Here is a 115,343-nt window from a genome sequence, read left to right as displayed (position 1 = left end):
TACGTGACGTCCACCGACAACCTGCTGATCCCCAACAAGGCCCGGCACAAGACCAACGCCGAGCGGCTCATCGACTTCTACTACGAGCCGAAGCCCGCCGCCGAACTCGCCGCGTACATCAACTACGTGTGCCCCGTCGACGGAGTGAAGGCCGAACTCGCGAAGATCGACGAGGACGCGGCGAACAACCCGCTGATCATTCCCGACAAGGCCATGGCCGCCAAGTCCCACGCCTTCCGCTCGCTGAGCTCGAAGGAAGAGACCGAGTTCGAAGCGAAGTTCGCGAAGCTGACGGGGGCGTGACCACCATGACGAACAAGACGGACCCCAGCGGCGACGTCCGCCTCACGGGCATAGCCAAGACCTACGGCGCCTTCACCGCCGTCCACCCGCTCGACCTGACCGTGCCGCAGGGCTCCTTCTTCGCCCTGCTCGGCGCCTCCGGCTGCGGCAAGACCACCACCCTGCGCATGATCGCCGGCCTGGAGGAACCCTCCGCCGGCACCGTGCACCTGGGCGACCAGGACGTGACGGCCCTCCCGCCGTACAAGCGGCCGGTGAACACCGTCTTCCAGTCCTACGCCCTCTTCCCGCACCTCGACATCTTCGAGAACGTCGCCTTCGGCCTGCGGCGGCGCGGCCTGAAGTCGGTGAAGAAGCAGGTCGAGGAGATGCTGGAGCTCGTGCAGCTCGGCGAGCAGGCCCGCAAGAAGCCGCACCAGCTCTCCGGCGGCCAGCAGCAGCGCGTCGCCGTCGCCCGCGCGCTGATCAACCACCCCAAGGTGCTCCTGCTCGACGAGCCGCTCGGCGCCCTCGACCTCAAGCTGCGCCGCCAGATGCAGCTGGAGCTCAAGCGCATCCAGACCGAGGTCGGCATCACCTTCATCCACGTCACGCACGACCAGGAGGAGGCCATGACCATGGCCGACACGGTCGCCGTGATGAACGCGGGCCGCGTCGAGCAGCTGGGCGCGCCCACCGAGCTCTACGAGAACCCGCGCACCACGTTCGTCGCGAACTTCCTCGGCACCTCCAACTTCATCGAGGCCGAGGTCGACTCCAAGAGCGGCGAGGAGATCGTGCTGAAGGCCGGCGGCGGCAAGCTCGTCCTCCCGGAGGCGCGCTGTTCCGCTCCCGCGGGCACCGGCGGCAAGGTGCTGGTCGGCGTGCGCCCGGAGAAGATCTCCCTCACCCACGCGGACGACGCCGGCGAGATACCCGAGGGCCGCAACCGGATCACGGGCCGGATCGCCGACTCCAGTTTCATCGGCGTCTCCACGCAGTACGTCGTCGACAGCCCGGTCTGCTCCGACTTCGAGGTCTACGCCCAGAACATCGACCGTGACTCCCGCCTGGTGCCCGGCGCCGAGGTCGTCCTGCACTGGAACCCGGCCCACACCTTCGGCCTGGACGCCGCCCAGGACGCCGACGCCGGAGTGGAAGAGGCGGCCTGATGTCGACACTCACCGAGGCGCCACCGCCTCTCGCGCCGCAGGCGCCCGAATCCAAGCCCCCCAAGCGCCGGGGCCGCTTCACGCCGTACTGGCTGCTGCTGCCCGGCATCCTGTGGCTGGTCGTCTTCTTCGCGCTGCCGATGATCTACCAGGCCTCCACGTCCGTGCAGACGGGTTCCCTGGAGCAGGGCTACAAGGTCACCTGGCACTTCGCCACGTACTGGGACGCGCTGTCCGCGTACTGGCCGCAGTTCGTCCGCTCGGTGCTCTACGCGGGCACGGCGACGATCCTGTGCCTGCTGCTCGGCTACCCGCTGGCGTATCTGATCGCCTTCCGCGCCGGCCGCTGGAAGAACCTGATCATGATCCTGGTGATCGCGCCGTTCTTCACCAGCTTCCTGATCCGCACTCTGGCCTGGAAGACGATCCTCGCGGACGGCGGACCGGTCGTGGGCGCGCTCAACACGCTGCACGTCCTGGACGTCACCACCTGGCTCGGCATGACCGCCGGCGACCGCGTCCTGGCCACCCCGCTGGCGGTGGTGTGCGGTCTGACGTACAACTTCCTGCCGTTCATGATCCTTCCGCTCTACACCTCGCTGGAGCGCATCGACGGACGGCTCCACGAGGCCGCAGGAGACCTGTACGCCCGGCCCTGGACGACGTTCCGCAAGGTCACCTTCCCGCTGTCGATGCCGGGTGTCGTCTCCGGCACGCTGCTGACCTTCATTCCGGCGGCCGGTGACTACGTGAACGCCGATCTGCTCGGCTCCACCGACACCCGCATGGTCGGAAACGTCATCCAGACGCAGTTCCTGAGAGTCCTCGACTATCCGACGGCCGCGGCGCTCTCCTTCATCCTCATGGCGGCCATTCTGCTCATGGTCACCCTCTACATCCGCAAGTCGGGGACGGAGGATCTGGTCTAAATGCCCTTCGTCAACTGGCTCAAGAGAAATCTCGTCGTCCTGGCGGGACTGCTGACCCTCGGCTATCTGCTCCTGCCGAACGTCGTCGTGACGGTGTTCTCCTTCAACAAACCGAAGGGGCGCTTCAACTACGAATGGCAGCAGTTCTCCCTGGACGCCTGGAAGGACCCGTGCGGTGTCTCCGGGCTGTGCGGGTCACTGTCCCTCAGCCTCCAGATCGCGGTCTGGGCGACACTCGGCGCCACCCTCCTCGGCACCCTGATCGCCTTCGCCCTGGTCCGCTACCGGTTCCGCGCCCGCGGTGCCGTGAACTCGCTGATCTTCCTGCCGATGGCGATGCCCGAGGTCGTCATGGCCGCCTCGCTGCTCACCCTGTTCCTCAACATGGGCGCCCAGCTGGGCTTCTGGACGATCCTCATCGCGCACATCATGTTCTGCCTGAGCTTCGTGGTCACGGCCGTCAAGGCACGTGTGATGTCGATGGATCCGAAGCTGGAGGAGGCGGCGCGGGACCTGTACGCGGGCCCCTTCCAGACCTTCGTCCGGGTGACCCTGCCGATCGCCGCACCGGGAATCGCGGCGGGCGCACTCCTCGCCTTCGCGCTGTCCTTCGACGATTTCATCATCACCAATTTCAACGCCGGCTCGACCGTCACCTTCCCCATGTTCGTGTGGGGCTCGGCGCAGCGCGGAACGCCCGTTCAGATCAATGTCATCGGCACGACCATGTTCGTCGTCGCCGTACTGTTCGTCCTGGTTTCCATGATTGCCGGAAACCGCCGCAACAGGCAGAAGGCATAACCCCGTAGGGAGTTGAAATCATGGCCCCGAGCGCCATGAATCAGTGGACCCGTTCGCTTTCCGACGTCCAGCCGGTCCCGTACTGGCTGGACGACCCCGGCCGGCCCCGTCCCGAGCCCGCCCTCACCACCTCTGAGACCTGCGACCTGCTGGTCGTCGGAGGCGGCTACAGCGGACTGTGGACGGCGCTGATCGCCAAGGAGCGCGACCCGCGGCGGGACGTGGTGCTGGTGGAGGGCCGCGAGGTGGGCTGGGCCGCCTCCGGCCGCAACGGCGGATTCTGCGCCGCCTCCCTCACCCACGGCCTGCCCAACGGCCTCACCCGCTGGCCCGACGAGATCCACACGCTCCAGCGGATGGGCGAGAGCAACCTCGACGAGATCGAGGCGGCCCTCGCCCGCTACTCCATCGACTGCGACTTCGAGCGCACCGGCGAGATCGACGTCGCCACCGAGCCCTACCAGGCGCGCGAACTGCGCGAGTGGCACGAGGAGATGTCCCGCCGGGGCCTGGCCGACGGTGTCGAGTTCCTGGACGCCGACGCCGTGCGGGAACAGGTGAACTCACCCACCTTCCAGGCGGGCCTGTGGGACCGCAGGGGCGTCGCCATGCTGAATCCGGCGAAGCTCGCCTGGGGCCTGAAGCGGGCGTGCGTGGAACTGGGCGTGCGCGTCTACGAGAACACCCCCGCCCTCACCCTGAAGCCGTACGGTCCCGGCATGGCCGTACGCACTCCCTATGGCCGGATCCGCGCCCGCCGGGTCGCCCTCGGCACCAACATCTTCCCGAACCTGGTCAGACGCGTCCGCTCGTACACCGTCCCGGTCTACGACTACGCCCTGATGACCGAGCCGCTCACGGCCGAGCAGCTCGACTCGATCGGCTGGAAGAACCGCCAGGGCCTCGGCGACAGCGCCAACCAGTTCCACTACTTCCGGCTGTCCGCCGACAACCGCATCCTGTGGGGCGGCTACGACGCGATCTACCCCTACGGCGGCCGCGTCCGCGCCGAGTACGACGACCGGCCCGAGACCTATGCCAAGCTCGCCGGGCACTTCTTCACCTGCTTCCCGCAGTTGGAGGGCGTCCGCTTCAGCCACGCCTGGGGCGGCGCGATCGACACCTGCTCCCGCTTCTCGGCGTTCTTCGGCACCGCCCACCAGAGCAAGGTGGCGTACGCGGCCGGGTACACCGGCCTCGGGGTCGGCGCCACCCGCTTCGGCGCCGAGGTGATGCTGGACCTGCTGTCCGGTGAACGCACCGAGCGCACGGAGCTGGAAATGGTCCGCAAGAAGCCCCTGCCGTTCCCGCCGGAGCCCTTCGCCTGGACGGGCATCGCCCTCACCAAGTGGTCCCTGGCCCGCGCGGACGCCCAGGGCGGCCGCCGCAATCTGTGGCTGCGCACGATGGACCGCTTGGGGCTGGGATTCGACAGCTGATCGACCGGGTGTGATCCGGTTCACTCCAATGAGGTGCCGGAACCCGCGTAATGGCCGGGGGGACACCCCCTTCTCCCTCGTGATGCCCTCCGGACGCCCCGCGCGTCCGTGAGGTTCGTGAGAGAGAAGGGGGTCTTTCCGATGACCGGTGCGAAGACGGCGGTCGAGTGGCTCGCATCCGTCGCACCCGATCCCGAGGCCTGCCGCTGGGAGTGGGAGCGCAACCCGCTCGGCGTCGCGCTGCTGCCGGCCGGCAGCGCCTGGGACGTGCTCATCCTGCCCGGCGCACTCGGGTACGCCACACTCGACGTGCTCACCCGCGTCCTCGACCGGCCAGGCCCCGTCCTCGTCGACTTCGGTGACGCCCGCATGGGGTTCTTCGTGCCGCCGGGCACCGCCGCCCGCTGGCTCGGCACGGGAATCCGCACGGCGGGCGCCGGCACCTGGATCGTCGTGCCGTACCCGGGCCGCTCCTCACCCGGTGGCGTCCGCTGGCTGGTCCCCCCGGACGGCTCGGGCATGCTGACGGACCCGGCCCTGCTGGAACTGGCGATGCACGAGGCGGCGGCGGGCCTGGCGACGGAGAACCACGACTAGGACCTAGCGCGACCGACCCTCCGGCGCCGTCGTCCGCCGGAGGAACAGCCACAGCGACCCGAGCAGCACCGCGCACAGACACCAACTGCCCACCACGTCCAGCGGCCAGTGGTAGCCACGGCGGACCAAGCCGTAGCTCGCGCCGAGGACCAGGGCGGCGCAGAGGGTGATCAGGGCGCGGCGGGCCAGGGCCGTGCGGAGCCAGGGAAGCAGGAGCAGGGTCGCGGAGCCGTAAGCGACGACGGCCGTGGCGGTGTGGCCCGAGGGGTAGTAGCCGGTGCCGGGTGGCACGGCCGGGGTTCCCGGGCGGGCCGTGAGTTCCTTCAGCGGCACGACCAGCGCCGGGACCAGGGCCATGAGCAGGGCCGCCGCGGCGACCGGCAGCCACCAGCGGTCCGCGCCGGCGCGGCGGTGGCGTACGGCGACGTATCCGAGCGCGACCGCGAGGACCGGGACCGCGACCGGGATGTTGCCCAGGTCGGCGAGGAGTTCGGAGCAGCGGTCCGGGTTCACCAGGACGCGGCTGAGTCGCTCGTCGAGCCGGACGAGCGGGCCGTCGGCGGCGACCTGCCAGGTGATCAGGGCGAACAGGAGGGCCGGAAGGGCGAGCAGAAGGACGACCGGGCCCCGGAGCGTGGCGCGTTCCCGGTTCGCGGAGATCGGCATGGGGCACAGCTTGGCACGAGCACGAACACCCGCTCGCGTTCCCTCGGGAGGATCACGTGAATCAGCCGTCCGACGACGACAGCCTCTTCGACCACTGTCCCTGGCTGTTCGCCGGGCAGGCCTCCGACGGGCAGCGCGCGGCGCAAGAGGAGCGGCAGAAGCGGCTGCTCGGCGGGCCCGGGGAAGTGCGCCTGGGTGAGGACTGCTTCGTGGCGGAGACGGCCGCCGTGCACCCGGACGTCCTGCACTTGGGTGACCGCTCGTACATCGCGGCCCACGCCTACGTCACCGACACCATACGCACGGGCGCCGACTGCACCGTCAACCCCTTCACGGTGGTGCGCGGGACCGTGACCCTCGGGGACGGGGTGCGCATCGGCGCGCACAGCTCGCTGCTCGGCTTCAACCACGGCTCCGCGCCCGACCTTCCGGTCCATCGGCAGCCGGTCACCAGCCGGGGGATCACGGTCGGTGACGACGTGTGGATCGGCTCGCACGTGGTCGTCGTGGACGGTGTCACCATCGGCGACCACTGTGTCATCGGCGCGGGGGCGGTCGTCACGAAGGACCTGCCCGCGTGGTCGGTGGCGGCGGGCAACCCGGCGCGCCGCCTCCGCGACCGGCGCGAGCCCCGCGAGCCGCACGGAGCGAAGCGTCCGGCTGGCGTCGAGGTGGCGGGGGAGCGGCGGGGTCTGTCTGGCGTCGAGGTGGTGGGGGAGCGGCGGGGTCTGTCTGGCGTCGAGGTGGCGGGGGAGCGGCGGGGTCTGTCTGGCGTCGAGGTGGTGGGGGAGCGGCGGGGTCTGTCTGGCGTCGAGGTGGTGGGGGAGCGACGGGGCCCGTCCGGCCCCGATGCCGCGCAGGAACGACGGGGCCAGGCCCGCCCCGAAGCGCTCGTCGAGGAGCTCCGGGCCTTCGCCGCAGCCGCTCGGGAGCAGGCGACCGAGCTGCTGGACCGCTCCTGGCGCCCGGACACCGGCCGCTACGCCGACCGGCCCGGAACCGAGCCGACCGTCCGGGCTCACTGCGACGCCGTCGAGATCGCCGACCTGCTCCTCGGGGACGTACCGCCGCATCTGCCCGCCCCCGAACACATGGAGCGGCTCAGGGCGTTGCAGGACCCCGCCACCGGCCTGATCCCCGAGTACGGCGCCACGGCGCCGCTCCCGGGCCCCGCCGGGGTGCCGGACGGCGCCCCGGCCTATCACGTGCTGTGCGTCGGCTACGCGCTCGACCTGCTCGGCAGTTCCTTCCCCCACCCGGTCCACGCGGTGCGGACCACCACGGCCGGCCGGCTGGTCCGGCACCTCGGCGAACTGCCCTGGACCGACCGCGCCTGGCACGCCGGGGCGTGGGTCGACTCCTGGGCCACCGCCGCGCACTGGAACCTGCGCGCCGGAGGCGAAGCGGCCGCGCCGGGCGCGCTGGAGGCGCTGTTCGGGTGGTTGCACACCCACGCCGACCCGTGGACCGGGATGTGGGGCTCACCCACCCGGGAGGCCGGACGCCTGCAGATGGTCAACGGCCACTACCGGCTCACCCGCGGTTCCTTCGCCCAGTTCGGCCTGCCCGTGCCGTACCCGGAGCGTGTCGTCGACACGGTCCTGGATCACGCCCGCGACCCCCGCCACTTCGCACCCGGCCGCGAGAACGCCTGCAACGTCCTGGACGTGATCCACCCCTTGTGGCTCTGCGCACGGCAGACCACGCATCGCTCGGAAGAGGCCCGCTCCTGGGCGGCGTCCCAGCTCACGGCGGCCCTGGGCCGGTGGACCCCGGGTGGAGGGTTCGCCTTTGGCCCCACCGCCGACGGCTCCGGGCCGGGCCGCGAACCCGGCCTGCAGGGCACGGAGATGTGGCTCGCCATCGTCTGGCTGCTCGCGGACGTCGTCGGCGTGGCCGACGCGCTGGGCTACCGCCCGCGGGGAATTCATCGCCCGGAACCCGCACCGGCGGAGAGGCCGGTCTGACGGAAGGGGCGGAGAGGGAGGTCGGCCGCCCCGGAACAGGGGGGGGTGGTTCCGGGGCGGCCGTCCGGACCGGAACGTCGCGCGCCCCGGGGGGTTTGGGGCGGGCGACCGTCCGATCGGTGAGGAGATCCAGAGCCTCAGGCTCCGGTTGTGTGCGCGAGGGCACGACCAGGTCGAAGCTGGGGAGGCCTCGGCCTGATGTCACCCACAGTCCCCTGTGGGCGGGGTGTATCTCTCATCTGGGTAGAACCTACGACAGGGCCGGGGCGCAGGACAGGCCGCGGGGCCCCCTGTCATCCACCTCGCACACCTTCTTCACACGCTCTGCCGCTCGCCGCCCCGGTAGCGGAACCGGGGCGGCTCACCTGCCCGGAGGCCGGCTCAGATGCGCGCTGCGCGGGCTCAGATACGGGAGAACGCCTGCTCGATGATGTCGAGGCCCTCGTTCAGCAGGTCCTCGCCGATGACCAGCGGAGGCAGGAAGCGGAGCACGTTGCCGTAGGTGCCACAGGTCAGAACCAGCAGGCCCTCGGCGTGGCACGCCTTGGCGAGCGCGCCGGTCGCCTCCGGGTTCGGCTCCTTGGTGGCGCGGTCCTTGACCAGCTCGATGGCGATCATGGCGCCGCGGCCGCGGACGTCGCCGATGATGTCGAACTTCTCGGCCATGGCACCGAGGCGGGCCTTCATGATCGCCTCGATGTTCTTCGCCTTGGCGTTGAGGTCGAGCTCCTTCATCGTCTCGATCGAGCCGAGCGCACCGGCGCAGGCGACCGGGTTGCCGCCGTAGGTGCCGCCCAGGCCACCGGCGTGCGCGGCGTCCATGATCTCGGCGCGGCCGGTGACGGCCGCGAGCGGCAGACCGCCCGCGATGCCCTTCGCCGTCGTGATGAGGTCCGGGACGATGCCCTCGTCCTCGCAGGCGAACCACTGGCCCGTACGGCAGAAGCCGGACTGGATCTCGTCGGCGACGAAGACGATGCCGTTGTCCTTCGCGAACTGGCTGATCGCCGGCAGGAAGCCCTTGGCCGGCTCGATGAAGCCGCCTTCGCCGAGCACCGGCTCGATGATGATCGCGGCGACGTTCTCCGCGCCGACCTGCTTGCTGATCTGGTCGATGGCCTGCGCGGCGGCCTCGGGGCCGGCGTTCTCCGCACCGGTCGGCCAGCGGTAGCCGTACGCCACCGGCACCCGGTACACCTCGGGCGCGAACGGGCCGAAGCCCTGCTTGTACGGCATGTTCTTCGAGGTCAGCGCCATCGTCAGGTTGGTGCGCCCGTGGTACCCGTGGTCGAACACGACGACGGCCTGCCGCTTCGTGTACGCCCGGGCGATCTTCACGGCGTTCTCGACGGCCTCGGCGCCGGAGTTGAACAGGGCGCTCTTCTTGGCGTGGTCACCGGGGGTCAGCTCGGCGAGCGCCTCGGCGACCTCGACGTACCCCTCGTAGGGCGTGACCATGAAACAGGTGTGGGTGAAGTCGGCGAGCTGCGCCGACGCCCGCCGTACGACGGCCTCGGCGGAGGCGCCCACGGACGTCACGGCGATGCCCGACCCGAAGTCGATCAGCCGGTTGCCGTCGACGTCCTCGATGATCCCGCCGCCCGCCCGCGCCGTGAACACGGGCAGCACGGACCCCACGCCCTGCGCGACCGCGGCGGTACGGCGGGCCTGCAGCTCCTGCGACTTCGGACCGGGAATGGCGGTGACGACGCGGCGCTCCTGCGGAAGTGCGGTCATGCGGGGCTCCTGGGGTGGTGCGGATGGTCTGTACGACGCTTGGCTTCTTTTCTCGCAGGCTAGGGCGGAGGAAGGGGGGTGGGCATGCTCCATGTGGGCGTTGTCGGCGGGGCGCCTTGTCCGGGGTGGACATGGCCGTCTCGTGGCCCCATGCCCACGCCCCGGCCGCGTAAGCGGTGAACTCCCCAGGGGAGGGCGTTAGATTGGCTCGCTGATGGTGGACGGAGCGGCTGGTCAGGGGGCAAGGGCGATGGACAGCGACGGGACCCGGGACGCGCGGGGTACGCATGCGAGTCCCGTGCCGCGCCCGGCGGGACCTCCGGAGGTGCCTGCGATGCCTCCCCGGCCGCCAGGGGCGCCGGCGACACCGCCGATGCCGGACGGGTCGGCGTTCCTCACCTGGCTGCGGGCACCGCGCCCCGACGCCGCGCCGGGCGTGTGGCGGTTCGGGCACCGGCCGCGGCCCGCGGAGGAACCCGAGGAGATCCCCGCCCGGCAACTGCTGAGCGGGGCTCTGATCGCCTTCCTCGTGGGATGGCTGATCTGGTCGCTGCTGCAGAACGGCTACATCGGCACCTGGTGGTGGGTGCCGTTCGACCTGATCGTCCCCGACGCCTGGCGGGGTGGCGACAGCGACCTCGGGGAGACCGGGACGTTCATCCTCTACCAGGGGTACGAGGTGCTCGTCGCTCTGGCGATCATGGTCGGGGCGGCCCGGCTCGGCCGCTGGGGCGAGGTGTGGCGCCGCTTCGTCACCCCCCGGTTCCGCCGGCCGCGGGCCCAGGAGACCCGTACGACGCCCGAGGACGACCCGGCCCAGTGGAACGAGCTGCGCGCCGCCGGGGCCGCCGACGCCGCCGAGCGTCTCGCCGCCGAGGCCCGCACCGGGCTGATGCGGGACGTCGACCACGCCCGGATCCTCCGTGCCTGGCAGGGCGTGCGCACCGGACGGCACAGCCTCGCCACCTTCAGCGGAGCCGTGCTCAAGGACGGCGCCGCCGCCTGCCTGCACCCCTCCGGGGAGCGCGATCTGCCCGCCCGGCTCGCCCGGCACGACCTCGTCACCGGGCAGGTGCGCCTCGGGACCACCGTGGACGACGCCCGCAACCCGTACGCCTACCGCGGCACGGGCCTCGCCCTCGGGCCCGACCTGCTCGGCACCTCGCTCGTCGCCGTCGGCCCCGCCGGATCCGGGAAGACCGGCACCGTTGTCCGTCCGCTCGCCGAGTCACTCTGCCTGCACGCCCTCGCCGGGCGCGCCGCCGTGGTGGTCGTCGGGGCGGCCGGCGCCGGGCTCGGACCGGCCGACGCCTATGACGTGGTCGTACGGATCGGGAACCAGGACTCCGAGTACGACCTCGACCTGTACGGCGGCACCACCGACCCGGACGAGGCCGCCGCCGTGCTCGCCGAGGCGCTCGTCGGGGACCTCGCCGACCCGCACCCCGGCAGTGACAGCCGCCGTTCCACCACCGTCCTCGCCCAGCTGCTCGGGCCGTTCCGGGCCGTGCACGGGCGTTTCCCCTCCGTACCGGAGCTGCGGCAGCTGCTGGACGGGGCGCCGGGACCGTTCGCCGCGCTGCGGCAGGGGCTCCAGGAGACCGGGCAGGAGTCGCTGCTGCGGGAGCTCGACGCCCGGGAGCGGCAGATGGGCCAGCCCGGGGACGTCGGCGGGGTGCTGGGCGATCGGGTCGCGCTGCTCGACCGGCCGGCCTTCGCCGGGTTCTTCGACACCTCCGGGCAGACCCGGCCCTTCACGCTCAAGGCCCTCGACCACCCGGTGCGGGTGCGCATCGACCTGCCCCAGCGCGGGCACGCCGACGCCTCCAAGATGCTGGCCCGCCTCGTGCTCGCCCAGTTCACCGCCAGCGTCGCCGTACGCGAGGACCGGTCGCTGTTCGCCTGCCTGCTGCTGGACGACGCGACCGGGGTGGTGACCCCCGAGGCCGTGCGCGGCATCCAGCGGCTGCGGTCCGGCAACGCCGGGGTCGTGCTCACCCTGCGCACCCTGGACGACGTGGCCCGGCCGCTGCGCGGACCGCTGCTCGGCGCGACCGGCTGCCGGATGGCGCTGTCGGGACTCACGCCGTGGGACGGGCAGGACTTCGCCGAGGTGTGGGGCAAGGAGTGGACCGAGGCCCGTGACGTCACCGACCGGCAGATCATCGCGGAGACCCCGGCCGGCAAGGCCGTGCACATGCTGCGCCGGGTGATCACCGGCAAGGCCCCGACCGCGCGGGCGGTGACCGTGCGGCAGGTCGAGCGGGAGCGCTGGTCCGCCTCCGAGCTGGCGCACGCCGTGCCGGCGGGGCACGCGGTGCTGTCACTGACCGACGTCAAGGGCGAGCACGCGCCTCCGCTGCTGGTGGATCTGCGGGGCTGACCCCTTCCCACCCGCGCGGGTACGCGGGCACCGTACGGTGAGGCAGAATCGTCACAGGTCGTTCATACGCGGCGGCCAAAAGACCACAGAGATCTCACAGCCCTGACGCAGAAGGCCTCATGCCCCCGACGCTCGCCTCGCTCGTCCACCACTCCGCGCTGAAGCTGACCGTGCGGGCGGGCGAAGACCGCCTCGACGTGCCGGTCCGCTGGGCGCACGTCAGCGAGCTCGCCGACCCCGTGCCCTACATGGAGGGCGGGGAACTGCTGCTGATCACCGCGCTCAAGCTGGACGCCGAGGACCCGGAGGCCATGCGCCGCTACGTCCGGCGGCTGGCCGGGGCCGGAGTGGTCGGGCTCGGCTTCGCCGTCGGCGTCAACTACGAGGAGACGCCCAAGGCGCTCGTCGACGCGGCCGCGGAGGAGGGCCTGCCGCTGCTGGAGGTGCCGCGCCGCACGCCGTTCCTCGCCATCAGCAAGGCCGTGTCCGCCGCCATCGCCGCCGACCAGTACCGGGCCGTCACCGCCGGGTTCGCCGCCCAGCGCGAGCTGACCCGGCAGGCCCAGACCGGCGGGCCGGAGGGGTTGCTGGCCGCACTCGCCTCGCAGGTCGACGGCTGGGCGGCGCTGTACGACGCCTCGGGCGCGGTCGTCGCCACGGCACCGGAATGGGCGGGGCGGCGTGCCGCACGGCTCACCGGTGACGTGCAGAAGCTGCGGGACCGCCCGGCGCCCGCCTCCTCCGTGGTCGGCGGACCGGAGAACGAGGACCGGGTCGAGCTGCACACCATCGGCACCGGCAGGCGACCCCGGGCGGCCCTCGCCGTGGGCACGGCCGCCGCCCCCGGCACCGCCGAGCGCTACGCCGTCCACTCGGCCATCGCACTGCTGACCTTGACCACGGAACGCTCCCGGTCCCTCCAGGCGGCCGAGCAGCGGGTCGGCGCGGCGGTGCTGCGCATGCTGCTGGCCGGGGAGCCGGACCACGCCCGTGCGGTCGCCGGTGATCTGTACGGCGAGCTGCTGGACGCGCCGTTCCGGATGATGGTCGCGGAGCGGGTGCCGGTGTCGGCGTCCGCCGCGCTGGCCCGCGCCGAGGCACGCAAGGGTGCTGTCCCCGCCGAGCGGCCCTCGGCCGCCGCGCTCGCCGCTGCCGACACCGGCGGCGACCCCCTCGCGGCGCTCGCCGACGTCGTGGAGTCCGCGGCGGCCCGGGCCGGCGAGGCCGTGCTGGTGGTGCCGGAGGGGGAGCGGCTGGTGGTGCTGGCCGCGGACGGCGGCGCCGCCGCGGCGGCCTGCGGGGAGTACGCGGCCGCCCTGGAGACGGCCCGGGCCGGGATACGCGAGAAGGTGCCGGGCGGTGAGGAGGGCGAACTGGTCGTGGGCCTGTCCGCACCGGCCGGGCCGATCGCCGCGTCCGCCGCGTACAAGCAGGCCGAGCAGGCGCTGTCGGTGGCGCGGCGGCGCGGGCGCGTCCTCGTGGAGCACGAGCGGATGGCGGCCGGATCGGTCCTGCCGCTCCTCGCGGACGACGCCGTACGGGCCTTCGCCGACGGCATGCTGCGGCCGCTGTACGAGCACGACGCCACGGGCCGCGGCGACCTCGTGGCCTCCCTGCGCGCCTGGCTGTCCAAGCACGGCCAGTGGGACGCGGCGGCGGCCGACCTCGGCGTCCACCGCCACACCCTGCGCTACCGCATGCGCCGGGTCGAGGAGATCCTCGGCCGGTCCCTGGACGACCCGGACGTCCGGATGGAGCTGTGGCTGGCCCTGAAGACGGCCTCCACCGAGTAGCCAAACCGTAGTGTCCGCGTCCCCCACTGCTACGGCTCGGACAAACGCTGTTCGGCCACCTCGCGCCTACCGTTGGTCCCGAGCACAGGATCACCCCCAACGCCGAAGGGCCGGAACCCACATGACCTCCACCCACGCCTTCTGGCTCGCCGGCCGCCAGGCCACCGGCGAGGACACCTTCGACGTCACCTCCCCCTGGGACGGGCGGCTCGTCGGCACGGTGAGCCTGCCGACCGACGCGCAGGTCGAGGAGGCCGTGGCCGCCGCGCACGCCGTCCTGGACGAGTTCGCCGCCACCCCCGCCCACGTGCGGGCCGCCGCCCTCGACCACGTCAGCAAGCGCCTCGTCGAGCGCACCGAGGAGATCGCGCGGCTGATCTCCGCCGAGAACGGCAAGCCCCTGAAGTGGGCCCGCGGCGAGGTCGGCCGGGCCGTGTCCGTGTTCCGGTTCGCGGCCGAGGAGGCCCGGCGGTTCAACGGCGGCGAAGCCCAGCGCCTCGACACCGACCTCGGCGGCCAGGGCCGGCTCGCCCTCACCCGCCGCTTCCCGAAGGGCGTCGTGCTCGGCATCGCGCCGTTCAACTTCCCACTGAACCTCTGCGCCCACAAGATCGCCCCGGCCATCGCCGCCGGCGCCCCGATCATCCTCAAGCCGGCCCCGGCGACGCCGCTGTCCGGCCTGATCATCGGCGACCTGCTGGCCGAGACCGACCTGCCCGCAGGCTCCTGGAGCATCCTGCCGGTCGCCAACGACAAGATGCCGGCCCTGGTGCAGGACGAGCGCCTGCCCGTCATCTCCTTCACGGGCTCCGAGAAGGTCGGCTACGCGATCATGGACTCGGTGCCGCGCAAGCACTGCACCCTGGAGCTGGGCGGCAACGGCGCCGCCGTCGTCCTGGCCGACTGGGCGAGCGACGAGGACCTGGACCGGGCGGCGAACCGCATCGCCACCTTCTCCAACTACCAGGGCGGCCAGTCCTGCATCTCCGTGCAGCGGGTCATCGCCGACGCCTCGGTGTACGACCGGCTGCTGCCGCGCATCGTCGCCGCCGTCGAGGCCCAGGTCACCGGCGACCCGAGCGACGACAGCACCGACGTCGGCCCGCTGGTCAGCGAGGACGCCGCCCGGCGCGTCGAGACGTGGGTCCAGGAGGCCGTGGACGCCGGGGCGCAGCTGCTCACCGGCGGCAAGCGCGACGGCGCCTCCTACGCGCCGACCGTCCTCGCCGAGGTCCCGGCCGGCGTCACGATCTCCTGCGAGGAGGTCTTCGGACCGGTCCTCACCGTGCAGAAGGCGGACGGCGAGGCCGCGGCCTTCGCCGCCGTCAACGACTCCAAGTACGGCCTCCAGGCGGGCGTGTTCACCCACGACCTCCAGACCGCCTTCCGCGCCCACCGCACCCTCGAGGTCGGCGGCGTGGTCATCGGCGACGTGCCCTCCTACCGCGCCGACCAGATGCCGTACGGCGGCGTCAAGCAGTCCGGCGTGGGCCGCGAGGGCGTGCGGTTCGCCATGGAGGACTACACGTACGAGCGGGTGCTGGTCCTCACCGGCATCGACCTCTGACCCACCTCCGCTCCACCCACTGGTTTATGGGAATCATTTTCATATAAGCTCTGCGAAGAGGCCCGGCACCGATGCCTTCCGGTGCCGGGCCCCTTCTTTGCGCCGGCCTGCTCCGGACCCTCAACCGGAGAAGCCGACGTGCGCGAGCCGCAGCGGGCCGCGCAGCCTGAGGTGCACGTCGTGGACGCCCGCGGCGGCGAGGGACGCCCCGAGGGAGACGTAGTCGTACGGACCCGAGGTCGGTGCGGCCGGCGACAGCACCGCGAGTGCCGGGCCGCCGTCGAGGGACAGCTCGACCGTGCCCTCGCCGGCCACCTCCACCGTCACCTCGGAGATGCCCCGGCCGAAGTCGCAGGCGCGGTAGAGCAGTTCGCCCGTCTCCGGGCCCGCCGGTGTCACCGCGTCGCCCGAGACCTTCGTCCGGTCGACGATCGCGATGCCCCGCTGCTCGTCGAAACCGGCCGCGGCCAGGCCGTTCGCGAGGACCGCGCGCGGCAGGGCCGGCTCGCCGTCGAGCGTGACCGTCGTCCGCAGCCGGACGTCCTCGCTGGACGCCCCGGCCAGCAGCTCGTACCCGCCCGGTTCCACCCGCCACCGGTCCTGGGCGACGTCCCAGAACGCGAACGCGGTCAGCGGGACGTCGAAGTCCAGCTCGGCCGTCGCCCCCGGGGCGAGCGTGACACGGCGGTGGTCCAGCAGCTCACGGCGCGGACGCGGCACCGACGCGTCGACGGCCCGGGTGTACAGCTGGGCCACCTCGTCGGCCGTCACGGCACCGGTGTTGGTGACCGAGAAGGAGACCCGCACCGCCGCGTCCTCGACCCGGGCCGTCAGGCCGCCGTACGCGAAGGAGGCGTAGGACAGGCCGTGCCCGAAGGAGAACAGGGGCGTCCCCTCGAAGTACAGGTACGTCTGGCGGGCACCGATCACGTCGTAGTCGAGGAGGCCGGGCAGGTCGGCGTCGTCGGCGTACCAGGTCTGCGGGAGGCGACCGGCGGGGGAGACGTCACCGGCCAGGACGCGGGCCAGGGCGGTGCCGGCCGCCTGGCCGCCGTGCGCGGTCCACAGCACCGCCGGGAGGCCGGTGGGGTCGAGGGCGTACGGGTAGGCCGAGACCAGCGCCAGCACGGTGGCCGGGTTCGCCGCCCGGGCCGCCCGCAGCAGCCGCTCCTGCTGTTCCGGAAGGCGCAGTGTCGTACGGTCCTCGGTCTCGCGGCCGTTGATGTGCGGGTCGTTGCCCGCGACCACCACGACCACGTCGGCCGAGGCGGCAGCCCGCGCCACCGCCTCCTCGCCGCGCTCGGCGACGACCAGCTCGAAGACCTCGGGATCTTCGTCGGCAACCTTCACGCCGTCGGCGGAGACACACACGTGCCGCCCCGTCCCCAGGTGCTTCAGGAGGTGCCCGTTCCCGTGCGGTTCCAGGCGGAACGTCTCCTGCACGATCCAGCCGCCCGGCTGGTCGGCGGAGGCGCGCAGGCAGCCGTCGTCGGCGACCGAGAGATAGCGGCCGTCGGGGGCGCGCAGGGTCAGGACGCCCTCGCCCCAGTCGGCGAGCGCCAGCTCGGTGCCGGCGGCGTCGGTCGTGAGCGCGGGCAGGTCGGTGCGGCCCGCGAGCAGCGCCGGGTCGAGCGCTCCCTCGGCGCCGCGCATCTCGTCGGCGGCGTCCTCGGCCGCCGGCACGTGCAGGAACGCCCCCGTGGACGTCTTCAGCCGGACCCGGTCCACGCCCTCCGCGAACTCCACGCGCTCCGCGCCGAACCGCTCGTACAGGCCCTCCAGCGGGGTCGAGCGGTGGATGAGCGTGCCGCTGTACCAGTCGAGCTTGCACTCGTCGGCGAGCGGCCCGACCACCGCGATCCGGGTGTCGGGGGCGAGCGGCAGCACCCCGTCGTTCTTGAGCAGCACGATCGCCTGCTCGGCTGCCTCCTGGGCGAGGGCGCGGTGCGCCGGGGTGTCGAACTCACCGGTCACGTCGTGCGGGTCGTAGCCCGGGTCGAACTCGCCGAGCCGGAAACGCACCGACAGCTGACGGCGGACGGCCGTGTCCAGATCGGCCTCCGTCAGCAGGCCGCGCTCCAGGGCGCCGCGCAGCCGCCCGGTCATCTGCGAGGAATCCGTGCCGTGGTCGGTGAAGCTGTCGACCCCCGCGACGAGGGCGGCGGCGGTGGCCTCCTCGTGGGTGTCGAAGTAGTGCTCGGAGTCGACCAGGTTGCTCGGCGCCCCCGCGTCCGAGCAGACCAGCAACTCCTCCTCGGTCCAGGTCCGCAGGTGCTCGGCCAGATACGGGGAGACGTGGTTGGGGCGGCCGTTGACCAGGTTGTACGCCGGCATCACCCCGGCCACCGCGCCCGCCTCGACGGTGTCGCGGAAGGCCCGCAGGTCGTACTCGTGCAGGACCCGCGGACGCACCGAGCTGGACGTCGTGGAGCGGTCCGTCTCGTTGTTGTGGGCCAGCCAGTGCTTCAGCACGGGCGCGGTGCGCCAGTAGGTGGGGTGGTCGCCGCGCAGGCCGTGTGTGTAGGCCGTGGCGATCGCCGAGGTGAGCTTCGGGTCCTCCGAGTAGCCCTCCTCGTTGCGGCCCCACAGCGGGTGGCGCAGCAGGTTGACCGTCGGAGCCCAGACGTTCAGGCCGACCCGGTCGTCCTTGGCGCGCATCGCGCGGATCTCCCGGGACACCGCGTCGCCGACCCGCCGCACCAGCTCCGGGTTCCAGGTGGCGCCGAGGCCGACCGCCTGCGGGAACACCGTCGCCGGACCCATCCACGCCACACCGTGCAGCGCCTCCTGGCCGGTGCGGAAGGCCGCGACGCCGAGCCGTTCGACGGCCGGCGCGAACTGGTGCAGGAACGCGGTCTTCTCCTCCAGCGTGAGCCGCGACAAGAGGTCGTCGATCCGCTTCGCGAACGGCAGTTGCGGATCACGGAAAGGTTCGGTGGACGGGGTGTGTGCGGTCACGTGGGATCCCCTTGCGATGGATCGTGGAGGTGCTTTCGAAGCGCTTCGATGCTGAGTTGCCCAGAGGTCGAGTGTCAAGGGAGCAGCGCCATGACTTCAAGCAGTGCATGAGGAAAGGTCCCCTCCCGTGCTGTGGAGGAAGTTTGCGAACGACCCTTGTGCGCCCTGGGGTGTTCACTTAACCTCACAGCAACATCGAAGCGCTTCGACTACGGAAAGCCCTGGTGGGTCGAAAACTCGCTTCGGCTCAGCCAGTTCCACTCGAGACACCGCAGCCGACGGCCCTCCGCCGGGTGTCCTGGTGCGCCATGAAGGGTTGACGCAATGACGCCGAACGCCGCCTCCGCCTCCTCCGGACCGAGCCGGAGAAGTTTCCTCGCCTCCACGGCGGTCGCCACCGCGGCCGTGGCCGGCGGGATGCCGCTGCTCGCCGCCTGCGGCGGCTCGGACAGCGGCTCGAAGGACGGCACGACGTCCGGCAAGAGCGCCAAGAAGCTGCTGCCGGCCTACGTCGCGAGCAACGTGGTCTCGCCGGACATCCCGTCCAAGAACGGCTCGGCGATGGGCTTCACCGGCAAGCTCGACCTGGCCGGCCTCAAGACCTCGGTGCCGAAGAAGCTCGGCAAGGGCAGCCGCGTCAAGATCATGTCGCCGTTCTGGGGCACGCCGCCGAAGGGCGACAACCCCTACTACACGACGATGAACGACCTGATCGGCGTCGACATCGCCTGGCAGAACCAGGACGGCAACACCTACGACGAGAAGCTGGGCGCGGTGCTCGCCTCCAGCGACCTGCCGGACGTCGTGGTCATCCCCAGCTGGAACATGGGCGGCAAGATACCCAGCGCCATCATCAGCAAGTTCGCCGACCTCGGCCCGTATCTGTCCGGGGACGCGATCAAGAAGTACCCGAACCTCGCGGCCATCCCGAGCGGCGCCTGGCAGTACTCCATCTTCGGCGGCAAGCTGCGCGGCCTGCCCCAGCCCGCCCCCTCCGTCCCCGGCATCGTGCCCTTCTACCGCAAGGACGTCTTCGACAAGGAGGGCTACGAACTCCCCAAGTCCCCGGACGAGTTCCTCGCCCTCGCCAAGGAGATCACCCGGCCCAGGGCCAAGGTGTGGGCCTGCGACGACATGAAGTGGGCCGCCTTCGAGTTCTTCGGTGTGCTCTCCGGCAGCGAGAAGCCGCTCGGCTGGAACCTGGCCGACGGCAAGATGGTCTACCGCGTCGAGACCGAGGAGTACCTCGAAGCGCTGGAGTGGGTGCGCAAGCTGTACGCGGCGGGTGTGGTGCACCCCGATGCCAAGGCGGCCAACCAGGGCACCGCCGGCGACCGCTTCACCGCCGGTCAGGTCCTGATGTACAACCAGAACATCTCGGACTGGTGGGGCAAGATGGCCGAGCAGGCGGGCCAGAACGCCGACTTCCGGATCTCCGGCATGGACATCTTCGGCGCCGACGGCGGTGACCCCACCCTGTGGGCCGGTTCGCCCGCGGGCATCTTCGCCTTCGTCAACAAGAAGGCGTCCAAGACCGTCGTCGAGGACATCCTGGCCGCCGCCAACGTCACCGCCGCCCCGTACGGCACCAAGGAGTACATGCTCACCAACTACGGGGTGGAGGGCACGCACTACACCGTCAAGGACGGGGTGCCCACCAAGAACGACAAGGGCAACCAGGAGGTCCTGAACGCCTATGTGATGCTCGCCAGCCCCGCTCCGACCATCGCGCACCCGGACCTGCCGGACATCGCGAAGGAACAGGTGGAGTGGCAGCAGCGGATGGGCGCCTTCACCAAGAAGTCCACCTTCTGGGGCATGCAGATCACCGAGCCCGCCCGCTACACCAACCTCTCCAACGACTTCGAGCAGCTGGAGGACGACGTCGTCCGCGGCCGCAAGAAGATCAGCGATGTGCAGCAGGCCGTCTCCGACTGGAAGAAGCAGGGCGGCGACAAGCTGCGGGACTGGTACCAGAAGCTGCACGACACCAACGGTTCGGCACAGTGACCCGGCGCTGAGGCAAGGAGAGATCCGTGGCCAACAGCACGGTGCCTCGCAGCAGGGCCGAGGCGGAGACCACCGAGACGGCTTCCCGTGCGGCGGACGCCACCGGGGAGCGGCCGGAAAAGAGGAAACTCTCCGGCAAGCTGAGCCTGAGGCTGCGGTTCCGCCGCGACCGCACGCTGATCCTGATGACCCTGCCGGCCGTCGCGCTGGTCCTGGTCTTCAACTACATACCGATCCTCGGCAACGTCGTCGCCTTCCAGGAGTACGACCCCTACGTCAGCGACAACGGCTTCGTCGCGATGCTGGAGAGCCCCTGGGTGGGCGTCGAGCAGTTCCAGCGGATCTTCGCGGACTCGGCGTTCTGGGACGCCGTGCGGAACACGCTCGTACTGTTCGGCCTCCAGCTGGTGCTGTTCTTCCCGATCCCGATCGTGCTCGCGCTGCTCATCAACAGCGTGATCAGGCCCCGGATCCGGGCGGTGTCGCAGGCGATCCTCTACCTGCCGCACTTCTTCTCCTGGGTGCTGGTGATCACCGTCTTCCAGCAGATCTTCGGCGGAGCGGGCATCATCGCGCAGACCCTCCGTCAGCACGGCTACGAGGGCTTCGACCTCATGACCGACCCGGGGATCTTCAAGTTCCTGGTGACGTCGGAGGGCGTCTGGAAGGACGCGGGCTGGGGCATCATCGTCTTCCTCGCCGCACTCGCCTCCGTGAGCCCCGACCTCTACGAGGCGGCGTCCATGGACGGGGCCGGGCGCTGGCGCCGCATGTGGCACGTCACGCTGCCCGCGCTGCGGCCGGTGATCGCCCTGCTGCTGGTGCTGCGCGTCGGTGACGCGCTCACCGTCGGCTTCGAACAGATCCTGCTGCAACGCGATGCGGTGGGACCGGGGGCGGCGGAGGTCCTCGACACCTATGTGTGGTGGAACGGCGTCCGCAACCAGGACTTCAGCTACGCGGCGGCGGCCGGTTTGATCAAGGGCCTCGTGAGCGTGGCGCTCGTCCTCGCCGCGAACAAGGTGGCCCACTTCATGGGCGAGCAGGGGGTGTACAAGAAGTGACCGCCGTCATCGACAAGGCCGCCCTCGAGGAGGCCGCGCGCGAACCCCGCTTCTGGGAGGCCCCGCCGCGGCCCGTCTGGGAGGAGGAGCCCAGCAAGGCCGGGGTCGCGGGCAAGGGCATCGTCCTGGCGGGTGCCTGCCTCGCGGTGCTCTTCCCGCTGTGGATCGTCGTCGTCACCAGCCTGTCCTCGAAGCAGACCATCACCGAGGCCGGCGGCCTGGTGCTGATCCCGAAGGGCATCACGTTCGTCGCCTACCAGGAGCTGCTGAGCGGCGGGCAGGTGACCAGGGCCGCCATCGTCAGCGTGTGTGTCACGCTCGTCGGCACGGCCTTCTCCATGACGGTGTCGGTGCTGGCCGCCTACGGCCTGTCCCGCAGCGGGTCGCTGGGGCACCGCTGGCTGCTGATGACCCTGCTCGCGACGATGTTCTTCGGGGCCGGGCTCATCCCGACCTATCTGCTCGTGCAGTCGCTGGGACTGACCGACACCTACCTCGCACTGATCCTGCCGAGTGCGGTCAGTGTCTTCAACATCCTGGTACTGCGCGGGTTCTTCATGAACCTCTCCTCGGAACTCGTCGACAGTGCCCGGATCGACGGTGCGGGGGACTGGCGGATCCTCTGGCAGATCGTCATGCCGCTCTCGCGGGCCGTCATCGCGGTGATCACGCTGTTCTACGCGGTGGGGTACTGGAGCGCCTGGTTCAACGCGTCGATCTACCTCAGCGACCAGAGCATGATGCCGCTGCAGAACGTCATGATCCAGCTGGTGCAGAAGCAGGAGGCGCCGGTCGGGGTGAGCCAGGCGATCAAGACCGGGCAGATCTCCGCGCTGGCGATCCAGATGGCCGTGATGGTGATGGCGCTGCTGCCGGTCGCCGTGATCTCGCCGTTCGTCCAGAAGCACTTCAAGAAGGGCATGCTCACCGGGGCCGTCAAGGGCTGACCGTAGGGCTGTCGGTTGTTCGTCGTCCGCGGCTGCCTCGTGGCGTGCCGCGCAGTTCCCCGCGCCCCTGAGGGCACCTCCTTCCCCTTCTTCGCGTGAAACCGAGGTATGTCATGAGCGCGTTTCACCTCAGCAGACGGTCCGTGCTGGCCGGGACCGCCGCCGTCGCCGCGGTCGCCTCCCTTCCGTCGGTCCAGGGACAAGCCGCGGCCGTCACACCCGCCGAGGGCGGATACCGGTGGCGCAACGCCGTCCAGGGCGGCACCGGATTCATCACCGGCGTGCTGTTCCACCCCTCCGTCCGCGGACTCGCCTACCTCCGCACCGATATCGGCGGCGCCTACCGCTGGGACGACCGGACCGACCGCTGGATCCCGCTCACCGACCACCTCGGCTGGGACGACTGGAACCTGCTCGGCGTGGAGGCCATGGCCGTCGACCCGGCGCATCCGGACCGGGTCTACCTCTCCCTCGGCACCTACGCGCAGTCCTGGGCCGGCAACGGGGCCGTGCTGCGGTCGGAGGACCGCGGCGCGACCTGGCAGCGCACCGACCTCACCGTGAAGCTCGGAGCCAACGAGGACGGCCGGGGCTGCGGAGAGCGGCTGCTCGTCGACCCGCGCGACAGCGACACCCTGTGGCTCGGCACCCGGCACGACGGGCTGCTCAAGTCCACCGACCGGGGCGCGACATGGAAGGCCGTGAGCTTCCCGGCCGCTCCCAGCGCCACCGGCCAGGGCATCACGCTCCTGGTCGCCGCCGGCCGCAGCGTCTACGCCGGCTGGGGCGACTCCGACGGCACCACCGGCAAGCCCAATCTGTACCGCACGTCCGACGGCACCACCTGGGAGGCCGTCCCCGGGCAGCCCGCCGGTACCGCCGCCAAGGTCCCGGTACGGGCCGCGTACGACCGGCACACCCGCGAGCTGTACGTGACGTACGCCGACGCCCCGGGCCCGAACGGCCAGACGGACGGCAGCGTGCACAAACTGCGGACGGCGAACGGGAAGTGGAGCGAGGTCACGCCCGTGAAGCCCGGCGCTGCGACGAGCGACGGCGGAACCGACTCCTTCGGCTACGGCGGTGTCGCCGTCGACGCCCGCGACCCGGGGACCGTGGTCGTCTCCACCAACAACCGCTGGTCGCTGATCGACACCCTGTACCGGACCACCGACGGCGGCCGCACCTGGACATCCCTCAAGGACAAGGCCGTCCTCGACGTCTCCGAGACGCCCTACCTCAAGTGGGGCGCCGACAAGCCCAAGTTCGGCTGGTGGATCCAGGCCGTCGGACTCGACCCGTACGACTCCCGGCACGTCGTCCACGGCACCGGCGCGACCCTCTACGGCACCCGCGACCTCAAGCACTGGGCCCCGCAGATCCGCGGCGTGGAAGAGGCTTCAGTACGCCAGTTGATCTCACCCCCGACCGGCACGGCACACCTGCTCAGCGGGTCCGGCGACATCGGTGTGATGTACCACGAGCGGCTCACGGCGTCGCCGTCGCGCGGCATGGCGTCGAACCCCGTGTTCGGCTCCGCCACCGGCCTGTCGCTGGCCGCGGCCAAGCCGTCCTACGTGGTCCGGGCCGGCTGGGGCGACCACGGCAACGGCGCCTTCTCGAACGACGGCGGCAAGACCTGGGCGCCCTTCGAGGCCCAGCCGGACGTGGCCAAGTCGGCGCCCGGCCCGATCGCCACCAACGCCGACGGCAGCGTGCTGCTGTGGTCCTTCGGCACGGCCAACCCGGGGTACCGCTCGGCCGACAACGGCGCCGGCTGGTCCGAGGTCGCCTCCTTCCCGAAGGGTGCCGCGCCTGTCGCGGACCCCGTGGACCCGGCCCGCTTCTACGCCTTCGACACCACCACCGGCACGCTCTTCGCCAGCACCGACAGCGGCCGGACCTTCACCGCGCGGGCCACCGGCCTGAGCTCGGGCGACACCGAGTTCCAGCTGGTCGGGGCACACGGGCGCTCCGGCGACCTGTGGCTGAGCCTGAAGTCGAACGGGCTGTACCGCTCGACCGACGGCGGTGCGACGTTCAGCAGGGTCGCCGGCTGCCGGGCCTCGTACACCCTGGGCTTCGGCAAGGCCGCCAGGGGCGCTTCCTACCCGGCCCTCTACATGGTCGGCTCCACCGAGACCATCACCGCCGTGTACCGCTCCGACGACGAGGCGAAGACCTGGACGCGGATCAACGACGACCGGCACCAGTGGGGCTGGACCGGCGCCGGCATCACCGGTGACCCGCGCGTGTACGGCCGTGTCTACATCGCCACCAACGGACGCGGCGTGCAGTACGGGGAGCCAGTCCGATGACCGTGCGGAAACGGCCCGGCCTGAGCGACGTCACCCGGGGCCGTCTCCTCTTCGGCGGGGACTACAACCCGGAGCAGTGGCCCGAGGAGACCTGGCACGAGGACGTCCGGCTGATGAAGGCCGCCGGCGTCAACTCGGTCACCCTCGGCGTCTTCTCCTGGTCCAAGCTGGAACCCGAGCCGGGAGCACGGGAGTTCGGCTGGCTGGACACCCTGATGGACCTGATGCACGAGAACGGCATCGGCGTCGTCCTCGCCACCCCGACCTCCTCGCCCCCGCCCTGGATGGGCCGGCTGCACCCCGACACCCTCCCCGTGACCGAGGACGGCCGCACCGAGTGGTGGGGCGGCCGACAGCACTTCTCGCACTCCAGCGCCACCTACCGGCGCTACGCCGCCGCCATCACCGAGGACCTGGCCGCCCGCTACGGCGGCCACCCGGCCCTGACGATGTGGCACATCAACAACGAGTACTGCACCTTCGACCACGGCGACGAGGCGGCCGCCGCCTTCCGGCGGTGGCTGCGCGAGAGGTACGGCTCGCTCGACGCCCTCAACGAGGCCTGGGGCACCGCCTTCTGGAGCCAGGGCTACGACACCTGGGACGGCATCCTGCCGCCCCGCCTGCCGCACTACATGCGCAACCCCGGCCAGGTCCTGGACTTCCGCCGCTTCACCTCCGACATGCTCCTGGAGTGCTACACCGCCGAGCGGGACATCGTCCGGCGCCACACCCCGCACCTGCCGGTCACCAGCAACTTCATGCCGCTGTGGTTCGGGCAGGACGCCTGGCGCTGGGCCGAGGAGGAGGACGTCGTCTCCGTCGACCTCTACCCCGACCCGCGCGACCCCCTCGGCGCGCAGAACGGCGCCCTGGTCCAGGACATGACCCGCTCCCAGGCGCGCGGGCCCTGGATGCTGATGGAGCAGGCGGCCGGGCCGGTCAACTGGCGGGGCGTGAACCACCCCAAGCCGCGCGGTCTCAACCGGCTCTGGTCGCTCCAGGCCGTGGCCCGGGGAGCCGACGCCGTCTGCTACTTCCAGTGGCGGCAGTCCCGGCAGGGCGCGGAGAAGTTCCACTCCGGCATGGTCAGCCACGCGGGGGAGGAGGGCCGGACGTACCAGGAGGTCAAGCGGCTCGGCGCCGACCTGGAGCGGATCACCCCCGAGGTGACCGGCCGGCACCTCACCGCGAACATCGCCGTGCTGCACGACTGGCACGCCTGGTGGGCCGGCGCCCAGGACGGCCGTCTGTCCAGTCTGGTGGAGTACCCGGACGTCCTGCGTGCCTGGCACCGCGCCCTGTGGCAGGCGCACCTCACCACCGACTTCGCCCACCCCGAGCACGACCTGACGCCGTACCCGCTGGTCGTCGTGCCGCAGCTGTACTCCCTCACCGACGCCGCGACCGACAACCTCCTCGCCTACGTACGGCAGGGCGGCACCCTCGTCTGCGGCTTCCAGACCGGCGTCGCCGACCAGGACGACCGCGTCCGCCCCGGCGGCATGGACGCCCGGCTGCGCGAGCTGTTCGGCATCCGCACGCTGCACGAGTGGTGGCCACTGGACGCGGGGGAGACGGTCGCCTGCGAGGGCTTCCGGGGCACCCTGTGGTCCGAGGAACTGGAACCGGACGGCACCGCCGAGGAGACCGTTCCGTACAAGGGCGGCGAACTCGACGGACTGCCCGCCGTCCTGCGCAAGGGCCGGGCCTGGTACGTCTCCACGCTCCCGGAGCCCGAGGCGCTGCGCGGTCTGCTGGCGTCGATCGCCGCGGGCGCGGGCGCGCGGCCCGTGCTCGACGGTCTCCCCGAGCAGGTGGAGGCCGTGCGGCGGGGCGAGGTGCTGTTCGTGCTCAACCACGGCCGCGATGCGGTGACCGTCGAGGTGCCCGGCACCCATCGCGACCTGCTGACCGGTACGGACGTCACCGACCGGGTCACCCTCGGCCGCTACGAGGCGGCGGTGCTGCGGCCATGACCGACTCCGCCCCCGTCCACGGCACCTGGGAGCCGCACCCGGCCGCCCGCTGGGAGGACGCCTTCCTCAGCGGCAACGGCCGGCACGGCGTCCTGGTGTTCGGCGATCCGCACACCGAGCGGGTCGTCGTCACCCACCACACCCTGGTACGGCCCCATGGCCGGGACCCCCGCCCTCCGCAGCTCGCCGGTGACCTCCCCGGACTCCAGGACCGTCTCCTGGCGGGCGACACGACCGCCGCCGAGGACTTCACGGACGGGCGTCCCCTCCAGTGGGTGCAGCCCTTCCACCCGGCTTTCCAGGTCCGGCTGGACCGGCCCGAGGACGGCGGCCACGACTACCGGCGGGAGGTCGACTTCACCACCGGAGTGGTGAGCACGACCTGTGCCGGCCGGGCCGGCCGCGTCTTCGTCTCCCGCGCCGACGACGTGATCGTCCAGCACCTCACCGGACCCGGACTCACTCTCGACATCGACCTGGACCCCCGGCTGCCCGGCGCCCCCGCCCGACTGGGCATCGGTCACGGAGCCGTCCTCACCCCCGAGGGCGCCCTGCTCAGCCTGCGCGCCCGCTACCCGGACGGCGACAAGGCCTGCACCGGCGTCACCCAGGTCACCGTCACCGGCGGCACGACCACCCTGGTGCCCCCGGCCGTGCGCATCGAGGGCGCCCGGTCCGTGCTGCTCCTCACCCGGGTGCACCGGCACACCGGTGAGCTCGACGTGGTGGCCGAGGGCCGTGCCCTGCGCGACCTGCCCGCCGCCTACGACGAGCTCCTCGACCGCCATGCCGCCCTGCACCGCACCGCCTACGAGCGCGTCACCCTCGACCTGGCCGCCGACCCCGCAGAACGGGCCCTGCCGGGCTCGGAGTTGCTCAAGCAGCCGCGCAGCGCCGCCCTGCTGGAGCGCCTCTTCGCCGCCGGGCGCTACCACCTGCTGTCGGCCAGCGGGCTCTTCCCGCCCCGCCTGACCGGGCTGTGGACCGGCGACTGGGACACCGCCTGGTCCGGCGCGTTCACCAACGACGCCAACCTCAACCTCCAGACCGCCTCGGCCGCCGCCGCAGCCCTCCCCGAGGTCACCGAGGCCCACGCGAACCTGGTCCACCGTCTGATCCCCGACTGGCGCGACAACGCCCGCACGATCTTCGGCACCCGGGGTGTCGTCGCCCCCGCCCACTCCGACGGCGAGTCCGGCCACTCCTACCACTACAACCGCGAGTACCCGCTGCACCTGTGGACGGCCGGTGCCGACTGGCTGCTCAAGCCGCTCGTCGACCACGACGAGACCCACGGCACCCGCGACCCCCGCACCGCCGCCGCCCTCGCCGAAGTCGCCCTGTTCTACGAGGACTTCCTCACCCGGACGGACGAGAACGGCCATCTCGTCGTCGTCCCGTCCTACTCACCCGAGAACCGGCCCGCCAACGCCGGGTGGGGCACCGTCAACGCCGCCATGGACCTCTCCGCGGCCCGCCACGCCCTGCGCACGGCCGCCGCCTACCACCCGGGCCCCGACGCCGACCGCTGGAACGCCCTCGCCGACCGGCTCCCTCCGCACCGGATCAACGAGGACGGCGCCCTGGCCGAATGGGCCTGGCCCGGCCTCACCGACTCCTACGACCACCGCCACCTCAGCCACCTCTATGGTGTCTGGCCGCTCGACGAGATCACCCCCTACGACACCCCCGGACTGGCCGACGCCGCACACCGTGCCCTCGAACTGCGCGGCGCGGAGAACGACTCCGCGCACGGCCACCTCCACCACGCCCTCGTCGCGGCCCGGCTCCGGGACGCGGACCGTGTCGCGCACGCCCTCGGCCAGGTCCTGGACGGGGACTTCTTCCACGCCTCCCTGATGAGCGCGCACTACCCCGGCCGCGACGTCTACAACGCCGACGCCGCGCACACCCTGCCCGCCGTGCTGATCGAGATGCTCGTCCAGTCGACCCCCGACCGGCTGGTCCTGCTGCCCGCGCTGCCGACGGCGTTCCCCGACGGCGCCCTGCGCGGGGTGCGCACCCGGTTCGGGGCCGAGCTCGACCTCACCTGGACGCGGGACGGCGCCGTCGTCGTCATCAGGCCCGGCCGCACCCACCGCGTCGAACTGCGGACTTCCTCCGGCGCAGAATCCCTCCACCTGGTCGCCGGAGAAGACCACGTCCTCACCTCGAGGTCGTGGTAGTTCCCCCCATCCCCCCACCCCATGGAAGGGACACCATGGCAACACGCACGCTGAGCAGGGTCACCAAGGCCCTGCTGGCTCCCGCCCTGGCTCTCGGAGCGACCGTCGGTCTCGCCTCCGCCCCCGCCTCCGCCGCCGTCTGGAACTCCTGTGACCAGTGGGCGCAGACCAACCTGAACGGCTACACGCTCTACAACAACATCTGGGGCGGCGGCGCCGGCAGCCAGTGCATCTGGGCCAACTCGGGCACCAACTGGGGCGTCTGGGCCAACCACCCCAACACCGGCGGCATCAAGTCCTACCCGAACCAGACGAAGGCGATCAACAAGTCGATCACCTCGCTGGGCTCGCTCTCCAGCAGCTACAACGTCAGCGTCCCGTCGTCCGGCGCGTACAACACGTCGTACGACATCTGGGACACGGACCACGACTACGAGATCATGCTCTGGGTCAACAAGACCGGACCCGTCGGCCCGATCGGCTCCTCGCAGGGCAGCGTCAGCCTCGGCGGCCACTCCTGGAACGTCTTCAAGGGCACCAACGGCGCCAACGAGGTGTTCTCGTTCATCCGCACCTCCAACTCCAGCTCCGGCACCGTGAACATCCTGCCGATCCTGAAGTGGATCAAGGACACCAAGAAGTGGATGGGCAACGAGACGATCGGTGACGTGCAGTTCGGCTACGAGGTCACCTCGTCGTCCGGCGGCCTGAACTTCACCACCAACAACCTGACGGTCAGCAGCAGCTGACCCATCGCGGGGCCGGGGGCGGCCGTGCCGTCAGGCGCGGTCGACCTCGGCCCGCAGCACGTTGTAGTCCGCGAAGGCCGACTCGACCTCGTCGCGGGTCAGGCCGTAGCGGGACAGGTCGTAGGTGTGCTTGCGTGCGCCCTTGGGGCGGGCGACGGCCGCGGGCAACCGGGCCGCGTCGGCCTCGGTCCACCGGGCGCCGACGGCCGCGAAGAGCTTCGGGGCGCCGGTCGCGGGATCGGAGCCGAGCCAGGAGTACGGGGCGTCCACCAGCTGCTGTGCGGGGATGGCGGCCCGGGCGGCGAGACCGCGCGTCATGGCCCGGCTCAGCAGACCCAGCCAGGTGGCGCCGATGCCCGTCAGGTCGACGGGCCGGGTGCTGACGGCCATGCCGTGCTCGATCAGGGAGCAGAAGGACGCCACGACGGTGACCGGGTCGCGGTGGCACCACACGATCGTGGCGTCCGGGAAGACCGTGCGCAGCGCGTCCAGGTTCTCCAGGTGCATCGGGGACTTCAGCATCCAGCGCCGCCGCGGCCGACCGTACTGGAGGACCTGGTAGACCTGCTTGAGATACCGGTAGTCGGCGGTGAAGTCCCGCGCACAGTGCCACTCCCGGTACTCGGGGATACGGGCCTGGGAGAACGGCATCAGGGCGTGCGGCAGCGCGAACGTGCACTCCTCCGGGCCCTCGGCGGCCATCGCGTGGATGTCGCGGAAGCGCGGCGCGAACAGGTCCGTGCCCCGCACCATCCGGCGCCCGGCCGCGATCGCCCGGCGCCGTTGCCGGGGCGGCAACTCCAGGTCGGGCGCGAGCAGTTCCCACAGCAGCGGGCTCCGGTGCTCGTCGGAGACGGACAGCACGGCGTGCGTGACGGTGGTCGCTGTGCGGGGCAGCCCCACCACGAACACGGGCCTCTCGATCGGCTCCCGCTCGATCTCCGGGTGCTCGGCGATCAGCCGTCGCACCCGCGCCCGGTTGGCCAGATGCCGCCGGACGTGGCCCTGCGCGGCCTGCCAGCCGACCGGGGTCAGGCCCTCGGCCTTCGCCCACCAGTCCAGCAGCGCCCGGAAGTCGTCGACGAACTCCCGGTCTCCCGGCGCCTCCCCGGTCTCCACCACGATGCGGTCGAAGATCCGGCCGGGGTTCCCGCGGGAACCGAAGGCGGGCCGCAGCGCCAGGTCGGCGAGGGTGAGGGCGAGCGGAGACGAGGACACGCGGGAAACCTACCCCCTGTGACTGGGCTGCGCTGGACGGAAGTTGGCCGAACAGGCGAAAGGGGATGGCCGGAAGACCTCCATCGATCCGGCCATCCTCTTCGGCACGGCTACTCCGCTACAGGCAGCCGTGCCCCGTCCCGCAGGAACAGCGGGATGCGGTCCAGGGGGGCGTCGACCGTCACCGCCCGGCCGCCCTCGTACGTCTCACCCGTCCACGCGTCCGTCCAGGACGCCCCCGCCGGCAGGTAGGCCGTACGGGCGGTGGCGCCGGCCGTCAGCACCGGCGCGACCAGCAGATCCGGGCCGAACAGATAGGAGTCGTCGACCGACCAGGCCGCCGGGTCGTCCGGGAACTCCAGGAACAGCGGCCGCATCACCGGCAGGCCCTCCTCGTGGGCCGCGCGCATGACGTCCAGCACATACGGCTTCAGCCGCTCGCGCAGCCGCAGGTACCGCTCCAGGATCGCGCCGGCCTCCTCGCCGTACGACCACACCTCGTTCGGGCCGCCGGTCATCTCCGGGCCCAGCGGCATGCCCGGGTCGCGGAAGCCGTGCAGCCGCATCAGCGGGGACAGCGCGCCGAACTGGAACCAGCGGACCATCACCTCCCGGTACGCCGGGTCGTCCGGGTCGCCGCCGTGGAAGCCGCCGATGTCGGTGTTCCACCACGGGATGCCCGACAGGGCCGTGTTGAGGCCGGCCGCGATCTGGCGGCGCAGGGTCGGGAAGTCCGTGCCGATGTCACCGGACCACAGGGCGGCGCCGTAGCGCTGACTGCCCGCCCACGCCGAGCGGTTGAGGGTGACGATCTCCTCCTCGCCGGTGGCGGCCAGGCCCTCGTAGAAGGTGCGGGCGTTCTCCGCCGGGTAGGCGTTGCCGACCTCCAGGCCCGGACCGGCCCAGTAGCGCAGGTTCTCCTGGAAGCCCGGCTTCAGCTCCGGCTCGCAGGCGTCCAGCCAGAACGCCGTGATGCCGTAGGGGTCGAGATAGTTCTCCTTCACCTTCGACCACACGAACTCCCGGGCGTCCGGGTTGGTGGCGTCGTAGAAGGCCACCTGGACCGTGGAGGCGACCTCCTTGTCGGGCCAGTCGGCGTGCGCCATCGGCCCGTACTGGGTGCCGATGAACCAACCGCGCTGCTCCAGGACCGGATGGTTCTCGCTCAGCGGCGACACCGACGGCCAGACGCTCACCACCAGCTTGATGCCGAGCTCCTCCAGCTCGCGCACCATCGCCCCCGGGTCGGGCCACTCCTTCGGGTCGAACTTCCAGTCGCCGAGGTGCGTCCAGTGGAAGAAGTCGCAGACGATCGCCGAGATGGGCAGACCGCGCCGCTTGTACTCCCGGGCCACCGCCATCAGTTCGTCCTGGGTGCGGTAGCGCAGCTTGCACTGCCAGAAGCCCGCCGCCCACTCCGGCAGCATCGGGCTGCGGCCCGTCACCGCGCTGTAGCGGCGCTGGCCGCCGGCCGGATCGCCCGCCGTGATCCAGTAGTCGATCTGCCGGGCCGAGTCGGCGACCCAGCGGGTGCCGTTGTGCGCCAGCTCCACGCGGCCGATCGCCGGGTTGTTCCACAGCAGGGTGTAGCCACGGCTGGAGGTCAGGACCGGGATGCCGACCTCGGCGTTGCGCTGGACCAGGTCCAGCACCAGGCCCTTCTGGTCGAGCCGCCCGTGCTGGTGCTGGCCGAGGCCGTACAGTTTCTCGCCGTCGTAGGCGGCGAAGCGCTGCTCCAGGCGGTGGTGGCCGTTGCCGACGGCCGTGTAGAGGCGGGAGCCGGGCCACCAGAAGTGGGCGCGGTCCTCGGCCAGGATCTCGGCGGAGTCCTCCGTGCGCAGGAAACGGATCAGGCCCTCGGCGCTCACTTCGACGGTGAGCGCGCCGACGGCCAGCAGTCCCCGGCCGTCCTCGATCTTCACCGTGGCCGGCGTCGCGGGAGCCTCGTCGAGCAGGGCACCCGGCAGCCCGTCGAGGACGGGGCCGCCGAGCCGGGCACGCACCCGGACCGCGTCCGGACCCCACGGCTCGATCCGGACGGTCTCCTGGCGGCCGCTCCACTCCAGCGCACCGCCCCGCTCGCGGAAGGTGCCGACGGTCGGGGAGGACTGCGCCAGGCTCACCTGGGGCTGGCTTTCAGCAGGCTGATTCACGAGGCGGGCTCCTGTGCGGAAGCAGACATGGGGGTGCCCCGGAAGGGGCGCTGTTCAATGACTGGGAGTGACTACGACCGGCTCGGCGCCGGTCCCGTGCTGCCCCGTACCGTCAGCTCGGGGGCGATCAGCACGACCTCGTCGCCGTCGCGCCCCTCCAGCTTGGCGACCAGATGGTCCACGGCGTGCCGGCCCATCTCCTGCGCGGGGATGGCCACCGACGTCAGCCGCACCGAGGCCTGCATCGCGACCTGGTCGGGGCAGATCGCGACCACCGAGACGTCCTCCGGCACGGCCTTGCCCTGCTGGCGCAGCAGCGCGAGCAGCGGCTCGACCGCCGACTCGTTCTGCACGATGAACCCCGAGGTGTCCGGGCGCTCGTCGAGGATCCGGGCGAGCGTCACGGCCATCGCGTCGTACCCGCCCTCGCACGGCCGGTGCAGCAGCCGCACGCCCAACTCGCGCGAACGGGTCCTGAGTCCGTCGAGGGTGCGCTCGGCGAAGCCGGTGTGCCGCTCGTAGACGGCCGGGGCCTCCCCGATGACAGCGATGTCCTGGTGCCCCTGCTTGGCCAGGTGCTCCACGCACAGCGCGCCCGTCGCCCGGAAGTCCAGATCGACGCAGGTCAGACCCGAGGTGTCGGCGGGCAGCCCGATCAGCACGGACGGCTGGTCCGTCGCGCGCAGCAGCGGCAGCCGCTCGTCGTCGAGTTCGACGTCCATCAGGATCATCCCGTCGGCGAGCCCGCTGCCCGCCACGCGGCGCACCGCGTCGGGACCCTCCTCGCCGGTGAGCAGCAGCACGTCGTACCCGTGGGTGCGGGCGGAGGTCGCCACGGCGATGGCGATCTCCATCATCACGGGCACGTACATGTCCGTGCGCAGCGGGATCATCAGCGCGATGATGTTCGACTTGCTGCTCGCCAGGGCGCGGGCCCCGGCGTTCGGGTGGTACCCGAGCTCGCGGATGCTCTGCTCCACCCGGTGCCGGGTGGTCGCGGAGATGGACCGCTTGCCGCTGAGGACATAGCTCACCGTGCTCGCCGAGACTCCGGCGTGCTGGGCGACCTCGGCGAGGGTGACCATCCAGCTCTCCAAGCTCTTGTGAAGCGCTTCGACAGTGCGCGTTGCTGATACAGGTGTGTGGGGGTGGTTCGACAGTAGCTCCAGCAGGAGTGGGTGTCCATAGGTTGTCGAAGCGCTTCGATACCGATTTCCCGGAGCGCTCTCAGGGCGGGACTCGCCCCCCGCGCGGCACCTCGATGCAACACCGTCGCCGGCCGTGCGGACAAGTACCGTGCTTGCCGCGCCCCCTTCGGCCGAACGGACGCGCGAGGACTGGTGGGAGCGTCCGGATTCGGGTACCAACGATCCAGTAGCACTGGTCGGTAACGAAACGGTCCTCCATCTTCTAGTTGCGGCGAGGTGCCCCTCATGTCCGCTTCCACCACCCCCTCTTCCCGTCCCGCCGTCACCGAGCGGGAGGCCCGTGAGGTGGCGGAGGCCGCCCGGGAACAGCACTGGCGCAAGCCCAGCTTCGCCAAGGAGCTGTTCCTCGGCCGCTTCCGGCTCGACCTCATCCACCCCCACCCCCTCCCGGACGACGAGCTGGCACAGCGCGGCGAGGAGTTCCTCGCCAAGCTCCGCGACTTCGTCGAGACGAAGGTCGACGGGGGCCTCATCGAGCGTGAGGCCCGGATCCCCGACGAGGTGATCGACGGGCTCAAGGAGCTCGGCGCCTTCGGCATGAAGATCGACACCAAGTACGGCGGGCTCGGCCTCGGGCAGGTGTACTACAACAAGGCGCTCGCCCTGGCCGGCTCCGCCAGCCCCGCGATCGGCGTGCTGCTCTCCGCGCACCAGTCGATCGGCGTGCCCCAGCCCCTGAAACTGTTCGGCACCCAGGAGCAGCGGGAGCGCTTCCTGCCGCGCTGCGCCCGCACGGACATCAGCGCCTTCCTGCTCACCGAGCCCGACGTGGGCTCCGACCCGGCCCGTCTCGCCACCACGGCCGTGCCCGACGGCGACGACTACGTCCTCGACGGCGTGAAGCTGTGGACCACCAACGGCGTCGTCGCCGACCTGCTGGTCGTCATGGCCCGGGTCCCGAAGAGCGAGGGCCACCGCGGCGGCATCACGGCCTTCGTCGTGGAGACGAACTCGCCGGGCGTCACCGTCGAGAACCGCAACGCCTTCATGGGCCTGCGCGGCATCGAGAACGGCGTCACCCGCTTCCACCAGGTCCGCGTCCCCGCCGCCAACCGCGTCGGCGAGGAGGGACAGGGCCTGAAGATCGCCCTGACCACCCTCAACACCGGGCGGCTCTCCCTGCCGGCCTCCTGTGTCGCGGCCGGCAAGTGGTGCCTGAAGATCGCCCGGGAGTGGTCGGCGGCCCGCGAGCAGTGGGGCAAGCCCGTCGCACACCACGAGGCGGTCGGCTCCAAGATCTCCTTCATCGCGGCCACCACCTTCGCCCTGGAGGCCGTGACGGACCTGGCCTCGCAGATGGCCGACGAGGACCGCAACGACATCCGCATCGAGGGCGCCCTCGCCAAGCTGTACGCCTCCGAGATGGCCTGGACGATGGCCGACGAACTCGTCCAGATCCGCGGCGGCCGCGGCTTCGAGACCGCCGACTCCCTCCGGGCCCGCGGCGAGCGCGGCGTCCCCGCCGAGCAGCTCCTGCGCGACCTGCGGATCAACCGCATCTTCGAGGGCTCCACCGAGATCATGCACCTGCTGATCGCGCGCGAGGCCGTCGACGCCCACCTCTCGGTCGCCGGTGACCTCATCGACCCCGAGAAGTCCCTCGGCGACAAGGCCAGGGCGGGCGCGAACGCGGGCGTCTTCTACGCCAAGTGGCTGCCGAAACTGGTCGCAGGACCCGGTCAGCTCCCGGCCTCCTACGGCGAGTTCAAACGCGAGGTGGACCTCTCCGGGCACCTGCGCTACGTCGAGCGCACCGCCCGCAAGCTCGCCCGCTCCACCTTCTACGCCATGTCCCGCTGGCAGGGCAGGATGGAGTCCAAGCAGGGCTTCCTCGGCCGGATCGTCGACATCGGCGCCGAGCTGTTCGCCATGAGCGCGTCCTGCGTCCGGGCCGAACTCCTGCGCAGCCAGGGCGACCACGGCCGCGAGGCCTACCAGCTCGCCGACGTCTTCTGCCGCCAGGCCCGCATCCGGATCGAAGAGCTCTTCACCCGTCTGTGGAGCAACACCGACGACCTCGACCGCAAGGTCGTCAAGGGCGTCCTGTCCGGCACCTACGAGTGGCTGGAGCAGGGCATCGTCGACCCGTCGGGCGAGGGCCCCTGGATCGCGGACGCGACACCGGGACCGTCGCAGAAGGAGAACGTCCACCGCCCGGTCCGGTAGACCCGGCCCTCACGGGGGCGTGCGCCGGTATGGCGCGCGCCCCCATGAGGGGGACGCGCTGTCCTCACACACCGGCCTTACGGCGACAATGGAGGGATGAGCGACAGTCCAGCCCCCCTCGCCGATCCGCACCTGGTCTACGACCCCGTAGCGGGAGACGGACCGAAGGACGTGGTGATCCTCGGCTCCACCGGGTCCATCGGCACCCAGGCCATCGACCTCGTGCTGCGCAACCCCGACCGGTTCCGGGTCACCGGCCTCTCGGCCAACGGCGGCCGGGTCGCCCTCCTCGCCGAGCAGGCGCACCGGCTGCGGGTGCGGACGGTCGCGGTGGCCCGCGAGGACGTCGTACCGGCGCTGCGCGAGGCGCTCACCGCGCGGTACGGCACGAGCGAGCCGCTCCCCGAGCTCCTCACCGGCCCGGACGCGGCCACCCGGCTCGCGGCCTCCGACTGCCACACCGTCCTGAACGGCATCACCGGCTCCATCGGACTCGCCCCGACCCTGGCCGCCCTGGAGGCGGGCCGCACCCTGGCGCTCGCCAACAAGGAGTCGCTCATCGTCGGCGGCCCGCTGGTCAAGGCCCTCGCCAAGCCCGGGCAGATCATCCCGGTCGATTCCGAGCACGCCGCCCTCTTCCAGGCCCTGGCCGCCGGCACCCGCGCCGACGTCCGCAAGCTGGTCGTCACCGCCTCCGGCGGCCCCTTCCGCGGCCGTACGACGGCCGAGCTGGCGAACGTCACCGTCGAGGACGCCCTCGCGCACCCCACCTGGGCCATGGGCCCGGTCATCACGATCAACTCCGCGACCCTCGTCAACAAGGGCCTGGAGGTCATCGAGGCACACCTCCTCTACGACATTCCCTTCGACCGCATTGAGGTGGTCGTGCATCCCCAGTCGTATGTCCACTCGATGGTTGAGTTCACGGATGGATCGACACTGGCCCAGGCGACCCCGCCCGACATGCGCGGGCCCATCGCCATCGGCCTCGGCTGGCCCGAGCGCGTCCCCGACGCGGCCCCCACCTTCGACTGGAGCAAGGCCTCGACCTGGGAGTTCTTCCCGCTCGACAACGAGGCCTTCCCCTCGGTGAACCTCGCCCGGCACGTGGGCGAGCTCGCGGGCACCGCCCCGGCGGTGTTCAATGCGGCCAACGAGGAGTGCGTGGAGGCGTTCCGCCAGGGCGCACTGCCCTTCGACGGGATCATGGACACCGTCACCCGGGTGGTCGAGGAGCACGGCACCCCGCGTACGGGAACCTCGCTCACCGTGGCGGACGTCCTCGAAGCGGAGACCTGGGCGCGGACCCGGGCCCGGCAACTGGCGGCACAGACGGCGGAGGCCCGTGCATGACGACCCTGATGTTCATCCTCGGCATAGTCCTCTTCGCGGTCGGCCTGCTGTTCTCGATCGCGTGGCACGAGCTGGGGCACCTGTCCACCGCCAAGCTCTTCGGCATCCGCGTGCCGCAGTACATGGTGGGCTTCGGCCCCACGATCTTCTCGCGCAACAAGGGCGAGACGGAGTACGGCATCAAGGCCATCCCGTTCGGCGGCTACATCCGCATGATCGGCATGTTCCCGCCCGGCCCCGACGGCCGGATGGAAGCCCGCTCCACCTCCCCCTGGCGCGGCATGATCGAGGACGCCCGCACCGCCGCCTACGAGGAACTCAAGCCGGGCGACGAGAACCGCATGTTCTACACGCGCGCCCCCTGGAAGCGCGTGATCGTGATGTTCGCGGGCCCCTTCATGAACCTGGTCCTCGCGGTGGCGCTGTTCCTCACCGTCCTGATGGGCTTCGGCATCACCCAGCAGACCACCACGGTCAGCTCGGTCTCCCAGTGCGTCATCGCGCAGAACGAGAACCGCGACAAGTGCGAGAAGGGTGACCCGGCCGCACCCGCCGCCGCGGCGGGCCTCAAGGCGGGAGACAAGATCGTCTCCTTCGACGGGGTGAAGACCGACGACTGGAACAAGCTGTCGGACCTGATCCGCGCCACCCCCGGCAAGGACGTGCCGATCGTCGTCGAGCGGGACGGCAAGGACGTCACCCTGCACGCGAAGATCGCCACCAACCAGGTCGCCAAGAAGGACTCCGGCGGCCAGATCGTCGAGGGCCAGTACGTCCAGGCCGGCTTCCTCGGCTTCAGCGCCGCCACCGGCGTGGTCAAGCAGGACTTCGGCGACTCGGTGACCTGGATGGGCGACCGGATCGGCGAGGCCGTCGACTCCCTGGCCGCCCTCCCCGGCAAGGTCCCGGCGCTGTGGAACGCGGCCTTCGACGGGGCCGAGCGCGAGGCCGACTCCCCGATGGGCGTGGTCGGCGCGGCCCGCGTCGGCGGCGAGATCTTCACGCTCGACATCCCGCCCACCCAGCAGCTGGCCATGGCCCTCATGCTGGTCGCCGGCTTCAACCTCTCCCTGTTCCTGTTCAACATGCTCCCGCTGCTGCCGCTCGACGGCGGCCACATCGCGGGCGCCCTGTGGGAGTCGCTGCGCCGCAACACGGCCAAGGTGCTCCGCCGACCCGACCCGGGCCCCTTCGACGTGGCGAAGCTCATGCCGGTCGCCTACGTCGTCGCCGGGATCTTCATCTGCTTCACGATCCTGGTCCTGATCGCCGACGTCGTTAACCCGGTGAGAATCTCCTAGTCATACGGCGTTCGAGGCGGCCCGGCATGCTTTCCGCCGGGCCGCCTCCCATTGGGTGGCACAGCGGGTGGGATGTGCTCGCCCCGAGGCATGTGCCGTAATCTCGAAGCTCGGAGCCCGCTGCTCACGGGACCGGACCTTGATCCACGACTTGGGGTTGCACAGCAGATGACTGCGATTTCTCTCGGCATGCCGTCCGTTCCGACCAAGCTCGCCGAGCGCCGGAAGAGCCGCCAGATCCAGGTCGGATCCGTGGCCGTCGGCGGGGACGCCCCTGTCTCGGTGCAGTCGATGACCACGACACGCACCTCCGACATCGGCGCGACGCTCCAGCAGATCGCCGAACTCACCGCCTCCGGCTGCCAGATCGTCCGCGTCGCCTGCCCGACGCAGGACGACGCCGACGCCCTCGCGACCATCGCCCGCAAGTCGCAGATCCCGGTCATCGCCGACATCCACTTCCAGCCCAAGTACGTGTTCGCGGCCATCGAGGCCGGCTGCGCCGCGGTCCGCGTCAACCCGGGCAACATCAAGCAGTTCGACGACAAGGTCAAGGAGATCGCCAAGGCGGCCCGGGACCACGGCACCCCGATCCGCATCGGCGTCAACGCCGGCTCCCTCGACCGGCGCCTCCTCCAGAAGTACGGCAAGGCGACCCCCGAGGCCCTCGTGGAGTCGGCCCTGTGGGAGGCGTCCCTCTTCGAGGAACACGACTTCCGCGACATCAAGATCTCCGTCAAGCACAACGACCCGGTCGTCATGATCGAGGCCTACAAGCAGCTCGCCGCCCAATGCGACTACCCGCTGCACCTCGGCGTCACCGAGGCGGGCCCCGCCTTCCAGGGCACGATCAAGTCGGCGGTCGCCTTCGGCGCGCTCCTCTCGCAGGGCATCGGCGACACGATCCGCGTCTCGCTCTCGGCGCCCCCCGCCGAGGAGGTCAAGGTCGGCATCCAGATCCTGGAGTCCCTGAACCTCAAGGAGCGCGGTCTCGAGATCGTCTCCTGCCCCTCCTGCGGCCGCGCCCAGGTCGACGTCTACAAGCTGGCCGAAGAGGTCACGGCGGGCCTCACCGGCATGGAGGTCCCGCTCCGCGTCGCCGTCATGGGCTGCGTGGTGAACGGCCCCGGCGAGGCCCGCGAAGCCGACCTCGGCGTCGCCTCCGGCAACGGCAAGGGCCAGATCTTCGTCAAGGGCGAGGTCATCAAGACCGTCCCCGAGTCCAAGATCGTCGAGACCCTCATCGAAGAGGCCATGAAGCTGGCCGAGCAGATGGAGAAGGACGGCGTGACCTCCGGCGAGCCGTCGGTGGCTGTCGCGGGCTGAGACGGGGTTTTCCGCGCCCCGCAAGGGGCGCGGGGAGCTGCGCGACAAGCCACAGACGTCCCGCACCCGCCCGGCAACAGGAAGCCCCGAGCTCCGAGGCGCCCACCCAAGCAGCGCAGCTATAGTGCGGAGACCAGCAACCCCAGTTCGTGAGGCCCGCACGTGTTGACCCAGACGACCTCACGGGTCCTCGAACCGAGCGACCTGGACGCCGCGCTCGCCGTCCTCGACCGCGAGCCGGTCGCGAACGCCTTCGTGACGTCGCGCGTGCAGATCGCGGGACTCGACCCGTGGCGGCTGGGCGGTGAGATGTGGGGCTGGTACGAGGACGGCATACTCACATCCCTCTGCTACGCCGGAGCCAACCTGGTCCCGATCTGCGCCGGCCCGCGCGCCGTCCGCGCCTTCGCCGACCGCGCGCGCCGGGCCGGCCGCCGCTGCTCCTCCATCGTCGGCCCCTCGGACGCCACCTCCGACCTGTGGCGGCTGCTGGAACCCCAGTGGGGCCCGGCCCGCGAGGTCCGCCGCCACCAGCCGCTCATGGTCGCCGACCGCCTCCCGGCCGACGTCACCCCGGATCCCTACGTCCGCCGCGTCCGCAAGGACGAGATGGAAACGATCATGCCGGCGTGCGTGGCGATGTTCACCGAAGAGGTCGGCATCTCCCCGCTGGCCGGTGACGGCGGCCTGCTCTACCAGGCCCGCGTCGCCGAACTCGTCGGCTCCGGCCGCGCCTTCGCCCGCTTCGACGCGGACGGCAAGGTCGCCTTCAAGGCCGAGATCGGCGCCGCGACGGACCGCGCCTGCCAGATCCAGGGCGTGTGGGTGGCCCCCGAGTACCGCGGCACCGGCCTGGCGGCCCCCGGCATGGCAGCCGTCCTGCGCTACGCCCTCGCCGACGTCGCCCCGGTCGCGAGCCTGTACGTCAACGACTTCAACACCGCGGCCAGGAGGACGTACACGAGGGTCGGCTTCCAGGAGGTCGGCGCCTTCATGAGCGTCCTGTTCTGAAGCGCCCCGCAGGGGCGCGGGGCTGTGTGCGATGTGCGGCTCCGCCGCGTGGGCGTGCTCAGCCGCGTGGGCGTGCTCAGCCGAAGACAACCGGTACCCGGCTGACAACCGTGACCCCCCTGTAGGCTCCCCGCATGGACCTCGTGATCGGCCCACTCGACCTCTCCGCGCACGTCGACGAGGCCCTGGCCGTCCAAGCCGTGGCCTTCGGACTGGGCCCGGACGAGGTAGCCGTCCGTCGCCAGATCGTCCTGCGCCACATGACCTACCCGGGGGCGAGGGCTCTCGGCGCCACCGCCGACGGCGAACTCGTCGGCTTCGTCTACGGCATGCCCAACGACCGCACCCACTGGTGGTCCACGGTCGTCGAGCCCTACCTCCGCGCCCTGCGCAACGACCACTGGCTCGACGACTCCTTCGTGATCACCGAACTGCACGTCCACCCCGCGTACCAGAACCGCGGCCTCGGACGCTCCCTGATCACCACGATCACCGACGGCGCCGCCGAACCCCGCTCGATCCTCTCCGCGATCGACACCGACAGCCCCGCCCGCGCCCTGTACCGCTCCCTCGGCTACCAGGACCTGGCCCGCCAGGTCCTCTTCCCCAGCGCACCGAAGCCGTACGCCGTCATGGGCGCCCCTCTGCCGCTGTGCCGCGGATAACCGATTTCCACCGCCGCGCACCCCCCGGATAACCTCCTGCCAACACCTTCCCCCACTCTCGGCTCCGCTCGAGCGGGGGGACCCCAAGCAGCAGGAGCAGAGGAACCATGGCGAACGCACCGGTCCAGCGCATGTCCCAGTTGTTGGCGAAGACGTTGCGCGACGACCCGGCCGACGCCGAGGTCCTCAGCCACAAGCTCCTCGTCCGCGCCGGCTACGTGCGCCGCACCGCCGCCGGCATCTGGAGCTGGCTGCCCCTCGGCAAGAAGGTACTGGCCAACGTCGAGCGGATCGTCCGCGAGGAGATGGACGCCGTCGGCGCCCAGGAGGTCCTGCTCCCCGCCATCCTGCCGCGCGAGCCCTACGAGGCCACCGGCCGCTGGGAGGAGTACGGCCCCGAGCTGTTCCGCCTCCAGGACCGCAGGGGCGGCGACTACCTCCTCGGCCCCACACACGAGGAGATCTTCACCCTCCTGGTGAAGGACCAGGCGTCCTCCTACAAGGACCTGCCGGTCATCCTCTACCAGATCCAGAACAAGTACCGCGACGAGGCCCGCCCCCGCGCCGGCATCCTGCGCGGCCGCGAGTTCCTGATGAAGGACTCCTACTCCTTCGACACCGAGGACGAGGGCCTCGCCAAGTCCTACGCCCTGCACCGCGAGGCCTACCAGAAGATCTTCGCGCGCCTCGGCCTCGACTACCGCATCTGCGCCGCGACGGCCGGCGCCATGGGCGGCTCCAAGTCCGAGGAGTTCCTCGCCCCGGCCGAGGCCGGCGAGGACACCTTCGCCGACTGCCCGAACTGCGACTTCGCGGCCAACACCGAGGCGATCACGTACGAGTTGACGTCCGTCGACGCCTCGGACGTGCCGGCCGCCGAGGACATCCCCACCCCCGACACCCCCACCATCGAGACCCTCGCCGCCTCCCTCGGCGTCCCGGCCTCGGCCACGCTGAAGAACCTCCTCGTGAAGGTCGACGGCGAGATCGTCGCCGTCGGCGTCCCCGGGGACCGCGAGGTCGACATGGACAAGGTCGAGGCGCACTTCGCCCCGGCCACCGTCGAGCTGGTCACCGAGACGGACTTCGCGGCCCGCCCCGACCTGGTCCGCGGCTACGTCGGACCGCGCGGCCTGGAGAAGGTCACGTACATCGCCGACCCGCGGGTCGCCCCCGGCACGGCCTGGATCACCGGCGCCAACAAGGCCGGCACGCACACCAAGAACGTCGTCGCGGGCCGTGACTTCGAGGTCGACGCCTACGTCGACGTCGTCGTCGTGCAGGAGGGCGACCCCTGCCCCACGTGCGGCACGGGCCTCGTCCTCGACCGCGCCATCGAGATCGGCCACATCTTCCAGCTGGGCCGCAAGTACGCCGACGCCCTCAAGCTCGACGTCCTCGGCCAGAACGGCAAGCCGGTCCGCGTCACCATGGGCTCCTACGGCATCGGTGTCTCCCGCGCGGTGGCCGCCCTGGCCGAGCAGAGCGCCGACGACAAGGGCCTGTGCTGGCCCGCCGAGGTCGCCCCGGCCGACGTCCACGTGGTCGCCGCCGGCAAGGCCCTGCAGACCGAGCTGGCCCTCGACATCTCCGGGAAGCTGGCCGCGGCCGGTGTCCGCGTCCTCGTCGACGACCGTCCCGGCGTCTCCCCGGGCGTCAAGTTCACCGACTCCGAGCTGATCGGCGTACCGAAGATCCTGGTGGCCGGCCGGCGCGCGGCCGACGGCGTGGTGGAACTGAAGGACCGCCGCACCGGCGAGCGTGAGGAACTGACGGTCGAGGAGGCCGTCGCCCGCCTCACGGCGTAGCACCGACAGGACCGGGCGGACTGGCCGAATCGGTCCGCCCGGTACTCGACGACACGGCGCGGGCCGGCGCCGGGGGCGCAGCACGCGGTCCCGGCGCCTACAGCCAGCTCGCGAACTCCAGCAGCAGCTCCGCATCCCGCGGGCGTCCGACCCGCCCCGCCCGCACGCCCGACTCCACGGCCCGGAACAGCGTCCAGCCCCGCAGCCGCTCCTGGTCCACGTCCAGGGACTCGGCGAGCCGCTTCACCCGGCGGCGGGTGGTGGCCGCGCCGGACGGCTGGGCGATCAGGTCCTCCACCCGGTCCCGCACCAGCCGGGCCAGATCGAAGGCGCACTCGCCGACCACCGGGTCGGGCCCCACGGCCAGCCACGGCATCCGCTCCCCGCCGAGCACCTTGCTCTGCCGGAACGTACCGTGCAGCAGCCGGTGTTCGGGCGGCGCGGCCAGCAGCTCCTCGCGCGCCGCGAGCGCCAGGCCGACCAGCGGGGCCACCTCGGGATCGGACTCGGCCCGGGCCCGCATCGCCTCGGCCTGCCGGCCGGTCCGGTCGGCCACGGTCTCGAAGGGGAAGCCGGCGGGCGGCTCCACCCACAGCCGCCGCAGCGTCCCCGCCGCCTCCAACAGTGCCTTCGCCTCCGGCAGCGACCGCACCGACACGTCCGGATGCAGCCGCTCCAGCAGCAGGACGCCCTCCGCCGAGAAGGGCTCCAGCAGCTGCACGGCACCCCGCCCGGCCCACTGCGCCAGCGCGGCCCGCTCCGCCTCGGGGCGGGCCCGGCCCGGCGCCAGCTTGAGCACGGCGGGCATCCCGTCGGCGGTCCGCACCAGGACGACCAGGCTGCTGCGCCCGCCCGGCACCTGCACCCGCTCCACGGTCAACTCGCGTAGCGCGACGGCCTGCTGCGCCGCCTCGGGCAGCTTCTCCAGCCAGTCGTCACCGTCCGGTGCCGTCTCACCGAGCGCCCTGACCAGACGCTTCGGCGGTTCGAAGACCATGCGCGAGTCGTTCCCTTCATGCTGTCCGCGGTGCGTGCCCGGCCGGGGTCACGCCGTCGGCGCCGCCGAGGGCGGGGCCGTGCCGGCCCGCTCGGCGAGCCCAGGGAAGGCTACGCTCTCGCCGCGCCAGCGCACCGCCCGCACCGCCGCCTCCCGCAGCGCCTCGGCGGCCAGCACCCGCCGCCCGCCGCCCGCCGCGCGCACCAGGTCGGCGTACACCCCCGCCACCCGGTCCTCCAGCTCGGCCGCGAGCCGCACGGCCGCCGCCGAGTCCGGCACCTGGAAGGGCAGGGCGTAACCGGCGGACGCGGCCACCGGCCGGCCCCCCAGGTCCTTCACCTCGCGCACCAGCGCATCCCTGCGCGCCCGGTGCGCGTCGAACGCCGTGAGCGCCTCGGAGCGCTGCCCGGCCCCGATCCTCCCGCCGACGATGCCGTAGCCGTACACCGCGGCGTGCTCGGCCGCCAGCGCCGCCTGCAGGGCGCGCAGCTCCCGGTCCTTCTCCTCGCTCACGCGTCACCCTCCGTCAGCAGGTACACGTGCGCAGCCCCGGCCGCCGCCACCGACGCAAGCAGCCGTGCCAGCTCACCCGGCACCCCGCCGAGCGCCTTGGCCCGCCGGTCGGCGAGCTCCCGCTCCGCGGCGGCGAGCCCGGCGAGGGCCTCCTTGTCGTTCCCCGGCACGGTCGCGGACGGGGCGGGCGAGGCCGATGAGGCCGACGAGGTCACCGACGAGGACGCGGAGGGAGATGCGGAAGGGGACGCCGAGGGCGATGCCTTCCGGCCCCCGCCGAACGCCCGCGCGTGCCGTACGACCTCCTCGCGCAGCGGCCGCAGGCGGCCCGCGAGCCCCGGCCGGGTGGCGATCACCGCGTCGTAGCGCTCGACCAGCCCCTCGCTGTCCCGGGCCGCACGCGCGCGTGTCCGCTCCGCCGCCGACGAACCGTCGTCGGCCGGTCCGCCGGAGTCCTCGCCGGTGCAGCCCGTCAGGACCAGGGCCGCCGGGGCGACGGCGAGCAGACTCCTTCTGCGCGGCCCCGACCGGGCGCGCGGCGATGAGGGGAAGGGCACGTCAGACGTCCTCGGGGGCTCGTTGCGAGAAACATTCGAGAAAGCGGGGACTGCAAGGGCTGCACGCCCGTGATCACGGTACCCGGGCCCTCGCCCGGCATCACTCAGCGGCACCGTTCGTGACCGGGTGGACGGCAACACTCCCCGCGACCGGATACCCTTTGACCAGACACGCGCCCAACCCACAACAGCACACGCGGCCGAGGAGTCACCCGGATGAGCACCACCCAGAGCGAGAGGCTGCGAGAACTGCTGGAGCCGCTCGTCACCTCCCAGGGCCTCGATCTCGAAGAGATCGAACTGGACTCCGTCGGACGCAAGCGTGTGCTGCGCGTGGTCGTCGACTCGGACACGGGCGCCGACCTGGACCGGATCGCCGATGTGAGCCGCGCGCTCTCGGCGAAGCTCGACGAGACGAACGCGATGGGCGAGGGCGAGTACACCCTCGAGGTCGGCACCCCGGGCGCGGAGCGCCCCCTCACGGAACACCGGCACTACGTCCGCGCCACGGACCGGCTGGTGAAGTTCCAGCTGGCCGAGGGCGGCGAGCTGGTCGCCAGGATCCTGAAGGTCGACGACGAGGGTGTCGACACCGAGGTGCCCGGAGTGAAGGGCCGCAAGGCCACCGCCCGCAGACTCGCCTTCGACGACATCGTCCGGGCGCGTGTCCAGGTCGAGTTCAGCCGCAAGGACAACAAGAAGGAAGAGGAGGCGTAGCCGTGGACATCGACATGAGCGCCCTGCGGGGCTTGGTTCGGGAGAAGGAGATCTCCTTCGACCTGCTGGTCGAGGCGATCGAGTCGGCCCTCCTCATCGCCTACCACCGCACCGAGGGAAGCCGCCGCCACGCGCGCGTGGAGCTCAACCGGGAGACCGGCCATGTGACCGTGTGGGCGAAGGAGGACCCCGACGACCTCGAGGAGGGCCAGGAGGCCCGCGAGTTCGACGACACCCCGTCCGGTTTCGGCCGTATCGCCGCCACCACGGCCAAGCAGGTCATCCTGCAGCGCCTGCGCGACGCCGAGGACGACGCGACGCTCGGTGAGTACGCCGGCCGCGAGGGCGACATCGTCACCGGCGTGGTCCAGCAGGGCCGCGACCCGAAGAACGTGCTCGTCGACATCGGCAAGCTCGAGGCCATCCTGCCCGTGCAGGAGCAGGTGCCGGGGGAGACGTACCCCCACGGCATGCGCCTGCGCTCCTACGTCGTCCGGGTGGCCAAGGGCGTCCGCGGGCCCTCCGTCACCCTTTCGCGCACGCACCCCAACCTGGTGAAGAAGCTCTTCGCCCTGGAGGTGCCGGAGATCGCCGACGGCTCGGTGGAGATCGCCGCGATCGCCCGTGAGGCCGGTCACCGCACGAAGATCGCGGTACGGTCCACCCGCTCCGGCCTGAACGCCAAGGGCGCCTGCATCGGCCCCATGGGCGGCCGTGTACGCAACGTCATGGGCGAGCTGAACGGTGAGAAGATCGACATCGTCGACTGGTCCGAGGACCCGGGCGACATGGTGGCGAACGCGCTGTCCCCGGCGCGTGTCTCCAAGGTGGAGATCGTGGACATGGCGACCCGGTCGGCCCGGGTGACCGTGCCCGACTACCAGCTGTCCCTGGCCATCGGCAAGGAAGGGCAGAACGCCCGCCTCGCGGCCCGGCTGACCGGCTGGCGGATCGACATCCGCCCGGACACCGAGCCGGCCGGGAACGGCTCCGAGGAATAGATCCAAGCCGCGGGCCGTTCAGATCACGACAGGTTCATGCGCGCCAACTGTTCGAATCCTGCCCCAAAGGGGTGAGGCGCGCACGGGGAGGTAGACTTAAAGGTGTCTGGCCGGACGCTCGCCCGAGCATGCCCTGAACGCACCTGTGTGGGGTGTCGGGAGCGAGCGGCCAAGACCGAGCTGTTGCGGATCGTGACGATCAAGGACGCATGCGTTCCTGATCCACGCGGTACGCTGCCCGGCCGGGGTGCGTACGTACACCCCGCACCGGTCTGTCTCGACCAGGCGGTACGCCGCCGGGCGTTCCCGAGGGCACTGCGCGTCCCGGGACCGCTCGACACAAAGGCGTTGCGCCGATACGTCGAGCAGACGACAGTTGCCGAGCAGGCAACACGGTAAGACGTGCCGTACGGAACCCCGTGCGGCTAGGTACCTCGCGAGTCGAAAGCAGGTCGAGATTGCGATGAGCACTCGATGAGTACGCGATGAGTACGCCCATGAACTAGCGACGGTCCGGACGCAACCCGGACCTCAAAGGAGCGAAGTGGCTAAGGTCCGGGTCTACGAACTCGCCAAGGAGTTCGGTGTCGAGAGCAAGGTCGTCATGGCCAAGCTCCAGGAACTCGGTGAATTCGTCCGTTCGGCGTCTTCGACGATCGAAGCGCCTGTCGTACGCAAACTGACGGACGCCCTCCAGCAGGGCAGCGGAGGCGGCAAGTCCGCCCCTGCCCGCAAGGCTGCCCCGGCGAAGCCGGGCGCCCCCTCTCCCGCGCAGGCTGCCCGTCCGGCCGCCCCGCGCCCGCCGGCCCCCAAGCCGGCTGCCGCCGAGAAGCCCGCGGCTCCGGCCGCGCCGGCCACTCCCGGCCCCCGTCCCACCCCGGGCCCGAAGCCCGCGCCGCGGCCTGCCCCGGCGTCCCCGGCTCCGACCACGCCCGAGTTCACCGCGCCCCCGTCGACGCCCGCCGCTCCGGCCGCGTCCCAGGGCTCCGGTGCGCGTCCGGGCGCCCCGCGTCCGGCCGGCCAGTCGCCGCGTCCGGGTGCTCCGCGCCAGGGCGGTCCCGGCCAGGGTGGCCAGGGCCGTGGTGACCGCGGCGACCGTCCCGGCGCTCCGCGCCAGGGTGGCGGCGCCCCGCGTCCCGGTGCCCGTCCGGCGGGTCCCCGTCCGGGCAACAACCCGTTCACCTCTGGTGGCTCCACCGGCATGGCGCGCCCGCAGGCGCCCCGTCCGGGCGGCGCCCCGCGTCCGGGCGGCCCCGGTGCCCCCGGCGGTGCCCCGCGTCCGCAGGGCCAGGGCCAGGGCGGTCCCCGTCCGCAGGGTGCCGGCGGCGGTCCTCGTCCGCAGGCTCCGGGCGGCGCGCGTCCGACCCCGGGCGGCATGCCCCGCCCGCAGGGCGGCGGTCCCCGTCCCGGCGGCGGTCCCGGCGGCCCGCGTCCCAACCCCGGCATGATGCCGCAGCGTCCCGCTGCCGGCCCGCGTCCCGGCGGCGGTGGCCCCGGCGGCCGCGGTCCCGGTGGCGGCGGTCGTCCCGGTGGCGGCGGCGGCGGTCGCCCGGGTGGCGGCGGCTTCGCCGGTCGTCCCGGTGGCGGCGGTGGCGGTTTCGCCGGTCGTCCCGGTGGTCCCGGCGGCGGTGGCGGCGGCTTCGCCGGTCGTCCCGGTGGTCCCGGCGGCGGTGGTCGTCCCGGCTTCGGTGGCCGTCCCGGCGGTCCCGGTGGCCGTGGTGGCACGCAGGGTGCCTTCGGCCGTCCCGGCGGTCCCGCGCGTCGTGGCCGCAAGTCGAAGCGGCAGAGGCGCCAGGAGTACGAGGCCATGCAGGCCCCGTCGGTCGGCGGTGTGATGCTGCCTCGCGGCAACGGCGAGACCGTTCGCCTGTCGCGCGGTGCCTCGCTCACCGACTTCGCGGAGAAGATCAACGCCAACCCGGCGTCGCTCGTCGCGGTCATGATGAACCTCGGCGAGATGGTCACGGCCACGCAGTCCGTCTCCGACGAGACGCTGCAGCTCCTCGCCGACGAGATGAACTACACGGTTCAGATCGTCAGCCCGGAGGAGGAGGACCGCGAGCTCCTCGAGTCCTTCGACATCGAGTTCGGCGAGGACGAGGGCGACGAGGAGGACCTGATGGTCCGCCCGCCCGTCGTCACCGTCATGGGTCACGTCGACCACGGTAAGACGCGGCTCCTCGACGCCATCCGCAAGACGAACGTCATCGCGGGCGAGGCCGGCGGCATCACCCAGCACATCGGTGCCTACCAGGTCGCGACCGAGGTCAACGACGAAGAGCGCAAGATCACCTTCATCGACACCCCGGGTCACGAGGCGTTCACCGCCATGCGTGCCCGTGGTGCCCGGTCGACGGACATCGCGATCCTCGTCGTCGCGGCCAACGACGGCGTCATGCCGCAGACGGTCGAGGCGCTCAACCACGCCAAGGCGGCCGAGGTCCCGATCGTCGTCGCGGTCAACAAGATCGACGTCGAGGGCGCCGACCCGACCAAGGTGCGCGGTCAGCTGACCGAGTACGGCCTGGTGGCCGAGGAGTACGGCGGCGACACCATGTTCGTCGACATCTCCGCCAAGCAGGGTCTGCACATCGACTCCCTGCTGGAGGCCGTGGTCCTCACGGCCGACGCCTCGCTCGACCTGCGGGCCAACCCGCATCAGGACGCGCAGGGCATCTCGATCGAGTCCCGCCTCGACCGCGGCCGTGGTGCCGTGTCGACGGTCCTCGTCCAGCGCGGCACCCTGCGGGTCGGCGACACCATGGTGGTCGGCGACGCGTACGGCCGCGTCCGGGCGATGCACGACGACAACGGCAACAGCGTTGCCGAGGCCGGCCCGTCGACGCCGGTTCAGGTCCTCGGCCTGACCAACGTCCCGGGTGCGGGCGACAACTTCCTGGTGGTCGACGAGGACCGTACGGCCCGTCAGATCGCCGAGAAGCGCGCCGCCCGTGAGCGGAACGCCGCGTTCGCCAAGCGCACGCGCCGTGTCTCGCTCGAGGACCTGGACAAGGTGCTGAAGGCCGGCGAGGTCCAGCAGCTGAACCTGATCATCAAGGGTGACGCTTCCGGATCCGTCGAGGCGCTCGAGTCCTCGCTGCTCCAGCTGGACGTCGGCGAAGAGGTCGACATCCGCGTCCTGCACCGTGGTGTCGGTGCGGTCACGGAGTCCGACATCGACCTGGCCATGGGCTCCGACGCCATCGTCATCGGCTTCAACGTGCGCGCCGCCGGGCGTGCGCAGCAGATGGCCGAGCGCGAGGGTGTCGACGTCCGGTACTACTCGGTCATCTACCAGGCGATCGAGGAGATCGAGGCGGCCCTGAAGGGCATGCTCAAGCCGGAGTACGAGGAGGTCGAGCTCGGTACGGCGGAGATCCGCGAGGTCTTCAAGTCGTCCAAGCTGGGCAACATCGCGGGTGTTCTCATCCGCTCCGGCGAGGTCAAGCGCAACACCAAGGCGCGCCTCATCCGCGACGGCAAGGTGGTCGCGGAGAGCCTCAACATCGAGGGTCTGCGTCGCTTCAAGGACGACGTCACCGAGATCCGCGAAGGGTTCGAGGGCGGTATCAACCTCGGCAACTTCAACGACATCAAGGTCGACGACGTCATCGCGACGTACGAGATGCGCGAGAAGCCGCGCGTCTGATCCGAGTCACGATCGGGGCCGGTCGACGGGACATATTCCGTCGATCGGCCCCGGCCGTTGCGTGTACGGTTCCCGTATCCGCGTCGAAGCGTGGCGCCCGTACCCCGAACCGGCGGGACATCCGGATACACACATGTATGTGGGGACTCTGTCCTTCGACCTGCTCCTCGGCGACGTCCACTCGCTCAAGGAAAAACGCTCTCTCGTCCGTCCGATCGTGGCCGAACTCCAGCGCAAGTACGGGGTGAGCGCGGCGGAGACGGGGAACCAGGACCTCCATCGCAGGGCCGAGATCGGGCTCGCGGTGGTCTCGGGGGAGACGGGACACCTCAGTGACGTACTGGACCGCTGTGAGCGGCTCGTCGCCGGGCGGCCCGAAGTCGAACTGCTCTCGGTTCGACGCAGGCTCCACAGCGACGAAGACTGAAGCAACAAGAAAGCACTTAAGGAGACGGACCAGTGGCCGACAACGCGCGGGCTAAGAGGCTGGCGGACCTCATCCGAGAGGTGGTGGCCCAGAAGCTGCAGCGCGGGATCAAGGACCCGCGGCTCGGCTCGCACGTCACCATCACGGACACCCGGGTCACGGGTGACCTCAGGGAGGCGACCGTCTTCTACACGGTGTACGGGGACGACGAGGAGCGCGCGGCGGCCGCCGCCGGCCTGGAGAGCGCCAAGGGCATCCTGCGCTCCGAGGTGGGCCGGGCCGCCGGTGTGAAGTTCACGCCGACCCTGGCCTTCGTCATGGACGCCCTGCCGGACAACGCCCGCACCATCGAGGACCTCCTCGACAAGGCGCGCCAGTCCGACGAGAAGGTGCGCGAGGCGTCCGCGGGCGCCAGGTACGCCGGCGAGGCCGACCCGTACCGCAAGCCCGAAGAGGACGACGAGACGGACGACAGCGCCGAATGACCCAGAAGCACACCACGCCCGACGGCCTTGTCATCGTCGACAAGCCGTCGGGCTTCACTTCGCACGACGTCGTCGCCAAGATGCGCGGCATCGCCAGAACACGACGCGTCGGACACGCGGGCACCCTCGACCCGATGGCGACGGGCGTCCTCGTCCTCGGCGTCGAGAGGGCGACCAAGCTCCTCGGCCATCTCGCGCTGACCGAGAAGGAGTACCTGGGCACCATCCGGCTCGGGCAGAACACCCTCACCGACGACGCCGAGGGGGACATCACCTCCTCCACGGACGCCTCCAAGGTCACCCGCGAGGCGATCGACGCCGGGATCGCCGGGCTGACCGGCGACATCATGCAGGTGCCGTCCAAGGTCAGCGCCATCAAGATCAACGGAGTGCGGTCCTACAAGCGGGCGCGCGAGGGCGAGGAGTTCGAGATCCCGGCCCGGCCCGTCACCGTCTCCTCGTTCGGCGTGTACGACGTCCGGGACGCCGTCGCCGACGACGGCACGGCCGTGCTCGACCTGGTCGTCTCGGTCGTCTGCTCCTCCGGCACCTACATCCGCGCCCTGGCCCGTGACCTGGGCGCCGGCCTGGGCGTCGGCGGTCACCTCACCGCCCTGCGCCGCACCCGCGTCGGCCCCTACAAGCTGGACGCGGCCCGCACGCTCGACCAGCTCCAGCAGGAGCTGACCGTGATGCCCATCGCCGAGGCCGCCACGGCGGCGTTCCCCCGCTGGGACGTCGACGACCGGCGGGCCAAGCTGCTCACCAACGGCGTACGGCTGGAGATGCCCGAGACGTACGCGGGCGCCGGCCCCGTGGCCGTCTTCGACCCGGAGGGCCGCTTCCTCGCGCTCGTCGAGGAGCAGCGGGGCAAGGCCAAGAGCCTGGCCGTCTTCGCCTGACGGAGGAACCGGGGGCCGGGTGCCCGTCCGTGGAGCGGCGGCCACGGGGTACCTCCACTGCCGCCGCTCCACGGTCCCCCCTCGGTTCCCCCACCCCTAGGGTGTATCCAGCCGCCCCCCTTCCTTCACCCGTCCGTGCGGGCGCTCGGAGTGAACCGGGGGAGCGGAAGGGGGCGCTTTCGCGGAGCGACCTGTCCCGCTGATCATCCCGCCCCTACCGTCGAACACGAGGGCACGGGTGTACGGCGGGGAGGCTCGACGATGGCGTCGCGGAACCGGTCCCGGGAGACGGACGACAGCCCACAAGGCTCCCCGCACCTCCCCGGACGAGCGGGACACGAGGGCGGGGCGGTCCCCGGGGACGCCCTCGTCCGTGTCCACGACCTGGCCGGGCGCCCCCGTGGCACCGGCTTCCTGGCCGACCACCACGGCACGCTGATCACCAGCCACGAGGCTGTCGACGGCCTGCCCCGGCTCGTCCTGTACGGCGCCGGGGGCCGCCGCCGGGTGGTGTCCGCCGACGCGATCACCCCGCTGCCCGCGCTGGACCTGGCCCTCGTCCGGACCGAGGGGCTCGGCGTGCCGCCACTGCCCGTCACCGTGGGGGAGGGGCCCGGGACCGGCGCCTACGTCCGGATCGCCGCCGGGGGCTGGCGCGAGGCGCGGGTGCTGGGCCCGGCCTCCGTGACGTACGCGGCCACGGACCGTTTCCACCGCCTCGACGACGCGCTGGAGCTGGCGGTCGGCACGGCGGGGCGGGACGCGCTGCGACGGGGCGGCGGAGCGGCCGGCGGCCCGGTGCTCGACGCCGGCACCGGTGCCGTGGTCGCGGTCCTCGGCACCGCGCTCAGCTCCGACCACCGCGACGTCGGGTTCGCCGTACCGCTGCGGGCCCGGGTCCCCGGGGCTGCGGGGCCGCTGGGCGAGCTGCTCGCCGAGAACGCGACGACGGTCCCCGCGTACGGCGCGGACCTCAATCCGGCCGGGGTACTGGAGCTGACCGGCGCCTCGATGGCGCTGGATGGCCCGCCCGGCGGCCCCGGTGCCCCGCCACCGGTCGAACGGGCGGCCGTGGCAGCCGAGTTCACCATGTTCATGGGAGGCCCGGCGACCGTGCTCGGCCTCGTCGGACCACCGGGCAGCGGCCGGACGACGGAACTCGCGGCGCTCGCCGCGCGGCGTCGGCGAGCGGCGCAGCCCACGCTGTGGCTGCGAGGCTGCGAACTGCGGGACGGCGATGCGTCGGTGGCGGACGCGGCACGCCGGGCGCTGGATCGGGCCGCCCCCGCCGTGACGGCCGCCTCCGGCTGCGCCGACCTCGGCGACATCACGCCCGAGCGTCTCGCCCGCCTCGCCCGCTCCCTGGGCCGCCCGTTGCTGCTTCTGCTCGACGGCCCCGAGGAGATGCCACCGGCCCTCGCCCGCCGGATGACCGACTGGGCGGACGGGACCGCGCGGTGGCTGCGGGAAGCCGGAGCCCGGCTGGTGGTGGCGTGCCGGGCGGAGTACTGGGAGACCGCGTCCTTGCCCGCGGAGCAGTGCGTGTGGCTCGGCGACCTCACCGAGGACGAGGCCCGGGAGGCGCGGCGGACCCACGGCATCCCCGAGCGCGCCCTCGCCACGGCCGACGCCCGGCATCCCCTCGTCCTAGGCCTCCTCGGAGAGGTCCGGGCGGCTGCCTCCGCGCCTCCGGGAGGGACCGCGGCTTCGGAACGGACCGTGCCTCCGGCAGGGACCGTGCCTCCGGCAGGCACCGTGCCTCCGGTAGGCACCGTGCCTCCGGTAGGGGCCGTGCCTCCGGTAGGGGCCGTGCCTCCGGTAGGGGCCGTGCCCCCGGCAGGCACCGTGCCCCCGGCAGGCACCGTGCCTCCGGTAGGGACCGTGCCTCCGGTAGGGACCGCGGTCCCGGAAAGGGCCGCGATCGATCGGAGCGACGTCTTCACGGCCTACCTGGACCTGATGTCCCTGCGCATCGCCACCCGCCTGGCCGCGGGCAACGGCCTGCAGGGCACGGCCGTACGGCGGCTGGCCGCCAGGGTCGCCGGGCAGGTGCACGAGGCCGCCCGGCGCAGTCTCGGCCCGGGGTCGGGGGGCCTCGACCGGGAGGCGTTCGAGGCGGTGTTCCCGTGGGGGCCCGCCCCGGCGCGGCTCGGCGGCTGCTCGGGCTGGGCGTCGGCCGTGCTCGCCGAGGGCCTGCTCGTGCCCGCCGGAGCCGGTTACCGCTTCGCGCACGAGGGGCTCGCCGACTGGCTCCAGGGCATGCACCTCGACCTCGACGAGGCCCTGCACGTCCTCGTGCACCGCGGCGAGGACGCACAGTCCGACCCCGTGCCGCGCCACCGCATCGGGCCGGTCGTGCAGGCCCTGCTCTGCCTCGCCCGGCAGCACGGCGCCGGCCGACTCGCCTCCCGCCTGGCCGACCTCGTGCACGCCCTGGACGCAGATCCACGGTCCTGGTGGGCCGCCCGGCTGCTCGCCGGGACGCTCTCGGCCCTGCCCGACGCGGCGCCCTACGCGGAGGTGCTGCGGTTGCTCGCCGACCGGATCGTGGCCTGGCGGCGGCAGGAGCCGCCCGTGCCGCAGGAGCTCGGGCCCGCCTTCTGGACCGGCCTGCGACTACCCGAGGAGACACGCTGCGCGCTGCTGCGTCGGCTGGTACACGCCGACGGGCCGCCGTGCGAGGCCGGGCCCCGCTTCCTGGACGCCGTGGCAGGACTCCTCGCCGCCGACCCCACGGCCGTGCAACCGCAGCTCGCCCGCTGGTTCGACGACGAGCAGCCGCTGCCCGCCACCCCGCACGCGACCGTCGCCACGGCCGCGCAGGCGCTGCTGCACACCCACCGTCACGGCGCCCTGGACGATCTGGCGGACGTGCTCGTCGACCGCGCACACCCTAGGGCCGACGAACTGCTCGCCGTGCTGACCGAGGAGGAACCGTCGGCGGTGTGCCGGGCCGTCGACCGGTGGGCGCGCGACGAGCGGCCCGCCCGGCGGGGCGCCGCGGTGGCGCACGGACTGCGCGTCGCGCCGCATGTGAGCACCGGGGGCGACCGCGCCCTCCTGCGCTACGCGGCCCTCGCCCTGCTCGCCCGCCCCGCCGACCGCGCCCTGCACGGCGGCGCCCTCGCCCTCCTCGTCCAGGACCCCCACACCCGGGCCCGCTACCTCCCGCGGGCCTTGGAGCAATTCGCGGCGGGCGACCCGCGGTTCTCGCCGGACGCACTGGCCGGAGCCCTCCTGACCGACCCCGAGCCGGTCCTCGGGGCCTTCGCGGCCCGGCTGGAGCGGCCCGACGCGGAGGAGGCGCTGCGGGCACTCGCCGACGCCACCCCGCCCGCCCTGGCCCGGCGGGTCGCCGCGCTGGTGTGCCGGGCGGCGCAACTGCGGCCGGAACTCGCCGGGCAGGTGGCCGCCTACGCGGACCAGCGGCTCGACCGGGGCCCCGCCGCCCGGTCCGTGCTCCTGCCGCTGGTCACCGGCCTGCTGGAGGACGGCCCGGTTCGGCTGCGCTGCGCCCTCGCCGGCGTCGTCAGCCCGCCCGGCGTCCCCGCCTCGCGCCCGCTGCGCCGCGAACTGCGCGACGCGCTCCTCGCCCGGGAGCACGACACCGACGTCCTGGACGCGCTGCTGAACGCCGCCGCCCGCAACGGCGGCGACGACCTGCGCGACCTCGTCCACCGCATCGGACTGCTCCTCGTGCGCACCCCGGAGGGCGCCACGCGCTTCGACCGGGCCCTGGTCGACCTGGGCCGGCACGTGCCCGGCTTCGCCGCCCGCGCGGCCGCCTGGCTGAGCGACGCGCCCGAGGAGTGGGCGGCCCTGGTCGGGCCCAGTTCCCACCGGATGATCGAGAACCTGGCGGGCGCGGGCGTCCCCGCGTGACGGCCTCCCGGGTGGCGGCCCGGCGTACGGTGTCGTGCGCCCTGTCACAGCCCCCATGCCGATGCTGGCAGGAGGCACCCGGCATGGCACCCTTAGTCCTGCGCACGAGGCAACCACGAACAACGACCGGACACGAGTTCGACGAGCTTTCGACAAGGAGCAGGCACAGTGCAGCGCTGGCGTGGCTTGGAGGACATCCCCCAGGACTGGGGACGCAGCGTCGTCACCATCGGCTCCTACGACGGAGTGCACCGCGGGCACCAGCTGATCATCCGGCATGCCGTGGACCGCGCCCGGGAGCTGGGCGTGCCCGCCGTCGTCGTCACCTTCGACCCGCACCCCAGCGAGGTCGTCCGCCCGGGCAGCCACCCTCCGCTGCTCGCCCCGCACCACCGCCGCGCCGAACTCATGGCCGACCTGGGTGTGGACGCGGTGCTCATCCTCCCCTTCACGACCGAGTTCTCGAAGCTGTCCCCGGCCGACTTCGTCGTCAAGGTCCTGGTCGACAAGCTGCACGCCAAGGCGGTCGTCGAGGGCCCCAACTTCCGCTTCGGCCACAAGGCCGCCGGGAACGTGGAGTTCCTGTCCACGCAGGGCAAGACCTACGACTTCGAGGTCGAGATCGTCGACCTGTACGTGACGGGTGAGGCGGGCGGCGGCGAGCCGTTCTCCTCCACGCTGACGCGGCGGCTGGTCGCCGAGGGCGACGTCGGGGGCGCGGCGGAGATCCTGGGCCGACCGCACCGGGTCGAGGGCGTCGTCGTCCGGGGTGCCCAGCGCGGGCGCGAAATGGGCTTCCCGACCGCCAACGTCGAGACTCTGCCGCACACGGCCATCCCGGCCGACGGGGTGTACGCCGGCTGGCTGCACGCCCAGGGGGAAGCGATGCCGGCGGCGATCTCCGTGGGGACGAACCCGCAGTTCGAGGGGACCGAGCGCACGGTGGAGGCGTACGCCATCGACCGGGTGGGGCTCGATCTGTACGGGTTGCATGTCGCGGTCGACTTCTTGGCGTTCGTGCGGGGGCAGGCGAAGTTCGAGACCCTGGACGCGCTGTTGGTTCAGATGGCGCAGGACGTCGAGAAGTGCAGGGAGTTGGTGGCGGCTGAGGGGGCTGTTTAGTCTCCTTGTGGGCCGTCTGCGGGTGCGTCGTGGCTTGTCGCGCCCACGCGGCGGAGCCGCACATCGTTACAGCCCCGCGCCCCTGAGGGCGGATGACACTGCCCAGTGGCAGGCCACCTGGGATTGCCCGCCCCCGCTCAGCACCTCCAGATCCTGGTTTCTGCATGCGTCCGCCACGCCCGCAGCTTCCGCCTCGCCGGCCGCCAGGATCTGGCAGCGCACGTGGAAGCGGCAGCCCGACGGGACGTTGGACGGGTCCGGGGGCTCGCCCGTGAGGATCACCGGGGCGCCGGGAGCCTCCGGGAGCACGGACAGCAGCGCCTGCGTGTAGGGATGCCGCGGTGCCGTGAGGACCTGCTCCACCGCACCCGTCTCCACGATCCGGCCCAGGTACATCACCGCGACCCGGTCGGCGATGTTCCACGCCAGGCCCAGGTCGTGCGTGACCACCAGCGCGGACAGGCCCAGTTCGGCGCGCAGCCGCAGCAGCAGGGCGAGGATCTCGCCGCGTACCGAGGCGTCCAGGGACGCCACCGGCTCGTCGGCGACGAGGAGTTCGGGTTCCAGGACGAGCGCCCCGGCGATGACGACCCGCTGGCGTTGCCCGCCGGACAGCTCGTGCGGGTAGCGCAGGAAGAAGCGCTCCGGGGGGCGCAGGCCGGCCCGGGACAGGGCCTCGGCGACCGCTGTGCGTTCGTCGCCGCCGTAGCCGTGGATGCGCAGGCCCTCGGCGACCGCGTCGTACACCGTGTGACGGGGGTTGAGCGAGCCGCTCGGGTCCTGGAGGACCAGCTGGACGCGCTTGCGGTAGGCCTTGAGGGACCGGCCGGAGTAGTCCAGCGGGCGGCCGTCGAAGGTGACCCGGCCCGCCGTCGGCTCGACCAGCCCGAGCAGGCTGCGGGCCAGGGTCGTCTTGCCGCAGCCGGACTCACCGACCAGGGCGACGATCTCGCCGGGGCGGATGTCGAGGTCGACGCCGTCCACCGCGCGGGCCCGGGGGCCGCCGTGCCGGCCGGGGAACGTGACGTGGAGGCCCTGGGCGCTGAGCAGCGGGGCCGTGGTGACCTCGGGGGCCGTGGGGGAGATGGTCATGGCGTGCCGGGCCTCGCTTCCTCCAGGGCCTCCGGTTCGTCGGCCGGGCCGTTCTCAGGGGCCCCAGGTGTGCGGGCCGCGCCGTTCTCAGGGGCCTCAGGCGTGCCGGCCGAGCCGTCCTCAGGGGCCGCCTCGGCTGTCGCCCGCTGTTCGGCGGTTTCCGCTTCCGGTGGTCCGACCAGCACACACGCGGCCCGCCGCTCCGGCCCCGCCGCCCGCAGCACCGGGTCCTCCTCGGGGCACGACTCCAGAGCCACCGGACAGCGCGGATGGAACGTGCACCCCGACGGCAGCGCCGCCGGGTCCGGCGGGTCGCCCGCCAGGCCCTGCGGGGCGAACCGGGACGCCGGGTCGCCGATGCGCGGGAAGGCTGCCGACAGAGCCCGGGCGTAGGGGTGCCGGGCGTCCTCGTACACCTGCCGGGCCGGGCCCTCCTCGACCACCCGGCCCGCGTACATCACCGCGAGCCGGTCGCAGGTGTCGGCGAGGATGGCGAGATCGTGGCTGATCATGATCAGGCCGAGGTCCTGGTCCGCGACCAGCTGCTCGATGAGCCGGAGGATCTGGGCCTGGATCATGACGTCGAGCGCGGTCGTCGGCTCATCCGCGATGACGAGCTGAGGGTCGCAGGCCAGGGCCATGGCGATCATGACGCGCTGGCGCTGGCCGCCGGACAGCTCGTGCGGGTAGGCGTCGGCACGGGCGGCCGGCAGACCGACCTGCTCCAGCAGCTCGCCGGCCTTCTTCTTCGCCCCGGCCGCCGTGGCCTTCCGGTGCAGCAGGATCGGCTCGGCGATCTGGTCGCCGACGCGGTGCACGGCGTTCAGGGAGTGCATCGCGCCCTGGAACACGATGGAGGCCCCGGCCCAGCGGACCGCCCGCACCCGGCCCCACTTCATGGCCAGCACGTCCTCGCCGTCCAGGAGCACCTCTCCGGTGATCCGGGTCCCCGCCGGCAGCAGCCGCAGCAGGGCCAGCGCCAGCGTGGACTTGCCGCAGCCGGACTCCCCGGCGAGGCCCAGCTTCTGTCCCGCGTCCAGCCGCAGGTCCACCCCGCGCACGGCGGCCGCCCCGCCCCCGTACGTCACGGTCAGGTTCCTGACGTCGAGCAGACTCAACGCGACACCCCCAGCCTGGGGTTGAGGACGGCCTCCACGGCCCGGCCGCACAGCGTGAACGCCAGCGCCACCACGGCGATGGCGATGCCCGGCGGCACCAGGTACCACCAGTCCCCGGCACTGACCGCGCCCGCCTCGCGCGCGTCCTGGAGCAGTCCGCCCCACGACACGACCGTGGGGTCGCCCAGGCCGAGGAAGGCGAGCGTCGCCTCCGCGAGGATCGCCGAGGAGATGATCAGGGTCGTCTGGGCCAGCACCAGCGGCATCACATTCGGCAGGACGTGCCGGGACATGATGTGCCAGTGGCCGCCGCCGAGCGCCTGTGCCCGCTCGATGTACGGCCGGGTCTCCACCGCGAGGGTCTGGGCCCGCACCAGCCGGGCCGTGGTCGGCCAGGTGGTGACGCCGATCGCCACGACGGTCGTGGTCAGCGAGCGGGACATCACGGTCGCCAGGGCGATCGCGAGCACCAGCGTCGGCATGACCAGGAACCAGTCGGTGATCCGCATCATCACCGTCGCGTACCAGCCCTTGAAGTGTCCCGCCGTCACCCCGATCAGGGTGCCGATCGCCACCGACAGCACCGCGGCGAGCAGCCCGACCAGCAGCGACACCCGCGAGCCCCAGATCACCAGGCCCAGCAGGTCACGCCCGAACTGGTCGGTGCCGAGCGGGAACTCGGCACTCGGGCTCTGCATCGGACGCCCCGGCGCGTTCGTCACGCTGCTCACGTCGGAGCCGACGAACAGCGGTGCGAACAGCGCCAGCAGCGCGCACAGCGCGAGCACCGTCAGGCCGTACAGCCCCGCCCGTTCGGAGCGGTACCGCCGCCAGAAGCGGGCAACGGAGGCCCGGCGCCGCTGCCGGGCCAGGGCACGCGGGCCGAGGACCCTCTCGGTCGTCGTCATCGGGCCACCCGGGGGTCCAGCAGCGGATAGACCAGGTCGGCGAGGGTGTTCATCAGGATCACCGCTGCGGCGAACACGAAGAACAGCCCCTGCACCAGCGGCAGATCGGGCACGCTCAGCGCCTGGTAGAACAGCCCGCCGAGGCCGGGCCAGGAGAACACCGTCTCCACGAGGATCACGCCCGCCACCGTCCGCCCGAGGTTGATGAAGATCAGCGTCACGGTCGGCAGCAGCGCGTTCGGCACGGCGTGCCGACGGCGTACGAGGTCGTCGCGCAGCCCCTTGGCCCGTGCGGTCGTCAGATAGTCGCTGCCCATCTCGTCCAGCAGCGCCGACCGCGTGACCAGCAGCGTCTGCCCGTACTCCACGGCCACCAGCGTCACCACCGGCAGCACCAGATGGTGTGCCACGTCCAGGACGTACGCGAGGCCCTCCTCGCCGCCCGACTCCATGCCGCCGGTCGGGAACATGCCGGGCAGTGGGCCGATGCCCACCGACAGCACGATGATCAGCAGCAGCCCCAGCCAGAAGGACGGGATGGAGTACAGCGTCAGCGCGAGGCCCGTGTTGACGCGGTCGCCGAGCCTGCCGTGCCGCCACGCCGACCGGGTGCCGAGGAGGATGCCCAGCGCGGTGTAGAGGACGAACGCCGTCCCCGTGAGCAGCAGGGTGTTCGGCAGCGCCTCGGTGATCTTGTCGATGACGGGGGCGCGGAACTGGTACGACGTCCCGAAGTCACCCGTGAGCGCCTTGCCGCAGTAGTCCGTGAACTGCCGCCACAGCGGCAGGTCGAGCCCGAACTCCTCGCGGTAGGCGGCCAGCTGCTCCGCCGACACCTGACGGCCGCCCGTCATGGTCTTCACCGGGTCGCCGGGGATCAGCCGGAAGAGGAAGAAGCTGGTCACGAGCACGGCCAGCAGCGAGACGGCGGCACCGGCCACCTTGCCCGCCAGGTACCGCGGGTACGCGGAGCTCTTGCGTACCCGCGGCCCGGCCGCCCTCTGCTTGTCCTCGACCAGCGCGGGGGTCGCGTCAGCGGTCATGAGTACCCGCTCGCCGCCCTACTCGCGTTCCTCGGCGGTGGCCCGCCGCCGCATCGCCGCGAAGACACCGAGCCCGCCGAGGATCACGACACCCGCGACGATGCCGACCACGACCGTCGTCGACGCCGCGTTGTCCGAGGACCCCCCGGAGTCCGCGGGCACCGCCGACCACCAGCTCCAGTAGCCGTCCTGCCCGTAGATGTTGCCCGCCTTCGCCGGCATGGTCGTGATCGACTTGATCTGGTCCGTCCGGAAAGCCTCGACCGCGTTCGGATACGCCATGACGTTCATGTACCCGAGGTCGTACAGCCGCGACTCCATCTGCTTGACGATGTCCGCCCGTTTGGCGGGGTCGTACTCGGTGAGCTGCCGGGCGTAGAGCTCGTCGTACTTCTTGTCGCAGATGAAGTTGTCCGTCGCGCCCGTCTCCTCGGGGGTCGCCGGCAGCGCCCCGCAGGTGTGGATGGACAGCACGAAGTCGGGGTCGGGGTTGACCGACCAGCCGTCGAACGCCAGGTCGTACTTGCCGGCCAGCCACGGGTCGGTCACGTTGTCCAGGCAGTTGAGCCGGACGCCGATGCCGAGCTCGCCCCACCACTCCTGGAGGTACTTGCCGACCGCCTTGTCGTTCGGGTCGGTGGCGTGGCACAGCACGCGGTAGGTGATCGGTTTGCCGTCCTTGCCGACGCGCTTGCCGTCGCCGTTCTTCTTGTACCCCGCCTGGTCGAGCAGCCGGGCCGCCTCGGCCGGGTCGTACGACAGCTTCCGGTCCGCGGAGGGCTTCCAGAAGTAGTCCTGGAAGCGCGGCGGGATGTAGCCCTCGCCCTCGACGGCGTGGCCCCGGAACACCTTGTCGATGATGGCCTCGCGGTCGACGGCCCGGAACAGCGCGTTGCGCACCCGCTGGTCCAGCAGGGAGGGGTGGCCGTCGCCGAACTTCTTGCCGTTCTTGGCCTTGGCGCCCGGGTTGGTGGCGAGGGCGTAGAAGCGGCGGCCGGGGGCGTCGTTCACCTGGATGTCGTCCGCGCCCTTCAGCGACTCCGCCTGAGCGGGTGTCAGGGACGGGGACCCGGCGACGAAGGACACCTCGCCCTTGCGCAGCGCCGACACGGCCGCGTCCTGGTCCTTGTAGTAGCGGAAGACCAGCTCGTCGAACTTCGGCGACCCCCGCCAGAAGTCCTTGTTGGCCTTGAGCCGGACATAGCTGTCGGCCTTGTAGCCGCTCAGCACGAACGGGCCGTTCCCCACGACCGGGAAGCTCTTGTCGTTGTTGAACTCGGAGAAGTCCGAGACCTTCTCCCACACGTGCTTCGGCACGATCGGCACGTCCAGCGCGGCCATGGTGGCCTGCGGCTTCTTCAGCTCGATGACCAGCTTGGTGGGGCTCGGGGCCGTCACCTTCCTGAAGTTCCCGACGTAGCTGCCGTTCGCCGTGGCCGCGCCGGTGTCGGTCATCATCTTGTTGAACGTCCACGCCGCGTCCTCGGCGGTGGCCCGCTGCCCGTCCGACCACTTGGAGGTGTCGCGGATCGTGTACGTCCAGGTCAGCTTGTCCGGCGACGGCTCCCACTTGGTGGCCAGGCCCGCGATGGCGTGGTTGTCCTTGGGGTCGTAGTTGGTCAGGTACTCGTACATGAGCCGGTGGATGCTCGTGCTGAGCAGCCGGACCGCGAGGAACGGGCTGAGCGAGTCCACGCTCTGCGCCACCGCGACGGTCAGCACCTTCTTGCCGTCGTCGGCCGCCCGGGCCTGCTGGGACGCCGGGTCCAGCGGGGTCGCGAGACCGGCGGTGAGGGTGAGCGCGGCGGCCCCGGCCAGGGCGACGAGCCGGAGGCCGTGCGGGAGGCTGCGTTTCTGATCGTTCGTGCCCATGGTCGGACCTCGCGTCATCGCTCGGACGGGAAGGACGGGTTGATCAGCTGTCAGCTGCGTGATGTGTGTGTACCAGCGGCCGTCTCCACCCGTCAACGGCGCATTCACCCCTTGTGGCCTGCGGAAATAACGAATTGGCGAGCTTTTCGCACCCATTGGTCGAGACCACTGACGCGCCCCTGGCCAGGGCCTGGCAACGGAATTCGCCCCCGAACGCGCAAAGGCCCGCGCCGAGTCGGAACGGCGCGGGCCGGGCGGGATCGGCCCCTCGGAAAGGGGCCGATCGGGTGAGGTGATTACTGCGTCGGAGGCGGGGGCGGCGGGGTCTGCCCGTCGGGCTGGCCCGGGTAGCCGGGCTGCCCGGGGTGTCCGGCCTGGGGGTATCCGTAGCCCGGCTGCGGGGGAGCGGCCGGGGGCTGACCGGGCTGCGCGTACGGCTGGCCAGGGTGGGCTCCCGGATGGCCGGGCTGCTGTCCCGGCTGTCCCGGCTGTCCGGCCTGCGGGTACGGCTGGCCGGGCTGGGCCGGGGGCTGACCCGGCTGGGCATAGGGCTGCCCGGGCTGCGGGTACGGCTGTCCGGGCTGCGGGTACGGCTGTCCGGGCTGGGGCTGCTGGGGCTGCTGGGGCTGCGGCGGGTACGGGCCCGGCTGACCCGGAGCCGGCTGCTGCTGGCCGGGGTAGGGAAGCTGTCCCGGCTGGGCGTAGGGCTGACCCGGCATGGCCTGACCCGGCACGGCCTGGCCGGGCGTGGCCTGACCGGGCAACGGCGGGGCCGCGACCGGCGGCGGGTTGCCGTCCGAGGTCCACAGGCCGTGCGACTGCTGATGACGGACGAAGTCTTCGGCGACCATGGCCGCGAGGTTGAAGTACGCCTCCCGCACCTTCGGCCGCATCATGTCGAGGTCGACCTCGGCACCGGCGGAGAGATGCTCGTCGAACGGCACGACGATGACACCCCGGCAGCGCGTCTCGAAGTGGGACACGATGTCCTCGACCTTGATCATCTTGCCGGTCTCACGCACCCCGGAGATGACGGTGATGGACCGCGAGACCAGGTCGGCGTACCCGTGCGCGGACAGCCAGTCCAGCGTCGTGCTCGCACTGCTCGCCCCGTCCACGGACGGCGTCGAGATGATGATGAGCTGGTCCGCGAGGTCCAGCACACCGCGCATGGCGCTGTACAGCAGACCGGTACCGGAGTCGGTGAGGATCACCGGGTACTGCTTGCCCAGCACGTCGATCGCGCGCCGGTAGTCCTCGTCGTTGAACGTCGTGGACACCGCCGGGTCGACGTCGTTGGCGATGATCTCCAGTCCGGAGGAGGCCTGGGACGTGAACCGCCGGATGTCCATGTACGAGTTGAGGTACGGGATCGCCTGGACGAGATCGCGGATGGTCGCCCCGGTCTCCCTCCGCACCCGGCGCCCGAGGGTGCCCGCGTCGGGGTTGGCGTCGATCGCGAGGATCTTGTCCTGGCGCTCGGTGGCGAGCGTCGAGCCGAGCGCGGTGGTCGTGGTCGTCTTGCCGACACCGCCCTTGAGGCTGATCACGGCGATCCGGTAGCAGGACAGCACGGGCGTACGGATCAGGTCGAGCTTGCGCTGCCGCTCGGCCTCCTCCTTCTTCCCACCGATCTTGAACCGCCCGCCCCCGGCCGCCGGACGGCTGCTTTTCGCCTTCTGCTTCTTGCTGTTGAGCAGCCGGTCGGACGACAGCTCCACGGCGGCGGTGTAACCGAGCGGCGCGGCCCCGGGGTTGGTCGGCTGCCGCTGGTCGTGCTGCATGGGCTGCGGCCAGGCGGCACCGGTACGGGGGTCGACGGGCTGCTGGGGCTGCCCGGGGTAGGCCTGCTGCCCGGGCTGCCCGGGCAGCCCCGGATGGGCCGGCTGACCCGGCTGCTGCTCGGGCTGACCGGCATGCGGGGGCTGGGCCTCGGGCTGGGGCTGGGCCTGCGGGGGCACGCCGGGCTGGGGCTGCGGAGCGTGCGGCTGGGGGAAGCCGTAGCCGCCCTGGGCGTTGGGGACACCGGGATGAGGGAAGCCGTAGCCGTCCTGCGGGGCGGGCGCGCCCGGCTGGGGGAAGCCGTAGCCGTCCTGGGGGGTCGGCGCGGGGGCGGGCGGGGTGCCGGGCTGCTGCGCCGGGGGCTGCTGGGCCGCCGGGGCGGGTGCGCCGGGATGGGGGATGCCGTAGCCGTCCTGCGGGGTCGGCGCGGGGGCGGGGGTGCCGGGCTGCTGCGCTGCCGGGGCGGGCGCGCCCTGCTGCGGGAAGCCGTAGCCGCCCTGCGCGTGGGGCGCGTGCGGGCCCACCGGCTGCTGCGCCGGGGGCTGTGCGGCCGGGGCTGGGGCGCCGGGGTGGGGGAAGCCGTAGCCGTCCTGCGGGGTCGGCGCGGGGGCGGGGGTGCCGGGCTGCTGCGCTGCCGGGGCGGGCGCGCCCTGCTGCGGGAAGCCGTAGCCGCCCTGGACGTTCGGCGCGGCCGGGGGCTGAGCTCCAGGGGGCGGGAAGCCGTAGCCGCCGGGCTGAGGTACGGGCTGGGCGGGCGGCTGGTTCGGAGGCGTCGGTGCGGCCTGCTGGTTCCACGCGGCGGGCGCGGGCTGCGGCGCCTGGGGCTGGAACGGCGGCTCGGGCTGGAACGGCGGCTGCTGGGCGGGCACCGAGGGCTGCGGCGGCACCGGCGGCTGACCCTGCGCCGGCCCGTTCGTGTCGGCGGGCCGAGCCTCCGGCCGGGGCTGCTGCTCAGGCTGAACGGGCCACTGGTTCGCGGGCGCCGGGGCCGCCGGCTGGTACGACGGCGGCAGCGGCGGCACACCCTGTGGGAGCGGGGGAACCGAGTCGGACGGCGCGGTCTGCGGAGCCTCGGGGGCCGGGGCGGCCGGTACGGCGTCCTCCGGCTCGCTCTCCGAGGAGGCGAGGTCGGTGGGGGGCGCGTCGGCGGGCTCGGCAGGAGCTGCCACGGCGTCTTCACGGAGGTGCTCGGCCCCGGCCGGTACGGCATCCTCGGGCTCGGGCTCGACGTCGTTGGGCTCGTCGGCCTGAGACGGGGCGTTCTCGGGCGCGGCGTTCTCCGACCTGGCGTCCTCCTCTTCGGCGTCCTTGTCTTCGGCTTCCTCCGGCCGGGCCTCGTCGGCGGACGCCCCGTCCTGGTCGCCGGCGTCCTCGGACTCGCTGTCGTCGGCCGCCACGACATGCGGCTCGACCACCACGGGCGCTGCGTCTTCGCCCTCCGGCCGCGTCTCCTCCGGCTCGGTCTCTTCGGCCGACGGCACGTCAGCGAAGGCGTCCGCGTCCAGCCCGTACTCCGAGACCGCGTCCGAGGCGCCGTCGGCCTCCGCGTCAGGGCCGTGGTCCTCCGCGTCATCCGCACGGACGTCGCTGCCGGAGCCGTCGGCGGACTCTTCCGCCTCGATGTCACCCTCGCCCCCGGCGATCGGCACCCGGGGGGCGTCGGGAGCATCGGGAGCCTCGGAGCTGTCGTCGGAGTCGGGGGCGACGGGGACGGCGGGCGCGGAAACCGCCTCGGCGGCGGCCCGCTCCTCGATCTCCCGCTTCAGGGCGACGGCGGAGAACCGCATGGTGGCGCCGCTCTCCAGATCACCGGCCGACGGGTCTGCCGCACTGGCAGCCGCAGCCGGAACCTCGGGAGTCCCGGACGCGGTGGGAGGAGTGGCAGGAGCCTCGGGAGCGTCCGGAGCGGCAGGAGCCGCCTCCGGGGCAGGAACAGCGGCCGGGGCCACCTCCGGCGGAGCCGACGGCGTCCACTGCGCCTGATACCCACCCACGGGGATGTTCGGCACAGCCGTGGGAGAGGCCGGACCCGCCTGGGGCGCCTCGGGCTGAGCCTGCTGCGACACCTGCGGCTCGAAACCGCTCCCCATCGGCAACCTGGGGACACCGGCCGGCCCTCCGGCGGCGGGTGGAGTGAACGGCGCGCCCGGCGCGGGCGCCGGAGGCGTGAACGGAGCCCCCGGAGCGGGCGGCGACGCGGGAGGAGTGAAGGGCGCACCGGGCGTCGGAGCCGGATGCGGTGCCGAAGCCGGCCCCTGAGCGGGACGCTGCCCGGGGAAGGACGAGACCCCACCCGAAGGATTGGCATGCGGCGGCGGAGTCAGCCCGGGCAGCGGCGGCACCGGCCCCTTCGGCATCCCGGAACCGCCGGGCCCTCCGGCAGCCCCCGGAGCACCGGACTCCTCGGACGCCCCCGCCCCCTGCCCCGAGGACGAGTTCCCCGAGGCGTTCTGCGTGTACCAGGCGGGCGGCGCGTAGTCGATGGTGAACTCGCCCGTCACCTCTGCTGCGGACTCCGCGTCGGGCTGGTCATCGCCGGGTGTCGCCCAGCCCCCGCGGTTCCCGTCCCGATCGCTGCTCACAGTGTTCCTCCTGGTGTGGTCGAGCACCCTCATGTCGTGCTGGGGCGACCCTTGCTTGTCGTCCGACGTCGTGCGAAGTCGTTTGAGGCGTATCAGGGGTCAACCGAGGTCGTCCGCTCCACAGGCTCCCCCGCCGTCCCCCTGGGACGCCGCCCGCCCACCACGGGTTCTGACGGCGCGCCCCGTCCCAGCCTAATCACCACACGTCCCGGCCCGGCAGACCCGTCCGCCCCTCCACAGCAACGCCGGCCCTCGAAAACCAGGCAAATGCCATGTAATTGCTGGCGCAACAGTTGACAAACCGGGTGCTGCGAACGGTTTCGCCGCCAGGCCCGTCAGTCCATCCGACGTGGCGTACCCAACAGCCCGGTCTCCGCGTCCGTGGGCTGTGTCATCACGTATTGCCGATCACGATCGGTACACCACAGGGTGAGGCCGTCGGAGAGCCCCGGCAGGGAGTCCATTTCGGCCCGGGTGAGCGCCATCGTGCGGCCCAGTTCCGTGGATTCGTCGGGCGACACCCTCTGAATGCCGACCAGCCGCGCCTGCCGCACGAGCCGCGGAGCGACCGGGCTGACGTACGGCAACAGCGTCAGCACCGACTGCCAGGGCCCGGAGACCACGCGACCGCGAGGTGGCCGCATCCCGCAGTCCCGCACCACCAGCACCGGCGTACCGGCCGAGGCACCCAGCGGCGGCACCCGCCCGACGTCGTACACGGCCATCCCGTTCTGAGCGCCCCCCATGGCGTGCACCATCGGCATCCAGACCTGCGCCCGCGCCGTCTCCACGGCGACCCGCGTCCCTGTTGCCGCCGCCCTGAGCGCGATGACCTGCACGGTCCACAGCCCGCCGATGAGCACGACGTCGTACGGCAGCGGCCGATTGAGCCCGAGTACAGCGGGCCGGTTCTCCGCGTCCACGCCGATGACGACGCCGTCGTCGGCCACGGGTAGGGCGAGGGTGTCCAGTTGGTCGATGCTCACGGAGTGCCGAGGGTGCCTCGGGCCGATCAATCCGAAGCCGCGGCGCAGCAGTTCACGCGCCCGCTCGGGGGCTGAGGACTGCGGCTCACCCTGTCCGGTGACCGCCGCCCGTCCTACGCGCGGGGGCGTCGCCGTCACCGGGCACCTCCGAGGGGCAGAGTGGCGAGCATGCCGGGCACCTGTTCCCGGTCGAGCCGGGAGAGCCCCATGCCTGTGTGCCGGGCCGCGGCCTGCACTGCACGCCGGGCGGCGACGAGTTCGTCGTCGCTGCGCCCGGTCACCCGCAGGTGCCCGCAGACAGACACCTCCTTCCGCTCCCCGCGCCTGAGCGTGAGGCTGAAGGTGGTGGCGAGGGTGGGGACGGCCGTGACCAGGGCGACGAGCTGCGGCAGCGACGGCGCCCTCTCCCCACCCAGAGCGGGCCACCGACGGATCCAGTACGTGGTGTGTCTGCGGTTGTCGCAGCGCCAGTTCCGGCCCGACTCCTCGGTCCTACGCTCCCTCGTGTCCGTCCGCCCGGCCTCCGCTGTCACCAGCGGGTTGGCGCAGGCCGACGTGGCGATGGCGGAGGTCAGCTGCTCCTCGTCGAGGAGGGTCGCCCGGAATCCGGATCCGGTGAGTCGGCTCGCGAGGTGATCGGCGGCACGCACCACGCACTTCTGCGCTCCGACCAGGCCGCCCCCGCGCGCGGCCACAGCTTCGGCGCACAGCTCCGGATCGAGCTTCAACGCGATCCACGTGATGCGTACGGCCGGCGCACCCGTCTGCTCCTGCAAGGGCGCGTAGTTGGCGACTGCCACGGACTGCCGGGGCAAGTGGATCGCGGGCGCGGGCTGGGTGTGGAGCACGACCTGTGCCGACTCCAGCCGGACACCGTCCACCTCCAAAGCGTCGTGCACCAGAGACAGGGGCAACGGCTGTTTGTTCCGCTCGGCCCGCAGGGCGGTGGCGTCGGCCTCGACATGCAGGACCGCGGTGACGAACGTACCGTCCCCGACGATTCCGACGGGTCGGCGGTCGCGGCCGGTGTACGTGTACGTCCGCAGGCTCGGGTCGCACTCCACGGCCGGCGCCAGCCCCGGCTCCGTGCCCTCCGGTAGCGGCGTACTCGCGGCCCGTCGCTGTCGTGCACGAAACGCCTGAGCCGTGGCCAGCCACTCGGGCAGGGAACGCCCGCGGCGACGGAGGAAGGAGAGCAGCACCAGACAGCCGGCGAGGACAGCCGCAGGCACCAGGGCCACGGGACCGATCACCCATCCGACGAGCAGGATGGCCGCCGCGGCCTCGAACAGGACAAGGCGTTGCAACCGGAATGCCCCGACCCGACCCGAACGCACCGTGGAGTGGAGCGCGCCCGGCGAGTCCGGCCGCTGCGCCGGTCCTTGTCCGGACGCCGAAGCACCCCGTGTCCGTGATCGGTCACGGGATCGGGCGCCCGTCCTCGAAGCCCTCACTCCATCCCCCCGTCTGCTGACAACCCGCTGCTGTTTCAGCACCGCACCATGCCCGTGAAGGCCCGGGCACCCTACCCGCTCCACAAGTCCCCGCGGATACCAGGCATAGTAGGGGGCCGCTCTGACACAGGGGCGGTCGGCATGACACACCAGGCGAGCGCGGACATCTGAACACGGGGAGAGACAAGCAGAGATGGCATCTCGGCGCGACCAGCTCAATGCCTACACCTTCGCGAAGCGCCGCATGCTCGCGGCCTTCCTGCAGTCGTCGCCCGACGGTTCGGAAGAGGGGGCGCCTCGTCCCCTGCGCGCGGTCATCCCCGGGGTCATCGTGGGCGTGGTCGTCATGGCCGTCTTCGGGGCCTGGGGCATGTTCAAGCCCACCGCGCCCAAGGGCTGGGACGAGCCCAACGCCAAGGTGATCGTCGCCAGCGACTCGACCACGCGCTACGTCGTCCTGAAGACCGGCAGACAGGTCCAGTTGCACCCGGTCCTCAACATGGCCTCCGCCAAACTGCTCCTCGACGAAGGCCAGGGCGATGTGGTGACCGTCGCCGAGTCCGTCCTCGACAACGGCAAGATCCCCCACGGAGCCACCATCGGCATCCCGTACGCGCCCGACCGTCTCCCCTCGGCGTCCGAGGCGGGCGGCGAGAAGCGCTGGGCGGTCTGCGAACGCCCCAGCGCGGGCGGGGAGTCCATCCAGAAGGCGGCCCTGGTCCTCGCCTCCCGCGACTGGAAAGCGACCGAGGGCAAGGGCGAGAAACTGACGGGCGGGCAACTGCTCTACGTCGTCGCCCCGGACGGGAAGCACCACGTGGTGGACGCGAGCGGACGCTCGTACCCCGTCGACAAGAGCAACGAACTGCTGCTGCGCGCCGTCGTCGGCTCCGGACGCAAACCGCAGAAGGTCTCCCGTGAGTGGCTGGAGACCCTGCACACCGGCGACCCGATCTCCTTCCCGAAGATCCCCGACCAGATCGGTGTCGCGGCCGACGCCCCAGGTCAACTGGACGACAAGACGAACAAGGTCGGCATGGTCCTCAAGGCATCCGACCTCAACAGCGACCAGTACTACGTGGTGTTGCCCGGCCGGGTCGCCCCCGTCTCGGCCTTCGTCGCCCAGCTCCTGCTGTTCAGCGAGGACCTGGCCTCCCTCGGCCAGGCCGGCGAAGCAAAGGACATGAGCCCGGGTGCGATCGTTCCCGGCAAGCCGTTCGGCACCGAGCACCGCTGGCCGGTCGAGGACCCCCAGCCCGTCAACGATGCCTCCGGCGCCGCAGGAAGCCGCGGCACCGTCTGCAACGTCCTGCGCGGCGTCGACGCCGGCTCGGGGGCCACGACCCAGAGCACCTGGGCCGGCACGGATTTCCCGGCCAAGCTTCCCGCAGGCTCCTCCAGCGCCTACGTCACGCCCGGCTCCGGCCAGCTCTACCGCCAGTTCCAGGGCAGGGAGACCAAGGCCGGCCCCGTCTTCCTCGTCACCGACACCGGCCTGCGCTACGTCCTGCAGTCCAACGCCGACAGCGGCGCGGACGACGCCGGCATCGGTACGACGGCCGAGGACCGCCGGCAGGCCCAGCAGGAGGCCCGGCAGGCCCAGACCCGGCTCGGCTACAAGGACGTGGACCCCGCGCCGATCCCCGCCGCCTGGTCGGAGTTCCTGCCCACCGGCCCACGCCTGTCGACGACGGCGGCACGCCAGCCGCAGGGTTCCTGAGGGGCCCGGACATGTCACACGTGCCCTCCATCCTCCGCAGGGCGACCGCGGTGACGGCGGCGACCCTGCTCACGACCGCCCCCGTCGTCCTCGCACCCCCGGCGGCCGCGGCCGACCTGCCGTACTCGGACCAGTGCGCGTTCCCCAACGGGAAATACCCGGGCCGCCCCTGGTCCCTGCAGCGCGTCCTCCTGGACGAGCTGTGGAGCCAGTCCACGGGCAAGGGCATACAGGTGGCGGTGATCGACACCGGCGTCGACGTGACGAACCCCCAACTCACCGACGCGGTCGACGTGAAGAGCGGCCGCAATTTCCTGCCCAAGAACCTCAAGGACGACGACGGCAACCCGATCGAGCGGGGCAAGGAGAACGGCACCACGGACACGGTCGGCCACGGCACCAAGGTCGCCGGCATCATCGCGGCCCGGCCCGCCAAGGGCACCGGTTTCGTGGGCCTGGCCCCCGATGCGACCATCATCCCGATCCAGCAGAACGACGCGGAGGGCAACGGCGACGTCGGCACCCTGACCGACGCGATCCGCTACGCCGTCCAGGCCGGGGCCGACGTCATCAACATCTCCCAGGACACGACGAAACCGATGAAGTCGACGTCCGATCTGGCGCTGGCGATCAACCAGGCCCTGGCCCGGAAGATCGTGGTCGTGGCCTCGGCGGGCAACGACGGCCTCGGCGGCAACGTCAAGGAGACGTACCCGGCTTCCTACAATGGCGTCCTCGCGGTCGCCGCCTCGGACCGCAACAACGAGCGCGCCGCCTTCTCCCAGTCCGGCGAGTTCGTCGGCGTCGCCGCCCCCGGTGTCGACATGATCTCCACCGTCCCCAAGGGCGGCCACTGCTCCGACAACGGTACGAGCTTCTCGGCGCCGTACGTCGCCGGCCTCGCGGCGCTGATCAAGGCGAAACACCCCGACTGGACGGCCCGGCAGATCGTCGCCCAGATCGAACAGACCGCGGAGCGCACCACGGCGGGCCACGACCGTCTGGTCGGCTGGGGAGTGGTCGACCCCGTACGAGCCCTGACGCAGGACGAACACCCCATGGAGTCCCCCAACCCCCAGGCAGGCCTGGGCAAACCGGAAGCCCCCACCCCGGCCGAGTTCCAGGTCGGCGAAACCGCCGAGGAACGCAACGCCCGCCTCGCCACCTACGTGGCCGTGGGCGCGGTGGTCCTCGTCGCGGGGATGGGCGGCACGGCGGTGGCAATCCGGGACGCGCGGCGCAGGCAGAAGCGACGGGTGGAGGGCGGATCATGGACGCGCTGACCGAACTGAATGTCCTCGGCCTCATCCTGTCCGCCGTGCTGCTGGCCATGGCCTGCGTCAAGGCGGACCGCGTCCGGGCATGGCGCGCCGGCATCAACCCGTCGGCCGAAGAACTGTCCGACGCCTCCTTCATCGCCGCTCGCGTCGTGTTCGTCGCCCTGGCCGGCGTCGGCATCTACCTGTGTGTGCAGGGCTTCAAGGTCTCCGATGACACGGCGTGGGACGACACCGAGTTGACGACTGCGGTGCGGGGCGCCACGGACGCCTTGGACGGCAGTTCCGGTTTCGGCGACATCTATGTCGAGGGCAACGACACTGGCTGGATCGACGAATACGCGACAAGAATCGAGCAGGAAATCGTCGAGCACGGCGGCGGCGACGCCCCGCAATACGGCGTGACCGCGACGCCGGCCGACGCGAACACCGCTTCCGAGGCGCGCTATACGGTCACGGGCGCCGACTCGGCCTTCTGCATGCAGGTCACACGCACCCGGTCGAAAGACGGGGACTATGAGCCGCCGGGAATCGGGGGAGGCCAGGGGACGGTGACGGTCCCGTCGTATGACTTCGCGGTGACGACGCGTGAGGGTGGTTGCTGACTCCGTGGCTCGGCCTGATCTCGTCCGCCTCGCAACTCGCATACCACGAGAATCAGTTGGTCGTGTCTGACCCGGTGACTACAGTGGTCATCGAGTGTGCCGATCGGGTCATCATCTGTGCACCGCTCAACGACTTTATCAACGGGGAACGGGGAGGGAAGGCATGCTGCCTGCGGAGGGTTTCAAAGTCGGCTTGGAGGCGCTGGGAACCTTCAAGAAGCGTGTCGATGCCGTGCTCTCCACATTCGAGGGCTCACCCGGCAGCCCCCAGAAGATCGCGGCGCACGCCCTCTCCGAGGCATCTTTCAGCGGCTCGGGCGGCTTCGCCGAGGCCAAGGGCCTCCACAGCCAGTACGAGCGCGTCCACGAACGCCTCACCGCACTCTCCAAGAACCTGGGCCTTCAGATCGAGGCGATGCAGATCGCCGTCATGGGCGCGGGCGGAAACTTCAGCAACATCGACGAGGAGGAGCGGCGGCGGTTCTGGGAGATCACGGCTGATATCGGCCGTCAGCAGCTGGAAGCGAAGCAGGAGAGGCAAGCGGCGGAGGCTGCGAAGCAGGGCGCGTCCGCGCCGAAGAGCAACGACGAGCGGACGGTCACCTACTAGTGAGCGACAAGCAGAAGCCCCAGGAATCGCACCAGGCGGAGAAGGAGCAGGCCGCGGCGCAGGTCAGCGCCATCGACATGGTGAGCGGTGCGACGGGGGTAGCCCAGCTCCTCCCCTTCGGCTGGAAGGTCCCCCGTGTCTTCGGCAAGACGAACTTCGAGGGCCACGCCCTGAACGCCATGATCGACATGGTCGAGTCCGCGAAACCAGAGGACTTGGAACTTGCGGGCACTGCCCTGCTGAACGCCCAGACCGCCATCGAAGAGGCCGCCGAGGAACTCGAAGGCCACATCACCCGGGTCGACTGGGAAGGCGAGTCGGGCGAGGCTTTCCGTAAATGGGGCGCCAATCTCGTCATCCACGCCCGCAAACTCGCCGCCTTCGCCGACGCCGCCGGCACCCAGGTCACAGCAGCGGCCACGGGCCTCGCCTCCGTCCGCAGCGCAATGCCGCCGCGCGACACCCGAGAGGACCCCAAGGCGGTCGCGGACATTCCGACACCCAAGCAAACCGAGAGCAACGCGGAGTACGCGGCTGCGGTCAAGGCCGAGAAGGACCGCCAAGAGGCGATCAACCAGATGAACCGGCTGGCGTCCTTCTACGCGGTGTCGGAAGAGATCATGGCGGCGCAGGAGCCGCCGACGTTCGAGCCCATGCCGGATGTGGGGGTGCCCAAGCCGGATCCGACCTATGGGGATCTGAGAATCGAGGGAGGGCAAGGCACTGGGGGGCTAGGGTCCGCACACCAGTCCCTGGTGGCCGCACATGACTCCTCGAGTACGGCGACTGGGCACGCGCGATCCGGAGACCCTACGTCGCCGCTTAGGCAAGTGGACGCCCCGACCGTTTCCTCGGATGCGAGCATCGGCACGAAGATCGACAGCGTGGGCACCCTGCCGTCACAGGAAACCGTGAGGCCGTCGACCAATGTGGCGCCGACGATGACTGGTGCGAGTGGCGGCAACGGTGGGACGGCCTCTCCCCTTCCCTCCGGTACGGTTCCTCCCGCCCTCAGCGGGTCGGCCGGCCGCACCTCGGCCTTCGGCGGAGCGAACGGCAACAGGGCCCCGTTCTCCGCTCAAGGCCGTACAGGCGCTCCGAGCGGGACCGTCGGCGGTCGCGGCGCCACAGGCCCGATGGGGCATGCCACCACCACGGGGCAGTCAGGTGCTCGAGGTGGCAGCGCTTCCCCCATGGGCCGAGGCGTCTCCGGCGGAATGCCACGCACCGTCGGAGGACCGGCGAGCGAACGCGCGGGCAGTGCGAGTGCCACGGGTGCGGCGCGCGGTAATGGAATTGTCGGCGGAAGACCCGCCGCAGGTCCTCAAGGGGTGACCGGTTCCAAGGTCCCGCGCGGTACGGTCGTCGGCGCTGGCGGCAACACCGGCTCCCGTGCGCCCGCCGGCCAAATCGGGCAGCGCGGAGTGATCGGGGCGCCCAACTCCACCCCTGGCGCGCGTCCGGGCCAGACTGCCCGTCCAGCCGCGGGCAATGCGGATGGCGTCGTCGGTACACCCAAGGGGCAAGCCCCAGCAGGGAGAAGCGGTGGACCGACCGTAGACGGTGCAGGCGCGCCGCATGGCCGCCCGGGAAACCGACGAAACACGAACCGCAGGGATCGTGAGGGTGAGTCTCAACCGCAGACCCCGCGACGCAACACGCCACCAGTGACTGACTGATCAGAGCGAGGATCTACAGAGGCATGACAGGGATCAGCCCACGTGGCGGAATGACGGCGTTCTTCGCAGGACGTGCCGGAAGACGGGTGTCCACCGCGTGCGCGGCACTCGGTGCTTTCGCAGTCATGTCTTCGGGGCTGACTCCGAGTGCGGCCGCCGCAGACGTCCCGTCGAAGCAGTGGTACTTGAACGCGATGCACGCCGAAGACATGTGGAAGATCAGCACCGGCAAAGGCGTCAAAGTTGCCGTGCTGGACAGCGGTGTGAATCCGAATACTTCGGCCCTGAAGGGCCAGGTGCTCGGGGATGAGGTACCCGAGGCGGTCTCGTACAACGCCACCGAGGATTACGACGGCCACGGCACCAGCATGGCGGAGTTGATTGCCGGAACTGGCGCGGGAGGCGGTATGCAGGGCCTAGCCCCCGGTTCGAAAATCGTCCCCTATCGAGTGCTCTCCAAAGGCGTGAAGGGTACCGACAAAAGGAAGACACCGTCAGTCGCCGATGCGATCAAGGCTGCGGCTGACAGTGATGCTCGGATCATCAACATGTCATTCGGCAGTGACATCATCGACCCAGACGTGGAGAAGGCCATCAAGTACGCCCACTCCAAGGGCAAACTGATGTTCGCTGCCACCGGAAACGACGCCGAATCGAAAAACTTCATCGGCTATCCGGCGGCCTATCCTTATGTGGTGGGGGTGGCTGCCAGCGACGAAAAGGGGAAAGTGGGCGAATTCTCGGAGTTCGGCAACTATGTCGATATGGGGGCCCCAGGCCTCAACGTTCCCTATTGGTGCGACGCGACATTCCGCTCGTATTGCGACGACGGCGATGGAACAAGTATGGCAACGGCCATCGCCTCCGCCTCAGCCGCCCTCATCTGGTCCGCCCACCCCAACTGGACGGCCAACCAGGTCCTGCGCTCCATGATCGATACAGCTGGCCGCACCTGGGCGAAGGGCGAGCGGAGTAACTACCTCGGCTACGGCGCCGTCCGCCCCCGCAAGGTGCTGGAGAACAGCGACATCAACCCGGGGTCGGCCGCCACCGACCCCCTCAGCTTCGAGAACGGAACCGGCGTCACAGGCGTCACCGCCTCACCCTCCGCGCCCGCATCAACCTCGTCACAGGCCCCCAAGAGCCCTTCTGGCGGACAGACTTCGGCGGCAGGATCGACCTCGGAGTCGTCCGAAAACACCACGACGTGGGTCGCGCTCGGAGCCGCAGGGGCGGCCCTGGTGATCGGGGGCGGTGCCTTCGCGGTCATCCGCTCGCGGCGAAAAGCATGATGACTCACGTGCGTCAACCGGTCATACACGACCTCTCCGGCGCGATGACGCGCTCGGAAACGAACCACAGCTCTTACGAAGGGGAGTGCCGAAATGGTCGACCGCAAGCTTAATGAAGGCGACGTACAGAGGCTTCAGACCGAGGTCGTCGATCGATACGACAACATCAGGGGATCGCTCGCGAAGCTGCAGGGCACGATCGACATGATCGAGAAGGCCTGGAGGGGACAGGGCGCCCAGGCGTTCAACACGAAGCAGACGGAAATCAACCAGCACATGGTCGCGATCGGCAAGATGCTCGACGACTTCCTCGAGGGCATCAACCTGAACAAGACGGACAAGCGCAACCTCGAAGACCAGATCGAAGCCGACCTCAAGCAGATCTCGGTAGACGATCTCGGTGGAAAAACTTCGGCGCTCAACAGCTACTGAGGCTACTGACGAGCCATCGGCGGCAGCGAGCCGCACCGTGGTCCGGGCTGCGCAGTCCGGCTGAAATCTGCACTGAAACGAGGGAAACATGTCCGGAGCCCACTACGACGAACTTGCCGTCACCTACGGCACCATGGATGCGCTCGCCACCGAGCTCGGCAATCAGGCAAAGAAGCTCGAGGAGGACCTCGAGGCCCTGAAGCAGGCCGTGCTCAACGTGTCCGCGGGCTGGGGCGGCGAAGCGTACGAGGAGTTCCAGAAGAAGTCCAAGCAGTGGGACTCACACGCGCGGGGCATCCACCAGGCGCTGGTCAACATCTCGCAGCGGGTCCACACCGCCGGCGGTGACTACCGAGGCGGGGACCTGAAGGGCGCCAGCTACTTCCAGTAGGAGCGCACGGTCTGCAAAACCAGGGTGGGCACGCACGGGAGGTGCCCACCCTGTATTGCATTGATCAGTCGAGCTTCTCCATGGTGAGAGGAGAGAAGTTCACTGTTGCGTTCAGCGCAGTGTCGTGCGGCTCCGGATAAGTGTGAAGCAGTGATGCGGGTTGACGTCCGACTGCTTAAGCCGTCGACTCTGTTGGTAAGTTGAGGCGGGTGTAAGAAGGCTCCGTGATCAATCATTATCGGGACTGACGAGTCAGCGTAAATCGTGGGAGGGTGCGGGGAAATGGCCTGGGACGAATGGGAGCAGCTCAAGGCCGGCGTGGCTGAGAGTGGATCGACAGGCATGCGACTCAACCAGCTCGCTGCGGATGGTGGCGGAGGAGGCGGGAGTGGTGTCGCTGGTGATCTGGTGGTCAACCAGGACGACCTCGGAGCCGTCGGCCATGACGCGTTCACCCTTTACGAGGACCTTCGGACCGGGACAGACATCGCCGGCGCGGGCATGAACAAGGACGGGGCCGGATCGACGATGCAGGCTGCCGCCTCCCTGAAGGCGCATGGGTTCGCGATGGGCAGCGCTCTGGAGCTAACGGTCGATGTCTGGACATCCCAGTCCAAGGCGGTGCTCCAGGCATGCGCGCACATCTCCAATCATCTCGACTACAGCAAGAAGCTGCATGCCGAGGACGACGCCAAGATTGCGGCTGTACTGCGCAGCCGAGACGGTTTGGCTGAGTCAGTGTCAGAGCTCAGCAAGTACTTCAAGTAGGAGCAGCCCGGTGGCCGTCAAGTATATGGATCTGGTTGAGGTGGACCTGGGCAGGCTGGCCACCGCCGTCTCAGACTGGAAGAGCGCCGTCGACAAGCTCAAGACCGCAGCGCAGAATGCGCGCAGGGGAATGAAGGCCAAGTCGGAGAAGGCCCGGTGGGCTGGTGCGAACGCCACAGTGACACGCGGCTTCGTCACCAAGACGACGAAGGAGATCGCAGACCTCCACACCGAGGCGAACAGCATCTATCAGGTCCTGAACGACGCCCACACAGAACTTGCCTCCCTACAAAAACAGATCAAGACCGCAGTCCAGGCTGATGCCCCGACCCTCGGGGTCCGCGTCGAGGACATCGGCGACGGTAAGGTTCGCTGCTACTTCCAGCACATCCGGGGCGACACCGACGAGCGCACCCAGGACCAGCTTGATGCCAAGCAGGAGTTGGAAAATCGCATCAATCGGCTCATCGCCCACGCCGCAGAGATCGATGCGTCGGTGGCCCGCGCGCTCCGCAAGAGCCACGGCAGCGATCCGCACAACGCCGGGCACAGCTCGTACAAATCCCTAGGCGACGCTCAGTCTGAGCGGGCGGCGGAGTTGGCGAAGCTTGGTCCGAAGATGACTGACAAGCAGTTCACCGAATTGAACTCCATCATGAAGTGGAACGCGAAGGACGCAGACTTCAGTACAGCCTTCTACAAGTCTCTTGGGGGGCCCGAGGAGACTTTGGACTTCTATGGTCGTATGGCTCTCGAAGGTACGCAGGGCGATGACAATAAAGAGCGGTTGGCCCTGACCAGGCAGCTTCAGCGCAACATGGGCCACGCACTCGCGACAGCGACTGACCCGGACAATGAGCCGCGCCTTTCGGCGAGTTGGGGGGAAGATTTCAGGAAGCTGGGAACCCGGCCAATCGAAATCTACCCAGGAGCCCCGAACTCGCCCCACGGATACCAAATCCTTGGGGGGCTACTGAGATACGGGAACTATGATGCAGAGTTCATCAACCCCATCGCGGAGCACGTTGTTCAACTGCACCACAAAGATCCCGACTTCTTCATGAACAACAAGCCGGTGACGGGAGGGGCCGACCTCGACTGGGGATACAACCCGTCAGGAAAGAACGGCGCAGGCTATGACCCGCTTACGAGCGTACTTGAAGGACTCGGACACAGTCCGGAAGCCGCAAAAAGTTTCTTCACCGACGAGCCGACCGTGTACAAGGAGGACGGCACGGTCGATAAGAATGGCACACTCGGTTACCACTATTTCGAAGTCCTGAACGGTAAGGACTTTGAGTGGGCTCCTGACAGCCTCGTACACCCCGGCAGCGACGAAGCGCAGCATGCACGGGAAATGGGCCCCGACGCCCTCGGGCACGCACTGGAGGCGGCGGTCACAGGCGACGCTTGGGACGCGGACCCACCAGAGCTACATCGGGACAGCGATACGGCCGAGATTATGAAGCAGGTCATCAACCGCTACAACGTCGCCTCCGAGGAAGGCCCGCCACCTGAGGTAATGAAGGACAGCCTGGCGAAGATGGGCGCGTCGTACATCGACGACCTCAACTATTCGATCATGAATTTCGGTGGCTCGGGCGACGCACTGGGACGAGATGCACTCTTCGCGAACAGCAGCGACGGATCGACGCGAACATCCTTCGACGAGCAAAAGGCGCGGAACTTCATGATGCTGGTGGCCGGCGACGAGGAGGGATATAAGTCACTGACCTCGGCTCAGCAGCTCTTTATGGCGAGTGGCCTCGCGGCGTTTGAGACCGATGAAGATCGTGGCATTACATTTGCCCAAAATGCTGCGAAAGTGCATGGAATCCTCGATGAATCGCGGTCTCATGGGATTCGTGAGGAATTCAAGGATCCCGAAGAGGCTCAGCAGATGCTGCAGGAGCAGAACGGAGAGTGGCGCAAGTCGCTCGTCAGTGGAGGAGTCACGGTGGCGGCGACGGCTGGTGCCGCGATACTGCTAGGCCCGGCAGTGGGCGTTGTGGCCGCCACCGCGGTTCCGTTGGTCATGGAGTCCGCCGGATCCGCTGTCAGTACCGCATATGGCAACCACACGTTGGAGTACCTGAAGGATCACGAGTACACAAACGACCCTCAGGCACTTCAAGCCGTGCAGGACGTGGAGAAGGTCGGCGAGCGGGCAGCCACTCAGCCTGTTCTTAGATTCGCCCAAAATGCCGGCATGAATAACAACGAGGCCACCGATCTCATTAATGAGATCGAACAGTCCTACTTGGCCGGGAAGGCAGCTATCTCGAACAATGAGAAGGTGGCATCGTGAGATCCTTGACCCGGTCTTTCTGGTGTGGCGCTATGGCGATGCTAGCATTGTCGACAGGTTGCTCGAATGGGCCGTCTCTAAGAGAAAAGTACCCCACGCAGTGGAAGACCTGTAACGCGCTGTTCGGAGCAAAGAACGTGGAGACTCTGCGGGCTAGCCTTGATTCCGGCGATCTCAAGTTCTCCAACACTGCTCTGTCTGTTGACCAGCTCAAGAAGGGTCTGGCACAGGAAGCGATCGACCCTTATGACAAACTCAGGGGATTCAAGGAATACGAGACCTGTGGACTGTCGGGCAATGGCCGCTTTACTGCGATGGCGAGGTGGGCAGCAGATTCGCTGAAGTCCGTGCAGACCAACACCGAACGCTGGCATCGCGCAACCGCGGATGTCTACGTAGCTGACCCCTCCAGTGTGGGCGGGGACGTCGACCTCGTTTTCCGTTGTGCCATCAAGGGCGCAAGTGGGCAGGCGCAAGTGCTTCTCGAAACCAGGGTCAGCGCGCCGGATCCTCCGAGGGTCTCGGAGGCGTTCCACCAGCAGTTGGCCGTCAAACTGGCTCGCACGCTGCGGGATGAGCTGGAATGCACCAATGAGCCGAACATCCCAGATGAATTGGACGTTGATGGGTGAGTCGGTCTGTTCTGCTGGTAAACCCTTGCGACCATTGTCTAAAGGTGAAGCCAGCGTAATTAAGTGAGTGAGTCGGGGGTGGTATCCCGCTTCAAGGCGGACGATCTACGCGATCCACAAACTAGCAAATACTCTGCAGAGCCGAGGCACGACGGCCCCCGTCCTGCGGGCATTGGCTGCGGCTGAACCCCACTCAGTCTCGAATTCCCTCGTAGGTATCGCCTCCGGCCAGGAACATCTCTGTGTGTGCCCAAATCGTTGACCCGCTGGGTGAATGCCTCGTACGACGTCCGCACCGCACCAGCCGTAGACCACGCGATGACGGGCAAGGCGGTGTCGATGGCGACGGTCGTCGAATCGAGTCTCCCAGAGACTAGTGGGATTTCGTAGAGGGGCACCGGAAGAGCGTGCACTTCTTGCACTGCATAAACGCACAACCTTTCTAATCAGCGCGGTAGCCTCAGGTCCGTGCAGCCGTGACGTGCGGCTGAGCGCTCTGCGAACGCGCGCAGTGACTTGATTAGGAAAGCCTTCCGTGGATCGGCGTATTCCGTTGCGTAGATACTAAAGATCGCCCGTGCGGAGCCGGGGCAAGCAGCGGTCGCCCACGCCATGTCAAGCCCGAGGCCGGTATCTGCATTCATTGCTCCCGGTTCATCGGTCGCCGACCGCAAACGCTGGGCGTAGGGGCCGAACGCAGCTTCCAGCACGTACAGGCGTTCGGAATTTGCCCCAAACTCGCCGAACGTACACATTTCCAGTGGAGTGGTGCCGGACTCCTTGCTTTCCTTGATCCAGTCGATGTGCATGCTCTCGTACCCAGTTATGCGGATTCCCTTGCAGGTGCCCGTGGCGGAGGACGGGTATTTTTCCGTCGCCGGCCCGGATATCGAAGGGATCCGTCCGCCGAACTTCGTCTTGCATGACCAGTGGGCGGATGCATTTCGCGCGGCGGCGGCTGCGAGCTCCCCCACCTTGCGGGCTTTGCGCGGATTTTCATGCGACTCATCCCCGGCGATGGATACGACGACGGATGCGGGCTTGTTGTTGCAAGGTAGTACAACACCGGTATTACGTAGATCCGTATACCCTTGCCAGCCGCCACCGAGGGGCTTTGGAGGGGTATCCGAGGCGCTCGAACGCAAGGTGTCGAGCATTTCAAATTCATCCTGCCTGGAATTGACGGCGTCGTCAGCGATCAGGCCGATGGTCATCGTCATGTCGGAAACTCGGCAGGAGTTGAACCTGCCGTCACCGAAACGGTGGTGCTCGTCGCGAGCCAGGCCGATCTCTGCGTTGAGACCGGTGAAGACGGCAGACTCGTCGTACGGGATCAAACCGTCGCAATACGTCGCCAGCTTCTCTTTGTAGCGCCAACCCTTTCCGGTATCACTCATCTGGTACCAGATGTAGCCACCGACCAGAATAAGCACCAGGGGCATAACGCCAAAAAGAGTTGCCCGACGTATGAGAATGGTAACTGGTTTTCTCATCAGCATTCATCGACCATCAGAACGCCCCCTCCGGACTCAACCCGATCTGCACCAACGGCCTCCCCCTCCGCCGAGACACAAAGACCCCCCGTCCCGCAGGCATAGGCCGCGGCCGAACCCCACCAAGCAGGTCGCCCTCACCCGGATCGCCGGCCAGCACCACACCCTGCGCGCCCAGCTCCTTCACCCGCTGCATGAACGCCTCGTAAGACGCCCGCCCCGCACCCGCCGTCGACCGCGCGATGATGAACCGCACGCCCACATCCCGGGCGAACGGCAGGAGTTCCGTCAGTCCCGCCAGGGGGTTGCCGCTGGACGTGGCCACGAGGTCGTAGTCGTCGATGACGACGTACACCGTGGGGCCGCGCCACCAGCTCCGGTCCCGCAGCTGCTGGGCCGTGACGTCGGCGGTCGGTGTGCGGCGCTTCATCAGGTCGGCCAGGGCGGCCATGTGGTGGTCCATGGAGTTGGACATGGGGATGTACTCGGCGAGATGGGACGACGGCGTCACGTCCAGCAGTGAGCGCCGGTTGTCGATGACGAACAGCTTGGCCTCGTCGCCCGAGTATCGCTGCGTCAGCTGCCGGATCAGCAGTCGCAGCAGGTTCGACTTGCCCGACTCGCTCTCGCCGAAGACGAGGAAGAACGGGTCCTGCTCGAAGTTCACGAAGACCGGTTCGAGGTTGTCCTCGTCGAGGGCGAAGGCGACGCCGCGGCGTGGGAAGCGATCGCCCGGAGGAAGCTGGTCGGCCGGGAACTCGCGCGGCAGCAGCCGGACTTCGGGGGCGCCGGGGGCCTGCCAGTGCCGGGAGACCTCGGTTGCGAGGGCGGCCGTGGCGCCCGCCAGGTCCGTGTCGGAGGTGAGACCGTCTATGCGCGGCACCGCCGCCATGAAGTGCAGCTTCTGCGGCGCCTGTCCGCGGCCGGGCACCCCCGCCGGGACGTTCGCGGCGACCTTGCGATCCAGCTCGGAGTCCATCGTGTCGCCGAGCCGCAGCTCCAAGCGGTTCATCAGGTGGTCCTTGAGGTTGGCCCTGACCTCCATCGAGCGTGAGGCCGTAAGGATCAGGTGGATGCCGTAACCGAGACCGCGCGCCGCGATGTCGTGGATCACCTGGTCCATCGCCTCGTAGTCCGCGCGGAAGTTGCCCCAGCCGTCGATGACCAGGAACACGTCACCCCAGGGCTGATCCGTGACCGGGATCTCGCCCCGGGCCCGCCTGGCCCGGAAGTCCGCGATCGAGGCGATGCCCGCGGAGCGGAAGTACTCCTCACGACGGTTCAGCACGCCGTACACCTCGGCCACCGTGCGCCGCACCCGCTCCGGATCCAGGCGCGAGGCGACCCCGCCCACGTGCGGCAGGCCGGCCACCGCCGCCATGCCGCCACCGCCGAAATCGAGGCCGTAGAACTGCACTTCGTGTGGCGTGTGCGTGAGTGCGAACGCCGAGATCAAGGTGCGCAAAAGCGTCGACTTGCCGGACTGCGGGCCGCCGATGATCTGCATGTGGCCGGCCGCGCCGGAGAAGTCGACCCAGAGCGGGTCGCGGCGCTGCTCGTAGGGCTTGTCCACCAGGCCCGCCGGTACGACCAGGCGGCCGGCGCCTTCGTAGCCCGGTTGTGTGAGGCCGCGGCCCTGTACCGCTGTGAGGCCGGGCAGGAGTCCGTCGAGCGGCGGCGGACTGTCCAGCGGCGGGAGCCACACCTGGTGTGCGGCCGGGCCCTGGGCCTCCAGCCGGCGCACGATCACATCGAGCACGGTGTCGGCGAGCGCGTCGTCGACCTCCGGACCGTCCGAAGCCGAAGGGCGCTGCTGTGGCACAGCCATGTACTGCACCGGCACCTCGGCCGCCGTGAACAGCACCGGCCGCCGGTTCATCGGCAGCGGGCCGCCGCTCAGCGCGGTTCGCTGCGTGCCCGAGCGGTACACGCCGGAGACGTAGGCCGCCTTGAAACGCACCATCTCGTCCGTACCGAACTTCAACAGGCCGGAGCCCGGGACGTTCGGCAGCTCATAGGCGTCCGGTACGCCGATCGCCGCGCGGGACTCCGCGGCGGAGAAGGTGCGCAGACCGACTCGGTACGACAGGTACGTCTCCAGACCGCGCAGGCGGCCTTCCTCCAGGCGCTGTGACGCCAGCAGCAGATGCACACCGAGCGACCGGCCGATGCGGCCGATCTGCACGAACATCTCGATGAAGTCGGGCTTCGCCGTCAGCAGCTCACTGAACTCGTCGATGACCAGCACCAGCGACGGAATGGGCTGCAGGGCGGCACCGGCCGCGCGGGCCTTCTCGTAGTCGTGGATGTTGGCGTAGTTGCCCGCGTCACGCAGCATCTCCTGGCGGCGGTTGAGTTCCCCGCGGATGGAGTCGCCCATGCGGTCGACCAGGGTGAGGTCGTCCGCGAGGTTGGTGATGACGGCAGCCACGTGGGGCATCTGCGCCATGCCGGCGAAGGTCGCGCCGCCCTTGAAGTCCGCGAGGACGAAGTTCAGCGTCTCCGACGAATGGGTGACCGCGAGGCCCAGCACCAGCGTGCGCAGCAACTCCGACTTGCCGGAGCCGGTGGCGCCGACGCACAGGCCGTGCGGGCCCATGCCCTCCTGCGCGGCCTCCTTGAGGTCCAGCATCACAGGGCGCCCGTCCTCGCCGACACCGATCGGCACCCGCAGCCGCTCCGCCAGCGACCGCGGCCGCCAGGTGCGCCGGGTGTCGACGGACGCCGCGTCACCCAGGTTCAACAGATCGGTGAACTCCAGGTTGGCGAGAAGTGGTTCGTCGTCGTCACCGCCCGAGGCCATCCGCAGCGGGGCCAGCTGCCGGGCGAGGGCTTCGGCCGACTCGTAGGAGAGGACGTCGGGGGTTCCTTCGTAGACGACGCCGTGTCCCGACTCCAGGTGCAGCGCTTCGGGCCGTACGACGATGGAGAGCTCGCCGCCGCCCGTGCTCAGATCGCCGGGAACCACCTCCAGGACGGTGACGCCCTGGAGCCCTTCGGGATTGGCCAGGACCGAGTCCGGCGGCAGGGTGAGGCCGTCGAGTACGACGACGATGTGGGGCTCCTCCGGCAGGGGCGCCGCGTTCGGGTGGAAGCGCGGGCGGCCTGTCAGCCGGCCGGCGAGCAGGTTCTCCAGTTCGCGGGTGTCGCTGTCGATCAGCCTGCGGCTGCCCGCTCCGTCCACGGCGCCGGGCGCTTGGACGTGCGGCAGCCACTTGGCCCACTCCCAGTGGGGCAGGGCCTCGCGTCCCGCCGCCACCACGATGAGCAGGTCGTCCGGGGAGTGCAGTGCGGCCAATGAACCGGTGATGGCCCGGGCGGAGGACCGTACGGACTGCGGGTCGCCGCTGATCGTGACGTGGTAGAAGGCACGCAACGAGACCGCCATCGGCAGGTCTTCCAGGGTGCTGTGGACGGCGAGGAAGCGCTGCATCGCACCCGCGGTCATCGGCTCCAGTTGCTCGACCGGGGCGGTTTCGGGGGCGACGAGGGCCCTGGCGAGGGCCTGCGCGCCGAGGCCGACGCGGACTTGGGCGAAGTCCTCGTCGCCGGAGCGTCGTTCCCACACCCGGCTGCCCTCGGCGACCAGGGCCCACAGCTGTTCGGGGGAGGGGTGGAGGAAGTACTGCGCGTCACGCTGCGCCTTCGCCGTGTCGACGGCCGTGCGTCTGGTCTGCGCCAGGTAGCTCAGGTAGTCGCGGCGCATGTCCGCCAACTCCCCCTGGGAGCCGCGGCGGAAGCGGATCACCATCGCGACGGACATGGCGATGGTCGAGGCGATCATGACCATGCCCATGATCCTCATGAACGGCTGCCCGCTCGTGAAGAAGAAGACCACCGAGCCACCCATGCCCAACGTCGGCAGGAGTTGCATCAGCACGCTCTCCCGGTGACCCCGCGGAAGTTCCGGCGGAGGCTGCAGGATGATGTCCTGCGTGGGCACTTCGGACGGCAGCACCCGAGGCGGGCGCTTCACGACGATGTGGCTCACTGGCATCCATTCCCTTGACCAGCCCGAGAGTCCGTCCGCCGCCCCGTGTCAGGCGGACGCAGGCCGCCGCGCGATCCTACTGATTCCCAGCGAAGCAAGGGCGATAGGGTGCCGGAAGTTCGCGTCGGCACACGCGACTTGAGCCGGAGTGAACGGGCATTGCGTCAGATCCCGCCGCCTGCGGACGCCCGGCGACCGGCACCGAGGGCTGGTCCCGCGACCTTGCCGCACGATCGGTCACAGGGGACGGGAAATCTGCGCAGGACGTCCGTACCGTAGGTAGAGAATCTTCACTGAGGGGGAGCAGCAGGTGAGCATGACGGCCTCCGCGGCAGCCACCGGAAGGGGACCCGGTACGGGAACTCCCGCCGGGGCGGGCACGGGTCTCGGTTTCTGCCGCGTCACCATCGTCGCGCCCGACAGCCGGATCGACGTGGCGCTGCCCGACGACATCCCGGTCGCCGACCTGTATCCGGAGATCCTCACACTCACCCGGCAAAGTCCCGCCGAGGGCGCGCCCGTCGGCTACCACCTGGTCCGCCGGGACGGCACTGTCCTCGACAGTGCCCGTTCCTTCGCCGCCCAGCGCATCCTCGACGGCGAACTCCTCGCGCTGCGCCCGTTCTCCGAGTCGCTGCCGCCCGCCGTCTTCGACGACGTCTCCGAGGCGGTCGCCTCCGCCGTGACCAGCGAGCGCACCTTGTGGAGCGGCGACCTGACGCGCGCGGCGGGCCTCGTCGGGGGAGGCGTACTGCCGGTCCTGCTGGCCTTCGTGGCCTGGATGGGCGACCCGCGACACGACATGCACAGCCTGCCCGGCACCCTCGCCGGCGTCGCGGGTGTCCTCCTGGTCGTCCTGGCCTGCGTGCGCGCCCGGGTCTACGACGACCGGGCCTCGGCCATCGCCCTGGGGCTCGGCGCTCTCCCCAACGTCGGCGTGGCCGGCTCGGGTCTCCTGGCGCTCGCCGACGGACAGGGCATCGGCCGGCTCCAGTTCCTCCTCGCCTGCGCGGCGGTGCTTCTGGCGTCGGTCCTGCTCACCCTGTGCTCGCCGAGCGGGGACGGCCCGTTCGTCGGCTTCGTCGTCGTTTCCGCCATCAGCCTGATCGCCGTGTTCGCGGCGATCCTCGCCGACTGGACGCCTTCCCGGACCGCCGCCCTGTGCGCCCCGATCGCCGTCGGAGGCCTGGCCTTCCTGCCGGGGCTGTCGATGCGCTTCGCCCGGCTCCCGATCGGCTTCGACATCCCGAACACGGCCCCGCGCAGCGCGTACGCCCCAGACCCCGCCCCCCAGGAGCCGGTCGACGCCGAGCGAGTCGCCGCCCAGGCACGGCGTGGACACGAACTCCTGGTCGGTCTGGTGGGCGGCTGCGCACTGCTCGCCATCGGTTCCTCGGCGGTCCTCGGGTTCTCCGAGAACGTCTGGGCCCAGCTCCTGGCCCTGGCGACCGGCTTGGCCATGCTGATGCGCGCCCATCTCTTCCGGTACACCGGACAGGTGGCCCCCGTCCTGGCCGCCGGTCTCGCCTCTCTCGTACTGCTAGGCCTGGGGCTGGCACTCAATCCGCCGCACTCGATCGTCCGCGATGCCCTTGCGGGCGACCGCAGCGACCTCGACCTCCGGACCATCTGGCTCGTCGCGGCGATCGCCGCGACGGCAGCGCTCGTCACGGCGATCGGTTTGATCGTCTCGCGTGGCGGCCTCACCCCGTTCTGGGGACGCTTCCTGGAGATCGCCGAGGGTTTCGTGCTGCTGACTCTGGTGCCGCTGACCCTGGCGGTGTTCGACGTGTACTCGGCAGTCCGCTCGATGACCAGCTGAGCCTCGCCCCGCTGCCCTCCGTGTTCACCCAGTCCATCCGGCCGGCGGATCCGGGGGTCGCCGGTTCGGGTCACCGGGTCGTCGGGGAGTGCCCGACGACCCGGCAAGGGCTCCGGTGCCCGCCCCCGTCACTCCGGGCCATGCCCCCCACTGCGGGGCGCCGACTCAAGATCGAACTCCCCGTCCCGCGCCCCCAGCACGAACGCCCGCCACTCCGCCTCCGTGTAGCGCAGCACCGTGCCCGGGTCGAGCGACGACCGCATCGCCACGGCCCCCTCGGGCAGGTAGGCGATCTCGACCCGCTCCTCGTGGCCCTCGGTGCCCGGCGCGCTGTGCCACTCGACACCGGAGATGTCGAGGGCGTAGAGCTCGTCCCGCTCCCGCTCCTTGCGTGCCTTGATCTCCTCAGCCGTCTCCGCCATGCCGCAGCGACCCCTTTCCGACATACGAACGATCCGAATCTGCTCACCCTAGTGGCCCCCTCCGCTCCGGCCGGGAGGTTCGGGGACCAGGGCAAAGAGGGCCCCGGCCGCCTGGTACTCTGGTCGACGGCCGTTTGTGTACGCACCCCCGGAGCGCCGCTCTGGAGGCCGCGCTCAGCGGATCCCCGCCTCCCGAGTAACGGAAGCTCCCCCGAGACACAGACCGGGGGCACTCGGTGGCCACCACAGACCACGAGGAGTACGCGTGCCGCTCGACGCCGCTACGAAGAAGCAGATCATCACCGAGTTCGGCCAGAAGGAGGGCGACACCGGCTCCCCCGAGGTCCAGGTCGCCATGCTCTCGCGCCGCATCTCGGACCTGACCGAGCACCTCAAGACCCACAAGCACGACCACCACTCCCGTCGTGGTCTGCTGATCCTGGTGGGTCAGCGCCGCCGCCTTCTCCAGTACCTGGCGAAGAAGGACATCCAGCGCTTCCGTGCGCTGGTCGACCGCCTCGGCATCCGCCGCGGTGCGGCGGGCGCCAAGTAAGACGCCGTGAGGGGAGCGGTTCCCGAAGGAAAGGGGACCGCTCCCTTTGCTGTACGTGCGGAGTGTCACCACTGCTTTGTAGTGTGGTAGCACAACGCAATACGGACGACACAGCACCACAAGACGACACAGCACCACACGAAGAGGAGAGGCGCACCTAGCCGCCGCCGGTCCTCGGTAGTGGCCCCCGGGGCAAGTGAAACCCGGGTGCTTCGATCGAAGACCGGCCCGCACAGCCCGGAGCGCTTCTCCGCAACCGTCCCCCTGCCACACGGGCAGCAACGGGACGAAGACGAGGAGATAACGCTAGTGGAGAACGAGACCCACTACGCCGAGGCCGTCATCGACAACGGCGCCTTCGGTACCCGCACCATCCGCTTCGAGACGGGCCGCCTGGCCAAGCAGGCCGCCGGCTCCGCCGTGGCGTACCTGGACGACGACACCATGGTGCTGTCGGCCACCACCGCCTCCAAGAACCCCAAGGACCAGCTCGACTTCTTCCCCCTCACGGTGGACGTCGAGGAGCGGATGTACGCCGCCGGCAAGATCCCCGGCAGCTTCTTCCGCCGTGAGGGCCGTCCCTCCGAGGACGCGATCCTCACCTGCCGCCTGATCGACCGCCCGCTGCGCCCGTCCTTCAAGAAGGGCCTGCGCAACGAGATCCAGGTCGTCGCCACGATCATGGCGCTCAACCCCGACCACCTGTACGACGTCGTGGCGATCAACGCCGCGTCCGCGTCCACGCAGCTGGCCGGCCTGCCCTTCTCCGGCCCGATCGGCGGCGTCCGCGTCGCGCTGATCAGCGGCCAGTGGGTGGCCTTCCCGACGCACACCGAGCTCGAGGACGCCGTCTTCGACATGGTCGTCGCGGGCCGCACCCTGGAGGACGGCGACGTCGCGATCATGATGGTCGAGGCCGAGGCCACCGAGAAGACCATCAAGCTGGTCGAGGGCGGCGCCGAGGCGCCGACCGAGGAGGTCGTCGCCGCCGGTCTGGACGCCGCGAAGCCCTTCATCAAGGTGCTCTGCAAGGCCCAGGCCGACCTCGCCGCGAAGGCCGCCAAGCCGACCGGCGAGTTCCCGATCTTCCTGGACTACCAGGACGACGTTCTCGAGGCCCTCACCGCCGCCGTCAAGCCGGAGCTCGCCTCCGCGCTGACCATCGCCGGCAAGCAGGAGCGCGAGTCCGAGCTGGACCGCGTCAAGGCGCTCGCCGCCGAGAAGCTCCTCCCGGAGTTCGAGGGCCGCGAGAAGGAGATCTCCGCCGCGTACCGCTCGCTGACCAAGACCCTGGTCCGTGAGCGCGTCATCAAGGAGAAGAAGCGCATCGACGGCCGCGGTGTCACCGACATCCGCACCCTGGCCGCCGAGGTCGAGGCCATCCCGCGGGTCCACGGCTCCGCCGTGTTCGAGCGTGGCGAGACCCAGATCCTGGGCGTCACCACGCTGAACATGCTCCGCATGGAGCAGCAGCTGGACACCCTCTCCCCGGTGACCCGTAAGCGCTACATGCACAACTACAACTTCCCGCCGTACTCCACCGGCGAGACGGGCCGCGTCGGCTCCCCGAAGCGCCGCGAGATCGGCCACGGCGCCCTCGCCGAGCGCGCCCTCGTGCCGGTCCTGCCGACGCGCGAGGAGTTCCCCTACGCGATCCGCCAGGTCTCCGAGGCGCTGAGCTCCAACGGCTCGACGTCCATGGGCTCGGTCTGCGCCTCCACCATGTCGCTGCTGAACGCCGGTGTGCCGCTGAAGGCCCCCGTCGCCGGTATCGCCATGGGCCTGATCTCCCAGGAGATCGAGGGCGAGACGCACTACGTCACCCTCACCGACATCCTCGGTGCGGAGGACGCCTTCGGCGACATGGACTTCAAGGTCGCCGGCACGAAGGACTTCGTGACCGCCCTCCAGCTGGACACCAAGCTGGACGGCATCCCGGCCTCCGTCCTGGCCGCGGCCCTCAAGCAGGCCCGTGACGCCCGCCTCCACATCCTCGACGTGATGATGGAAGCGATCGACACGCCGGACGAGATGTCCCCGAACGCCCCGCGGATCATCACCGTCAAGATCCCCGTGGACAAGATCGGCGAGGTCATCGGCCCCAAGGGCAAGATGATCAACCAGATCCAGGAGGACACCGGCGCCGACATCACGATCGAGGACGACGGCACGATCTACATCGGCGCGGTCGACGGACCGTCCGCCGAGGCCGCCCGCACCACGATCAACGGCATCGCCAACCCGACCATGCCGGAGGTCGGCGAGCGCTACCTGGGTACGGTCGTCAAGACGACCACCTTCGGCGCGTTCGTGTCGCTGCTCCCGGGCAAGGACGGTCTGCTGCACATCTCGCAGATCCGCAAGCTCGCCGGCGGCAAGCGCGTGGAGAACGTCGAGGACGTCCTCGGTGTGGGCCACAAGGTCCAGGTCGAGATCGCCGAGATCGACTCCCGCGGCAAGCTCTCCCTGATCCCCGTGATCGAGGGCGAGGAAGGCTCGGACGAGAAGAAGGACGACGCCGACAAGTGACGTCCCAGCGCTCCAAGGCGACGGCCCGCACCTCCTCGGAGGCGCGGGCCGTCGCCCGTACCCAAACCCTCATCAAGGGCGAGAACGGCATCGGTACGGTCCGCAAGACCACCCTCCCCGGCGGCCTGCGCATCGTCACCGAAACCCTGCCCTCGGTCCGCTCCGCGACCTTCGGCATCTGGGCGCACGTCGGCTCCCGCGACGAGACCCCCGCCCTGAACGGCGCCACCCACTACCTGGAGCACCTGCTCTTCAAAGGCACCAGCCGCAGGTCGGCCCTGGACATCTCCGCCGCGCTCGACGCGGTCGGCGGCGAGATGAACGCGTTCACGGCGAAGGAGTACACGTGCTACTACGCACGCGTGCTCGACAACGACCTGCCGCTGGCCATCGACGTCGTCTGCGACATGCTGACCGGCTCGCTCATCCGCGAGGACGACGTCAACGTCGAGCGGGGCGCCATCCTCGAAGAGATCGCCATGACCGAGGACGACCCGGGCGACTGCGTGCACGACCTGTTCGCGCACACGATGTTCGGCGACAACCCCCTCGGCCGCCCGGTCCTCGGCACGGTCGACACGGTCAACGCCCTCACCGCCGACCGCATCCGCCGCTTCTACAAGAAGCACTACGACCCGACCCACCTGGTCGTCGCCTGCGCCGGCAACATCGACCACGCCCAGGTCGTACGGCAGGTCCGCGCCGCCTTCGAGAAGGCCGGCGCCTTCGGCGACCTCGCCGCCGACCCGGTCGCTCCGCGCAGCGGCACGCGTGCCCTGCGCACCGCGGGCCGCGTCGAACTGATCGACCGCAAGACCGAGCAGGCACACGTCGTGCTCGGCATGCCGGGCCTGGCCCGCACGGACGAGCGGCGCTGGGCCCTGGGCGTGCTGAACACCGCCCTGGGCGGCGGCATGTCCTCCCGCCTCTTCCAGGAGGTCCGCGAGAAGCGCGGCCTCGCCTACAGCGTGTACTCCTACACCTCGGGCTTCGCCGACTGCGGCCTGTTCGGCGTCTACGCCGGCTGCAGGCCCTCACAGGTGCACGACGTGCTGAAGATCTGCCGCGACGAGCTCGATCAGGTCGCCGAGCACGGCCTCTCGGACGACGAGATAGGGCGTGCGATCGGCCAGCTCCAGGGGTCCACGGTCCTCGGCCTGGAGGACACCGGCGCGCTGATGAACCGTATCGGCAAGAGCGAGCTGTGCTGGGGCGAGCAGATGTCGGTCGACGACATGCTGTCCCGGATAGCGTCGGTCACCCCGGACGACGTCCGCGAGGTAGCCCGCGAGATCCTGGGACGGCGGCCCTCCCTGTCGGTCATCGGCCCGCTCAAGGACAAACAGGCGACCCGCCTGAACGACGCCGTCGCCTGACAAACCCCTGGTGAAGGAAGCACAAGAGATGAGCAAGCTGCGTGTGGCGGTCCTCGGCGCCAAGGGCCGGATCGGCTCGGAAGCCGTACGAGCCGTCGAAGCCGCCGAGGACATGGAACTGGTCGCCGCCCTCGGCCGGGGCGACCAGCTGGAGACGCTGACCGAGGCCGGCGCCCAGGTCGCGGTCGAACTGACCACGCCCGACTCGGTCATGGCCAACCTCGAGTTCTGCGTCGGCCACGGCATCCACGCGGTCGTCGGTACCACCGGCTGGACCGACGAGCGCCTCGCGCAGCTGAACGGCTGGCTGTCCGCCTCCCCGGAGACGGGCGTGCTCATCGCGCCGAACTTCTCCATCGGGGCCGTACTGAACATGAAGTTCGCGCAGATCGCGGCACCGTACTTCGAGTCGGTGGAGGTCATCGAGCTCCACCACCCGAAGAAGGTCGACGCCCCGTCGGGCACCGCCACGCGCACCGCCCAGCTCATCGCGTCGGCTCGTGCCGAGGCGGGTGCGGCCCAGGCACCGGACGCCACGCAGACCGCCCTGGACGGCGCGCGGGGCGCGGACGTCGACGGCATCCCCGTGCACTCCGTCCGCCTGCGCGGCCTGCTGGCCCACCAGGAGGTCCTGCTGGGCGGCGAGGGAGAGACGCTCACCATCCGCCACGACTCGCTCCACCACAGCAGCTTCATGCCGGGCATCCTGCTCGGCGCCCGCCGCGTGGTGAGCACCCCGGGCCTGACGTTCGGCCTGGAACACTTCCTGGACCTGAACTGAGCCTCTGACCGTCATGCGCGCGAAGCTCACCTACGCCGTCACCGCCGCCGTCCTGGTCGTCTACTTCGTCCTGGTCGGCAGCCGTGGCGTCCTGCTCATCGAGACCGGCACACCGCTCACCGTCACCTTCGGTGTGGCCGTGCTGATCCTGCCGGTCATCGGCCTGTGGTTTTTGTGGAAGAACACCCAGTTCGCCCGCAAGGCCAATCAACTCGCCGCCGAACTCGACGCCGAGGGCGGACTGCCCGTCGACGAACTGCGGCGCACCCCCAGTGGGCGCATCGACCGCGACTCGGCCGACGAGGTCTTCGCCAAGCGCAAGGCCGAGACTGAGGACGCCCCCGACGACTGGCGTACCTGGTTCCGCCTCGCCGTCGCCTACCACGACGCCCGCGACACCCCGCGCGCCCGCAAGGCCATGCAGCACGCGATCGCCCTGCACGACGGCAAGCAGCCCGAAACCACCTGACCCGCGGCCCACTCATGCCGGCGGGGCCGGACCGTGCGAACGGTCCGGCCCCGCCGGCATGATCGAGGACGTCAGCGCGGGCCGTACTCCTCGGCCCACGTCTCCACCGAGTCCGCCGCCCGGTCGAAGGCCTCCGCGCGGCCCACGAAGTCCGCGTTGTGCGTCGTCATCAGCGGTACCGGACCGGCGGTGCCGGCCCGGCGCCCGAGCAGCAGCGCCTGCCCCTGCACGGTCCGCGGCAGCCCCAGCCAGCGCACCGGCTGCTGCACCGTACGCACTGAGGCGATCTGTTCCCAGGCCGCCGTACGCGTCGTGAGGAACCCCACGTGTCGCAGCCCGCGCGCGCTGACCCACACGCCCATGCGCAGCAGCCGCAGCGCCGCGGTGATGACGAGCAGCGCGAGCGCGAACACCACCGCGGCCGACGCCAGTTCGGCCGTCGCGGCGATGATGACCGCCGCGAACAGCACGAACGAGGCGAGCAGCAGCGCGAGCGCCGCGACGCCGACGCGCCAGGGCCCGGGCCGGTAGGGCCGCCGCCAGTGGTCACGGTCGTCGTGGGGCAACGGAACATCGTCCGCCGCCTCGAAAACACGGTCGGCCGTCAGGAAGGGCAGGGGCACGGCTGGTCCTCACTCGATCCATGCGTGGGCTGTGCCCGGTGAGGCTACCGATCTGTGTGCCCGGTCACCACTGGCGGGGGGCCGGATGGAGTCACCGCCGGTGCGGTGCTCTTCAGCGCTTCTCGGACGCCTGCGACTGCTGAGGCTGATCAGCCGCCTTGCCGGGCGACAGCGCGGGCGTCCCGATGACCAGGGACCCCACGAGCCCCGCCACGATGGTGAGCCCCAGCAGCCAACGGCCGGCCATCTGACCGACGGACGACCGCTCGCGCGGCGGGGGAGTGACATTGCTGCGGAACCTGTCGGCCTCGGCGACGAAGGCAAACGGTACGGGTTCACGCCGACCGAACATCAGGGGTACTTCTCCTTCAGGGTGGAACGGATCACTTTCGTCTGTAGAGACGAACGAACTCCCTCAGAGGTGCCCCGTTTCACCAACTTCATTGCGGCACGCCACCGATCGCACCGAATCGGCCGGGCCGTAGAGTGGCGTCGCCACACGACGAGATGGGAAGGCCCTGCCAACCGTGACCGACACTCCCGCCGACGACCTCAAACCCAGCTACCGCAGCGACGTCACCGTCGAGCTGGTCAAGCACACCGCGTCCGACGCGGACGTCCTCTTCGCCGCCCGCGTCTCGACCCTCGGCGAGCAGTCGCTGGACGAGCTGAAGAAGGACCCCGAGCGTTCCAAGGGCCTGATCAACTACCTGATGCGGGACCGGCACGGCAGCCCCTTCGAGCACAACTCGATGACGTTCCTCATCAGCGCCCCGATCTTCGTCTTCCGCGAGTTCATGCGGCACCGCGTCGGCTGGTCGTACAACGAGGAGAGCGGCCGCTACCGCGAGCTCCAGCCCGTCTTCTACGTCCCCGACGAGTCCCGCAAGCTGGTCCAGGAGGGCCGCCCGGGCAAGTACGTCTTCGTCGAGGGCACCCAGGCCCAGCAGGAGCTGACCGGCCGCGTGATGGAGGACTCGTACCGGCAGGCGTACGAGGCCTACCAGGAGATGCTCGCCGCCGGCGTCGCCCGCGAGGTGGCCCGTGCGGTCCTCCCGGTCGGCCTGTACTCCTCGATGTACGCCACCTGCAACGCCCGCTCGCTGATGCACTTCCTCGGCCTGCGCACCCAGCACGAGCTGGCCAAGGTCCCGTCCTTCCCGCAGCGCGAGATCGAGATGGTCGGCGAGAAGATGGAGGCCGAGTGGGCCCGGCTCATGCCGCTCACCTACGCGGCCTTCAACGGAAACGGACGCGTGGCGCCGTAACGCGCCCCCGGCCGCCCGGTCAGGTACAGATGTACGGTTCAGCCGTGCGAAGTGTCCGTATTGCGGCATTTGGAGAAGTTCATCTAGCCTGATCAAACGGGTCCGGCACTGCTTGAACCCCCGAGCAGGCAGTGCCGGGCTCCACCTTTGTCACGACTTGTCGCCTGCCCCATGGGCAGACCCGGTCCTGAGCAACGAGTAGCGTGTAACCCATGGCTCCGACCTCGACTCCGCAGACCCCCTTCGGGCGGGTCCTCACCGCCATGGTCACGCCCTTCACGGCGGACGGCGCACTCGACCTCGACGGCGCGCAGCGGCTCGCCGCCCACCTGGTGGACGCAGGCAACGACGGCCTGGTCATCAACGGCACCACCGGCGAGTCCCCGACCACCAGCGACGCGGAGAAAGCGGATCTCGTACGGGCGGTCCTGGAGGCGGTCGGCGACCGTGCCCACGTGGTGGCCGGAGTCGGCACCAACGACACCCACCACAGCATGGAGCTCGCCCGGACGGCGGAGCGCACCGGCGCACACGGCCTGCTCGTCGTCACCCCGTACTACAACAAGCCCCCGCAGGAAGGCCTCTACCGGCACTTCACGGCCGTCGCCGACACCACCGGCCTTCCGGTGATGCTCTACGACATCCCCGGTCGCAGCGGCGTCCCGATCAACACCGAGACGCTCGTCCGCCTCGCGGAGCACCCGCGGATCGTCGCCAACAAGGACGCCAAGGGCGACCTCGGCCGCGCCAGCTGGGCCATCGCCCGCTCCGGCCTCGCCTGGTACTCCGGCGACGACATGCTGAACCTGCCCCTCCTCTCGGTCGGCGCGGTCGGCTTCGTCTCGGTCGTCGGCCACGTCGTCACCCCCGAGCTGCGCGCCCTGGTCGAGGCGTACACCTCGGGCGACGTCCAGAAGGCCACCGAGATCCACCAGCGACTGCTCGCCGTCTACACGGGTATGTTCCGCACCCAGGGCGTGATGACGACCAAGGCGGCGCTCGCCCTGCAGGGGCTGCCCGGCGGACCCCTGCGTGCCCCCATGGTCGAGTGCGCGCCCGAGGAGATCGAGCAACTCAAGATCGATCTTGCCGCGGGCGGGGTACAGCTCTGACATCAGACTTCGCGCGGACCCCCGCGCACCTGCTTCACAACTGAATAAGCGGGCCACCGGTGCCCGCGCACCCCACACAGACAACTGCTTCTGCACGAACGTCACGCGCGCCACGTGCCCCATCGGTACGTGGCGCGCGTGGTGAGGAGAGTCTTTTGAGTCATCCGCATCCCGAACTGCGCACGCCCCCGCCGCTCCCCGAAGGCGGCCTGCGCGTCACTCCGCTCGGCGGCCTCGGCGAGATCGGCCGCAACATGACGGTCTTCGAATTCGGCGGCCGCCTGCTCATCGTCGACTGCGGCGTGCTCTTCCCCGAGGAGGAACAGCCCGGCATCGACCTGATCCTGCCGGACTTCTCGTCCATCAGGGACCGCCTCGACGACATCGAGGGCATCGTGCTCACGCACGGGCACGAAGACCACATCGGCGGTGTCCCCTTCCTCCTGCGCGAGAAGCCGGACATCCCGCTGATCGGCTCCAAGCTGACCCTCGCCCTCATCGAGGCCAAGCTCCAGGAGCACCGCATCCGCCCCTACACCCTCGAGGTGGCGGAGGGGCACCGCGAGCGCATCGGTCCCTTCGACTGCGAGTTCATCGCGGTCAACCACTCCATCCCGGACGCGCTGGCCGTGGCCATCCGCACCCCCGCGGGCATGGTGGTCCACACCGGCGACTTCAAGATGGACCAGCTCCCGCTGGACAGCCGCCTCACGGACCTGCACGCGTTCGCACGTCTGAGCGAGGAGGGCATCGACCTCCTCCTCTCGGACTCGACCAACGCCGAGGTGCCGGGGTTCGTCCCGCCCGAGCGGGAGATCTCCAACGTCCTGCGCCAGGTCTTCGCCGGCGCCCGCAAGCGCATCATCGTCGCGAGCTTCGCCAGCCATGTGCACCGCATCCAGCAGATCCTGGACGCGGCGCACGAGTACGGCCGCCGCGTCGCCTTCGTCGGCCGCTCCATGGTCCGCAACATGGGCATCGCGCGGGACCTGGGCTACTTGAAGGTCCCGCCGGGCCTGGTCGTGGACGTCAAGACGCTCGACGACCTCCCGGACAGCGAGGTGGTCCTCGTCTGCACGGGCTCCCAGGGCGAACCGATGGCGGCCCTGTCCCGCATGGCCAACCGCGACCACCAGATCCGCATCGTCCAAGGCGACACGGTGATCCTCGCGTCGTCCCTGATCCCGGGCAACGAGAACGCGGTCTACCGCGTGATCAACGGCCTCACCCGCTGGGGCGCCAACGTGGTCCACAAGGGCAACGCCAAGGTCCACGTCTCCGGCCACGCCTCCGCGGGCGAGCTGCTGTACTTCTACAACATCTGCCGCCCGAAGAACCTGATGCCGGTGCACGGTGAATGGCGCCACCTGCGGGCCAACGCCGAGCTGGGCGCCCTGACCGGCGTCCCGCACGACCGCATCGTCATCGCCGAGGACGGCGTCGCCGTCGACCTCGTCGAGGGCAAGGCGAAGATCTCCGGCAAGGTCCAGGCGGGCTACGTCTACGTCGACGGCCTCTCGGTCGGCGACGTGGGCGAGCCGGCGCTGAAGGACCGCAGGATCCTCGGCGACGAGGGCATCATCTCGGTCTTCCTGGTCATCGACTCGTCCACCGGGAAGATCACCGGCGGCCCGCACATCCAGGCCCGCGGGTCCGGCATCGAGGACTCCGCCTTCGCCGACGTGGTCCCCCGGATCACGGAGGTGCTCGAACGTTCCGCGCAGGACGGCGTGGTCGAACCCCACCAGCTCCAGCAGCTCGTACGCCGCACGCTGGGCAAGTGGGTCTCGGACACCTACCGGCGCCGCCCGATGATCCTGCCTGTGGTGGTGGAGGTCTGACGGCCCGTCGGGTCTGAGCCGGTACCAACTGGGAGCGGGCGCCTCGATTTGCATCGAGGCGCCCCGCTCCAGTAGGTTTACAACTCCTCCCGACGGGGCACCCGGGCCGACTCAGGCACCAGGAACCATGTCCGGCCGGGAAGGAAAATCCGACTCAGAACTTCTGATAAAGTCGGAGCCGCCGGAAAGGGAAACGCGAAAGCGGGAACCTGGAAAGCACCGAGGAAATCGGGTCGGAAAGATCTGATAGAGTCGGAAACGCAAGACCGAAGGGAAGCCCGGAGGAAAGCCCGAGAGGGTGAGTACAAAGGAAGCGACCGTTCCTTGAGAACTCAACAGCGTGCCAAAAGTCAACGCCAGATATGTTGATACCCCGTCCATCGGATAACCGATGGTCGAGGTTCCTTTGAAGAAAACACAGCGAGGACGCTGTGAACGGTCGGGCCTATTCCGCCTGACTGTTCCGCTCTCGTGCGTGTCATCCCGATTACGGGAAAACATTCACGGAGAGTTTGATCCTGGCTCAGGACGAACGCTGGCGGCGTGCTTAACACATGCAAGTCGAACGATGAACCACTTCGGTGGGGATTAGTGGCGAACGGGTGAGTAACACGTGGGCAATCTGCCCTGCACTCTGGGACAAGCCCTGGAAACGGGGTCTAATACCGGATACTGACCATTGCAGGCATCTGTGATGGTCGAAAGCTCCGGCGGTGCAGGATGAGCCCGCGGCCTATCAGCTTGTTGGTGAGGTAGTGGCTCACCAAGGCGACGACGGGTAGCCGGCCTGAGAGGGCGACCGGCCACACTGGGACTGAGACACGGCCCAGACTCCTACGGGAGGCAGCAGTGGGGAATATTGCACAATGGGCGAAAGCCTGATGCAGCGACGCCGCGTGAGGGATGACGGCCTTCGGGTTGTAAACCTCTTTCAGCAGGGAAGAAGCGAAAGTGACGGTACCTGCAGAAGAAGCGCCGGCTAACTACGTGCCAGCAGCCGCGGTAATACGTAGGGCGCGAGCGTTGTCCGGAATTATTGGGCGTAAAGAGCTCGTAGGCGGCTTGTCACGTCGGTTGTGAAAGCCCGGGGCTTAACCCCGGGTCTGCAGTCGATACGGGCAGGCTAGAGTTCGGTAGGGGAGATCGGAATTCCTGGTGTAGCGGTGAAATGCGCAGATATCAGGAGGAACACCGGTGGCGAAGGCGGATCTCTGGGCCGATACTGACGCTGAGGAGCGAAAGCGTGGGGAGCGAACAGGATTAGATACCCTGGTAGTCCACGCCGTAAACGGTGGGCACTAGGTGTGGGCAACATTCCACGTTGTCCGTGCCGCAGCTAACGCATTAAGTGCCCCGCCTGGGGAGTACGGCCGCAAGGCTAAAACTCAAAGGAATTGACGGGGGCCCGCACAAGCGGCGGAGCATGTGGCTTAATTCGACGCAACGCGAAGAACCTTACCAAGGCTTGACATACACCGGAAACGTCTGGAGACAGGCGCCCCCTTGTGGTCGGTGTACAGGTGGTGCATGGCTGTCGTCAGCTCGTGTCGTGAGATGTTGGGTTAAGTCCCGCAACGAGCGCAACCCTTGTCCCGTGTTGCCAGCAGGCCCTTGTGGTGCTGGGGACTCACGGGAGACCGCCGGGGTCAACTCGGAGGAAGGTGGGGACGACGTCAAGTCATCATGCCCCTTATGTCTTGGGCTGCACACGTGCTACAATGGCCGGTACAATGAGCTGCGATACCGCGAGGTGGAGCGAATCTCAAAAAGCCGGTCTCAGTTCGGATTGGGGTCTGCAACTCGACCCCATGAAGTCGGAGTCGCTAGTAATCGCAGATCAGCATTGCTGCGGTGAATACGTTCCCGGGCCTTGTACACACCGCCCGTCACGTCACGAAAGTCGGTAACACCCGAAGCCGGTGGCCCAACCCCTTGTGGGAGGGAGCTGTCGAAGGTGGGACTGGCGATTGGGACGAAGTCGTAACAAGGTAGCCGTACCGGAAGGTGCGGCTGGATCACCTCCTTTCTAAGGAGCACTTCTTACCGAGTCCTTCGGGATGAGGTCAGAGGCCAGTACATCGGCGAATGTCTGATGCTGGTTGCTCATGGGTGGAACGTTGACTATTCGGCATACTTGATCGTCTTCTCCTTCTAGTACTGCTCTTCGGAGTGTGGAACGTTGAGGGGAGCGGGGAGTGTGTCGGGCACGCTGTTGGGTGTCTGAGGGAACGAAATTTCCTCAGTCGCCGGCCCCAGTGAACTCGCCTGTGTAGAGGGCGGGGTGATGGGTGGCTGGTCGTTGTTTGAGAACTGCACAGTGGACGCGAGCATCTGTGGCCAAGTTTTTAAGGGCGCACGGTGGATGCCTTGGCACCAGGAACCGATGAAGGACGTGGGAGGCCACGATAGTCCCCGGGGAGTCGTCAACCAGGCTTTGATCCGGGGGTTTCCGAATGGGGAAACCCGGCAGTCGTCATGGGCTGTCACCCATGCCTGAACACATAGGGCATGTGGAGGGAACGCGGGGAAGTGAAACATCTCAGTACCCGCAGGAAGAGAAAACAACCGTGATTCCGGGAGTAGTGGCGAGCGAAACCGGATGAGGCTAAACCGTATACGTGTGAGACCCGGCAGGGGTTGCGTATGCGGGGTTGTGGGATCTCTCTTCCACGGTCTGCCGGCCGTGGGACGAGTCAGAAACCGTTGATGTAGGCGAAGGACATGCGAAAGGTCCGGCGTAGAGGGTAAGACCCCCGTAGTCGAAACATCAGCGGCTCGTTTGAGAGACACCCAAGTAGCACGGGGCCCGAGAAATCCCGTGTGAATCTGGCGGGACCACCCGCTAAGCCTAAATATTCCCTGGTGACCGATAGCGGATAGTACCGTGAGGGAATGGTGAAAAGTACCCCGGGAGGGGAGTGAAATAGTACCTGAAACCGTGTGCCTACAAGCCGTGGGAGCGTCGGAATGAAGCTTGCTTCATTCTCGTGACTGCGTGCCTTTTGAAGAATGAGCCTGCGAGTTTGCGGTGTGTTGCGAGGTTAACCCGTGTGGGGAAGCCGTAGCGAAAGCGAGTCCGAATAGGGCGTTTCAGTAGCACGCTCAAGACCCGAAGCGGAGTGATCTAGCCATGGGCAGGTTGAAGCGGAGGTAAGACTTCGTGGAGGACCGAACCCACCAGGGTTGAAAACCTGGGGGATGACCTGTGGTTAGGGGTGAAAGGCCAATCAAACTCCGTGATAGCTGGTTCTCCCCGAAATGCATTTAGGTGCAGCGTCGTGTGTTTCTTGCCGGAGGTAGAGCACTGGATAGGCGATGGGCCCTACCGGGTTACTGACCTTAGCCAAACTCCGAATGCCGGTAAGTGAGAGCGCGGCAGTGAGACTGTGGGGGATAAGCTCCATGGTCGAGAGGGAAACAGCCCAGAGCATCGACTAAGGCCCCTAAGCGTACGCTAAGTGGGAAAGGATGTGGAGTCGCAGAGACAACCAGGAGGTTGGCTTAGAAGCAGCCACCCTTGAAAGAGTGCGTAATAGCTCACTGGTCTAGTGATTCCGCGCCGACAATGTAGCGGGGCTCAAGCGTACCGCCGAAGTCGTGTCATTCACACAATAGGGCCAACGCCTGTGTGGATGGGTAGGGGAGCGTCGTGTGCCGGGTGAAGCAGCCGCGGAAGCGAGTTGTGGACGGTTCACGAGTGAGAATGCAGGCATGAGTAGCGATACACACGTGAGAAACGTGTGCGCCGATTGACTAAGGGTTCCTGGGTCAAGCTGATCTGCCCAGGGTAAGTCGGGACCTAAGGCGAGGCCGACAGGCGTAGTCGATGGATAACCGGTTGATATTCCGGTACCCGCTGTGAAGCGTCAAACATCGAGCATCGTGATGCTAAGGCCGTGAAGCCGCCCTGGAGCCTTCGGGCAAAGGGGAGTGGTGGAGCCGCCGAACCAAGCGGTTAGTAGGTGAGTGATGGGGTGACGCAGGAAGGTAGTCCATCCCGGGCGGTGGTTGTCCCGGGGTAAGGGTGTAGGACGTCAGGTAGGCAAATCCGCCTGACATGTGTCTGAGACCTGATGCCGAGCCGATTGTGGTGAAGTGGATGATCCTATGCTGTCGAGAAAAGCCTCTAGCGAGTTTCATGGCGGCCCGTACCCTAAACCGACTCAGGTGGTCAGGTAGAGAATACCGAGGCGTTCGGGTGAACTATGGTTAAGGAACTCGGCAAAATGCCCCCGTAACTTCGGGAGAAGGGGGGCCACGTCTGGTGATCCGTTTTACACGGTGAGCTGGGGGTGGCCGCAGAGACCAGCGAGAAGCGACTGTTTACTAAAAACACAGGTCCGTGCGAAGCCGTAAGGCGATGTATACGGACTGACGCCTGCCCGGTGCTGGAACGTTAAGGGGACCGGTTAGCTCCATTTCGGTGGGGCGAAGCTGAGAACTTAAGCGCCAGTAAACGGCGGTGGTAACTATAACCATCCTAAGGTAGCGAAATTCCTTGTCGGGTAAGTTCCGACCTGCACGAATGGCGTAACGACTTCTCGACTGTCTCAACCATAGGCCCGGTGAAATTGCACTACGAGTAAAGATGCTCGTTTCGCGCAGCAGGACGGAAAGACCCCGGGACCTTTACTACAGTTTGATATTGGTGTTCGGTTCGGCTTGTGTAGGATAGCTGGGAGACTGTGAACTCTGGACGCCAGTTCAGGGGGAGTCGTCGTTGAAATACCAGTCTGGTCGTGCTGGATGTCTAACCTGGGTCCGTGATCCGGATCAGGGACAGTGTCTGATGGGTAGTTTAACTGGGGCGGTTGCCTCCTAAAGAGTAACGGAGGCGCCCAAAGGTTCCCTCAGCCTGGTTGGCAATCAGGTGTTGAGTGTAAGTGCACAAGGGAGCTTGACTGTGAGACCGACGGGTCGAGCAGGGACGAAAGTCGGGACTAGTGATCCGGCGGTGGCTTGTGGAAGCGCCGTCGCTCAACGGATAAAAGGTACCCCGGGGATAACAGGCTGATCTTCCCCAAGAGTCCATATCGACGGGATGGTTTGGCACCTCGATGTCGGCTCGTCGCATCCTGGGGCTGGAGTCGGTCCCAAGGGTTGGGCTGTTCGCCCATTAAAGCGGTACGCGAGCTGGGTTTAGAACGTCGTGAGACAGTTCGGTCCCTATCCGCTGTGCGCGTAGGAATATTGAGAAGGGCTGTCCCTAGTACGAGAGGACCGGGACGGACGAACCTCTGGTGTGCCAGTTGTTCTGCCAAGGGCATGGCTGGTTGGCTACGTTCGGGAGGGATAACCGCTGAAAGCATCTAAGCGGGAAGCCTGCTTCGAGATGAGTATTCCCACCTCCTTGAGAGGGTAAGGCTCCCAGTAGACGACTGGGTTGATAGGCCGGATATGGAAGCACGGTAACGTGTGGAGTTGACCGGTACTAATAGGCCGAGGGCTTGTCCTCAGTTGCTCGCGTCCACTGTGTTGGTTCTGAAACCACGAACAGCCCCACGTTGCCACAGCGTGGTGCGGCTGACAGTTTCATAGTGTTTCGGTGGTTATAGCGTAGGGGAAACGCCCGGTTACATTCCGAACCCGGAAGCTAAGCCTTACAGCGCCGATGGTACTGCAGGGGGGACCCTGTGGGAGAGTAGGACGCCGCCGAACAATCATTGAAAGGGTTGGTCCCGAAACTTCGGTTTCGGGACCAACCCTTTTTTGTTGTGCGTCACTTGAAGTTCACGTTGCGCAACGAGCATCCACGGCATGGGTACTGCTGCAATGCTCAGGGCCGCCGGCGTCGGACTCGGTGACGAGGTCGTCGTACCGGCCTTCGGGAACGTCGAGGTCGCCGAGGCCGTGGCCATGGCCGGCGCTCTGCCGGTGTTCGCCGACATAGACCCCGCCACCTACTGCCTCGACCCCGCTGCCGCGGAAGCGGCGGTCACCTCGAGGACCGCGGCCGTGGTGGTCGTCCACCGCTTCGGCCGGCTCGCCGACATCGCGCGGCTGCACGGAGTGGGACAACGGCACGGACTGCTGGTGCTGGAACAGGGAGAGTCCGAGGCCCCGTACGACGAGATGGCCCAGCGCCGGGAGCGCGCGGCCTATCTCGACGCGAAGTTGAGGGGTGTGCGGACGCCGGACGACGGTGACGGGCACACCTACCAGCAGTACGTGGTGCGGGTGCCGGGCAATGGGCGGCCCGACCGGGATGCCTTCGCGCGGGCCGTGCGGGCCAGGGGAGTCGACTGCCGGGTGCCGGTGAAGACGCCCGTGCACCGGCTGCCCGAATTCCGGCGGTGTGTTTCGCTACCGGAGACCGAGCGGGCTTCGGACGAGACGCTTGCGCTGCCCGTGCACGCGTCCCTCACCAAGCGGGACATGCAGCGGATCGTGTCCGCCTGCAACGCCCTCGGAGGGCTTCTCCAGCCCGCCTTCTGACGTGGTTGGGACCACGGGTCCGGTCGGGGTATGATCTATTCCGTTGCCGCGGGGGAGACCTCGCAAAGCAACAGGCCCCTATAGCTCAGTCGGTAGAGCGTCTCCATGGTAAGGAGAAGGTCAACGGTTCGATTCCGTTTGGGGGCTCCAGCAGAAAAGGCCCCACCCTCACGGGTGGGGCCTTTTGCGTTCTCCTAGTCTTTGTGGAGACCCGGGACGCGCATCGCCAGGATCGCCATGTCGTCCGAAGGGGCGTCCGACGCGAAGCGTTCCACCGCGCGCATGATGCGGGCCGCGACCGCCCCCGCGGTGAGGCCCGTGCAGGTCGTGAGGACGTCGGCGAGGCCGTCGTCGCCGAGCATGCGGGCGCCCTCGCGGCGTTCGGTGACGCCGTCCGTGACACACAGCAGGACATCGCCCGGGTCCAGGGTGATGGTCTGCTCGTAGAGCTCCAGGTCCTCGATGACGCCGAGGAGCGGCTGGGGTTCGGCGGCCGGCTCGACCGAGCCGTCCTGGCGCAGGCGCAGCGGGAGCGGATGGCCGGCGCAGACCACCTTCAGTTCGGCGCTGCCGTCCTCCTGCGGGCGCATCTCGCCGTAGAGGAGGGTGAGGAAGCGGCTGCGGGCGCCTTCGTCGAGGATCGCGGAGTTGAGGCGCTCCAGGACCGCCGGACCGCTCAGGCCCTCACGGGCCAGGAGGCGCAGGGCGTGGCGGGCCAGGCCGGTGACGGCTGCCGCGTTCGGGCCCGTACCGCAGACGTCGCCGATGGCGAAGCCGTACGCGCCGTCGCGGATGGGGAAGACGTCGTAGAAGTCTCCGCCGACCTCGTTGCCCTCGCCTGCCGCGCGGTAGATGACCTCGACTTCGACGCCGTCGATCAGCGGCAGCTCCGGCGGCAGGAGGCTGCGCTGGAGGGACTGGCTGATCGCCGTGCGCTCCGAGTAGAGGCGGGCGTTGTCCAGGGCCAGAGCGGCTCGGCGGGAGAGGTCCTCGGCGAGTTCCAGGATCTCCTGGCGGAAGTGTTCGTCGGTGGGCTTGCCGAGGGTGAGCATGCCGATGACGCGGTTGCGGGCGACCAGGGGGAGGACGACCGTCTCTCCCCCGACCGCGGAGGCGGTGGCGAGCGTGGGGCCGATACCGGGTGTGACCTGACGGGTCTGGGTGCCGCTGAGGCCGAGGCTGCGCATGGAGCTGCGCAGGGCCGCCTGGTGGGCGACCTCGCCGGGGGTCGTCCAGACGCGGGCGCCGGGGGTGGGGACCGGGTCGGGCGGGGGGACCTTCGACAGCAGGGACTTGATGCCGTCGATGAGTTCCTCGTCCTCGTGCAGGACGTAGGAGAGGTAGGGCTCGGAGGCCTGGTCGGCGATGGTGTAGACGGCGCACCAGGTGGCGAGGGTCGGGACCGTCATCTGGGCCATCAGGGCGAGGGTCTGGTCGCGGTCCAGGGTGCCGGCCAGCAGGTCGGACGCTTCGACGAGGAAGCTGAGGGAGCCGCGGCGCAGGCGTTCCAGTTCGCCCAGGCGGGCCGATTCGACGGCGAGGGCGATGCGGTCGGCGGCGAACTGGAGGCGCAGGGCCTCTTCGTTGGAGTATCTGCCAGGGGCCTCGGCGGCGACGCCGAGGGAGCCGGTGAGGCGGCCTTCGACCTTCAGCGGGACCGTGACGACGGAGCGCATGCCCGTGCCGTTCAGGAGCGGGACCGCGCCGGGGACCGCGGTGAGGTCGTCGTGGACGGCGGGCATGCGGGCCGAGCCGTAGCGGCCGGGGCCGGCTTCGACGGGGACGCGGGCGAAGCGCTGGCGGGCGGAGGGGAGGCCCGTGGAGGCGCGGACCTCCAGCTCCGTCTCGTCGTCGGTGGCCAGCAGGAGGAACGCCGAGTCGCCGTCGAGCATGTCGCGGGCGCGTTCGACGGTGCGCTGGAGGAGGCCGTCGAGGTCGTCCGGGGCGGGGGAGCCGATGAAGACCTCGAACGGGTCGGCGCTCTGGCCCTCGGAGCCGGACGAGGTGTCGGAGGCCGGGCCGCGCAGGGGAGTCTGCAGAACGGCCCGTTCGTGGTCCCGTACCAAGAGGCATACGGTTGACGGTTCGCCGCCGGTGTCGCGGACGCGCAGGTGGGAGGCGTAGACGGGGGTGACGCGGCCGGTGGAGGCGCGGATGCCGTAGCTGCCTTCCCAGCGGGAGAGGCGCAGGGCCTCGGCGATGCCCGTGCTGGTGCCGGGGGTGTGCGGCCAGGCGGCGAGGTCGGTGAGGGGCTTGCCGGTGACCTGCTCGGCCGGGTAGCCGAACAGTTCCTCGGCGTCCTCGTTCCAGGCGGTGATGTGGCCGGTGCGGTCGATCTGGACGACGGCCACGCGGACCCGGCCGTCGGCCAAGGGGAGGAGCTCGGAGGGGAGGGCCGGTCCGGCGGCGCGAGTGCCCACTACGCGTGCGGGCAGGTCCAGTTGGAACCAGACGGTCTTGTGCGTGGGCGTGTACTCGACGCCCCAGCGGCCGGCGAGGGCCGCGCACAGCTGGAGGCCCCGGCCGCCCTCGCGATCGGGGTTGCCCATGTTGATGGCCGTGGCCTGGAGGGGGATCTCGCGCTCGGGGTAGCGGTCGGCCACCTCGATGCGCGCGCCCTCGTCGCTGCGCAGGCACAGCACGTCGGCGGAGGTGCCGGCATGGACGACGGCGTTGGTCACGAGTTCGCTGGTGAGAACGACGGCGTCGTCGACGATGTCGGCGAAGCCCCAGCCCTGGAGGGTGTCGCGTACGAAGGAGCGGGCGCTCGCGACCGACCGGCCGACGGGCTCGAAACTGGCGGCCGCGCGCGCGGTGATCACAGAACTCCTCGACCGGTTCTCGACATGCTGGGCTGCGTGGCCGACCGGCTCGCGCCGCTGTTGCGGCAGGGCGCCCGTCGGCCGGGGGTCCGGGGGCTGTCCCCCCGGGATCAGTCCGGTGGTCATGTGTGCGGCCGCCCCTCCGATGCCCGCTCGTCTTCGTGCCACCGCCCAGGCCGGACGGACCGGCGCGGCTGGACAGCCGGATGCAAGGTTACTTACCTTCGCGGTCCATTCGGATGCCGGTCTGCAGTGTTTCCGTCCGGAGGGTGTGCGGACGATGTGCGAAGCTGCCGAACTGTTATGGCCTGGTTCGGCCAGGGTGAAACACTGGGCAAGCTTCCAGTGAAGGTCCGGGCAGGCTGTGTGCCCGATGCCGACCTTGGGCAGCAGCCCCCTGGAGACGGCCTGGTTTGCAGGGCAGAGAATACGCAGTAGTAACTGGTACGCCGAGCGTGGTACCCGAGCACAGCAGTGACGGTCGACCCCTGCGGGAGGGACACAGTGGAGTCTGGCGCAGCGACGCGTGGCAAGAAGGCGCGCGCGAAAGGCGGACAGTCCCCGATCAACCAGGGCAAGGTGCGTAGTGGCACGACCGAGGTGGACACGGCGGCCCTGAACCGGCTGATGGCGGCCCTGGTGTCGATGCGGGACGGGAACTTCCGCAAGCGGCTCACGGTGTCCGGCGACGGCGTGATGGCCGAAATCGCGGCGGTCTTCAACGAGGTGGCCGACCGCAATCTGCATCTGACGGGTGAGCTGTCGCGGGTGCGGCGGATGGTGGGTCGCGAGGGCAAGCTCACCGAGCGGCTGGAGACGGGGGCCTGCGAGGGCTCCTGGGCCACGGCGATCGACAACTCGAACGCCCTGGTGGACGACCTGGTGCGGCCGGTTTCCGAGGTCGGCCGGGTACTGTCCGCGGTGGCGGAGGGTGATCTGTCACCGCGTATGGAGCTGCGGACACAGGTGCCGGACGGGAACAGCCAGCCGCTGCGGGGCGAGTTCCTGAAGGTCGGGCGCACCGTCAACAACCTGGTCGACCAGCTGTCGACGTTCACCGACGAGGTCACGCGTGTGGCCAGTGAGGTGGGCACCGAGGGCAAGCTGGGCGGGCAGGCCCGGGTGCGGGGCATGTCGGGTTCGTGGCGGGATCTGACGGACTCCGTCAACACGATGGCGTACCGGCTGACCGCCCAGGTGAGGGACATCGCGCTGGTGACGACGGCGGTCGCCAAGGGTGACCTGTCCCGGAAGGTCACGGTTCAGGTGGCCGGCGAGATGCTGGAGCTGAAGAACACCGTCAACACGATGGTGGATCAGCTGTCGGCGTTCTCCTCCGAGGTGACCCGGGTGGCCCGTGAGGTGGGCACCGAGGGAGCGCTGGGCGGTCAGGCGCAGGTGCCGGGCGTGGCCGGTGTGTGGAAGGAACTCACCGATTCGGTGAACACCATGGCCGGGAACCTCACGGCCCAGGTGCGCGGGATCGCGGAGGTGACGACAGCGGTCGCCAACGGTGATCTGTCGCGCAAGGTGACCGTGCCGGCGCGGGGCGAGGTCGCGCAGCTCGCCGACACGATCAACCAGATGACCGAGACGCTGCGGATCTTCGCGGACGAGGTCACGCGTGTGGCCAACGAGGTCGGGGCCGAGGGGCAGCTCGGCGGTCAGGCGAACGTGCCGGGTGCGGCGGGAACGTGGAAGGACCTCACCGATTCGGTGAACACGGTCTTCCGGAACCTGACCACGCAGGTGCGGGACATCGCCGCGGTGACCACGGCGGTGGCCAACGGTGATCTGTCGCAGAAGGTCACGGTCGACGTGGCCGGCGAGATGCTGGAGCTGAAGAACACCGTCAACACGATGGTCGACCAGCTGTCCGCGTTCGGTGCCGAAGTGACACGTGTGGCGCGGGAGATCGGTGTCGAGGGTGAGCTGGGCGGCCAGGCGCAGGTGCCGGGCGCGGCGGGCACGTGGAAGGACCTGACGGACTCCGTCAACACGGCGTTCCGGAACCTCACCGGTCAGGTGAGGAACATCGCCCAGGTGACGACGGCGGTGGCCAACGGCGACCTCTCGCAGAAGGTCACCGTCGACGTCTCCGGCGAGATGCTCAAGCTGAAGAACACCGTGAACACGATGGTGGACCAGCTGTCGAGCTTCGCCGACCAGGTGACGCGGATGGCCCGGGACGTGGGCACGGAGGGCCGCCTGGGCGGGCAGGCCCGGGTGGACGGTGTCTCGGGCACCTGGAAGGAGCTCACCGACTCCGTCAACTCCATGGCCGGGAACCTCACTTCCCAGGTACGCAACATCGCGCAGGTGACGACGGCCGTGGCCCGGGGTGACCTGTCGCAGAAGATCGACGTCGACGCGCGCGGCGAGATCCTCGAGCTGAAGAACACCATCAACACGATGGTCGACCAGCTCTCGGCGTTCGCCGACCAGGTGACCCGGGTCGCGCGCGAGGTGGGTACGGACGGCCGGCTGGGCGGTCAGGCGCAGGTGCCGGGTGTGGCCGGGGTGTGGCGTGACCTGACGGACTCCGTGAACGGCATGGCGTCCAACCTGACCGGCCAGGTGCGCAACATCGCCCAGGTGGCCACGGCGGTGGCGCGGGGTGACCTGTCCCAGAAGATCACCGTGGACGCGCGCGGGGAGATCCTGGAGCTGAAGAACACCCTGAACACGATGGTGGACCAGCTGTCGTCGTTCGCCGAAGAGGTCACGCGTGTGGCCCGTGAGGTGGGTACGGAAGGCATCCTGGGCGGTCAGGCCGAGGTGCAGGGCGTCTCCGGCACCTGGAAGGACCTCACCCAGTCCGTGAACGGCATGGCCAACAACCTGACCATCCAGGTGCGCAACATCGCCGAGGTCACGACCGCTGTGGCCCGGGGTGATCTGTCGAAGAAGATCACCGTCGACGCCAAGGGCGAGATCCTCGAACTGGTCACGACGGTCAACACGATGGTGGACCAGCTGTCGTCCTTCGCCGAGCAGGTGACCCGGGTGGCCCGTGAGGTGGGCACCGAGGGCATCCTGGGCGGCCAGGCGCACGTGCCGGGTGTCACGGGCATCTGGAAGGACCTGAGCGACAACGTCAACCTGATGGCGAAGAACCTCACCACGCAGGTGCGGAACATCTCCCAGGTCTCGGCGGCGGTCGCCAACGGTGACCTGACGCGGCAGGTCACCATCGAGGCGCGGGGCGAGGTCGCGCAGCTCGCCGACACCATCAACACGATGGTGAAGACGCTGAGTTCGTTCGCCGAGCAGGTCACCAAGGTGGCCCGTGAGGTGGGCACGGACGGCATTCTCGGCGGTCAGGCGCACGTGCCCGGTGTGGCCGGCACGTGGAAGGACCTGACCGAGTCCGTGAACCAGATGGCGTCCAACCTGACCGGTCAGGTGCGCAACATCGCCATGGTGACCACGGCCATCGCCAAGGGTGACCTGACGAAGAAGATCGACATCGATGCGCGCGGCGAGATCCTGGAGCTGAAGACGACCATCAACACGATGGTCGACCAGCTGTCGTCCTTCGCGGAGGAGGTCACCCGGGTCGCCCGCGAGGTGGGCACGGAGGGGCAGCTCGGCGGCCAGGCACGCGTGCGTGACGTGGACGGCACCTGGCGGGACCTGACCGAGTCGGTGAACGAGATGGCCGGGAACCTGACCCGGCAGGTGCGTGCCATCGCGCGCGTGGCCACCGCGGTGACCCGCGGCGATCTGAACCTGAAGATCGACGTGGACGCGTCCGGGGAGATCCAGGAGCTCCAGGACTACATCAACAAGATGATCGCCAACCTGCGTGACACCACGATCGCCAACAAGGAGCAGGACTGGCTCAAGGGCAACCTGGCCCGGATCTCGGCGCTGATGCAGGGCCGCCGCGACCTGGAGGACGTGGCGTCGCTGATCATGAGCGAGCTGACGCCGGTGGTGTCCGCGCAGCACGGGGCGTTCTTCGTGGCGATGCCGCTCGTCGACGGCGAGGACGTGAGCGCCACGGACGAAGACCAGTACGAGCTGCGCATGCTCGGCAGTTACGGCTACTCGATGGGCTCCATGCCGACGTCGTTCCAGCCGGGTGAGGCGCTGGTGGGGACGGCTGCCGAGGAGAAGCGCACGATCCTGGTGGAGAACGCGCCGAGCGGCTACCTGAGGATCTCCTCGGGGCTCGGTGAGGCGCCCCCCGCGCAGGTGATCGTGCTGCCGGTGCTGTTCGAGGGCAGTGTGCTCGGCGTCATCGAGCTGGCGTCCTTCACGCCGTTCACGCAGATCCAGAAGGACTTCCTGAACCAGATCGCCGAGATGATCGCGACGAGCGTCAACACCATCTCCGTCAACACCAAGACCGAGCTGCTGCTGGCGCAGTCGCAGGAGCTGACCGAGCAACTGCGGGAGCGCTCGGCGGAGTTGGAGCAGCGGCAGAAGGCCCTCCAGGCGTCCAACGCCGAACTGGAGGAGAAGGCCGAGCTGCTGGCCCGGCAGAACCGCGACATCGAGGTGAAGAACACCGAGATCGAGGAGGCGCGGCAGGTCCTGGAGGAGCGCGCCGAACAGCTCGCGGTGTCGATGCGCTACAAGAGCGAGTTCCTCGCGAACATGTCGCACGAGCTGCGTACGCCGCTCAACTCGCTGCTGATCCTGGCCAAGCTCCTCGCCGACAACGCCGAGGGGAACCTCTCCCCGAAGCAGGTCGAGTTCGCCGAGACGATCCACGGGGCCGGGTCCGACCTGCTCCAGCTCATCAACGACATCCTCGACCTGTCGAAGGTCGAGGCGGGCAAGATGGACGTCTCCCCGACGCGGATCGCGCTCGTCCAGCTCGTGGACTACGTGGAGGCCACCTTCCGGCCGCTGACCGCGGAGAAGGGCCTGGACCTGTCGGTGCGGGTCTCGCCGGAGCTGCCCGCGACGCTGCACACCGACGAGCAGCGGCTGCTGCAGGTGCTGCGCAACCTGCTGTCGAACGCGGTGAAGTTCACCGACTCGGGGTCGGTGGAGCTGGTCATCAGGCCGGCGCGGGACGACGTGCCGCAGAAGATCCGGGAGCAGCTGTTGGAGACCGGGTCGCTGACCGATCCGGACGCCGAGCTGATCGCGTTCTCCGTGACCGACACGGGGATCGGTATCGCGTCCAGCAAGATGCGGGTGATCTTCGAGGCGTTCAAGCAGGCCGACGGCACCACCAGCCGCAAGTACGGCGGTACGGGCCTCGGGTTGTCCATCTCGCGGGAGATCGCGCAG

General features: G+C 69.9%; 78 protein-coding genes, 1 tRNA gene, 3 rRNA genes and 1 pseudogene (2 of these 83 cut by a window edge). 59 read left to right on the top strand and 24 right to left on the bottom strand.

What is annotated here, in order from left to right:
• The 6 genes from BJ965_RS10580 to BJ965_RS10555 all read left to right on the top strand — a co-directional run.
• Positions 1-303: the end of a polyamine ABC transporter substrate-binding protein gene (locus tag BJ965_RS10580; protein WP_184908435.1), read on the top strand. It extends 945 nt beyond the left edge of the window; 303 of the gene's 1,248 nt are visible here — the last part of the coding sequence; the start codon falls outside the window, past its left edge; its stop codon occupies positions 301-303.
• Positions 304-308: 5 nt separating this feature from the next.
• Positions 309-1,454 (top strand): ABC transporter ATP-binding protein, encoded by a 1,146-nt coding sequence (locus tag BJ965_RS10575; RefSeq protein WP_184917040.1) that lies wholly within the window; start codon positions 309-311, stop codon positions 1,452-1,454.
• Positions 1,454-2,383: an ABC transporter permease gene (locus BJ965_RS10570; protein WP_184908434.1), complete on the top strand. Its 930-nt coding sequence runs from the start codon at positions 1,454-1,456 to the stop codon at positions 2,381-2,383. The genes BJ965_RS10575 and BJ965_RS10570 overlap by 1 nt, the downstream gene beginning before the upstream one ends.
• The gene (locus BJ965_RS10565) at positions 2,384-3,184 is read left to right on the top strand and encodes an ABC transporter permease (RefSeq protein WP_184850506.1); all 801 of its coding nucleotides are present in this window, start codon (positions 2,384-2,386) and stop codon (positions 3,182-3,184) included.
• A 20-nt stretch (positions 3,185-3,204) separates the two neighbouring features.
• On the top strand, positions 3,205-4,623 hold the full coding sequence (locus tag BJ965_RS10560) for an NAD(P)/FAD-dependent oxidoreductase (RefSeq protein WP_184908433.1): 1,419 nt from the start codon (positions 3,205-3,207) through the stop codon (positions 4,621-4,623).
• A 141-nt stretch (positions 4,624-4,764) separates the two neighbouring features.
• On the top strand, positions 4,765-5,220 hold the full coding sequence (locus BJ965_RS10555; protein ID WP_184908432.1) for a hypothetical protein: 456 nt from the start codon (positions 4,765-4,767) through the stop codon (positions 5,218-5,220).
• A gap of 3 nt (positions 5,221-5,223) precedes the next feature.
• Here BJ965_RS10555 and BJ965_RS10550 read toward each other — a convergent pair whose 3' ends face one another.
• The gene (locus tag BJ965_RS10550) at positions 5,224-5,886 is read right to left on the bottom strand and encodes a phosphatase PAP2 family protein (protein ID WP_184908431.1); all 663 of its coding nucleotides are present in this window, start codon (positions 5,884-5,886) and stop codon (positions 5,224-5,226) included.
• A gap of 56 nt (positions 5,887-5,942) precedes the next feature.
• On the opposite strand from BJ965_RS10550, the gene BJ965_RS39270 reads away from it, so the two are divergent.
• The gene (locus tag BJ965_RS39270; protein ID WP_313666785.1) at positions 5,943-7,853 is read left to right on the top strand and encodes an acyltransferase; all 1,911 of its coding nucleotides are present in this window, start codon (positions 5,943-5,945) and stop codon (positions 7,851-7,853) included.
• Positions 7,854-8,255: 402 nt separating this feature from the next.
• Here BJ965_RS39270 and gabT read toward each other — a convergent pair whose 3' ends face one another.
• Positions 8,256-9,590, bottom strand: coding sequence for a 4-aminobutyrate--2-oxoglutarate transaminase (gene gabT / locus BJ965_RS10535; protein WP_184908430.1), 1,335 nt, complete (start codon positions 9,588-9,590; stop codon positions 8,256-8,258).
• Positions 9,591-9,840: 250 nt separating this feature from the next.
• On the opposite strand from gabT, the gene BJ965_RS10530 reads away from it, so the two are divergent.
• From BJ965_RS10530 to BJ965_RS10520, 3 genes are all read left to right on the top strand, one after another.
• A complete protein-coding gene (locus BJ965_RS10530; RefSeq protein WP_184908429.1) occupies positions 9,841-11,973 on the top strand; it encodes an ATP-binding protein in 2,133 nt (710 codons plus the stop codon).
• 119 nt (positions 11,974-12,092) lie between these two features.
• Positions 12,093-13,766 carry a PucR family transcriptional regulator gene (locus BJ965_RS10525; protein ID WP_184908428.1) on the top strand — a complete coding sequence of 558 codons (1,674 nt, stop codon included), beginning with the start codon at positions 12,093-12,095 and terminating at the stop codon, positions 13,764-13,766.
• A gap of 121 nt (positions 13,767-13,887) precedes the next feature.
• Positions 13,888-15,333, top strand: coding sequence for an aldehyde dehydrogenase family protein (locus tag BJ965_RS10520; protein ID WP_184908427.1), 1,446 nt, complete (start codon positions 13,888-13,890; stop codon positions 15,331-15,333).
• A gap of 120 nt (positions 15,334-15,453) precedes the next feature.
• Here the strand turns inward: BJ965_RS10520 and BJ965_RS10515 are convergent, their stop codons facing one another.
• Positions 15,454-18,291 carry a glycoside hydrolase family 3 C-terminal domain-containing protein gene (locus tag BJ965_RS10515; RefSeq protein WP_184908426.1) on the bottom strand — a complete coding sequence of 946 codons (2,838 nt, stop codon included), beginning with the start codon at positions 18,289-18,291 and terminating at the stop codon, positions 15,454-15,456.
• Between the two features lie 324 nt (positions 18,292-18,615).
• Between BJ965_RS10515 and BJ965_RS10510 the strand changes: the two genes are divergently transcribed.
• The 7 genes from BJ965_RS10510 (at position 18,616) to BJ965_RS10480 (ending at position 29,544) form a co-directional block, all read left to right on the top strand.
• Positions 18,616-20,301, top strand: a complete 1,686-nt coding sequence (locus tag BJ965_RS10510) for an extracellular solute-binding protein (RefSeq protein WP_184908425.1) — start codon at positions 18,616-18,618, stop codon at positions 20,299-20,301.
• A 26-nt stretch (positions 20,302-20,327) separates the two neighbouring features.
• Complete coding sequence (locus tag BJ965_RS10505; RefSeq protein WP_184908424.1) at positions 20,328-21,365, top strand: ABC transporter permease; 1,038 nt, start codon at positions 20,328-20,330, stop codon at positions 21,363-21,365.
• Entirely contained in the window at positions 21,362-22,312 is a 951-nt protein-coding gene (locus BJ965_RS10500) for a carbohydrate ABC transporter permease (protein WP_184908423.1), read from the top strand. The genes BJ965_RS10505 and BJ965_RS10500 overlap by 4 nt, the downstream gene beginning before the upstream one ends.
• A gap of 113 nt (positions 22,313-22,425) precedes the next feature.
• Positions 22,426-24,630 (top strand): sialidase family protein, encoded by a 2,205-nt coding sequence (locus BJ965_RS10495; protein WP_184908422.1) that lies wholly within the window; start codon positions 22,426-22,428, stop codon positions 24,628-24,630.
• Positions 24,627-26,609 carry a beta-galactosidase gene (locus BJ965_RS10490; protein ID WP_184908421.1) on the top strand — a complete coding sequence of 661 codons (1,983 nt, stop codon included), beginning with the start codon at positions 24,627-24,629 and terminating at the stop codon, positions 26,607-26,609. Before BJ965_RS10495 ends, BJ965_RS10490 begins: the two co-directional genes overlap by 4 nt.
• The gene (locus BJ965_RS10485) at positions 26,606-28,795 is read left to right on the top strand and encodes a glycosyl hydrolase family 95 catalytic domain-containing protein (RefSeq protein ID WP_184908420.1); all 2,190 of its coding nucleotides are present in this window, start codon (positions 26,606-26,608) and stop codon (positions 28,793-28,795) included. Before BJ965_RS10490 ends, BJ965_RS10485 begins: the two co-directional genes overlap by 4 nt.
• A gap of 35 nt (positions 28,796-28,830) precedes the next feature.
• Complete coding sequence (locus tag BJ965_RS10480; protein ID WP_184908419.1) at positions 28,831-29,544, top strand: glycoside hydrolase family 12 protein; 714 nt, start codon at positions 28,831-28,833, stop codon at positions 29,542-29,544.
• A 30-nt stretch (positions 29,545-29,574) separates the two neighbouring features.
• On the opposite strand, the gene BJ965_RS10475 is transcribed toward BJ965_RS10480, so the two are convergent.
• The 3 genes from BJ965_RS10475 to BJ965_RS10465 form a co-directional block, all read right to left on the bottom strand.
• Entirely contained in the window at positions 29,575-30,762 is a 1,188-nt protein-coding gene (locus BJ965_RS10475; protein WP_184908418.1) for a sulfotransferase family protein, read from the bottom strand.
• 110 nt (positions 30,763-30,872) lie between these two features.
• Complete coding sequence (locus BJ965_RS10470) at positions 30,873-32,915, bottom strand: glycoside hydrolase family 31 protein (RefSeq protein WP_184908417.1); 2,043 nt, start codon at positions 32,913-32,915, stop codon at positions 30,873-30,875.
• A gap of 71 nt (positions 32,916-32,986) precedes the next feature.
• Positions 32,987-34,000 (bottom strand): LacI family DNA-binding transcriptional regulator, encoded by a 1,014-nt coding sequence (locus tag BJ965_RS10465; RefSeq protein ID WP_184908416.1) that lies wholly within the window; start codon positions 33,998-34,000, stop codon positions 32,987-32,989.
• A 348-nt stretch (positions 34,001-34,348) separates the two neighbouring features.
• Between BJ965_RS10465 and BJ965_RS10460 the strand changes: the two genes are divergently transcribed.
• From BJ965_RS10460 to BJ965_RS10430, 7 genes are all read left to right on the top strand, one after another.
• On the top strand, positions 34,349-36,289 hold the full coding sequence (locus BJ965_RS10460; RefSeq protein WP_184908415.1) for an acyl-CoA dehydrogenase family protein: 1,941 nt from the start codon (positions 34,349-34,351) through the stop codon (positions 36,287-36,289).
• Between the two features lie 96 nt (positions 36,290-36,385).
• On the top strand, positions 36,386-37,642 hold the full coding sequence (gene dxr, locus BJ965_RS10455) for a 1-deoxy-D-xylulose-5-phosphate reductoisomerase (RefSeq protein WP_184908414.1): 1,257 nt from the start codon (positions 36,386-36,388) through the stop codon (positions 37,640-37,642).
• A gap of 8 nt (positions 37,643-37,650) precedes the next feature.
• Positions 37,651-38,943, top strand: a complete 1,293-nt coding sequence (locus tag BJ965_RS10450) for a M50 family metallopeptidase (RefSeq protein ID WP_184917037.1) — start codon at positions 37,651-37,653, stop codon at positions 38,941-38,943.
• A gap of 168 nt (positions 38,944-39,111) precedes the next feature.
• Positions 39,112-40,269, top strand: a complete 1,158-nt coding sequence (gene ispG, locus BJ965_RS10445) for a flavodoxin-dependent (E)-4-hydroxy-3-methylbut-2-enyl-diphosphate synthase (protein WP_030853172.1) — start codon at positions 39,112-39,114, stop codon at positions 40,267-40,269.
• 162 nt (positions 40,270-40,431) lie between these two features.
• Positions 40,432-41,280: a GNAT family N-acetyltransferase gene (locus BJ965_RS10440; protein WP_184908413.1), complete on the top strand. Its 849-nt coding sequence runs from the start codon at positions 40,432-40,434 to the stop codon at positions 41,278-41,280.
• Between the two features lie 134 nt (positions 41,281-41,414).
• Positions 41,415-41,945, top strand: a complete 531-nt coding sequence (locus tag BJ965_RS10435) for a GNAT family N-acetyltransferase (protein WP_184908412.1) — start codon at positions 41,415-41,417, stop codon at positions 41,943-41,945.
• A gap of 107 nt (positions 41,946-42,052) precedes the next feature.
• Positions 42,053-43,753 carry a proline--tRNA ligase gene (locus tag BJ965_RS10430; RefSeq protein ID WP_184908411.1) on the top strand — a complete coding sequence of 567 codons (1,701 nt, stop codon included), beginning with the start codon at positions 42,053-42,055 and terminating at the stop codon, positions 43,751-43,753.
• A gap of 97 nt (positions 43,754-43,850) precedes the next feature.
• On the opposite strand, the gene BJ965_RS10425 is transcribed toward BJ965_RS10430, so the two are convergent.
• Genes BJ965_RS10425 through BJ965_RS10415 form a run of 3 tightly spaced genes read right to left on the bottom strand, consistent with a single transcriptional unit; the run spans position 43,851 to position 45,820 of the window.
• Complete coding sequence (locus tag BJ965_RS10425) at positions 43,851-44,750, bottom strand: aminoglycoside phosphotransferase family protein (protein WP_184908410.1); 900 nt, start codon at positions 44,748-44,750, stop codon at positions 43,851-43,853.
• Positions 44,751-44,798: 48 nt separating this feature from the next.
• Entirely contained in the window at positions 44,799-45,263 is a 465-nt protein-coding gene (locus BJ965_RS10420) for a ferritin-like domain-containing protein (protein WP_184908409.1), read from the bottom strand.
• Positions 45,260-45,820, bottom strand: a complete 561-nt coding sequence (locus BJ965_RS10415) for a hypothetical protein (protein WP_184908408.1) — start codon at positions 45,818-45,820, stop codon at positions 45,260-45,262. Before BJ965_RS10415 ends, BJ965_RS10420 begins: the two co-directional genes overlap by 4 nt.
• Before the next feature lie 216 nt (positions 45,821-46,036).
• Here BJ965_RS10415 and rimP point away from each other — a divergent pair, with 216 nt between their 5' ends.
• From rimP to BJ965_RS10370, 9 genes are all read left to right on the top strand, one after another.
• Entirely contained in the window at positions 46,037-46,537 is a 501-nt protein-coding gene (gene rimP, locus BJ965_RS10410) for a ribosome maturation factor RimP (RefSeq protein ID WP_184908407.1), read from the top strand.
• A 2-nt stretch (positions 46,538-46,539) separates the two neighbouring features.
• Positions 46,540-47,538 (top strand): transcription termination factor NusA, encoded by a 999-nt coding sequence (gene nusA / locus BJ965_RS10405; protein WP_184908406.1) that lies wholly within the window; start codon positions 46,540-46,542, stop codon positions 47,536-47,538.
• Between the two features lie 102 nt (positions 47,539-47,640).
• Entirely contained in the window at positions 47,641-47,937 is a 297-nt protein-coding gene (locus BJ965_RS10400; protein WP_184908405.1) for a YlxR family protein, read from the top strand.
• A gap of 145 nt (positions 47,938-48,082) precedes the next feature.
• Positions 48,083-51,187 carry a translation initiation factor IF-2 gene (gene infB / locus BJ965_RS40125; RefSeq protein WP_184908404.1) on the top strand — a complete coding sequence of 1,035 codons (3,105 nt, stop codon included), beginning with the start codon at positions 48,083-48,085 and terminating at the stop codon, positions 51,185-51,187.
• 133 nt (positions 51,188-51,320) lie between these two features.
• On the top strand, positions 51,321-51,614 hold the full coding sequence (locus tag BJ965_RS10390) for a DUF503 domain-containing protein (RefSeq protein WP_184908403.1): 294 nt from the start codon (positions 51,321-51,323) through the stop codon (positions 51,612-51,614).
• Between the two features lie 32 nt (positions 51,615-51,646).
• Positions 51,647-52,099, top strand: coding sequence for a 30S ribosome-binding factor RbfA (gene rbfA, locus BJ965_RS10385; RefSeq protein ID WP_030853210.1), 453 nt, complete (start codon positions 51,647-51,649; stop codon positions 52,097-52,099).
• Complete coding sequence (gene truB / locus BJ965_RS10380; protein ID WP_184908402.1) at positions 52,096-53,001, top strand: tRNA pseudouridine(55) synthase TruB; 906 nt, start codon at positions 52,096-52,098, stop codon at positions 52,999-53,001. The genes rbfA and truB overlap by 4 nt, the downstream gene beginning before the upstream one ends.
• A gap of 261 nt (positions 53,002-53,262) precedes the next feature.
• Positions 53,263-56,883, top strand: a complete 3,621-nt coding sequence (locus BJ965_RS10375; protein ID WP_184908401.1) for a trypsin-like peptidase domain-containing protein — start codon at positions 53,263-53,265, stop codon at positions 56,881-56,883.
• 168 nt (positions 56,884-57,051) lie between these two features.
• On the top strand, positions 57,052-58,005 hold the full coding sequence (locus BJ965_RS10370) for a bifunctional riboflavin kinase/FAD synthetase (protein WP_184908400.1): 954 nt from the start codon (positions 57,052-57,054) through the stop codon (positions 58,003-58,005).
• 66 nt (positions 58,006-58,071) lie between these two features.
• Here the strand turns inward: BJ965_RS10370 and BJ965_RS10365 are convergent, their stop codons facing one another.
• From BJ965_RS10365 to eccE, 9 genes and pseudogenes are all read right to left on the bottom strand, one after another.
• Entirely contained in the window at positions 58,072-59,097 is a 1,026-nt protein-coding gene (locus BJ965_RS10365; RefSeq protein WP_184908399.1) for an oligopeptide/dipeptide ABC transporter ATP-binding protein, read from the bottom strand.
• The gene (locus tag BJ965_RS10360; RefSeq protein ID WP_184908398.1) at positions 59,094-60,215 is read right to left on the bottom strand and encodes an ABC transporter ATP-binding protein; all 1,122 of its coding nucleotides are present in this window, start codon (positions 60,213-60,215) and stop codon (positions 59,094-59,096) included. The genes BJ965_RS10365 and BJ965_RS10360 overlap by 4 nt, the downstream gene beginning before the upstream one ends.
• Positions 60,212-61,123, bottom strand: coding sequence for an ABC transporter permease (locus BJ965_RS10355; protein WP_184908397.1), 912 nt, complete (start codon positions 61,121-61,123; stop codon positions 60,212-60,214). The genes BJ965_RS10360 and BJ965_RS10355 overlap by 4 nt, the downstream gene beginning before the upstream one ends.
• Positions 61,120-62,166: an ABC transporter permease gene (locus tag BJ965_RS10350; RefSeq protein WP_184908396.1), complete on the bottom strand. Its 1,047-nt coding sequence runs from the start codon at positions 62,164-62,166 to the stop codon at positions 61,120-61,122. Before BJ965_RS10350 ends, BJ965_RS10355 begins: the two co-directional genes overlap by 4 nt.
• Before the next feature lie 18 nt (positions 62,167-62,184).
• Positions 62,185-64,038: an ABC transporter substrate-binding protein gene (locus tag BJ965_RS10345; protein WP_184908395.1), complete on the bottom strand. Its 1,854-nt coding sequence runs from the start codon at positions 64,036-64,038 to the stop codon at positions 62,185-62,187.
• A 296-nt stretch (positions 64,039-64,334) separates the two neighbouring features.
• Complete coding sequence (locus tag BJ965_RS10340; protein WP_221513088.1) at positions 64,335-67,607, bottom strand: nucleotide-binding protein; 3,273 nt, start codon at positions 67,605-67,607, stop codon at positions 64,335-64,337.
• A 666-nt stretch (positions 67,608-68,273) separates the two neighbouring features.
• Positions 68,274-68,435 (bottom strand): annotated as a pseudogene (locus BJ965_RS40120) (SCO5717 family growth-regulating ATPase); the annotation flags it as partial.
• A 302-nt stretch (positions 68,436-68,737) separates the two neighbouring features.
• Positions 68,738-69,526, bottom strand: a complete 789-nt coding sequence (locus BJ965_RS10335) for a hypothetical protein (protein WP_184908393.1) — start codon at positions 69,524-69,526, stop codon at positions 68,738-68,740.
• Complete coding sequence (eccE, locus tag BJ965_RS10330; protein WP_184908392.1) at positions 69,523-70,842, bottom strand: type VII secretion protein EccE; 1,320 nt, start codon at positions 70,840-70,842, stop codon at positions 69,523-69,525. The genes BJ965_RS10335 and eccE overlap by 4 nt, the downstream gene beginning before the upstream one ends.
• A gap of 193 nt (positions 70,843-71,035) precedes the next feature.
• Here eccE and eccB point away from each other — a divergent pair, with 193 nt between their 5' ends.
• The 11 genes from eccB (at position 71,036) to BJ965_RS10275 (ending at position 82,556) form a co-directional block, all read left to right on the top strand.
• Complete coding sequence (eccB, locus tag BJ965_RS10325) at positions 71,036-72,562, top strand: type VII secretion protein EccB (protein ID WP_184908391.1); 1,527 nt, start codon at positions 71,036-71,038, stop codon at positions 72,560-72,562.
• A gap of 11 nt (positions 72,563-72,573) precedes the next feature.
• Positions 72,574-73,845 carry a type VII secretion-associated serine protease mycosin gene (gene mycP, locus BJ965_RS10320; RefSeq protein ID WP_184908390.1) on the top strand — a complete coding sequence of 424 codons (1,272 nt, stop codon included), beginning with the start codon at positions 72,574-72,576 and terminating at the stop codon, positions 73,843-73,845.
• Positions 73,833-74,444, top strand: coding sequence for a hypothetical protein (locus BJ965_RS10315; RefSeq protein ID WP_184908389.1), 612 nt, complete (start codon positions 73,833-73,835; stop codon positions 74,442-74,444). The genes mycP and BJ965_RS10315 overlap by 13 nt, the downstream gene beginning before the upstream one ends.
• A gap of 163 nt (positions 74,445-74,607) precedes the next feature.
• A complete protein-coding gene (locus BJ965_RS10310; RefSeq protein WP_184908388.1) occupies positions 74,608-75,054 on the top strand; it encodes a hypothetical protein in 447 nt (148 codons plus the stop codon).
• Positions 75,054-76,733, top strand: coding sequence for a hypothetical protein (locus BJ965_RS10305; RefSeq protein ID WP_184908387.1), 1,680 nt, complete (start codon positions 75,054-75,056; stop codon positions 76,731-76,733). The genes BJ965_RS10310 and BJ965_RS10305 overlap by 1 nt, the downstream gene beginning before the upstream one ends.
• A gap of 194 nt (positions 76,734-76,927) precedes the next feature.
• The gene (locus tag BJ965_RS10300; RefSeq protein WP_246546636.1) at positions 76,928-78,025 is read left to right on the top strand and encodes a S8 family serine peptidase; all 1,098 of its coding nucleotides are present in this window, start codon (positions 76,928-76,930) and stop codon (positions 78,023-78,025) included.
• A 93-nt stretch (positions 78,026-78,118) separates the two neighbouring features.
• On the top strand, positions 78,119-78,457 hold the full coding sequence (locus tag BJ965_RS10295; RefSeq protein WP_097221214.1) for a WXG100 family type VII secretion target: 339 nt from the start codon (positions 78,119-78,121) through the stop codon (positions 78,455-78,457).
• Positions 78,458-78,545: 88 nt separating this feature from the next.
• The gene (locus BJ965_RS10290; protein ID WP_184908386.1) at positions 78,546-78,848 is read left to right on the top strand and encodes a WXG100 family type VII secretion target; all 303 of its coding nucleotides are present in this window, start codon (positions 78,546-78,548) and stop codon (positions 78,846-78,848) included.
• Positions 78,849-79,130: 282 nt separating this feature from the next.
• Positions 79,131-79,616, top strand: coding sequence for a hypothetical protein (locus tag BJ965_RS10285; RefSeq protein WP_184908385.1), 486 nt, complete (start codon positions 79,131-79,133; stop codon positions 79,614-79,616).
• 10 nt (positions 79,617-79,626) lie between these two features.
• Positions 79,627-81,924 carry a hypothetical protein gene (locus BJ965_RS10280; protein ID WP_184908384.1) on the top strand — a complete coding sequence of 766 codons (2,298 nt, stop codon included), beginning with the start codon at positions 79,627-79,629 and terminating at the stop codon, positions 81,922-81,924.
• A gap of 137 nt (positions 81,925-82,061) precedes the next feature.
• Complete coding sequence (locus BJ965_RS10275) at positions 82,062-82,556, top strand: hypothetical protein (protein WP_184908383.1); 495 nt, start codon at positions 82,062-82,064, stop codon at positions 82,554-82,556.
• A gap of 446 nt (positions 82,557-83,002) precedes the next feature.
• Here the strand turns inward: BJ965_RS10275 and BJ965_RS10270 are convergent, their stop codons facing one another.
• Both BJ965_RS10270 and eccCa read right to left on the bottom strand, forming a co-directional pair.
• Complete coding sequence (locus BJ965_RS10270) at positions 83,003-84,055, bottom strand: hypothetical protein (protein WP_184908382.1); 1,053 nt, start codon at positions 84,053-84,055, stop codon at positions 83,003-83,005.
• A gap of 10 nt (positions 84,056-84,065) precedes the next feature.
• Positions 84,066-88,040 (bottom strand): type VII secretion protein EccCa, encoded by a 3,975-nt coding sequence (gene eccCa / locus BJ965_RS10265; RefSeq protein ID WP_184908381.1) that lies wholly within the window; start codon positions 88,038-88,040, stop codon positions 84,066-84,068.
• Positions 88,041-88,356: 316 nt separating this feature from the next.
• On the opposite strand from eccCa, the gene eccD reads away from it, so the two are divergent.
• Positions 88,357-89,862, top strand: coding sequence for a type VII secretion integral membrane protein EccD (gene eccD, locus BJ965_RS10260; RefSeq protein WP_184917031.1), 1,506 nt, complete (start codon positions 88,357-88,359; stop codon positions 89,860-89,862).
• 128 nt (positions 89,863-89,990) lie between these two features.
• On the opposite strand, the gene BJ965_RS10255 is transcribed toward eccD, so the two are convergent.
• Entirely contained in the window at positions 89,991-90,284 is a 294-nt protein-coding gene (locus tag BJ965_RS10255) for a DUF397 domain-containing protein (RefSeq protein WP_184908380.1), read from the bottom strand.
• Positions 90,285-90,549: 265 nt separating this feature from the next.
• Here BJ965_RS10255 and rpsO point away from each other — a divergent pair, with 265 nt between their 5' ends.
• From rpsO to BJ965_RS10230, 5 genes are all read left to right on the top strand, one after another.
• Positions 90,550-90,837, top strand: coding sequence for a 30S ribosomal protein S15 (gene rpsO / locus BJ965_RS10250; RefSeq protein WP_003993372.1), 288 nt, complete (start codon positions 90,550-90,552; stop codon positions 90,835-90,837).
• 309 nt (positions 90,838-91,146) lie between these two features.
• Complete coding sequence (locus BJ965_RS10245; protein WP_184908379.1) at positions 91,147-93,366, top strand: polyribonucleotide nucleotidyltransferase; 2,220 nt, start codon at positions 91,147-91,149, stop codon at positions 93,364-93,366.
• Positions 93,363-94,742, top strand: coding sequence for a M16 family metallopeptidase (locus tag BJ965_RS10240; protein ID WP_030853247.1), 1,380 nt, complete (start codon positions 93,363-93,365; stop codon positions 94,740-94,742). Before BJ965_RS10245 ends, BJ965_RS10240 begins: the two co-directional genes overlap by 4 nt.
• Positions 94,743-94,770: 28 nt before the next feature.
• The gene (gene dapB / locus BJ965_RS10235; protein ID WP_184908378.1) at positions 94,771-95,523 is read left to right on the top strand and encodes a 4-hydroxy-tetrahydrodipicolinate reductase; all 753 of its coding nucleotides are present in this window, start codon (positions 94,771-94,773) and stop codon (positions 95,521-95,523) included.
• Positions 95,524-95,536: 13 nt separating this feature from the next.
• On the top strand, positions 95,537-95,992 hold the full coding sequence (locus BJ965_RS10230; protein WP_030853253.1) for a tetratricopeptide repeat protein: 456 nt from the start codon (positions 95,537-95,539) through the stop codon (positions 95,990-95,992).
• 71 nt (positions 95,993-96,063) lie between these two features.
• On the opposite strand, the gene BJ965_RS10225 is transcribed toward BJ965_RS10230, so the two are convergent.
• Positions 96,064-96,615 (bottom strand): PH domain-containing protein, encoded by a 552-nt coding sequence (locus BJ965_RS10225; RefSeq protein ID WP_184908377.1) that lies wholly within the window; start codon positions 96,613-96,615, stop codon positions 96,064-96,066.
• A gap of 112 nt (positions 96,616-96,727) precedes the next feature.
• Positions 96,728-96,967, bottom strand: a complete 240-nt coding sequence (locus tag BJ965_RS10220; RefSeq protein WP_184908376.1) for a hypothetical protein — start codon at positions 96,965-96,967, stop codon at positions 96,728-96,730.
• 175 nt (positions 96,968-97,142) lie between these two features.
• On the opposite strand from BJ965_RS10220, the gene thyX reads away from it, so the two are divergent.
• The 8 genes from thyX to BJ965_RS10180 all read left to right on the top strand — a co-directional run bounded on the left by thyX (position 97,143) and on the right by BJ965_RS10180 (position 107,421).
• Positions 97,143-97,883: an FAD-dependent thymidylate synthase gene (thyX, locus tag BJ965_RS10215; RefSeq protein WP_030853261.1), complete on the top strand. Its 741-nt coding sequence runs from the start codon at positions 97,143-97,145 to the stop codon at positions 97,881-97,883.
• A 212-nt stretch (positions 97,884-98,095) separates the two neighbouring features.
• The gene (dapA, locus tag BJ965_RS10210) at positions 98,096-98,995 is read left to right on the top strand and encodes a 4-hydroxy-tetrahydrodipicolinate synthase (protein ID WP_030853264.1); all 900 of its coding nucleotides are present in this window, start codon (positions 98,096-98,098) and stop codon (positions 98,993-98,995) included.
• Between the two features lie 155 nt (positions 98,996-99,150).
• Entirely contained in the window at positions 99,151-100,836 is a 1,686-nt protein-coding gene (locus BJ965_RS10205) for a ribonuclease J (protein WP_184908375.1), read from the top strand.
• A gap of 500 nt (positions 100,837-101,336) precedes the next feature.
• Positions 101,337-102,862 (top strand): 16S ribosomal RNA (locus BJ965_RS10200).
• A gap of 309 nt (positions 102,863-103,171) precedes the next feature.
• Positions 103,172-106,291, top strand: a 23S ribosomal RNA gene (locus BJ965_RS10195).
• 86 nt (positions 106,292-106,377) lie between these two features.
• Positions 106,378-106,494 (top strand): 5S ribosomal RNA (gene rrf / locus BJ965_RS10190).
• Together the 16S, 23S and 5S rRNA genes form the textbook arrangement of a ribosomal RNA operon.
• 114 nt (positions 106,495-106,608) lie before the next feature.
• Entirely contained in the window at positions 106,609-107,271 is a 663-nt protein-coding gene (locus tag BJ965_RS10185) for a DegT/DnrJ/EryC1/StrS family aminotransferase (RefSeq protein WP_184917027.1), read from the top strand.
• 74 nt (positions 107,272-107,345) lie between these two features.
• Positions 107,346-107,421 (top strand) — tRNA-Thr (locus tag BJ965_RS10180).
• Positions 107,422-107,465: 44 nt separating this feature from the next.
• Here BJ965_RS10180 and BJ965_RS10175 read toward each other — a convergent pair.
• Positions 107,466-110,219, bottom strand: a complete 2,754-nt coding sequence (locus tag BJ965_RS10175) for a SpoIIE family protein phosphatase (protein WP_184908374.1) — start codon at positions 110,217-110,219, stop codon at positions 107,466-107,468.
• A gap of 378 nt (positions 110,220-110,597) precedes the next feature.
• Between BJ965_RS10175 and BJ965_RS10170 the strand changes: the two genes are divergently transcribed.
• Positions 110,598-115,343, top strand: partial view of a HAMP domain-containing protein gene (locus tag BJ965_RS10170; protein WP_184908373.1) — the 5' portion only. The gene runs 726 nt beyond the window's last position; 4,746 of the gene's 5,472 nt are visible here — the first part of the coding sequence; the start codon lies at positions 110,598-110,600; its stop codon lies beyond the right edge, outside the window.

Origin of the sequence: Streptomyces luteogriseus, from assembly GCF_014205055.1 — a bacterium.
GTDB lineage: Bacteria > Actinomycetota > Actinomycetes > Streptomycetales > Streptomycetaceae > Streptomyces > Streptomyces luteogriseus.
Note: the sequence above shows the minus strand (reverse complement) of the source record. Positions and strands in the feature narration are given on the sequence as shown.

What these genes read in the sequence shown, in the direction of transcription:
- gabT (WP_184908430.1), bottom strand. Translation starts at nt 9,590, where the DNA reads ATGACCGCACTTCCGCAGGAGCGCCGCGTCGTCACCGCCATTCCCGGT.
- BJ965_RS10220 (WP_184908376.1), bottom strand. Translation starts at nt 96,967, where the DNA reads ATGTTCGGTCGGCGTGAACCCGTACCGTTTGCCTTCGTCGCCGAGGCC.
- BJ965_RS10485 (WP_184908420.1), top strand. Translation starts at nt 26,606, where the DNA reads ATGACCGACTCCGCCCCCGTCCACGGCACCTGGGAGCCGCACCCGGCC.
- BJ965_RS10310 (WP_184908388.1), top strand. Translation starts at nt 74,608, where the DNA reads ATGCTGCCTGCGGAGGGTTTCAAAGTCGGCTTGGAGGCGCTGGGAACC.
- ispG (WP_030853172.1), top strand. Translation starts at nt 39,112, where the DNA reads ATGACTGCGATTTCTCTCGGCATGCCGTCCGTTCCGACCAAGCTCGCC.
- BJ965_RS10525 (WP_184908428.1), top strand. Translation starts at nt 12,093, where the DNA reads ATGCCCCCGACGCTCGCCTCGCTCGTCCACCACTCCGCGCTGAAGCTG.
- BJ965_RS10355 (WP_184908397.1), bottom strand. Translation starts at nt 61,123, where the DNA reads ATGACGACGACCGAGAGGGTCCTCGGCCCGCGTGCCCTGGCCCGGCAG.
- dapB (WP_184908378.1), top strand. Translation starts at nt 94,771, where the DNA reads ATGAGCAAGCTGCGTGTGGCGGTCCTCGGCGCCAAGGGCCGGATCGGC.
- BJ965_RS10550 (WP_184908431.1), bottom strand. Translation starts at nt 5,886, where the DNA reads ATGCCGATCTCCGCGAACCGGGAACGCGCCACGCTCCGGGGCCCGGTC.
- eccB (WP_184908391.1), top strand. Translation starts at nt 71,036, where the DNA reads ATGGCATCTCGGCGCGACCAGCTCAATGCCTACACCTTCGCGAAGCGC.
- BJ965_RS10530 (WP_184908429.1), top strand. Translation starts at nt 9,841, where the DNA reads ATGGACAGCGACGGGACCCGGGACGCGCGGGGTACGCATGCGAGTCCC.
- BJ965_RS10565 (WP_184850506.1), top strand. Translation starts at nt 2,384, where the DNA reads ATGCCCTTCGTCAACTGGCTCAAGAGAAATCTCGTCGTCCTGGCGGGA.
- BJ965_RS10350 (WP_184908396.1), bottom strand. Translation starts at nt 62,166, where the DNA reads ATGACCGCTGACGCGACCCCCGCGCTGGTCGAGGACAAGCAGAGGGCG.
- BJ965_RS10175 (WP_184908374.1), bottom strand. Translation starts at nt 110,219, where the DNA reads ATGACCACCGGACTGATCCCGGGGGGACAGCCCCCGGACCCCCGGCCG.
- BJ965_RS10340 (WP_221513088.1), bottom strand. Translation starts at nt 67,607, where the DNA reads ATGCGGTTCTCCGCCGTCGCCCTGAAGCGGGAGATCGAGGAGCGGGCC.
- BJ965_RS10520 (WP_184908427.1), top strand. Translation starts at nt 13,888, where the DNA reads ATGACCTCCACCCACGCCTTCTGGCTCGCCGGCCGCCAGGCCACCGGC.
- BJ965_RS10490 (WP_184908421.1), top strand. Translation starts at nt 24,627, where the DNA reads ATGACCGTGCGGAAACGGCCCGGCCTGAGCGACGTCACCCGGGGCCGT.
- BJ965_RS10230 (WP_030853253.1), top strand. Translation starts at nt 95,537, where the DNA reads ATGCGCGCGAAGCTCACCTACGCCGTCACCGCCGCCGTCCTGGTCGTC.
- BJ965_RS10345 (WP_184908395.1), bottom strand. Translation starts at nt 64,038, where the DNA reads ATGGGCACGAACGATCAGAAACGCAGCCTCCCGCACGGCCTCCGGCTC.
- dxr (WP_184908414.1), top strand. Translation starts at nt 36,386, where the DNA reads ATGAGCGACAGTCCAGCCCCCCTCGCCGATCCGCACCTGGTCTACGAC.
- eccD (WP_184917031.1), top strand. Translation starts at nt 88,357, where the DNA reads ATGACGGCCTCCGCGGCAGCCACCGGAAGGGGACCCGGTACGGGAACT.
- BJ965_RS10570 (WP_184908434.1), top strand. Translation starts at nt 1,454, where the DNA reads ATGTCGACACTCACCGAGGCGCCACCGCCTCTCGCGCCGCAGGCGCCC.
- BJ965_RS10300 (WP_246546636.1), top strand. Translation starts at nt 76,928, where the DNA reads ATGCACGCCGAAGACATGTGGAAGATCAGCACCGGCAAAGGCGTCAAA.
- rimP (WP_184908407.1), top strand. Translation starts at nt 46,037, where the DNA reads ATGAGCACCACCCAGAGCGAGAGGCTGCGAGAACTGCTGGAGCCGCTC.
- BJ965_RS10365 (WP_184908399.1), bottom strand. Translation starts at nt 59,097, where the DNA reads ATGACCATCTCCCCCACGGCCCCCGAGGTCACCACGGCCCCGCTGCTC.
- BJ965_RS10555 (WP_184908432.1), top strand. Translation starts at nt 4,765, where the DNA reads ATGACCGGTGCGAAGACGGCGGTCGAGTGGCTCGCATCCGTCGCACCC.
- BJ965_RS10460 (WP_184908415.1), top strand. Translation starts at nt 34,349, where the DNA reads ATGTCCGCTTCCACCACCCCCTCTTCCCGTCCCGCCGTCACCGAGCGG.
- BJ965_RS10185 (WP_184917027.1), top strand. Translation starts at nt 106,609, where the DNA reads ATGCTCAGGGCCGCCGGCGTCGGACTCGGTGACGAGGTCGTCGTACCG.
- BJ965_RS10315 (WP_184908389.1), top strand. Translation starts at nt 73,833, where the DNA reads ATGGACGCGCTGACCGAACTGAATGTCCTCGGCCTCATCCTGTCCGCC.
- BJ965_RS10465 (WP_184908416.1), bottom strand. Translation starts at nt 34,000, where the DNA reads ATGGTCACCCTCGCCGAGGTCGCCCAGCACGCCGGAGTCTCGGCGAGC.
- BJ965_RS10290 (WP_184908386.1), top strand. Translation starts at nt 78,546, where the DNA reads ATGTCCGGAGCCCACTACGACGAACTTGCCGTCACCTACGGCACCATG.
- BJ965_RS10435 (WP_184908412.1), top strand. Translation starts at nt 41,415, where the DNA reads ATGGACCTCGTGATCGGCCCACTCGACCTCTCCGCGCACGTCGACGAG.
- BJ965_RS10285 (WP_184908385.1), top strand. Translation starts at nt 79,131, where the DNA reads ATGGCCTGGGACGAATGGGAGCAGCTCAAGGCCGGCGTGGCTGAGAGT.
- BJ965_RS10390 (WP_184908403.1), top strand. Translation starts at nt 51,321, where the DNA reads ATGTATGTGGGGACTCTGTCCTTCGACCTGCTCCTCGGCGACGTCCAC.
- mycP (WP_184908390.1), top strand. Translation starts at nt 72,574, where the DNA reads ATGTCACACGTGCCCTCCATCCTCCGCAGGGCGACCGCGGTGACGGCG.
- BJ965_RS10255 (WP_184908380.1), bottom strand. Translation starts at nt 90,284, where the DNA reads ATGGCGGAGACGGCTGAGGAGATCAAGGCACGCAAGGAGCGGGAGCGG.
- BJ965_RS10510 (WP_184908425.1), top strand. Translation starts at nt 18,616, where the DNA reads ATGACGCCGAACGCCGCCTCCGCCTCCTCCGGACCGAGCCGGAGAAGT.
- truB (WP_184908402.1), top strand. Translation starts at nt 52,096, where the DNA reads ATGACCCAGAAGCACACCACGCCCGACGGCCTTGTCATCGTCGACAAG.
- BJ965_RS10430 (WP_184908411.1), top strand. Translation starts at nt 42,053, where the DNA reads ATGGCGAACGCACCGGTCCAGCGCATGTCCCAGTTGTTGGCGAAGACG.
- dapA (WP_030853264.1), top strand. Translation starts at nt 98,096, where the DNA reads ATGGCTCCGACCTCGACTCCGCAGACCCCCTTCGGGCGGGTCCTCACC.
- BJ965_RS10375 (WP_184908401.1), top strand. Translation starts at nt 53,263, where the DNA reads ATGGCGTCGCGGAACCGGTCCCGGGAGACGGACGACAGCCCACAAGGC.
- BJ965_RS10450 (WP_184917037.1), top strand. Translation starts at nt 37,651, where the DNA reads ATGTTCATCCTCGGCATAGTCCTCTTCGCGGTCGGCCTGCTGTTCTCG.
- BJ965_RS10480 (WP_184908419.1), top strand. Translation starts at nt 28,831, where the DNA reads ATGGCAACACGCACGCTGAGCAGGGTCACCAAGGCCCTGCTGGCTCCC.
- BJ965_RS10560 (WP_184908433.1), top strand. Translation starts at nt 3,205, where the DNA reads ATGGCCCCGAGCGCCATGAATCAGTGGACCCGTTCGCTTTCCGACGTC.
- BJ965_RS10575 (WP_184917040.1), top strand. Translation starts at nt 309, where the DNA reads ATGACGAACAAGACGGACCCCAGCGGCGACGTCCGCCTCACGGGCATA.
- BJ965_RS10270 (WP_184908382.1), bottom strand. Translation starts at nt 84,055, where the DNA reads ATGCTGATGAGAAAACCAGTTACCATTCTCATACGTCGGGCAACTCTT.
- BJ965_RS10425 (WP_184908410.1), bottom strand. Translation starts at nt 44,750, where the DNA reads ATGGTCTTCGAACCGCCGAAGCGTCTGGTCAGGGCGCTCGGTGAGACG.
- BJ965_RS10295 (WP_097221214.1), top strand. Translation starts at nt 78,119, where the DNA reads ATGGTCGACCGCAAGCTTAATGAAGGCGACGTACAGAGGCTTCAGACC.
- BJ965_RS10495 (WP_184908422.1), top strand. Translation starts at nt 22,426, where the DNA reads ATGAGCGCGTTTCACCTCAGCAGACGGTCCGTGCTGGCCGGGACCGCC.